This window comes from Streptomyces sp. NPDC093260 (genome assembly GCF_040683715.1).
GTDB lineage: Bacteria > Actinomycetota > Actinomycetes > Streptomycetales > Streptomycetaceae > Streptomyces > Streptomyces sennicomposti.
The window spans coordinates 1-115,343 of record NZ_JBFBEK010000001.1; the positions used below are offsets into that span (position 1 = coordinate 1).

Below are 115,343 nucleotides of genomic sequence, written 5' to 3' on the forward strand. Positions count from 1 at the left end.
ACCGGCAAGGAGGTCGGCCAGCTCACGCTGCACTACGGCGCGGACGACCTCGGCTCGGTCATGCTGGAGGAGAACGTCGTCTCCTCCGCCGGGGCCAGGCACCGCTCCAACCGTATGGAGATCATCGAGCTGATCCGCCGGGCCGGCCGCGTCCCCGCGCAGCGCGCCACGACGTACGAGCACCTCGTCGTGCACGACGACCCGGCGAACGACCCGGTGGACGACCGCGTGATGTCGCACATCTCCTCCACCGCCATCGACGGCGGCACCGCCCATCCCGAACTGAAGCTCCTCACCTCCGACTGAACCGGCCGCCGGTCCGGCAACCCGCCCCCTGAGCGGTCACCCGCCCGGCCCGCCCGCCTTCACGACGCGCAGCCCCGGCTACGGCGGGGGCTGCGCGCGCCTCGGCCGTACGAGGAGGAAGCACGGACACGAACGCACTCGTACGGCCCGACCGCCCGGGCACACCCGTGCCAGGCGCGGAACACACCCACGTGTGACCCGGCCGCCCCGACGGCACACGCACCTGTGCCGCCGCGGTCCCGGCCCCCGCGTCACACGTGTCCTCCGCCCGCCGGGTCACACGGACGCGACCGGACCGCCCGACTCCGTCGCCTCCGCCTCCGCCTCCGCGACCGCCCCCGTGCCGTCCCCGGCCCTCGCCGGTTCCGAACGGCGGGTCAGGCGGCGTACGTCCGGGACGCACAGCACGGCCAGCGTCAGCAGCAGCACCAGCGCCGAGCAGCCCCACAGCGCGGCCGGGCGGCCCACCGCGTTCTGCACCGGGCCGGCCGCCGCCGTCGCCAGCGGCACCATCGAGATCGAGCCCAGCCAGTCGTACGACGACACCCGGGAGAACTTCTCCTGCGGCACCTCCTGGTGCAGCGCCGACATCCACGCCACCGCGAACACCTCGACGCTCACCCCGGTCGCCAGCATCACCGCCACCAGCGCGGGCGCCGGCACCGGCACGGCCAGCGCGGCGGACGGCAGCGCCAGCGGCAGCACCGCGAGCACCCCCACCAGCAGCAGCCGCCGAGGCGCCCAGCGGGTCATCAGCAGCCCGCCGAGCACCGTGCCCACCCCGAAGGCGGACAGCGCGAGCCCCCAGGGCTGCGGTCCACCCAGCCGCTCCCGCGCGACCAGCGGGCCGTAGACCGTCTCGGCCGCCGCGACCACCGCGTTCACCACGGAGAACTGGAGCACGATCGACCACAGCCAGGGCCGGCCGACCACCTCGCGCCAGCCGTCCCGCAGATCCGCGAGCAGCCCGGCGCCGCCCCGCCGCTCGGGCATCCCGCGCACGTCGAGGAAGGCGCGCAGCGCGCCCGCCACCGCGAAGGCCGCCGCGTCGATCGCCAGCACCCAGCCCGGCCCGGCCACCGCGACCAGCGCGCCGCCGAGCCCGGTGCCGAGGATGCCCGCGCCGTTCACACCCATCCGGAAGACGGCGAAGGCACGCCCCGACCGGCTCCCGGAGACCGTGGACAGCACCATCCCCTCGGCGGCGGGGGAGAAGAACGCCTGACCGGTGCCGCCCAGCGCGGACAGCGCCGCCATCTGCCACACCTGTGCCGAACCGCTCAGCACCAGCACGGCGAACACGGCCTGCGAGACGCAGTTGAGCGCGTTGGCCGCGACCATCACCCGGTGCCGGGGCAGCCGGTCCGCCAGCGCGCCGCCGACCAGCAGGAACACGATCAGCGGCACCGTCCGCGCGGCCGCCACCAGTCCCACGTCGGTCGCCGAGCCCCCGACGGCGAGCACCGCGAAGGCCCCCGCCACCAGCGCACCGGAACTGCCGAGCCCGGAGACGACGGCGGCGGCCGTCAGCAGTGTGTAGTTGCGGCCCGCCCACGCGGGGCGAGGGGGACGAGCAGGGCGGGCGGGCAGACGAAGGGGACTCACCCACGGATTATCTCCGCACCCGCATCCGGCTCCCGCCCGCACCCCTTGCCGCCCCACCGGACCCGTGGCCCGCCACCTCCGTCCGCGGGCCGTCCCTCCTCCGGGGGCCGCCCCTCCTCCGCGGGCCGCCCCTCCTCCGCGGGCCGCCCCTGCGTGCGGCGGCCGGCCCGTCCGTGGGGCGGCCCGATTCGCCGGGGGCGGGGATGGCCTCCGGGGGACGGGGCAGGCGTCCGGGGGCGGGCGTGACGTTCGCCTCGTGTTCGTCGCCCAACGTGTCGCTGTTGGGCCGAACAGGTGACATGGCGTAAGAATTGGCTGGTGCAGGCGATGAGTGCGAGGCAGATCGGGGGGAGCCGGTGAACAGCCACGATGTCACCGACGAACAGTGGGAAGGGCTCGCCCAGGTCGTGCCGCTGCGCGGCCGCGACTCATGGCCGTCCGCGGTGGACCACCGCGCCCTGCCGGAAGCGGCGACGGAGATGCGCCGCCGCTTCGTCGTCCTCCGGGTCAACGTGTTCGCCGACGCGCGCGACGTCGCCGAGACGCTGATGGCGGGGATTCCGGTGCTGCTGGACCTCACGGGAGCCGAGGGCGAGGTCGCCAAACGCATCCTGGACTTCAGCACGGGCGTGGTGTTCGGCCTGGCGAGCGGGATGCACCGGGTCGACCGCAACGTCTTCCTGCTGACCCCGCCCGGCACCGAGGTGAGCGGGCTGATGGAGAGCGCCGCCGTCCCCGGCCTGTGAGCCCGGCCCGGCGGGGCCGAGACCGGTCCGCCGGGGACCGCGTCGTCAAGTCCCGCTGACGCGGCCGGACTCGGGACCGTCCCCCGATCGTGGGAAGGCGGTCCGGGCGGAACGGTTCGCCCTGGTCGCGGGGCCCTACGGTCCGGACATGACCGCGTTCCCGGCGCCCGCCACGCCCGCCTCCCCGACCATGCCGTCCCCGCTCCGCTCCCCGGACCAGTCCCCGCCCCGCCCCTCGGACTCGTCCGCGCCGTCGTCTTCGTCTTCGAATGCGTCCCGGCCGGAGCGGGCGTGCGTCACGGAACTGCGGCTGTCCGCCTTCGCCCGTCACCGCGGGCTCCGTGTCCCGTTCGGCCCGCTCACCCTGCTGGCCGGGCCCAGCGGGTCGGGCAAGACCGCCGCGCTGCGCGCGTACGAGGCGCTGGCCCGGCTGGCCGGCGGGGCCGCGCTGGACGAGGTGTTCCCCGATCCGTCGGCCTGCGTACCCGAAGGGGCCCGGCCCGACGCCCAGCGCCGCCGCGGCTTCCGTATCGGCTGTACGGTCGACGGCCCCAGGGGACCGGTGCGGCTGGACCTCGCCGTCCAGGCGGAGCCGACACTTCGGGTGGTGGGGGAGCGGCTGAGCGCCGGCGGGCTCGTCCTGCTGGAGACCGCGCTGCGCGATCCGGGGCGGCGGACGGTCGAGGCGTCCTGGTACACCGGCGGGCCGGCGGCGGTGACCCGTGCGGCGCTGCCCGACGACCGGCTCGGCACCGCGCTGCTGCCGCTGCGGGTGGCCGGACGCACCGAGGGGCAGCGGCAGGTCCTCGCCGCGGCCGAGCAGGCGGTCGTCGCCCTGCGGTCGCTGTACGTCTGTGCGCCGCGCCCCGGACGGATGCGCGCGCCCGCTCCCGTGGACGCCGGGCGGCTGACGCGCGGCTGCGACAACCTCGCCGCCGTGCTGTGGCGCACCCGCGCCGAGTGCGGGCGGCGGCACGCGCTGCTGGTGGAGGCGGTGCGCGCCGGCTGCGCCGGGCCGGTGGCCGATGTCTACGCCGACCCGGCGGGCGAGGGGCGGGTACGGGCGGTGCTGGACCGCGGGGACGGGACGCGCACCGGGTTCGAACGGCTGGGCGACGGCGAACTGCGGTACGCGGCGCTGGCGTTGGTGCTGCTGACCGGGCCCGGGGTGCTGGAGGTCGATCCGGCGGGCGAGGTGCCGGAGGCACTCCAGACACTCACGGTCCTGGTCGACGGTCTCGACCTGGGCCTGGACCCGCGCCAGCGGGCCGCCCTGCTGGAGCTGGCCGCGCGGATGTGCGAGCGGGGGCACATCCGGCTGGCCGGGGCGGTGAGCGACGGGGGCCTCCTGGGCGAGGAGCCCTCGGCGCGGGTGGTAGACCTGGTGCCGTGACCGATCACCACGACCCAGCCTCCGCAGGCTCCGCCGCCCCGCCTGACCTGGCGGCGCTGCGGCGCAGGCTGGTCGAGTTCGCCGCCGCCCGCGACTGGCGGCCGTACCACACCCCGAAGAACCTGGTCGCCGCGCTCAGCGTCGAGGCCTCCGAGCTGGTGGAGATCTTCCAGTGGCTCACTCCGGAGGAGTCGACGCGGGTCATGGCGGATCCGGACACGGCGTTCCGCGTCCGCGACGAGGTCGCCGACGTCCTCGCCTACCTGCTCCAGCTGTGCGAGGTCCTCGACATCGACCTCCTGGCGGCCCTGTCCGCGAAGATCGACCGGAACGAACAGCGGTTCCCGCCCCGGTCCGCCGGTCCGGGGCGGGGCACAGGCCCCGCCCCGGGTGGGCGTCCGGCCTCCGGTGAACGGTCCGAACCGGGCGAGGGAGCGTAGCGGCCCGCCGCACCGGCCGGCGGCCCGGACGTCCGGTACGGGCCGGTTTCGGCCTGCCCGGAGAGGTGTGGGGAACAGTGGCTACCCCATCTCTGTCACAGTGGGTAGTCATTTACTGAGTCGAAACCGATTTGTTGTCCATGAATTTCCGTCTTGCTCTGGCTTTTCGGCTCAGTCGCCCTCACTCTGGGTAGTGAACTGAACATGGGAGTTCGGGCTGACGTGCGAGGAGCATGTCGGGAGAGACGGGGGCAGCGCATGGACGCGGTGCGGCTCATCCTGGCGAGCAGGCGTGGCCTGGCGGGGAGCGACGACGCCGCCGCCATCCTCACGGAGGTGTGGCAGGCGCAGGCCCTGGCACAGGCGATCGGCAGTCGGCTGGCGGTTTCCGGGCCACCCGAACTGCGCGGGGAGGCACTGGGGTTGACCGAACTGGCGGGCCGGGGCTGCGGAGTCCTGGACACACCGGACCTGGAGCCGGACGATCTGCTGGCCGCTCAGCTCACCGAACTGAGCGACGCCCGCCGGACGTTGCTCAGCCTCGGCGGTCTGCTCGGCGAGGTCGGCATCGCCCTGGTCGGTGTCGCCGGCTCGGCCGTGGACGAGCGGACGTACTGGCAGTGCGTGGAGGCCATCGACGCGGCCGACGAGTCGCGCGACCGGGTCCGCGAGATGCTGCGGAAGCTGGCGGCGCGTGACGAGTCGGCCCTGCCGGAGCGCGAGCCGGGCTGACGAGGCGGTCCCGTCGGCCCTGACGGCGGCCGAGCCGTCCGCGCGGGTCCGACGGACGCGTGTCCGTGCGCCTCAGCCGTCCCCGCCCCGGGTGCCCCGCGGCCGCCACTCGCGGTGGGCCGGCAGCCGCCGCCCCCTCAGGACAGCGAGGCCGGCCGCAGCGGCGTGCCGATGACCACACCGGCCGGAATGCCGACGACGGCCGCGCCGAGCCGGCCGCACACCACCGTCACCGCGCTCGCCGGCGCCGCGACCGTCGCCGACCACCCGCCATGCCGCCGACCGTCCACCCTGCCCGCCGGCGACCGGCCGCCACGCCGTCGCCGACCGCCCGTCGCGGCCCCCGTCCCCGACCCGCAGCCCCTGCCCCCGCACCCTCACCCCACCCCCCGCCAGCCGAAACACCCCGACCCCCGGACCCGTCGGCAAGGGCCACGGGTCCGGGGGGTGCAGGATGGAGACATGGATCTCCGCATCTTCACCGAGCCCCAGCAGGGGGCCACCTACGACACGCTGCTCACCGTGGCCAAGGCCACCGAGGACCTCGGGTTCGACGCCTTCTTCCGCTCGGACCACTACCTCAGCATGGGCGACACCGACGGCCTGCCCGGCCCCACCGACGCCTGGATCACCCTCGCGGGCCTCGCCCGCGAGACCAAGCGCATCCGCCTCGGCACGCTGATGACCGCCGGCACCTTCCGGCTGCCCGGCGTGCTCGCCATCCAGGTCGCGCAGGTCGACCAGATGTCCGGCGGCCGGGTCGAACTGGGCCTGGGAGCGGGCTGGTTCGAGGAGGAGCACAAGGCGTACGGCATCCCCTTCCCGAAGGAGAAGTTCGCCCGCCTGGAGGAGCAACTGGCCATCGTCACCGGGCTGTGGGCGACGGAGGTCGGCAAGACCTTCGACTTCCGCGGCGCCTACTACCAGCTGGCCGAGTCGCCCGCGCTGCCCAAGCCCGCGCAGGCCAAGATCCCGGTTCTCATCGGCGGGCACGGCGCGACCCGCACCCCGCGGCTCGCCGCCAAGTACGCCGACGAGTTCAACATCCCGTTCGCCTCGGTCGAGGACAGTGAGCGGCAGTTCGGCCGGGTGCGGGCCGCCGCCCAGGAGGCCGGCCGCGACCCCCACGACCTCGTCTACTCCAACGCCCTGGTCGTCTGCGTCGGCCGCGACGAGCAGGAGATCGCCCGCCGGGCCGCCGCCATCGGCCGCGAGGTGGACGAGCTGCGCGCCAACGGCCTGGCCGGCACCCCGGCCGAGGTCGTCGACAGGATCGGCCGCTACGCCGAGATCGGCTCCCAGCGGATCTACCTCCAGGTCCTCGACCTCGCCGACCTCGACCACCTGGAACTGATCTCCGCGCAGGTGCAGTCGCAGTTGTCGTAGCCGCCACGGCGGCCCGGGCCGGGCCCTTCGAAGGGCCGCCCGAAAACCAAGCGCGCCGGTCAGCAGCCCTGTGCCAAGGTGGAGGCGTCGTGCTGCCGAGCCCCCGGAGCCAGTGTTCTCGGGGGCTCTCGCGCGCACGGCGACCCATTCGTCGTCCACCGGCCGGAGAGGCCCTCCGCATGTTCCTGACCATCACCACCACCGGCACACCAGAACGCCCGGCGACCGACCTCGGCTACCTGCTGCACAAGCATCCCGGCAAGGCGCAGGCGTTCTCCACCTCCTACGGCACGGCGCACGTCCTCTACCCGGAGGCGGACGAGCAGCGCTGCACGGCGGCGCTGCTGCTGGAGGTCGACGCGGTGGCCCTGGTGCGGCGGGGCAGGGGCAAGGGCAGGGGCGGAGCCCCCGACGCTGCGCTCGCGCAGTACGTCAACGACCGCCCCTACGCGGCCTCTTCGCTGCTCGCCGTCGCGCTGAGTGGCGTCTTCTCCAGCGCGATCCGCGGAGTGTGCCGGGCCAGGCCCGAACTCGCCGATCAAGCAAGGCCGTTGCACATCGAGATACCCGCGCTGCCGGCTCGCGGCGGACCCGCGCTCGTCGAGCGGCTCTTCGCGCCGCTCGGCTGGGCGGTCGTCGCCGAACCGGTGCCGCTGGACACCGATTTCCCCGAGTGGGGCCCCTCCCGCTACGTACGGCTGACCCTGGACTCCGGGACCCTGACCCTGGCCGAGGCGCTGCGCCATCTGTACGTCCTGCTCCCCGTCCTCGACGACGCCAAGCACTACTGGGTGTCCTCCGACGAGGTGGACAAGCTGCTGCGCGTGGGCGAGGGCTGGCTGCCCGGCCACCCGGAGCAGAAGCTGATCACCAGCCGCTATCTGACCCGCCGCTGGTCGCTGACCCGGCAGGCGATGGAGCGCCTGGAGCTGGTCCGGCTCGCCGAGACCGACGACAGCGACGTGGCCGAACTCGACAACGCGGTGGCGGACGAGGCGGAGACCGAGGAGCGGCCCACCCCGCTCGCCGTGCGGCGGCGCGAGGCGATCACCGCCGCGCTGGCGGCGACCGGTGCGGCCCGGGTGCTCGACCTCGGCTGCGGCGAGGGCCAGTTGGTGCAGGCGCTGCTGAAGGACGCGCGGTACACCGAGGTCGTCGGCGTCGACGTGTCGGTGCGGGCGCTCACCATCGCCGGGCGGCGGCTGAAGCTCGACCGCATGAGCGAGCGGCAGGCCGCGCGCGTCAGGCTCCTTCAGGGCTCCCTCGTCTACACCGACAAGCGGCTCAAGGGGTACGACGCGGCCGTGCTCAGCGAGGTGATCGAACACCTCGACCTGCCCCGGCTGCCCGCCCTGGAGTACGCGGTGTTCGGCGCGGCCCGCCCCCGCACGGTCGTCGTGACCACCCCGAACGTCGAGTACAACGTCCGCTGGGAGTCCCTGCCCGCCGGGCACGTCCGGCACGGCGACCACCGCTTCGAGTGGACCCGCGCCGAGTTCCGCGCCTGGGCGGACGCCGTCGCCGAACGCCACGGCTACGCCGTCGGTTTCGCCCCGGTCGGCCCCGACGACCCCGAGGTGGGCCCGCCCACCCAGATGGCCGTGTTCACCCGCACAGCCGGCCACGAGAAGACCGGCGGGAGCGGCGAGACCGGCAAGAACGACGGGACCGGCACGACCGGCGAGGGCGAGAAGGAGGCGAAGGCGGCATGAGCGAGACCACCACCACCCGGCGGGAGCGCGTCCTGCCCGTCACCGACCTGTCCCTCGTCGTCCTCGTCGGGGCCTCCGGCTCGGGCAAGTCCACCTTCGCCCGACGCCACTTCAAGCCCACCGAGGTCATCTCCTCGGACTTCTGCCGCGGTCTGGTCAGCGACGACGAGAACGACCAGAGCGCCAGCCGCGACGCCTTCGACGTGCTGCACTACATCGCCGGCAAGCGTCTCGCCGCCGGCCGCCGTACCGTGGTCGACGCCACCAGCGTGCAGTCCGACGCGCGCAAGCAGCTGATCGAGCTGGCCAGGCGGTACGACGTGCTGCCCATCGCCGTCGTGCTCGACGTGCCCGAGGAGGTGTGCGCCGAGCGCAACGCGGCTCGCACCGACCGGGCCGGCATGCCCCGCCGGGTGATCAACCGGCACGTCCGCGAACTGCGCCGCTCGCTGCGTCACTTGGAGCGCGAGGGCTTCCGCAAGGTCCATGTCCTCCGGGGCGTCGAGGAGGTGGAGCACGCCACCGTCGTCACCGAGAAGCGCTTCAACGACCTCACCCACCTCACCGGCCCGTTCGACATCATCGGCGACATCCACGGCTGCTCCGCCGAACTGGAGGCGCTGCTCGGCAAGCTGGGCTACGCCGACGGGGTGCACCCCGAGGGCCGTACGGCCGTCTTCGTCGGCGACCTGGTCGACCGCGGACCCGACTCGCCGGGCGTGCTGCGCCGGGTGATGGCGATGGTCAAGTCGGGCCACGCGCTGTGCGTGCCGGGCAACCACGAGAACAAGTACGGCCGCCACCTCAAGGGCCGCAGCGTCCAGCCCACCCACGGACTGGCCGAGACCGTCGAGCAGATGGCCGGCGAGAGCGAGGAGTTCCGGCAGGAGGTACGGGAGTTCATCGACGGCCTGGTCAGCCACTACGTCCTCGACGGCGGCCGTCTCGTGGTCTGCCACGCCGGTCTGCCGGAGAAGTACCACGGCCGCACCTCCGGCCGGGTCCGTTCGCACGCGCTGTACGGCGAGACCACCGGCGAGACCGACGAGTTCGGCCTGCCGGTGCGCTATCCGTGGGCGGAGGACTACCGCGGCCGGGCCGCCGTGGTCTACGGCCACACCCCCGTCCCGGAGGCCACCTGGCTCAACAACACGATCTGCCTGGACACCGGCGCCGTCTTCGGCGGCAGGCTGACCGCGCTGCGCTGGCCGGAGCGCGAGCTGGTCGACGTACCGGCCGAGCGGGTCTGGTACGAGCCGGTCAAGCCGCTGCGCACCGAGGCGCCCGGCGGGCAGGACGGACGGCCGCTCGACCTCGCCGACGTGCACGGGCGCCGGGCGGTGGAGACCCGCCACGCGGGCCGCGTCGCCGTGCGCGAGGAGAACGCGGCGGCGGCCCTGGAGGTGATCAGCCGGTTCGCGGTGGACCCGCGGTTGCTGCCGTACCTGCCGCCCACCATGGCGCCGACCGCCACCTCGGCGGTGGACGGTTATCTGGAGCATCCGCAAGAGGCGTTCGCCCAGTACCGGGAGGACGACGTCGCCCGGGTGGTGTGCGAGGAGAAGCACATGGGCTCGCGCGCGGTGGTCCTGGTGTGCCGGGACGCCGACGCCGCCCGCCGGCGCTTCGGCGTGGACGGCCCCACGGGCTCGCTCTACACCCGCACCGGCCGTCCCTTCTTCGACGACCCCCAGGTCACCGAGGAGATCCTGGACCGGCTGCGCACGGCGGCGACCGGCGCCGGACTGTGGACGGAACTGGGCACCGACTGGCTGCTGCTGGACACCGAGCTGATGCCGTGGTCGCTGAAGGCGGCCGGGCTGCTGCGCGGGCAGTACGCGGCGGTGGGCGCGGCGGCCGGGGCGGCCCTCCCCGGCGCGCTGGCCGCTCTGACGGCCGCGGCGTCCCGGGGCGTGGACGTCTCCGCGCTGCTGGCCCGCCAGCGGGAGCGCGCCGAGGACGCCGCCGCGTTCACGGCCGCCTACCGCCGCTACTGCTGGACCACCGAGGGACTGGAGGGCGTGCGTCTCGCGCCGTTCCAGATCCTGGCCGCACAGGGCCGCAGCCTCGTGGAACTCCCGCACGACGAGCAGCTGGCGCTGATCGACCGGCTGGTGGACCACGACGCCACCGGCCTGCTCCAGATCACCCGCCGCCTCTACGTCGACACGGCGGACGCGGAGTCGGTCCGCGCGGGCGTCGACTGGTGGCTGGAGATGACCGGGCGCGGCGGCGAGGGCATGGTCGTCAAGCCGCTGGGCGCGCTGGTGCGCACCGAGCAGGGCCGGCTGGTCCAGCCGGGCATCAAGTGCCGGGGCCGCGAGTACCTGCGGATCATCTACGGTCCCGAGTACACCCGGCCGGACAACCTCGCCCGGCTGCGGCAGCGGTTCCTGAACCACAAGCGGTCGCTGGCGCTGCGCGAGTTCGCCCTCGGCGCGGAGGCCCTGGCCCGCCTCGCCGACGGCGAGCCGCTGTGGCGCGTGCACGAGGCGGTGTTCGCCGTACTGGCCCTGGAGTCGGAGCCGGTGGACCCCCGTCTGTAGCCCGGCCCGCGGCCCCGCCGGGCCGCACCCCGCCCGGACCTCCGTACCCGTACGGGCGTCCGGGCGGGGAACACCGGGAAGCGGAAACGGGAAGCGGTGGGTGAAGTCCCGGTTCGGTGGTCAGGATGGAGGCATGGGATTCCATGTCGACTCCGAGGCCGGGCGGCTGCGCCGCGTCATCCTGCACCGGCCCGATCTCGAGCTCAAAAGGCTCACCCCCAGCAACAAGGACGCCCTTCTCTTCGACGACGTGCTGTGGGTGCGCCGGGCGCGCGCCGAGCACGACGGGTTCGCCGACGTGCTGCGCGACCGCGGGGTCGCCGTGCACCTGTTCGGTGATCTGCTGACCGAGACGATGGAGAACCCGTCGGCCCGGTCGCTCGTCCTGGACCGCGTCTTCGACGAGAAGGAGTACGGCCCGCTCGCCACCGACCATCTGCGGGCCGCCTTCGAGACCCTGCCGGCGCAGGAACTGGCCGAGGCGCTGATCGGCGGCATGACCAAGCGGGAGTTCCTCCGGGCGCACGCGGAGCCGGCCTCCGTGCGCTTCCATGTGATGGAGCTGGACGACTTCCTGCTCGGGCCGCTGCCCAACCACCTGTTCACCCGGGACACCTCCGCCTGGATCTACGACGGCGTCTCCATCAACGCGATGCGCTGGCCCGCCCGGCAGCGCGAGACCGTCCACTTCGAGGCGATCTACCGCTACCACCCGCTCTTCCGCAGCGAGCCGTTCCACGTGTGGTCGGAGGGGCAGGCCGACTACCCGTCCACCATCGAGGGCGGCGACGTGCTGGTCATCGGCAGCGGGGCCGTGCTCATCGGGATGAGCGAGCGGACCACCCCGCAGGCCGTGGAGATGCTCGCCAACAAGCTGTTCGCCGCCGGTTCGGCCCGCACCATCGTCGCCCTGGACATGCCGAAGCGGCGCGCGTTCATGCACCTCGACACGGTGATGACCATGGTCGACGGCGACACCTTCACCCAGTACGCGGGGCTCGGCATGCTCCGCTCGTACACGATCGAACCGGGCTCCGCCGACAACGAGCTGAAGGTCACCGACCATCCGCCGGAGCACATGCACCGGGCGATCGCCGCGGCGCTGGGGCTGAGCGAGATCCGGGTGCTGACCGCCACCCAGGACGTGCACGCGGCCGAACGCGAGCAGTGGGACGACGGCTGCAACGTCCTCGCCGTCGAGCCGGGCGTCGTCGTCGCCTACGAGCGCAACGCCACCACCAACACACATCTGCGCAAGCAGGGCATCGAGGTGATCGAGATCCCCGGCAGCGAGCTGGGCCGCGGCCGCGGCGGCCCCCGCTGCATGAGCTGCCCGGTCGAACGGGACCCGGTGGGCGGCCCGGGTCCCGCCTGAGGGCCGGGCCTCACCCGAGGGGCGCGGCGCGGGACAGGCGGACGCCAGGGAAAGCCGGCCCCCGCCGGCCCCGCCGGCCTCCGGTGGTGCTGCCCGGCCTTCCGGTGTCCCCGCGGTCTCCGTGGTGGCTCCGCCCGGCTTCCCGGCGGTATGCTCCGGCCTCCCCGGCGGCCTGGCCCGCCCGGCGTCTCGCCCGGCCACGGCCCGGAGGCCGCCCAGCCGTCTCTCCCGGCTGCCTGGCGCCTCGCCGGGCCGGCGGTTCCGCCCGGCCCGGGCCCCGCCCTGTGTCGGCCGCTGCGACCCGGCGCCCGGCTGTCTGACGCCACGACCGGCCGTGGGCTCCGTCCGGCCCGGCGGTTCCGCCCCGCGGCCGGCCGCCGCTGCGTCTCGGCGCCCGGCCGTCCCGTCCCGGGCAGGCCCTCGCTACCTGCTCGCCCACCTGTTGCATAGAAATTCTATGGGTCGTATAGAATTCCAGAGTCCTGTCCCTCAGCCGTTGGAGCGCCCCCATGGCGACAGTCCCGACCGCCCTCGCCGGCCGCCACTTCCTCAAGGAGCTGGACTTCACCGGGGAGGAGTTCCGCGGTCTGATCGAGCTGGCCGCCGAGCTGAAGGCCGCGAAGCGGGCCGGGACCGAGACGCGGTACCTGACCGGCAGGAACATCGCGCTGATCTTCGAGAAGACCTCGACCCGCACCCGCTGCGCCTTCGAGGTCGCCGCCGCTGACCAGGGCGCCTCGACCACGTATCTCGACCCGTCCGGTTCGCAGATCGGGCACAAGGAGTCGATGAAGGACACCGCCCGGGTCCTCGGCCGGATGTTCGACGCGATCGAGTTCCGGGGCGACGGTCAGGCCGCCGTCGAGGAGCTGGCCGCCCACGCCGGTGTCCCCGTCTACAACGGGCTCACCGACGACTGGCACCCCACCCAGATGCTCGCCGACGTTCTGACGATGACCGAGCACACCGCCAAGCCGCTGCACGAGATCGCCTTCGCCTACCTCGGCGACGCCCGCTTCAACATGGGCAACTCCTACCTGATCACCGGCGCCCTGCTCGGCATGGACGTCCGCCTGGTCGCGCCCAAGAGCTACTGGCCCGCCCCGGAGATCGTCGACCGGGCGCGGGAGCTGGCCGGGGCCAGCGGCGCGCGCGTCACCCTCACCGAGTCCCTCGCGGAGGGAGTGCGCGGGGCCGACTTCGTCGCCACCGACGTGTGGGTCTCCATGGGCGAGCCCAAGGAGGTGTGGGAGGAGCGCATCAAGGCGCTCGCGCCGTACGCGGTCACCATGGACGTGCTGCGCGCCACCGGCAACCCGGACGTGAAGTTCCTGCACTGCCTGCCGGCCTTCCACGACCTCGGCACCAAGGTCGGCCGCGAGATCCACGAGCGGTACGGCCTCGATTCGCTGGAGGTCACCGACGAGGTCTTCGAGTCGGCCCACTCGGTCGTCTTCGACGAGGCGGAGAACCGTCTGCACACGATCAAGGCGGTCCTGGTCGCCACCCTCGCCTGACCGAGACGCCCCCACGAGGGCAGCCGCTGCCCCCGCCCCACGGCCCGACCGGGCCGTATCCTGGCCGACGGAGCGGAACCACCCATTCCGCCCGTCGCGCGGTCCCATCCCGATCGCCCCGCACCACCAGAATCGAGCACCACACCCCCCATGCCCGCTCCCCGCATCAAGTCCCCTCAGCGTCTGCTGGCCGAGTCCGGCGCCGACCGCGAGGGCCACGGCCTCAAGCGCACGATGGGCCTCTTCCAGCTCGTCTGCTTCGGCGTCGGGGCGATCGTCGGCACCGGCATCTTCGTCGGGCTGTCCGACTCGGTCGCCCAGGCCGGTCCCGCCGTCGTCGTCTCCTTCGTCCTCGCCGCGGTCACCTGCGTCCTGACCGCGTTCGCCTTCGCCGAGCTGGGCGGCGCCATCCCCGTCTCCGGCTCGTCGTACTCCTTCGCCTACGCCGGCCTCGGCGAGTCCACGGCCTTCCTGGTCGGCTGGTGCCTGCTGCTCGAGTACGGCGTCTCCGTCTCGGCGGTCGCGGTCGGCTGGAGCCAGTACGTCAACGAGCTGCTGCACAGCCTCACCGGCCGGCAGCTGCCCGCCGTCCTGTCCGCAGGCCCCGGCGACGGCGGCGTCGTCAACCTGCCCGCCGTCATCGTGATCGCCCTGGCCGCCGTGCTGCTGGTGCGCGGCGTGCGCGAGAGCGCCCGCGCCACCGCCGCGATGGCGGTCCTGAAGCTGGTCGTCCTCGTCGCGTTCTGCGCCATCGGCTTCACCGCCTTCCAGCACGGCAACCTCACCCCGTTCTCCCCGGCCGGGCTCGGCGGGATCGGCGCGGGCACCACCGCCGCGTTCTTCTCCTACATCGGCTTCGACGCCATCACCACCGCCGGCGAGGAGGCCAAGAACCCCCGCCGCGACATCCCGCTCGCCATCCTGGTCTGCATCGGCGTGGTCACCCTGCTGTACTGCGCGGTCGCGCTCGCCGCGATCGGCGCCATCGGCGGCGGCCAGGTCGGCGACCGGCCCGCCGCGCTGAGCTACGTCGTCAACGCGGTCACCGGCTCCACGGTCGGCGGCGCGGTGATCGCCTTCGGCGCGGTCGTCGCCATCGCCTCCGTGGTGCTCGCGGTGATGTACGGGCAGACCCGCATCCTGCTGTCGATGTCCCGCGACGGCCTGGTGCCGCGGGTCTTCGAGAAGGTCTCGCCGAAGACCTCGACGCCGGTCGCTGGCACCCTCGTCGTCGCCGTCGTCTTCGCGCTGCCCGCGGCCTTCGCCTCACTGGACGCGGTGGTCAACCTGTGCACCATCGGCACCCTGGCCACCATGGCCGTCGTCAACGTCGCGGTGATCGCGCTGCGCCGCCGCGAGCCCGCGCTCAAGCGCGGTTTCCGGGTGCCGCTGTACCCGGTGGTCCCGCTGCTCGGCGTCGCCTGCTGCCTGTACCTGATGTACGAGACGGGCTGGTCGACCTGGGTGCAGTTCGCCGGCTTCCTCGCCGCGGGAGCGCTGGTCTACGTCCTCTACGGCCGCCGCCACTCCAGGCTCGCGGCCGAACGCGACGTCACGCCCGCCCCGGCAGCCCAGGAGCTGCAAGCAGTCTGAACCACACCGCCTTGCCCGACCCGGCGGGGCGGTGCCCGCAGGCGGAGCTGAGGGCGCGGATCAGCAGCAGCCCGCGCCCGCCCTCCCGCCACGGGTCGGGCGGGGTGAGGTCGGGGCGGGTCAGATCGCCGGGCGGCGCCGGGTCCGGGTCGCGCACCTCGACGTGGCAGCCGCTCGGCAACAGCTCCACCAGCAGTTCTATCGGTCCGCCGCCCGCCGTGTGCTCGACGGCGTTGGCGACCAGTTCCGCCGTGAGCAGCTCCGCCGTGTCGCTGTCGGCCGAGTGCTCCAGTTCGGCCAGCGCCGTACGCACCAGGGCGCGGGCCACCGGCACCGCAGCGGCCGAGTGCGGCAGCGCGACGCGCCAGGAGGCAAGGGGGGAGTGGGGCACCGTGTGTCCGTTCATGACGCAGAACGTCCCAGTGGTCGCCATGAGGCTGTCCTGCTTTCGACGTGAGGAATGGTACGGGGGCCGCCGCCGGCGGTGCGCGGCACCCTCCGCCCGGGACCGCCCGGGCCCCGGCACGGGCGGAACTACCCACGTCAGCCACCCCGCTCCCGTCTCCCGCGCCCGCCGTTACCGGGCCATCGCCGAGCTGTGACGAAGCGGCCGGAAGCGACGGGTCCCGGCCACATTGTCACGGCCCCTATCGTGCGCTCGTGACGATGGTCACAGATGAGTGATAACTTCGTCGGGAGAGCTGAGCGCGCACCGACAAGGCCGTTCGCCGAGGAGGCCGCCCGTCATGAGTCCCTTCACCGGCTCCGCCGCCCGCACCGCCGGCTGGCGCCATCTGCGGGTCGCCCACGACGACGGCGTCGCCACCGTCACCCTCGCCCGCCCCGACAAGCTCAACGCGCTCACCTTCGGCGCCTACGCCGATCTGCGCGACCTGCTCGCCGAACTCTGCCGCGAGCGCTCCGTGCGCGCCCTCGTGCTGGCCGGCGAGGGGCGCGGCTTCTGCTCGGGCGGCGACGTGGACGAGATCATCGGCGCCACCCTGGCCATGGACACCGCCGAGCTGCTCGACTTCAACCGGATGACCGGCCAGGTGGTGCGGGCGGTGCGCGAGTGCCCGTTCCCGGTGATCGCGGCGGTGCACGGCGTGGCCGCCGGGGCCGGAGCCGTGCTCGCGCTGGCCGCCGACTTCCGGGTGGCCGACCCGTCCGCCCGGTTCGCGTTCCTGTTCACCCGCGTCGGACTGTCCGGCGGCGACATGGGCGCCGCCTATCTGCTGCCCCGCGTGGTCGGCCTCGGCCACGCCACCCGGCTGCTGATGCTCGGCGAGCCGGTACGGGCGCCCGAGGCCGAGCGGATCGGCCTGATCAGCGTCCTCACCGACGAGGGCCACGCCGACGAGGAGGCCCAGGCCCTCGCCCGCCGCCTCGCCGACGGACCCGCCCTCGCCCACGCCCAGACCAAGGCCCTGCTCACCGCCGAACTGGACATGCCCCTGTCCGCCGCCGTCGAACTGGACGCCGCCACCCAGGCCCTGCTGATGAACGGCGAGGACTACGCCGAGTTCCACGCCGCCTTCACCGAGAAGCGGCCCCCCAAGTGGCAGGGACGGTGAGGGCGCCGTGACCGGCGCGCCCCGGAGGGAGACGACCGGTGCACCCCGAGGCGGGGCGAGCGGCCCGCTGAGGGTCGCGGTCGTCGGCGGTGGCCCCGGCGGCCTCTACACGGCGGCCCTGCTCAAACGGCTCGACCCGGCCCGCGAGATCACCGTCTTCGAGCGCAACGCGCCCGACGTCACCTTCGGCTTCGGCGTCGTCCTGTCCGACGAGACGCTCGGCGGCATCGAGCATGCCGACCCGGTGGTCTACGAGGCGCTCCAGCGGGACTTCGTGCGCTGGGACGACATCGACATCGTGCACCGGGGCACCCGGCACACCTCCGGCGGCCACGGCTTCGCCGCGCTCGGCCGGCACCGGCTGCTGCACATCCTCCAGGAGCGCTGCCGCTCGCTCGGCGTCGAGCTGCGCTTCGGCGCCGAGGCCCCGGACCCGGCCCGCCTGACGCAGACGTACGGCCTGGTCGTCGCCGCCGACGGTGTGCACAGCGCCACCCGCGCGGCCCACGCCGACGTGTTCCGTCCCCGCCTGACACACCACCGCTGCCGCTACATCTGGCTCGCCGCCGACTTCGCCTTCGACGCCTTCCGCTTCGAGATCGCCGAGACCGAGCACGGCGTCATGCAACTGCACGGTTATCCGTTCGCCGCCGACGCCTCCACCGTGATCGTGGAGATGCGCGAGGAGGTGTGGCGGGCGGCCGGCTTCGCCGAGCTGGACGAACAGGGCTCGGTCGAGCGCTGCGCCAAGATCTTCGCCGAGGCCCTCGGCGGCCGCCCGCTGCGCGCGAACAACTCCGCCTGGACCACCTTCCGCACGGTGGTCAACGACCGCTGGTCGCACGGCAACCTCGTCCTGCTCGGCGACGCCGCCCACACCGCCCACTTCTCCATCGGCTCCGGCACCAAGCTCGCCGTCGAGGACGCCCTCGCGCTCGCCGCCTGCCTGGACGGACAGCCCACCCTGACCGAGTCGTTGACCGCCTACGAGGAGGAACGCAAACCGGTCGTCGCGTCCACCCAGCGGGCCGCCCGGGCCAGCCTGGAGTGGTTCGAGAACCTCGACCTCTACCTCGGCCAGCGGCCCCGCCAGTTCGCCTTCAACCTGCTCACCCGCAGCCGCCGGGTCACCCACGGCAACCTGAGGCTGCGCGACGCCCGCTTCACCGACGCCGTCGAGCGCGACTTCGGCTGCCCGCCCGGCACCCCGCCGATGTTCACCCCGTTCCGGCTGCGCGGCCTGACCCTGCGCAACCGGATCGTGGTCTCGCCCATGGACATGTACTCCGCAGTCGACGGCGTCCCCGGCGACTTCCACCTCGTCCACCTCGGCGCCCGCGCGCTCGGCGGCGCCGCACTGGTGATGACCGAGATGGTGTGCGTCAGCCCCGAGGGCCGGATCACCCCCGGCTGCGCCGGACTGTGGACCGGCCGGCAGACCGAGGCCTGGCGGCGGATCACCGACTTCGTCCACCGGCAGGCTCCCGGCACCGCGATCGGCGTCCAACTCGGCCACAGCGGACGCAAGGGCTCCACCAAAATCATGTGGGAGGGCATCGACGAACCGCTGCCCGAGGGCAACTGGCCCCTGGTCGCCGCCTCCCCGCTGCCCCACCGTCCGGGCAGCCAGATCCCGCGCGAGGTGACCCGGGCGCAACTGACCGACATACGCGAGCAGTTCGCCACCTCCGCCTGGCGGGCCGCCCGCGCCGGCTTCGACCTCCTCGAACTGCACTGCGCCCACGGCTACCTGCTCTCCGGCTTCCTCTCCCCGCTGACCAACCGCCGCACCGACGCCTACGGCGGCTCACTGGACAGACGGCTGCGCTTCCCGCTGGAGGTGTTCGACGCGGTGCGCGCGGTGTGGCCGGAGGAACGGCCGATGACCGTCCGGCTGTCGGCCACCGACTGGGCCGAGGGCGGCACCACGGCCGAGGAGGCGGTGGAGATCGCCCGCGCCTTCGCCGCGCACGGCGCCGACGCCGTCGACGTGTCCACCGGACAGGTGGTGGCCGAGGAGCGGCCGGAGTTCGGGCGCTCGTACCAGACGCCGTTCGCCGACCGCATCCGCAACGCGGTGGGCGTCCCGGTGATCGCGGTCGGCGCGATCTCGTCCTGGGACGACGTCAACTCCCTGATCCTGGCCGGGCGCACCGACCTGTGCGCGCTGGCCCGGCCGCACCTGTACGACCCGCAGTGGACCCTGCACGCCGCCGCCGAGCAGGGCTACACGGGCCCCGGCGCCGTCTGGCCCGCCCCCTACCGCGCCGGCAGCCGCCGCCCCCGGACCGGCCGCACGGACGCCCCCAAACCCCGTCTCACCCTGCGCAGTTGAGGCGGCACGCACGCGTCACGCCCGGCCGGCCGGGACGGACACCCCCGCGTAGAGCGCGCCCGCCTCGTGCAGCCGCTCGTGCAGCGCCCGGAACACCGCCGCCGAGCGGGCCCCCGGCCAGTCCGCGGGCAGCAGCCGGGCCGGCAGCCCCGGGTCGGCGTAGGGGAGATGGCGCCAGGAGTCCAGGGCGAGCAGATAATCCCGGTACGCCTCCTCCGGCGGGGTGTCGGCGCGCTCCTGCCAGGCGCGCAGCACCGGTGCGTGCCGGTCGAGGAACGCCTCGTGCTGCGCGGCCAGGGCCGCCAGGTCCCACCAGCGGGCCACCGCCTGGGCCGTCGGCGCGAAGCCCAGGTGGTCGCCGCGGAAGAAGTCCACGTACACGTCCAGGTCCAGCCGCCGCAGCGTGTTGCGGGTCTCCTCGTACAGCCGGGCCGGGGCGATCCACACCCCGGGCGCCGCCGTGCCGAAGCCGAGCCCGGCCAGCCGGGAGCGCAGCACATGCCGCTTCTGCCGCTGCGACTCCGGCACCGAGAACACCGCCAGCACCCAGCCCTCGTCCTCGCAGGGCGCGCCCGCGTACACCCGGCGGTCGCCGTCCTCCAGCAACTCGCGTGCCTGGGGCGAGAGTTCGTAGCCGGCAGCGCCCTGCCCGGTGCGGGCCGGGAGCAGCAGCCCGCGCCGTTTGAGCCGGGACACCGAGGAGCGCACGGAGGGCGCGTCCACGCCCACCGCGGCCAGCAGCCGGATCAGCTCCGCCACGGGCACCGGGCCCGGCACGAAGCGGCCGTACGCGCCGTACAGCGTGACGATGAGGGATCTCGGGGCGGGTTGCGCGGACTGCTCGGACACGTTGATCATTTTAGGTCGTCGGGTGCCGCCCCTGGTCGTGGGTGCCAGGGTCACGCAGTCTGAACCGCTGGAGTTTGCCGGTCGCCGTGCGCGGCAGCGCGTCCGCGAAGACGATCTCGCGCGGGCACTTGTAGGGTGCCAGCTCCTCCTTGACGTACGCGCGCAGCGCCTGGGCGTCCCGCGCCGTCCCCTCCCGCACGACGACGTACGCCACCGCCACCTGGCCGCGGGCGTCGTCCGGCCGGCCGACGACCGCCGCCTCGACCACGTCCGGGTGGCGCAGCAGCGCGTCCTCGATCTCCGGTCCCGCGATGTTGTAGCCCGCCGAGATGATCATGTCGTCGGCGCGGGCGACATAGTGGAAGTAGCCGGCGCCGTCGCGGACACAGGTGTCGCCGGTGACGTTCCAGCCGTCGCGCACGTACACCCGCTGGCGCGGGTCGGCGAGGTAGCGGCAGCCGACCGGGCCCTGCACGGCGAGCAGCCCCGGCGTCCCGTCGGGCACGGGCCGCCCGTCCTCGTCCTGGATCCGCGCCCGCCAGCCCGGCACCGGCACACCCGTGGTCCCCGGGCGGATGTCCGCGTCCGCCGCCGAGATGAAGATGTGCAGCAGCTCGGTGGCGCCGATGCCGTTGACGATGCGCACACCGGTCCGCTCGCGCCAGGCGTGCCAGGTGGCGGCGGGCAGGTTCTCACCGGCCGACACACACCTGCGCAGCGAGGAGAGGTCGTGGGCGGCCGGGTCCGCCAGCATCGCCCGGTAGGCGGTCGGCGCGGTGAACAGCACGGACACCCGGTGCTCGGCGACCGCGCTCAACAGCTGCCGCGGGTGGGCCTCTTCGAGCAGCAGGGCGCTGGCGCGGGCCCGCAGCGGGAAGACGACCAGCCCGCCGAGGCCGAAGGTGAACCCGAGCGGCGGACTGCCCGCGAACACGTCGTCCGGACGCGGTCTCAGCACCCGCGCGGAGAAGGTGTCCGCGATCGCCAGCACGTCCCGGTGGAAGTGGACGCAGCCCTTGGGGCGGCCGGTGGTGCCCGAGGTGAACGCGATCAGCGCCACGTCGTCCGCGGCGGTGTCCACGGTCGGGAACGGCGTGGCCGGTGCGGGCCGCCGCAGCAGGTCGTCGGGTCCCTCGCCGCCGTACGTCGCCAGGCGCAGCCCCGGCACCCCGGCCTTGACCAGGTCGTCCACCGATCTGATGTCGCACAGCGCGTGCCGGACGCGGGCGATCTCGCAGACGGTGCTCAGCTCGTGGGCGCGCTGCTGGGCCAGTACGGTGACGGCGACCGCGCCCGCCTTGAGCACGGCCAGCCAGCAGGCGGCCAGCCACGGCGTGGTGGGGCCGCGCAGCAGCACCCGGTTGCCGGGCACCACGCCGAGCCCGGCGGTCAGGACGTGCGCGACGCGGTCCACCCGGGCACGCAGGTCGCCGTAGGTCCAGGTGTCACCGGCGGGCGTGCGGAACACCGGCCGCCCGGCGTCGCCGTCGTCCGCCGGGCCGAGCAGCTCGGCGGCGCAGTTCAGCCGGGCCGGGTAGCGCAGCTCCGGCAGGTCGAACCGTAGCTCGGGCCACTGGTTCGGGGGCGGGAGGTGATCGCGCGCGAACGTGTCGACGTGGGCGGACGGGTGGTCCATGGCGGTTCGCCCCCTTGGTGTGGTGGGCTCGCACCTGGAGCGTAGCGCGTTGGTGACGGCAGTCAACGGTACGCGATACGGTGGGGGCGAGCCCCGGCCGCGCGGGCGGCCCGGGGGAGGGAGGACCGGCGGATGCCCGCTTTCTCGCTCGAACCCGAACAGCAGGCCTGGTGCACCGAGTTGCGTACGCTGGCCGCCGAACGGCTGCGGCCGGTCGCCGAGAAGGGCGAGCCGGGCCGCGTCGACCGCGCCCTCCTCGCCGAACTGGGCCGGTCGGGTCTGCTGGAGCGCCTGTTCGCCTCGGGCGCGCTGGACCTGTGCCTCATGCGGGAGTCCCTGGCCCACGGCTGCACCGAGGCCGAGACCGCGCTCGCCCTCCAGGGCCTCGGCGCCCACCCCGTCCACGCCCACGGCACCCCCGCCCAGCGCGCCCGCTGGCTGCCCGCGGTGGCCGACGGCAGCGCGGTGGCGGCCTTCGCCCTGAGCGAGCGGGCGGCGGGCTCGGACGCGGCGGCCCTGACCCTGCGGGCCGACCCGGACCCGGGTGCGGCCGGTGGTGCGGGGCGGGGCTGGCGGCTCACGGGGGAGAAGTGCTGGATCTCCAACGCCCCCGAGGCCGACTTCTACACCGTCTTCGCGCGCACCACACCCGGCGCCGGCTCCCGTGGGATCACCGCCTTCCTGGTCCCCGCCGGCCGGCCCGGCCTCACCGGCAGCGCGCTGGAGATGCTCTCCCCGCACCCGATCGGAGCCCTCGCCTTCGACGGCGTCCCCGTCACGGCCGACGACGTGCTCGGCGAGACGGACCGCGGTTTCCGCGTCGCGATGGGCACCCTCAACCTCTTCCGGCCCAGCGTCGGCGCCTTCGCCGTCGGCATGGCGCAGGCCGCCCTGGAGGCGACCCTCGCCCACACCGCCCGCCGGGACGCCTTCGGCGGCAAGCTGAGCGACCTGCCGACCGTCGCCCACCAGGTCGCCGAGATGGCCCTGCGCACCGAGGCGGCCCGCCTGATGGTCTACGCGGCGGCCACCGCGTACGACGCCGGCGCACCCGGCGTGCCCCGGCGCGCCGCCATGGCGAAGCTGCTCGCCACCGAGACGGCGCAGTACGTCGTCGACACCGCCGTCCAGCTGCACGGCGCCCGCGCCCTGCGCCGCGGCCACCTCCTCGAACACCTCTACCGCGAGGTGCGCGCACCCCGGATCTACGAGGGCGCGAGCGAGGTGCAGCGGGGCATCATCGCCAAGGAGCTGTACGCCGAGACTCCGCCGCCGACCGGGGAGGCCCCGTGACCACCGAGCGCGTCAACCCGCCCGAGCTGTCCCCGCCCACCGGCTTCTCGCACGCCGTCGTCGCCACCGGCTCCCGGGTGGTGTTCCTCGCCGGGCAGACCGCCCTCGACGGCGAGGGCGAGGTGGTCGGCGACACCCTGCCCGAGCAGTTCGCCCGCGCCCTGACCAACCTCCTCACCGCCCTGCGCGCCGCCGGCGGCGCCCCCGCCGACCTGGCCCGCGTCACGGTCTACGCCACCGACGTCGCCGCCTACCGCGCCCACGCCCCCGAACTCGGCCGCATCTGGAGCCGGTCGGTGGGCCGCCACTACCCGGCGATGGCGGTCGTGGAGGTCGTCCGGCTGTGGGACGAACGGGCGCTGGTGGAGCTCGACGGGTTCGCGGTGCTGGCCTAGGGCCTCTCGTTCGGATCCGGCCGGGCTCGCGGGGATCTGGCACCGCCCCCCAGGCTGCTTCGAGCAGGGGGGACCCCACGCCGCGCTGTCGTCGGTCGCCGTGGCTCCGCCATGCCGCCCTCCTCCGCCTTGCGGGCTCCCTCCACTGCCCGAACGGCGTGGGAGGCCCCCCATCACCGGGCCCGGGAGACCCGCCTCCCGCCCGCCCGCCCGGCCGGCCGGGCCGGCCGGGCGGGCGGCGGACGAGCCGCCGGCCGGCCGGGCGGGCCCCGCCCTGTCCGTCCAGCCCGCCGGCAGGCAACTCGCATGGGCCGTTAGACGGAAGTCCGGGTGGACTCGCGTCGTGACGGTGCGGATCACGGACGCGTGCCCGGTACCAGTGGAACCCCGCATTCCAGTTCCTCGGGAGGCCCCATGTCCGTCACGTCAGCGTCCTTCGGATCAGCCCGCCGGGTGCTCGGCACCCTCGGCGCGGTCGCGGCCACGCTGCTCCTCGCCGCGCCGGCCGCCACGTCCGCCGTCGCCACCGCGTCCACCACCGACGCCGAGACCGTGACCGTCGACCGCACGGTCCGCCAGGCGGCGGACGGTACCGTCACGATCTCCGGCACCTACCGCTGCACCGGCGCCACCGGCGCGGTCTTCATCAGCTCGGCCATCAGCCAGGGCGACTCCGACGAGACCCAGTCCATCGGCGGCACCCGCGCCGTCTGCGACGGCGGCACGCACCGGTGGACCAACCGGGGCACCGCCTACCACACCTTCGCCCACGGCCGCGCGCACGTGCAGGCCATCATCACGGAGCTGGTCCCGCAGGGCATCCTGCTGGTGCCCGCCTTCCACGCGCTGCGCGACCAGGACGTCACCGTGGCCGGGGCCTGACCGCGCCCGGCTCAGTCCGGTGGGCCGTCGTGGACGAGGAGGCCGTCCTCGCGCAGCCGGGCGCCGGCCGTGGGGACGTGCGGGACGGTCCGCCCGTCGTGCATGAGGTGGCGGACGGGCACCCCGCGCGCGAGTTCCGCGAAGTCGGCGATCAGCCGGCGGTGGCAGCGCCACCACACCGCCTCGCCGCACATCACCGCCGTCCGCCGCCCCGCCGCCTCGCCGAGCAGCCGGTCCATGGCGGCGACGAACTCGGGGGTGCGTGCGTACCCGGCGTAGCCGCGGAAGGAGTCGTTGCGCCAGAAGGTGTCCGGGCTGTCCGGAGCCGGCTTGCGGAACCCGCCGAGGTCGGGTTCCCAGCGGTAGGCGATGCCGTCCTCCGGCAGCCACCGGGCGAGCCGGTCCCGCAGCAGGTCCGGGTCCCGGCGGCTGCCCGGGGCGGTGCGCACGTCCACGACCGCGGCGACCCCGGCCCCGTGCAGCAGGCCGGTGATCTCCTCGCGCCCCGCGGTGCCGTGCCCGAAGGTGTACAGGGGTTCGTTCATGGCGGCGCACCTTCGCGATCGGGGACGCGACCGTGGGCTACGGGTCACCAGGACGGCGCACGCCATGCCCGCCGCCCGCAGCCCCGAACCCGCACCTGACGAGGGCGCGCCGGTCCCCTCGGGGACTTTCGACCGCCCGAGGCCGCCGCCGCGCCCCGGCCGCCGCGGGACCTCACATGTTGATCATGTGCCCCGCGAGCCCGTGCACCGCTTCCTTGACCGCCTCGCCCAGCGTCGGGTGGGCGTGCACGTTGCGGGCGACCTCGTGGACCGTGAGGTCCCACTGCTGCGCGAGGGTCAGCTCCGGCAGCAGCTCGGTGACCTCCGGCCCGATCAGGTGCGCGCCCAACAGCTCGCCGTGGGCGCCGTCGCTGATCACCTTCACGAAGCCGGCCGGCTCGCCCAGCCCGTGCGCCTTGCCGTTCGCGGTGAACGGGAACCTCGCCACCCGGACGTCGAAGCCCGCCTCGCGGGCCTGCGCCTCGGTGTGGCCGAAGCTGGCGATCTGCGGCTGGCAGTAGGTCGCGCGCGGGATCATGCGGAAGTCGACCTCCATCGTCTCCGCCCCGCCGATGGTCTCCGCGGCGATCACGCCCATGGTCTCGGCCGCGTGCGCCAGCATCAGCTTGCCGGTCACGTCGCCGATCGCGTACAGGCTCGGCACGTTGGTGCGGCCGCGCCCGTCGACGTCGATGGCGCCCCGGTCGGTGAGCCGTACGCCGGTAGTCTCCAGGCCGTAACCGGTCACCCGCGGGGCGAAGCCGATCGCCTGGAGCACCTTGTCGGCCTCCAGCACCTGCCGGGCGCCGTTCTTGTCCACGGTGACCCGGACCGGCCGCGCGGGGTCGGAGTCGTCGATGGACTCGACGCGGGTGGAGGTGTGCACCTCGATGCCGAGCTTGCGGTAGTGCTTGGCGAGTTCCCTGGACACGTCGGCGTCCTCGGCCGGCACGATCCGGTCGGCGAACTCGACCACGGTCACCTTCACACCGTAGTTGTGCAGCACGTAGGCGAACTCGACGCCGATCGCGCCGGCCCCGGCGATGACGATGCTGCCGGGCAGTTCCTCGCTGAGGATCTGCTCCTCGTAGGTGACGACGCGTTCGCTCAGCTCGGTGCCGGGCAGCAGGCGCGTGGTCGCGCCCGCCGCGATGACGCAGTGGTCGAACGTCACGGTCCGGGTGGTGCCGTCGGACAGGGCGACCTGGAGGGTGTGCGCGTCGCTGAAGACGCCGCGGCCGTCGTACTCGGTGATCTTGTTCTTGCGCATCAGGTAGTGGACGCCGGCCACCCGGCCCTCCGCCACGTCCCGGCTGCGCTTGAAGGCCGCGCCGTAGTCGAACGTGATGGGGGAGTCGGACCGGATCCCGAACGTCTCGGCCCGCCGGGTGACGGTGTGCGCCAACTCGGCGTTGCGCAGCAGGGCCTTGGAGGGGATGCAGCCCACGTTCAGGCACACCCCGCCCCAGTACTTCTCCTCGACCACGGCGGTGGACAGGCCGAGTTGGGCGGCACGCACCGCGGCGGTGTAGCCGCCGGGCCCCGCGCCGAGAACCACGACATCGTAATGATCGCTCATGCCCGTCACTGTGGAGGATGGCGCGGTCACCGCGCAACGAACCCGGGCGGCACGTGACGTACGGCGCAGTGCACCCGGCGGGGGGCGGCGTACCGCGCAGTGGGCCCGGCGGCGGGTGGCGCACCGCGCGACGTGCGGGTGACGCACGGCACGGCCCGGTGCCTGACCCTCGACGCGCGCCCCCTCGCCATCTGCCGTACCCGGCACCGCCGTTCGGTGCCCCGGCCGCCGCCCGGCGCGTCCCGAGGCGGGCATGACATCCTGTGTCGCCACGGGACGTCATGGAATGCCGGACGACGAGGGCGGGCGTCCGGAGGGTCGGGGTAGATCGATGAAGCTCTGCTTTCTGGTGGAGGAGCAGTACCGCCACGACGGCATGCCGGTCGAGGTGATCCGCCGGCTGACGTCCTGGGGGCACCAGGTGGACGTGCTGCGGCCGGGCGGCGCCCTGCTGCGCATGACGGAGACGCTCCAGGGCGCCGCCCACGACGCCTGGGTGCTCAAGACGGTCTCCGGCGGCCCGGGACTCACCCTGCTGGAGGCCGCCGCCGCGGCCGGGACGACGACCATCAACGACGCCCGCTCGATCCGCGGCGTCCGGGACAAGGCGCTGGCGGCGGCGATCGGCCGCGGCCGCGGGCTGCCGCTGCCGCCGACCTACGCGGCGGCCGGCCCCGAACTCCTCGCGGAGGTACCGGAGTCGGAGTACCCGATCGTCGTCAAGCCTGCCGACGGCAGCTCCGGGCGGGCCGTGCACCTGGTGAGGTCACCGGACCGGCTCGCCGCGCTCGCCCCCGAACTCGCCGGCGAGGGCCTGCTCATCGCCCAGCCGTACATCCCCAACTCGGGCGTGGACATCAAGGTGTACGGCGTGGGCGGCGAGTTGTACGCGACCGAGCGCCGCTCCCCGCTCCACCCCGACCACGCGGCGCCCGAACGCCGGGTGCCGCTGTCGGACGAGGTGGCCGCCGTCGCCGCCCAGGCCGGGGTGGTCTACGGCCTCGATCTGTACGGCGTGGACGTGGTGCTGGGTCCGGACGGCCCCGTGGTGGTCGACGTCAACGACTTCCCCAGTTTCCGCCAGGTCCCCGACGCGGCCGCACGGGTGGCCCGCGCCGTACTCGCCCTGGCCGCCCGCGGCGCCCGGACCGCCGAACCGGCGGAGCCCGTGCGGCCGCGGATGCCCGAACAGCGCGGGGCGGTCGCGACGGCCGTGCCGCCGGCCGCAGACGCCGTGTCGCCGGCCGGAGCGGCCGGGGCGCAGGGCTCGCCGCCGGGTGCCGGCCAGGCGGCGCAGCTTCCCGTGCCGGCGGGCAAGGCCGTATGAGGATCGGCCTGATCACCTCCGACCCCGCCCACCCGTTGCTGGCCGCGACCACCGCGCTGCTCGCCGCCGGGCACACGGTGCGGACGCTGGACCCGGCGACGGCCGAGCCCCCGGAGCCGTCCGAGGCTCCCGCCGACGTGTATCTGCTCAAGGCGCGCACACCGCGGGCGGTCTCCCTCGCCCGCGCGCTGGAACGACGCGGCGCCCGGGTGCTGAACTCGGCCGCGGCGACCGCGTTCTGCCAGGACCGTACGGCGATGGCGGAGCACGCCCGGCGGGCCGGCCTGCCGTTCGCGGTCACCCGCACCTACCCCACGCTCGCCCGGTTCGCCGACGAGCAGGGGCGGGACGGCCGCTCCGGCCTCCCCGGACCGGTGGTGGTCAAGAGCCGGCACAGCCGCAAGCACGATCTGGTGACCCGCGTGGACAGCGCCGCGCATCTGCGCGAGCTGGCCGCCGCGCGCCCCGGAGAGCCGGTCGTGGTGCAGGAGTTCGCGCCCAACAGCGGCTGGGACCACAAACTGTGGGCGATCGGGGGCCGCGTCTTCGCGGCCCTGCGCCGCTCCGAACTCTCGCCCGGGGGCCGCGGCCCCACACGGCCGCTGGCTCCCGACAGTCTGCCGCCCGGCTGGACCGCCCTGGTCCACCGGGTCGGCGAGGTGTTCGCCCTGGACGTCTACGGCGTGGACGTCATCGACCGGGGCGACGGCGTCCCGCTGATCGTGGACGTCAACGCCTTCCCCGGAGTCCGCGACCAGCCCGGCGCACCGGAGGCCCTGGCGGCCCTGACCCTGGCGAGCGCGGGCGGCTGACACCCGGACGGCGGGCCGCGTGGGGCGGACCGGGGCGGGACGTCACGACACCGCACGTCGGCCGCCCGCAGGGAGCGGCGGTAGGCCTTCGGACGGCGGGCGTGCGCCCGTCACGACCGCCCCCTCACACCTCCGACTCGCTCGCGACGGCGTTCACCGCGGCGGCGGCGACGGCGCTGCCCCCGCGACGGCCGCGTACGACCAGATGGTCCAGGCCGGAGGGGTGGGCGACCAGCGCGTCCTTGGACTCGGCGGCCCCGACGAAGCCGACCGGGACGCCGATGACGGCGGCGGGCCGGGGCGCGCCCTCGTCGATCATCTCCAGCAGCCGGAACAGGGCGGTGGGCGCGTTGCCGACCGCGACCACGGCGCCCTCCAGCCGGTCCCGCCACAACTCCAGCGCGGCGGCGCTGCGCGTGGTGCCGAGCTCGGCGGCCAGCTCCGGGACGGCGGGGTCGGAGAGGGTGCACAGCACCTCGTTGCCGGCGGGCAGCCGCCCCCGGGTGATGCCGCTGGCCACCATCTGCACGTCGCACAGGATCGGCGCGCCGGCGCGCAACGCCTCGCGGGCGCGGGCCACGACGGCCGGGGTGTGGGCGAGGTCGCGGACGAGGTCGACCATGCCGCAGGCGTGGATCATCCGCACCGCCACCCGGCCGACGTCGGCGGGCAGGCCCGTGAGGTCCGCCTCGGCGCGGATGGTGGCGAAGGACCGGCGGTAGATGGCCGCGCCGTCCTTCTCGTAGTCGTAGCTCGTCACGCGCTCTTCCCACCGCTCCCGGTCGTCGTGCGGCTCGGGTCTCTTCGCCGCCGGGTCGGACGGAGATCAGCCGTGGACATGGCGGCGAGCATACCCAGGCCGGGGCGGGGGCGCGCCGACACGGGAGGGGGGTCCTAGGTCCATCGTCCGACGGCGCGATACCGTTCTTGCTGTTAGCGTGCAGCTGCATATCATTGGCAATAAGGAGGACGCCGGACATGGCGCTTTACACGCTCCCCGAGCTTCCGTACGACTACGCGGCGCTGGCCCCGGTCATCAGCCCCGAGATCATCGAGCTGCACCACGACAAGCACCACGCGGCGTACGTGAAGGGCGCGAACGACACGCTGGAGCAGCTCGCGGAGGCGCGGGACAAGGAGTCGTGGGGCTCGGTCAACGGCCTGGAGAAGAACCTCGCGTTCCACCTCTCCGGGCACATCCTGCACTCCATCTACTGGCACAACATGACCGGCGACGGCGGCGGCGAGCCGCACGAGAAGGACGGCGTGGGCGAGCTGGCCGACGCCATCGCCGAATCCTTCGGCTCCTTCGCCGGCTTCAAGGCCCAGCTGTCCAAGGCGGCGGCCACCACCCAGGGTTCGGGCTGGGGCGTCCTCGCCTACGAGCCGCTGAGCGGCCGCCTGATCGTCGAGCAGGTCTACGACCACCAGGGCAACGTCGGCCAGGGCTCCACCCCGATCCTGGTCTTCGACGCCTGGGAGCACGCCTTCTACCTGCAGTACAAGAACCAGAAGGTGGACTTCATCGAGGCCATGTGGCAGGTCGTCAACTGGCAGGACGTCGCCAAGCGCTACACCGCCGCCAAGGAACGCGGCAACAGCCTCCTCCTCGCGCCCTGACCGGGTGCGGCCATCTCCGGTCCGGGGCACCCCCGGACCGGGGGCTGACGCGGCGCGCCTGCCGGTGACCGGGTTCTCACCCACCACCACCGGCACGCACCCGCCGAAGGGCTCCCCGGCCGGACCGCCGCGGGAGCCCTTCCGCGTCCACGGCCCGGAAGTCCGCGGCGGAGCGTCCGGGCCTTGTCCACGGGCATGAGGATCGGCGAAGCAGCCAGGACCAGCGGGGCGAGTGCGCGGTCGTTGCGGTACTACGAGGACGAGGGGCTGGTCGTCCCGGGCCGGTTCGGCAACGGCTACCGCGACTGCTGCCGGTCGACCGTCGAGCGGGTCTGCGCCATGGGCTCCCTGCCGGAGTCCGGACTGCCCGTGCGGCTGATCAGGGAGATCCTGCCCGGCCTCACGGACGGCCCGGAGGCCGAACCGGGTCCGCCGTGCGCGCAGTTCCGGCACGAGGGGGGACCGCCGCGACCGGCCGGCCGCTCGCATCGCCGACCCCGGCGAGCAACGGGCGGCCCTGGAAGCGGTGGAGTCGCGGCCGCCGTGGGTCGGGGGCGTGTCCGTCCTGGCTCCGGCCTGCTTCCACGTCGCCTCCGGCCGCGGCGCGCACAAGCACCGTGTCACCCCGGCCTCACCTGCCGCAGCGGCCTCAACGCGGCCATGCGGTGACCCAGTTCGACGCGAGACCGAGGGCCTGGGTGTCCGTCCGTCCAGCCGGCCGGGACGGGCAGCGCCTGTGCGCGGATCCCCCCGCCCGCGGCGCGGGTGCTGGACCAGGGGCCCGCATCGTCGCTCCGGTGCGGGCCACCGCGGGGGCGCACATCATCGGACACACGTGCTCCTGCGGGGACGCTCCCGGCGGTGGACCACGGACCAACTGCCGTGCTGTGGAAGCCGATGGGCGCAGCGGCTGCCGTCGACGGCCTCCGCGGCGGCGAGCGCCGTCAGGAGGGTGCTGCTATGGTTCCGGCATGTTCCTCCACCGTGCGTAGACCGAAGACAGCCTCCGCTTCGCTGCGGATCAAGGCTGCACTGTCTTCGGCCTGCCTCCGGCACGCGTACGCGTGCCACGTTCGATGGGGAATGTCCTATGTCTTCCCGTTCCGGGAAACCTTCGTATTCCGCTGTGGTGCGTCAGCCCTGGGCGCTGCGCACCTTCGCCGCGGCCACCGTCGGCCGCTTCTCGTACGGCATCGTCTTCCTGTCCCTGATGGTGGCGCTCAGCCAGGCGACCGGCTCCTACGCCTGGGCCGGCACGGCCGTGGCGTGTTTCGGGCTCAGCTCCTCCTTCCTGGCCCCACTGCGCGCCCGGCTGCTCGACCGGCGAGGACCCCGGCGGGTCCTGCCGGTCATGGCGACCGTCTACGCGGCCCTGCTCGCAGCACTGACGGTTGCCACGTGGGGACCGGGGGCACCGCCCTGGACGCTGCTGGTCCTCACGCTCGCGGCGGGCGCCTGCGCGCCTCCGCTCGGGCCGGTGATGCGGGTCCTGTGGAGTGACCTGATGCCCGACGAGGAACTGCGGCAGCGCGCCTTCTCCCTGGACACCGTCGTGGAGGAACTGCTGTACGTGTTCGGGCCCCTGGTGGCCGGGCTGTTCATCGCCTTCGGCCATCCTGCTCTCGGCGTGGGCGTCAGCGCCGTCCTGGTCCTGACCGGAACGCTCGCGCTGGTCGCCTCCCCTCTCCTGCGGCGCCGGGCATCCCCCGCCGCGACCGGCGAGCCGGGCACGGAGCCGGTGAGCGACGGCGGCGCCGCTGACGACCGCCCTGAGACCGGCTCCGGCCAGGGGCCGGCGACGGACGGGGGAGCGCGCGGCTGGGCCGGGCTGCTGGCCCCGGTTGTCGTGACAGGCGGCGTGGGCATGGCACTGGGCGCCCTGGAACTGCTGGTGGTCGCCTTCACGGAAGCGCACGACCGCGTCGCGGCCGTGGCCTGGATCCAAGCCGCCCTCTCGGTGGGCAGCGCCATCGGCGGCATGGCGTACGGGGCGCGCAAGTGGCGTCTGCCCAGCAGGCAGCGCCTGTTCCTGTCGGCCTTCGTCCTGTCCGTCGTGCTGGCGGCGGCGGGGGCCGTCTCCGATCTCTACGTGCTGGTCGTCGTGGTCGGATGCATCGGCCTGTTCGTCGCGCCGGCCCTGTCCACGGCCTACCTCGTCGCGGACGAGTGCGCCACGGAGGAGACGCGCATCCAGGCCGGCACCTGGGTCAACAGCGCCTTCAACGCGGGCAGTTCCGGCGGGACCACGACCGCGGGCCTGCTTCTGGGACAGCTTTCCCTGCCCGCCTGCTTCGTGGTGGCGGCGGTCCCCGCCCTGGCCTCCACCGCCACCGCACTCGTACGACCCCGGCAGGCCGCCCGGCCCGCGACGGCGACGAAGACCGCGCCCGCGGCCGCCGACACGCCGGCCCCGGACGCGCGGTGACACACGGGCGGAGGGGGAGTCACCGCTTCCGGTGACTCCCCGACGGCGTGGGGCGACGAGTTCAATTGCTCGTCGCGCGCGGTTGTGCGGCCCGGTGCTCCCTCACTCCTCGTGCGCAGAGAGATAGCCCCGCCGCACCGCGCGCACCCCGGCCTGGAACCGGCTGCGGGCGTCCAGACTGGAGATCACGCTGCCGGTCAGCCGGCGGGCCGTACGGACGGACACGCCCAGGCTGGTGGCGATGCTCTCGTCGGTGCGGCCCTGCGCCATCAGACGCAGCGCCTCCTCCTGAGCGCGGGTCAGCCCGGTCGGGGTCGGCCGGGCCGGCTCGCCCAGCGGGGACGCGTCCGCCCACACGTAGTCGAACAGGCTGAGCAGCATGGTGAGCAGTCCGGGACCGCTGACGATGTAGGCGCCGGCCGCGGTGTCACCGGCCCGGGCGGCGACCAGCGCGACCCGCCGGTCGATGATGATCATACGGTTGGGGAGACCGGGCACCGTGCGCACATGGGCTCCGTGTTCCTCCAGCCAGCGGGCGTGGTCCATGGTGGGGGCGTCCCGGCGGATGCTGTCGAGGTAGACCGTCCTCATCTGGACTCCGCGTTCCAGCAGGAGCAGGTTCAGCGGCTGGGACGCCTTCATGTTCGCCGGAGTCTGCGGCCCGCCCGGCGCGAACGTCAGGAACTCGTTGCGCACCTGGCTGTTGAGCATCTCCAGGTGGTCCCTGATGGCCTCGACGCCCTCGATGTACTGAAGGCCCAGCCCCGGCTCCAGATCCTGGAGATGCGCGTAGTCCGCGATGAGTTCGGCGGCGGCCGCCCGGGTCGCCTCCAGACGCTGTTTCCGCGCGGCGATCTCCGCCTCCTGGCGCGCCAGCAGGATCTGCATCGCGAGCGGTGGGCTGACGGCGCGCGGCGACGAACCGGTGTCCTCGCCGACGCGCACCAGGGTCAGTTCGGACAGCGTGTCCAGCGCTCCGCGGACCGTCTCGACCGGCATCGACAGCCGCTCGGCCATTTCCCCGACGCTGTCGTCCGGATGCGCCAGCATGGCCCGGTAGACAGCCTCCACGACGGGATCGAGACCCAGTTGCCCTGACATAGAAGAGCCCTTCCCCCATTGAGCAGTTTCCCACCAGGTCGGATTCGCGGAATAGTGGTCGATATCCGCTGTTCCGGCGAACCTCGCGTCAGTCTAACTACGGGCCACAAGCCCTGACCTGCGGGAAGGGTGGCCGCTGCGGAACTTTATCTGCGTAGGAATCGCCCTCTACACAACCCAAGGCCCTGGCTCTCATGTATTTGGTGCATACCGAGTTGAAACATTCCAGTGGCGCGCCGCTGACGCTCGAGGCGGCGCACGCGGTCGCCCGGGCGGAGGGTGTCGAGCACGCCACCGTCCACCCCGACACCGGTCCCCGTCCCGTCCTCGCGCTCTATACGCGTGCCCGGTCGGCCGTCGACGCGGCCGGCGTGGCCACACGTGCCTGGCAGGCCGCCGCGGCCCGGGAGGGATGGGAGGGCTGGACCGTCGTCAGCATCCGTGCCTACCGGATCGGACACGCCCCGGAGGAACGGCCTGCCGCCGGAGAGGACTCGCAACCCTTCTGAACACCCTTTCCGCCTCCTGGACAGATCCCGGTCGCCCGACGCCGTGACCGTCCGAAAACCGTTGCCGGCCGCGTGCCGCGGCCCTTCTGGCCAGTTCGGCCATGGCCACTTTGACCGTCGGAGTCCCCCTTCAACGGGGCTGTGGGGCCGACCAGAATCGTCGGCGACGGATCACCGAACGGAGTCAAGGAGGAACCCCATGCGCTTCGTGAACGGTCTCGCCGCGTCCCTGGCGGGCATCGCGGCCGCGCTCGTCTTCGGTCTCGCCGGACAGGTCCACGCGGAGGCGCCGGCCGACGCGCCCGTGACGGCGGACGGCGGCGCCGCGCACGTCCGGGTCACCACCGACGACTCCGGCTGGCAGTGACCGGGACCCGGACCTCCTCGCGGCACTCAGGAGCAGTGGACATGAATGCCGGTGGGCTTCCGCCCGCCGAGGCCGTGGACGCCCAGCGGCTGTTCCGGCTGCGCGACGAGGTCCTCGCGGCCACCGCCGTGGACCAGGTCCACGTGGCCCGCCTGGTGGTCGGGGACAGCCCACGGCTGGCGGGCGAGGACCCGGCCCATGTGCGGATCCTGGCCGAGGTGGAGGACTCCCTTCCCCCGCTGGTCGTGCACCGGCCGACGATGCGGGTCATCGACGGGATCGCCCGGCTCCGCGCCGCCGCGCACAGGAGGCGGACGACCGTCGCGGTGCGGTTCTTCGACGGCACCGCGCAGGAGGCGGACCTGCTCGCGGTCGCCCTGAACATCACGCACGGGCGTCCGCTCACCCTGGAGGACCGGATCGCCGCCGCACTGCGGATCTTCGTGTCCCATCCGCGCTGGTCGGACCGTGCGGTGGCTGCCCTGGCGGGGCTGTCCGCCACGAAGGTGGCCGCCCTGCGCCGGGACGGCGCGGGCGCCCGCGGCGGCCGGCGGGTCGGCAAGGACGGGCGGGTCCGCCCGGTGGACGCCGCCGCGGGGCGCGAGCGGGCCCGGCTGCTGCTGGAGCGTGACCCGGGTGCGTCGATGCGGCAGATCGCCCGTGAGGCCGGCATCTCGGCGGCGACCGTCGCGGACGTGCGCGACCGGATGCGCCGGGGCGAGAGCGTCGTCCCGGCGGGCTGCTCCGGCGCGGTCCGGGAGCGTACGGCCGCAGCGCGGCGCATCGTCTCGGTGGTTCCCGCACGGCCGGCCAGGGAGGCGGACGAGCTGGCGAGAGCGGTGCACGGGCTGCAGCGGGACCCCTCCCTGCGGCAGAGCGAGGAAGGGCGTTCGCTGCTGCGCATGCTCAGCGTGTGCGGGGTGTTCGCGCGTGACCGCGACACCATCGCCGCTGCCCTGCCCCGGCACTGCCGGCCCCGGCTGGCCGAACTGCTGCTGGACTGCGCCCAGATCTGCCAGGACGTCGCGGGGGACCTGACCGGCACACCGGGCACCGCTCGACTGCACGCGGTGGGCAGTTGAACATCCGTCCCGAGCGATCCTCGCCGGACTCCGGGCGGGCGTGGACGGACTCCGGGGCGGCGTCGACCGCGTCGGGCCGGTGCGGACCGGCACGGGGCCGGTGCGGACCGGCACAGGGTCGGCGTCGCCTGCATCGGTCCGGTGCGGACCGGCACGGGGTCGGCCTCGCCCACACCGGTCCGGCGTAGGGCGGCACAGCGCCGACGTCGCCCACACCGGTCCGGGGTCGAAGCGCACCGGCCCGGCGCGAGCGACTTGGTCCGGCGTCGTTCCGTGCCCGCGTCGCCCGGTGTCGAGCCGTGTCGCCCGGCGTCGTGCCCGGGGAGCGACGCCGCGCTCGCCCCCGCACCGCCGGGGTCCCGCGTTGATCACCACCGTTGACGGATATCCGATCCGCCGATACATCTTTGCACGCTGCTTTTTCTTCGCGGCTTTCCACGGGCCACAGTCATCGCTCGATCTCCAGGGGAAGGCTGCCTTTCACGGCGCCGACCACCATCTTTTGGCACTAGGGGTTCCCTTGTCTCGACCTGCTGAAAATCAGCCCGGATCGCGGGCGGACGGAAATGATTCCGGGATCGGGGTCGACACGCTGATTCCGCAGATCACGGAGGTCTTCCAGCGGCGGCTCGACGCCGCGCAGTTCGGTCCGGACGACGATTTCTTCCGGCACGGCGGATCGTCCTTCCTGGCCGCGCTGTGTACGGCGGACCTGCGGAAGAGGGGGGTTGCCCTGTCGATCCAGGACCTTTTCCTCGCACCGTCCGCGCGCGCCCTGGCCGCCCGTGTACAGCCGCTTCAGAAGGCCCGGTGACCGTGTACGAGAATCTCCTGTCCCGCCCGGCCGGGACGCCCGCCGCAGACCGGGGAACAGCGGTGGACCTGGTGGCCTTCCCGTGCGCCGGTTCCGGGTCCGCCGGCTACCGCGGCTGGCGGGAGGCCCTCCCGGCCGACTGGCGGTTCGCCGTGGCCTGTCCGCCCGGGCGCGAGACGACCTACGGACAGCCTTTCGCCGAGGACATGGCCCGTCTCGCCGACGACATGGCCGCCGAACTGCGCGCCCGCCGGGCGGACGGCACCGGCGCCCCGCTGGTGCTGTTCGGCCACAGCATGGGTGGACTGCTGGCCCAACTCGTGGCCCTGCGGGTCACCGCCGACGCCCTGGTCGTGGCCGCCTGCCCGCCCCCCGCGGCGCGCGCGGCGCTGGACGACGGCAGGCCCCTCGACCACGAGGAGCTGCGACGCGAGGTGGCCGGGATGCTGCGGGCCGTGTCGCCGATGGACCCCGCACTGCTGGCCGAACTGGTCGACCTGACCGCGCCGGTCCTGGCCGCCGACGTCGAGCTGCTCGCCACCTACCGGGCCCCGTCCGCCCGTCTGTCCTGCGACGTATGGGCGCTGTACGGCCGGGACGACACCCTGGAGCGGCTGCCGTGGACGGCCGAGACGACGGCTGCCGCGCACGTCCGGGTACTTCCCGGGTCCCACTTCTTCGTCCAGGAGTCGCCGGCGGCCGTGATCGCCGAGCTGCGCCGCTGCCTGGCGCCGGTCGCGGGAGGCGCGGTATGAGCGCCCCGGTCGTGCTGGTCTTCGACTACCCCGGGCGCCGCCCGGAGGCCCGGGTGTCGGACCTGCGGCTGACGGACGCCGGATACGACGTCCGTCAGCTCATGGCCCCTCCGCTGCCCCGGGCCACCTCCGCGACGGCGTACGCGCGGCAGGCCCTCGACACCGTCGCCGGCTCCGTCGGCGAGGTGCACGCGGTGCTGGGGTACTGCATGGCCGCCCCGCTCGCCCAGGAGGCCGCCGTCCTCACCGGCTGTGCCCGGGTGCTGCTGTTCGACGGGGAGCCGTCCACGCCGCACGCCGTCGAGGCCGAGTACCGCAAACTGCTCGTCTCGGTCGGCGCGCCGGCGACGTTGCCGTCCTGGTGGGACACCGAGCTGCTGCGCACACCGTCGAAGAGGTTCCTCGGCCACGCCGAACACCAGCTGACCCAGGCGGTCCGGCGCTCGCTCGCGGAACAGGGCGAGGACGGCGACGACGGCGACGAGGCGCTGGCCCCGCTGGTCGGCGGCTTCCTCGACTGGCTGGCCTACCTGGTGGCGGCCTACCGCACCGACCACCCGGCCTGGGACGGCTCGGTCGTCAACTTCCTGTCCCGGAAGCAGCCGGAGATCCCCGCGTGGCCCGGCGCCCGCGGCACCCGTTCGGTGCGCGTCGACACGGCGCGCGCCGACCTGCTGACCGACGCCACGACCCGCCGCCATGTGCTGGAGACGCTCCGCGCCCCCCAGCGCGCGCACGCACACCTCGAGGAAGGAGCGCAATGACGCAACGCAAGCCGGGGGCGCCGTCGGCCGGCACCCTGACCGAGCTCTGGGGCCACGCCGTGGCGCGGCACCCCGACGCGCCGGCGGTGCGGGACACCGCGGCCGCGCTGACCTACGCCCAGCTCGACTCGTACTCCGACGCCGTGGCCCACGCCCTGATCGAGGCCGGCGTACGGCCCGAGGGCCGGGTGGCCCTCGCTCTCCGGCGCGGGGTGGGCGTCTTCGCCGCCCTGCTCGGGGTCCTGAAGGCGGGCGCCGCCTATGTGGCCGTCGACCCGCGCTACCCCCGCGCCCGGCGCGACATGATGATCGAGGGCAGCGGCGCCCGGGTGGTGCTGGCGGAGCCCGAGTGGGCCGCGGAGATCCCGGCGGAGCACGTCCTGCCCCTCCCGAAACCCGATCCGGCGGCCCGCCTGCCCCGGCCGGAGGTGACGGTACGGCCCCGCAACGCGGCCTGTGTGCTGTTCACCTCCGGTTCCTCGGGCCGGCCCAAGGCGACCGTGCTGGAGCACCGCGGGATCGTCGGCTTCGCCCGCAACCCGGCGCTTCCGGAGCTGACCGGCGAGGACCGGGTCGGCCAGATATCCAGCCTGTCCTTCGACGCGTTCCACTTCGAGACCTGGTGTTCCCTCGCACAGGGCGCCGAGATCGTCGTCCTCCCGGCCCTGCCGGATCTGCTCGCCTCCGATCTCCAGCGCACGCTGCGGCGGCTGCGTGTGACGGCGATGCTCGTGCCGACCATGGCCGTCAACCACGTGGTCCGGGAGGACCGGGACGCGTTCGCGCCGCTGCGGATCCTGCACACCGGCGGGGACGCCCTCCTCGCCGACACCTGCCGCGACCTGCTGTCCGGCGAGTTCACCGGCCGGCTGTTCAACCTGTACGGACCCACCGAGGCCACGACGGCGTGCTCCGCCTTCGAGGTGCGCGAGCTGGCCGAGGACGCGGACGGCGTCCCCATCGGGCAGGCCGTCGACGGCGCCCACCTCTACGTGCTGGACGACGCGTTGAACCCGGTGGAGCCCGGAGGGACCGGTCAGCTGCACGTCGGCGGCCACGGAGTGGCCCGCGGCTACCACGGGGACCCGGCGCTGACGGCCGAGAAGTTCCTGCCCGACCCGTTCCGGGCGGACGGCACCCGCATGTACGCCACCGGCGACCTGGTACGCCGGCGCCCCGACGGCCAGCTGGACTTCGTCGGCCGCGCCGACCACCAGGTCAAGATCCGCGGCTACCGGGTCGAGCCCGGCGAGGTCGAGCGGCTGCTGGCCCGCCACCCCCAGGTGCGCGAGGTCGCGGTGGTCCCCGTGGGGGACGGCCCGGACCGCGTCCTCGCCGCCTTCGTCGAGCGGCGCGGCCCGCTGCTGCCGGACACCGTACGGGCGTTCGCCGAGGACACCCTGCCGGACCACATGGTCCCGGGAAAGATCATGATCCTGCCGAAGATCCCCGCCACCGACAACGGCAAGCGCGACCGTGCCGCGCTCCTGGAGATCCTGGCGGCGGAGACGGCCCGCAGCCGCGACCACCAGCCGCCCGCCACCCGCAGCGAGCGCATCCTGGCCGCCGTCTGGTCCGAACTGCTCGCCGTGGAGAAGGTGGGCGCCAACGACGACTTCTTCGCCCTGGGCGGCAACTCCATGCTGGCCTTCCGGGTCCGCCAGAAGGTCAAGCGGGAGACCGGCGTGCTGTTGGAGTTCAGCGACATCCTGGAGCTCACGGTGCTGCGGGACATCGCCCGCACCCTGGAACCCCGGCTTCGGGCGGCGGTGTGACGATGCGCGCCATCACCACCGTCGACCTGACCGATGTCGCTCCCTTCGCCGCCGGTCGGCACCACGAGGTGTTCCGCCGGCTGCGGGCCGAGGCGCCGGTGTACCGCAACCCCTCCGCCGACGGCCCCGGGTTCTGGGCGCTCACCCGGTACGAGGACGTACTGGCCGCCTATCGCGACCACGACACCTTCAGCTCCGCGCACGGCGCCATCCTCGGCGGCTCCTTCCGCACCGGCGGCGACACCGCCTCCGGGGACATGCTCGTCGCCTCCGACCCGCCCCGGCACCGCCTGCTGCGGCGGGCCCTGCACCCCCCGTTCGGCCCCGCCATGGTCGAGCGCGTCACGGACCAGGTCCGCCGGCTGGTCCGCGACGGCGTGCGCCGGATGCGCGCGGCGGGCGGCTGCGACATCGCCCTCGACTTCGCCCCGCTGCTGCCGATCGGTGCGCTGATGGCGCTGTTCGGCGTGGGACCCGACGACGCCCGCCACATCGTCGGGCTCACCCGGCGCATGGTCGGCTACCGCGATCCCGTCCTGTCCGACCTGGGCGGCGACGAACGGATCCGGCTGGCCCACGCCCAGAGCGAGATCTTCGCGTACTTCGCCGATCTGCTGGAGGAGCGCCGCGACCGGCCCGAGCGCGACGACGCCGTCGGCATGCTGCTGCGGGCCGAGCTCAACGGTCGGCCATTGGACGACGAGCAGATCCTGTACAACTGCATGAACATCGCCGTCGGCGGCAACGAGACCTCCTCGTACACCACCTGTGCCGGAATCCTGGCGTTGCTGGAGCACCCCGACGCCTGGCGGCGGCTGCGCGCCGAGCCGGGGCTGCTGCCCTCGGCGCTGGAGGAGATCCTGCGCTGGAGCTCCACCAACGCCTACGTCCAGCGGGTCGCCGTGCGCGACACCCGGATCCGCGACGTGGACATCGCCCGCGGGGACGTCGTGACCCTGTGGAACGTCTCCGCCAACCGGGACGCCGACCAGTTCCCGGACCCGGACCGCTTCGACATCACCCGCAGCCCCAACCGGCATCTGTCCTTCGGCAGCGGCATCCACCGGTGCATCGGCGCCCCGGCCGGCACCGCGGAGCTGACCGAGGCCTTCTCCGCGCTGCTCGACAGCGGGCTCGCACTGCGCACGGCGGGGGAGCCGGTCCGGCTGCACTCCAACTTCATCCTCGGCTTCACGTCGCTGCCCGTCGAGATCGTGGCCTGACGACGGACCCGTACGTCCGCCCCGCGCCGCCGCGGGCCCACCACTTCCAGGGGGTCACACGTGTCTCACCCATCGTCCGCCGGTCCGTCCCGCCCGGCCCATGACGCCGTCCCGCCACAGGACTGGGCGCGGGAACTGAAGCGGTACGCCGCCGAGCGGCTGCCCGCCTACCTGGTGCCCGACGTCGTCATGGTCCTCGACGGCCTCCCCACGACCGCCAACGGAAAGATCGACCGGAAGGCCCTCGCCGCCGTCGAGGCGCTGCCCGGCCCGGCGACGGGGCGGGCGCCGCGCACCGAGCCGGAGAAGGCGCTGTGCGCCCTGTTCGCCGAGGTGCTCCGGCTGCCGGAGGTCGGCGTCGACACCGACTTCTTCGCCGTGGGCGGCAACTCGCTGCTCGCCATGCGGCTGGTCTGGCGCATCCGCGTGCGGCTGGGGTACGAACTGAGCGTCCAGGAGGTGTTCGAGGCGCCCACGGTGGCGCTGCTCGCCCCCCGGCTCACCGTCGGCGGCACACCCGCCCCGGCCCTGGAACGCCGGGCGGGCGACGGCGCCGTACCGCTCTCCCCGGCCCAGCGCCGGCTGTGGTTCCTCAACCGGCTCGACAGCGGCTCGACCGCCTACAACATCCCGCTGCCGCTGCGGCTGCGCGGCCGGCTCGACCCCGACGCGCTGTCGGCGGCCCTGGCGGACGTGGTGGAACGGCACGAGGCGTTGCGCACCGTCTTCCCGGAGTCGGGGGGCGAGCCACGGCAGGTCGTGCTGGAGAGCGCCGAGGCCTGCCCCGGGCTCGAGCGGGTCCGGCTGGACCCGGACCGGCTCGCCGAGGAGCAGGCACGGTTCGAGCGCCGCGGATTCGACCTGCGCGGCGATCCGCCACTGCGGGCGCGGCTGGTCCGCCTCGCCGAGGAGGAGCACGTCCTGCTGCTGGTCGTCCACCACATCGCCTGCGACGGCTGGTCGCTGGCCCCCCTCGCGCGTGACCTGGGCGCCGCCTACACCGCCCGTGTACGGCGGGAGACGGCCGAACTCCCCCCGCTCGCCGTGCAGTACCGGGATTTCACCCTCTGGCAGCGTGACCTGCTCGGCGACCCGGACGACGCGGGCAGCCTCATGTCCCGGCAGCTCGCCTTCTGGACGGACGCCCTGGCCGGTTCGCCGGAGAAGCTCGCCCTGCCCGCGGACCGGCCCCGCCCGGCCCGCTCCGGCCACCGCGGCGACACGGTCGACTTCGAGATCGGTCCCGAACTCACCGCCGCCATCGACCGGTTGGCCGCCGAGTCCGGCGCCAGCGCGTTCATGGTCGTGCAGGCTGCCCTCGCCGCCGTGTTGACCCGCCTGGGCGCCGGGTACGACATCCCCGTCGGCACCCCGGTCGCCGGCCGCGCCCACGAGGCCCTCGACGACCTGGTCGGGTTCTTCGCCAACACCCTCGTCCTGCGCGCCGACACCTCCGGTGACCCCGGTTTCCGCGAACTGCTCGCTCGGGTCCGCGCGTTCGCCTTCCAGGCGTTCGCCCACCAGGACCTGCCGTTCGACGTCCTGGTCGAGGCCCTCAACCCGCGCCGGGACCCGGCCCACCACCCGCTCTTCCAGGTGATGCTGGTCTTCGAGAACAACACCAGGGTGCCGGTCGGCCTGCCCGGACTCGAGGCCGCCGAGGAACCCTGCCGGCTCGGCGTCGCCCGCTTCGACCTGGTGTTCAACCTCACCCCGCCCGCCACGCCCGGAGCGGGCGGTACGCGCGGTTTCGTGGAGTACGCCACCGACCTTTTCGACCGGGACACCGTCGAGCGCATCGCCGGATACCTGGTCGCGACCCTCGAACGGGTCCTCGCCGACCCCGACCTGCCGCTCAGCCGGCTGGACATGCGCTCCCCGGCCGAGCGGGCCCGGATCGAAGCCTGGAACGCCACCGGGCGTCCCGTCCCCGCCGCCTCGCTGCCCGACCTCTTCGAGGCGCAGGTGGCCCGTACGCCGGACCGCGCCGCGGTCGTCCACAGCACCGGGACGCTGACGTTCACCGAGCTGAACGCGCGGGCCAACCGGCTCGCCCGGGACCTGGTGCGGCTCGGTGCGGGCCCCGAGAAGGTAGTGGCGCTGGCCCTGCCGCGCTCGCCGGACGTGGTCGTGGCCCTGTGGGCGGTACTGAAGACGGGCGCCGCCTATCTGCCGGTGGACCTCGGCCACCCCGCCGCCCGGGTCCGGGCCATGCTGGAGGACGCCACCCCGCTGCTGGTGCTGACCAGCGTGCACACCGCCGAGCGGCTCCCGGCCGGGGTGGCCCCGCTGTGCGTGGACGACCCGGAGCTGGTCGAGCGGATCGCCGCCCTCGACGCCGCGGACCTCACCGACGCCGACCGCCGGGCCCCGCTGCGTCCCGGGCACCCGCTGTACGTCATCCACACCTCCGGCTCGACCGGCCGCCCCAAGGGCGTCGTCATGCCGGCCGCCCCGATCGTCAACCTGCTGGCCTGGCACGCCGAGGTGATGCCGGCCGAACCGGACTCGGTGACCGCCCAGTTCGCCTCGCTGAGCTTCGACCCCGCCGCCCAGGAGATCCTGTCGGCCGGCACCAGCGGCAAGACGCTCGCGGTGCCCGCCGAGGACGTCCGGCGCAGCCCCGCCGACCTGGCCCGGTGGCTGGACCGGCACCGGGTCACCGAGTTGTTCGCCCCGACCGCGCTGATCGAGCTGCTGTGCCAGGAGGCGCTGCGGCTGGGTCTCACCCTGCCCCGGCTGCGGCACGTGGCTCAGGGCGGCGAGGCGCTGGTGCTCAGCGACGCCGTGCGCGCCTTCTTCGACGCCGTACCGGGACGGCGGCTGCACAACTACTACGGGCCCACCGAGACCCACGCCGCCACCGCGCACACCGTGGACCGGCCGGTGTCCGGGCAGCCCGCGCAGGTGCCCATCGGCGGGCCGATCTGGAACACGCGGATCCACCTCGTCGACGACGCACTGCGTCCGGTGCCGCTCGGCGTGCCGGGGGAGGTGTGTGTCGCGGGGGCCGCCGTGGCCCGCGGCTACCTGGACCGGCCCGCCGAGACGGCTCAGCGGTTCGTCCCCGACCCCTTCGGCCCGCCCGGCGGCCGGATGTACCGCACCGGCGACCTGGCCCGCCTGCGCGCGGACGGACAGCTGGAGTACCTGGGGCGCAACGACTTCCAGGTCAAGATCCGTGGCTTCCGGATCGAGCCCGGGGAGGTGGAGGAGGCCCTGCGGCAGGCGCCGGCGGTGGCCCGGGCCGTGGTGACGGCCGTCGACGCCGAGCACGGGGGCAAGCGGCTGATCGGGTACGTGGTCCCGCGGCAGGGGCGGACCGTCGACCCCGCGTCGGTGCGGGCGTTCGTCGCCGAACGGCTGCCCGGGTACATGGTGCCGGCGGCGCTGGTGGTCCTGGACGAGCTGCCGGTCAACCCCAACGGCAAGGTGGACCGGCTCGCGCTGCCGGCGCCGGCCGAACCGCCGGCGGCCGCGGGCCGGCCGCCGCGGACCGGGCGTGAACGGGAGCTGTGCCGGATCACGGCCGAACTGCTGGGCCGCTCACAGGTCGGCGTCACCGACGACTTCTTCGAGATCGGCGGGCACTCCCTGCTGGTGACGCGGCTCATCGACGACGTACGCCTGGCTCTCGGCCTGGAACTGCCGGTCCGCTCCTTCTTCGACGAACCGACCGTCGAGGGCATGGCACGCCGTCTGGCGCCGGTGGCCCGGCAGCGGCCCGTGCTGCGCCGCAGGACCGGCCACGACACAGGGCGCTCCGGCTGAGCCCGCCGCCCCTCCGGCCCGCCCCGTCACCCCCGCCCGCCCCGCTCTCCCGCGCTCACCCGCGCCCGACTCGCTCGACGAAGGGTTTCCCGACATGGCAGAACAGCGGTATGCGGCCGCGTTCGCGCAGCAGCGGCTGTGGCTGCTCCAGGCACTGGAGCCGGAGGGCACGGCCTACCACCTCACCGAGGCCTTCCAGGTGTCGGGGCCGCTGGACACCGGGGCGCTCGCCCGGGCGGCACGGCATCTGTACGACCGGCACGAGGCGCTGCGCACCCGGTTCGAACAGGCCGACGGCTCGATCGTCCAGGTCGTCGCCGAACCGGGCGCCGAGCGGTCCTTCCCCGGCATCCGGCACAGCACGCTCACGGCGGCCGGGGGAGCGGACCGGCGCAGGGAGACGGCCCGCTTCCACCGCGCGGTGCTGGACGAACCGTTCGACCTGCGCACCGGGCCGCTGGTCCGGCTGCACATCGCCGAGGCGGGTCCCGACGAGCACGTGGTCGCCGTCACCGCTCACCACATCGTGTGCGACGGCTGGTCGATGAGCGTGCTGCTGGGCGAACTCGCGGCCCTCTACCGCGCCGAGGTGCTCGGCGGGGACGCCGGGCTGCCCGAGCCCGAACTCCAGTACACCGACTACTCGGTGTGGGAACGGGAGTGGCTGGACGAGGAACGCGCCGAGGAGTGCCTGAACCACTGGCGCCACCACCTGGCCGGTGCCCCGACGGTGCTGAGCCTGCCGGCCGACCGGCCGCGGCGGGCGACGGGCTTCCCCGCCTCCGGGGTGCACGAGCTCGTCATCGACCCCGCGGTCACCGAACGCGTCCGCGCCCTGGCGGCCACCACCCGGTCCACCCCCGGGGTGGTGCTGCTGGCCGCCTTCCACGCCTTCCTCGCCCGGGTCACCGGCGAGCGGGACGTCCTCGTCGGTCACCCGGTGAGCGGCCGTACCCGGGCGGGCACCGAGTCTCTGGTCGGCATGCTCGTCAACACCCTCCCGGTGCGCGGCGACCTGCGCGACGACCCGGCCTTCGGCGAGCTGGTGGAGCGCGTACGCGCGGGCGTGCTGGACGGGCAGGAGTACGGGGAGCTGCCGTTCGAACGGATCGTCGAGGAGATCAACCCCGACCGCACCCAGGGCGTCAACCCGCTCGTCCAGGTGATGTTCCAGCTGCTCGACGAGGGTTTCGCCCCCGGTCTGGACCTGACGGGCACCACCACCCGCCCGCTGCGCGCCGCCCAGCCCACCACGTTCTTCGACCTCGCCCTGGACATGTCCTGGCGGGACGGGCAGCTGCACGCCTCCTTCAACTACAGCCGGGACCTGTTCGACCCGGACACGGTGGCCCACCTCGCACAGTGCTACGTCACCTTGCTGGCGGCCGCCACCGAGAACCCGCGGACGCCGGTGCCGCGGCTGCCGCTGCTCGACGACGCCGGCCGGGACCATGTGCTGCACCGGCTCGGCCGCGGGCCACGCGTCGACGTCCCCGCCGGCGCGACCGTGCTGACCGCCCTCGCCGAGCGCGTCGCCGAGCGGCCGGACGAACCGGCGGTGACCGACGGGCGCCGCGAGCTGACCTACCGGCAGCTGGGCGAGGCCGTCGACGCGCTCGCCGCCGAACTGGCCGCCCGCTCTGTCGCGCCCGGCGACCGCGTGGGCCTGCTGGTCACCCGGTCAGCCCTGCTGCCGGTGGGCGTCCTCGGGGTGCTGCGCGCCGGGGCGGTGCTCGTCCCCCTCGACCCGGCCAACCCGGCCGAGCGGCTGCGGGCGATGACCGACTCGGCCGCCCTGCGTCTGATCGTCACCGACGGCGCGGTCCACGAGCGGGCCGCACGCCTGGGCCCGCCGCTGCTGGACCTGCGCACTGTGCCGGCGCGGCACGCCCACGCCGTCCCGCCGGCGCCCGGCCCGGACGACGTCGCCTACGTCGTCTTCACGTCCGGGTCCACGGCGACCCCCAAGGGCGTGGTGGTCCGGCACGGGGCGCTGGCGAACCTGTACCACTCCCACCGCGCCTCGCACTTTGCGGCGATGGCGGCCACCGCCGCGCCCGGCCGCAGACTGCGCGTCGCCTACACCATGTCGGTCGCCTTCGATGCCAGCTGGGACCAGCTGCTGTGGATGGTCGACGGCCATGAACTGCACGTCGTCGACGACGACACGGCCCGCGACGCCGTCCGGTTGCTCGACGCGGTGCGCCGGCGGCGGATCGATGTCCTGGAGGCGACCCCGTCCTTCCTGGAACAGCTGGTCGGGCTCGGTCTGCTGACCGGGGAGGGGCCCGGGCCCCGGCTGTTCGTGCTGGGCGGCGAGGCCGTCCGCCCGTCGCTGTGGCGCACCTTGGCCGCCGCGCCGGACGTGGTCGCCATCAACATGTACGGTCCGACCGAATTCACCGTGGACGCCCTGGTGGCGCCGGTCGAGGGCGACGCGGGCCCGGTGATCGGCCGCCCGCTGGCCAACTGCGCGGTCGCGGTGCTCGACCCGGCGGGACGGCCGCTGCCGGTCGGGGTGATCGGCGAGATCTGCCTGTCCGGTCCGCAGCTGGCCGCCGGCTATCTCGACGACCCCGCGCGCACCGCCGAACGCTTCGTCACCGACCCCTTCGCGGTGGTGCCGGGCGGCCGGATGTACCGCACCGGCGACCTGGGCCGGCTGCGCGCCGACGGCCAGATGGAGTTCGTCGGGCGGCTCGACGGCCAGGTCAAGATCCGCGGCTACCGGGTGGACCCGGGGGAGGTCGAGTCCGCGCTCCTCGCCCACGAGCAGGTACGGGACGCGGCCGTGGCGGCCCGGCCGGACGCCCGCGGCCACATCCGCCTGGTCGGCTACGTGGTGGCCGCGCCCGGGCTCGACCAGGCGGCGCTGCGCGATCACCTGGCCCGGCGGCTGCCCGAGTACATGGTGCCGTCCGCCCTGATGGAGGTGGCCGGGATCCCGCGCGGTGTGAGCGGCAAGGCCGCCACCGCCGCGCTGCCCGAGCCCGACGCCGCCGCGCTCGGAGCGGGCCGCTACGTCGCTCCGCTGCCGGGCGTGGAGGAACGGATCGCGACGATCTTCCAGGAAGTGCTGGGTCTGGACCGGGTGGGCCGGAGCGACGACTTCTTCCAGCTCGGCGGCCACTCGCTCAGCGCCGTCCAGCTCATCTCCCGCATCCGTGACCGGCTCGGCGCCGGACTCTCCCTGCGCGCCCTGTTCGAGCGGCCCACGGTGGCCGGACTCGCCACCGCCCTGGACACCGGGGACGAGCGGGACCGGCTGATCGGCGCGCTCGGGGCCGGGGAGCAGGTGGTGGCCTCCGCCGCCCAGCAGCGGCTGTGGGTGCTGCAGCAGATCGCCCCCGCGAACACCGGCTACAACATGGTCGAGGCGGTCCGGCTGCACGGACCGGTGGAGGCGGTCGCGCTGGCCCGCGCCGTGGAGACCGTGGTGGCCCGGCACGACGTGCTGCGCAGCCGCTACGCCCTCGGCGAGCGGCAGCTACTGGTCGCCGTCGACCCTCGGTGGGGCCGGGAGGTGACCCTGCGGGACCTGTCCGGGCTGCCGTCCGCCGAGGCCCGGCGGCAGGCCGAGGAGTACGTCCAGGAGGTCGGCCGGCGCTCCTACGACCTGGAGAAGGGGCCGCTGTTCGAGGCAGCCGTGCTCACCCTCGAACCGGACGAACACCTGCTGGTCCTCGGCGTGCACCACATCGTCTGCGACGGCTGGTCGGTGAAGGTGGTGCTGGCCGAGATCGCCGCCCACTACCGGGACCTGACGGCGGGCCGGACCCCGGCCCTCCCCGCACCCGCGCTGCGGTACCAGGACTACGCCGCCTGGGAGCGCGGCACCGAGCACACGGCCCGTCTGGCCGCCGACCTGTCGTACTGGCAGGAGCAGTTGGCGGGCGCGCCCACCGAACTGGCGCTTCCGTGCGACCGGGAACGGCCCGAGGTGCACGGCGGACGCGGCGCCACCGTCCGCTTCCGGATCCCCTCGCGGGACACCGCCGCGCTCACCGACCTGGCCCGCCGCCGTCGCACCACCCTGTTCACCACGCTGCTCGCCTCCTTCCAGGTGGTCCTCGCCCGCTGGACCGGGCAGCGGGACCTGCTCGTCGGCGTGCCGGTGGCCGGCCGGACCCGGGCCGAACTCGAAGGGCTGGTCGGCCTGTTCGTCAACATCCTGCCGATCCGTGGCACCGTCGACGACAGCCTGCCGTTCGACGCCTTCCTCACCCGGGTCCACGACACGGTGCTCGCCGGCCACGCCCACCAGACGGCGCCGTTCGAGCAGATCGTGGAACGTCTCAACCCCGCGCGGGACCTGGGTCTGAACCCGCTGGTCCAGGTGACCTGCCAGCTGTTCGAGGACAGCGGCGCCGAGGCCCTTGACCTGCCCGGCGTCGGCGTGGAGTCGGTCCCCCTGGACGTGCCCAGCAGCCGCTTCGACCTCTCCCTGGACCTCACCCGCGACGGCGAAGGGCTGTCCGCCGAACTCTGCTACGACGCCGACCTCTACCGGCACACGACCGTCACCGAACTGGCCGAGGCCTTCCAGGCCTTCGTCCGCTCGGCCGGCCGCGACCCCGGCGCGACGATCGCCCGGATCGCCCCGCCGGCCGGTGACCGCGCCGGGGACCTGGAGGAGTACGCCCGGGTGGCGGCCGCGCTGAAGGCGTACCCGCAGATCCAGGACGCGGCGGTGGTGGCCGGGACGGACGCCGGGGGCAGGCCCTGTCCGGTGGCGCACCTGGTGCCGGCGGACGACATCCGGGCTGACGACTTCGAGGCCTTCATGGACTCCTGGCGCTACGTCTTCGAGAGCACCTACGTCCCCGACCCGGACGGCGCGCCGGAGGCCGCCCTCCAGGGCTGGACCGACAGCTTCACCGGCGGCACCGTCCCGGCCGAGCAGATGACGGAGTGGGTCGCGGGCACCGTGGACCGGATCCGGGCGCTCGGCCCGTGCCGGCTGCTGGAGATCGGGGCCGGCACCGGCCTGCTGGTCGGGCCCCTGTGCCGGCAGGCCGGGCTGGAGCGGTACGTGGCCACCGACTACGCCGACGCGGCGGTCGAGATGCTCCGGCAGGCCGCCGACGCCGCCCCCGGACCGGTGGAGGTCGCGCAGGCCGAGGCGCCGGAGGCGATCGAGGCGGTCCCGGGCCCCTACGACACGGTCGTGCTCAACTCCGTGGTGCAGTACTTCCCCTCGCTCGCCTACCTGCGCAAGGTGGTCGAGCGGACGGTCGCCGGCATCGCGGACGGGGGCCACCTGTTCATCGGCGACGTGCGCAACGGCGTACTGCTGGAGGCGTTCCTGAGTCTGCGCGAGCACCTGCGGCAGGGCCCGGGCGCACAGGCGCGGCAGGTCGCCGAGGCGGTCGGCCGGGCGCTGCGAACCGACACCGAACTGAGCGTGGACCCACGGTTCTTCGCCGCGCTCGCCGGTGGCCACGAGCGGATCACCGCGGTGGAGATCGCGCCCCGGCGAGGCCTGGCCGGGAACGAGATGGCCCTGTTCCGCTACGACGTCGTCCTGCACGTCGGCTGTGCCGCCGAGGCGGACGACACCGAGTGGGCGCCGGACGCGCCGGCCGACGTCGCCGGGGTCGAGCGGCGGCTGGCCCAGCACACCGGCGCGTTCGGGTACCGGCGGGTTGCCAACGCCCGGTTGACCGAGGCGCTGCGGCTGCGCGACGCCTACGGGGTCGTCCCCGAGGGCGCCGGCGGGCGCGGGGGACTGGGACTGCACCCGGAGGACCTGTGGCGGCTGGGCGCCCGGCACGGCAGGACGACCAGGATCGGCTGGGGACACGGGGACGCCGCGGGCACGCTGGAGGTGTCCTTCCTCCCCGCCGGCGCCCGCTCCCACTACACGCTGAGCGAGCCGCTCACCACCGGCCCGGACCAGCGGCAGCTGAACGCGCGCGTCCTGGCACCCCAGCTGGAGCGCGCGCTCACCGCCTCCCTGGAACGGGAACTGCGCCGCGGCGGCCTGCCCGAGCAGTCCCTGCCCGGCCGGTACGTCTACCACCTCGGCCCCCGTCTCCACCCCACCCCGTCCGCCTAGACCGGAAGGTGCCCCGCGCCCATGCACCCGGAACGCAACCCGGACCACCCCCCGCGCCCGGCCCCGCGGCAGCACCTGGACCGCGTCGTCGTCAAGGTCGGGACGTCGTCGCTGATCACCGGCGGGCGCCTGGACCCGGCCAAGGCCGACGCCCTGGCGGCGTCCGTCGCGGAGCTGACCCACGCGGGCGTGCGCCCGGTGCTGGTCGCCTCCGGCGCCATCGCCCAGGGACGCCACCTGCTCGGCGGCGCGGGCGCCGCGGACGAGGACCGGCGGCTGGCGGCAGCCGTCGGCCAGGCCCCGCTGTTCGAGGCCTTCCGCGCGGGCCTGGCCCGGCGCGGACTGACCGCGGCCCAGTTCCTGTTCACCCCGCTCGACCTGTGCGACCGGGAGCACCGCGAGGGGGTGCGGTCCACCCTGGAGCACGCCCTGGCCCTGGGCGTCGTACCGGTCGTCAACGAGAACGACGCGGTCCGGATCCGCAACAACGACGTACTGTCCGCCCTGCTCGCCGTGGTCCTGCGGGCCCGGCTGCTGGCCCTGCTCACCGATGTGCCCGGACTGTACGCGAGCGACCCGCGCACCGACCCCGCCGCCCGGCTCGTTCCCGAGGTCAAGGGCATGTCGGCCGAGGTCGAACGGCTCGCGGGAGCGGGCGCGGGCGGTCCCGGCACCGGCGGCATGGTCAGCAAGCTCGGCGCGGTGTGGATCGCCACCCTCGCCGGCGTCACCGCGGTGATCGCGGACGCCCATGCGCCGCGGGTGTTCCCGCGGCTGCTGGCCGGTGAGCCGGTCGGCACCCTCGTCCACCCCCGCGGCACCGTCCGGGAGCACGGCCTGGAGCCGCTGTGGCGGGCCTTCGCCGCACCGCCCCGCGGCAGCCTCCTGTGCGATCCGGCGGCCCGGTCCGACATCGCCGCCGGCCGTGCCGTACCGCTCGCCCGACTGGTCGCGGCGCGGGGCGCCTTCGCCGGCGGTGACGTCGTCGACGTCACCGCCGACGGCGAACCGCACCCGATCGCCCGGGGCCGGGTCCCGCTCGGCGCCGCGGTCCTGGCCGCCGCCCGGACCGCGGGCGACGGCGCGCACGTCCTGCTCCACCCCCGTCAATACGTCAGTCTCCTGGAGGTCTGCTGATGTCCGTCACCGAGATCTGCCGCGCCGCGGCCGCCGCCGCGCGCGTCCTGCGCGAGACACCCACCGAGGTCAAGGACCGGGTCCTGGAGAGGATCGCCGACGCCCTCGACGCCGACCGCGAGCGGCTGAAGGAGGCCAACGCGCTCGACATCGAGGCGGCCCGGGCCGCGGGCACCTCCACCACCCTGATCGACCGGCTCACCCTGACGGACAAGCGCATCACCGGCATGGTCGAGGCGATCCGCACCATCATCGGCCTGCCCGACCCGGTGGGCGCGGTCACCGGCGGCTGGTCCCGGCCCAACGGCCTGCGCATCGAGCAGGTACGCGAGCCGCTCGGCGTCGTCGCCGTCGTCTACGAGGCCCGCCCCAACGTGACAGCGGACGTCGCCGCCCTGTGCCTGAAGTCCGGCAACGCGGCCGTGCTGCGCGGCTCCTCGATCGCCCGGCACAGCAACACCGCCATCGCCGCGGTCGTCCGCGAGGTGCTCGAGACCCAGCAGGAGGTGCCGGCCACGGCGGTGCAGCTCGTCCCCGACACCTCCCGGGATGCCGTACTGGAGCTGCTGGCGGCGGAGGAGTACGTGGACCTCGTGGTGCCGCGCGGCGGCCCCGGGCTGATCAGCACGGTCAAGGAGAACGCCAAGGTGCCGACCGTCATCGACGGCGACGGCAACTGCCACGTCTACGTGGACGCCTCGGCCGACCCCGCCCGGGCCACCGACATCGTCGTCAACGCCAAGACGTCCCGGCCGAGCGTGTGCAACGCCGTGGAGACGCTGGTCGTCCACGAGGCGCTGGCCGAGACCTGGCTGCCGGGCTGCCTGGACGAGCTGGCCGCGCGCGGGGTGACGGTCCGCGGCGACGAGCGGACCCGCCAGGTGTGGCCCAAGGCCGAAGCCGCCGACGCCGAGGACTGGTCCACCGAGTACCTCGACCTCGTCGTCGCGGTGAAGGTGGTGCGCGACCTGGACGAGGCACTGGACCACATCCACCGCCACGGCACCCGCAACGCGGAGGCGGTGGTGGCCCAGGACATCTCCGTCGCCCGGCGGTTCGCGCTGTCGGCCGACTCCGGGAGCGTGTTCGTCAACACCTCGACCCGGTTCTCCGACGGCGGCGAGTTCGGCTACGGCGTCGAGATCGGCGTGTCCACACAGAAGCTGCACGCCCGCGGCCCCATGGGCCTGGAGTCCCTCACCTGCGTCAAGAACGTGGTGTGGGGCGAGGGACAGATCCGCGTGCTGTGACGGTCTCCCGCAGGCGACCACCGCACCCGTCCCACGAGAGGAGAGACACGATGGGACCCCTACGTCCTTCGGCCCTGGTGACCGGCATCACCGAGGCCGCGTCGATCAGACAGAACAACCTGGTCTATGAGCTCCAGGCCGACGGCGCGGACATCATCACGCTCTCCCTCGGGGAGGCCTTCTTCGACATCCCGGCCCCGGCCTTCGAGGAACTGACGCCCGCCGTCCACCACTACTCGCACACCAGAGGCGTACCGCTGCTGCGGCAGAAGCTCGCCAAGTACCACGAGACGACGACCGGGACCCCCGCCGACCCGGACCGCGAGATCATGGTCACCGCCGGTTCCAAGTCGGGGACGTTCATGACGCTCGCCGCGGTCCTGGAGCCCGGCGACGAGGTGATCATCCCCGAGCCGCTGTGGGTCAGCTACCCCGACCAGGTCAGGCTCTGCGGCGGTGTCCCGGTCACGCTGCCCTGGCACGCGACCGTGGACGACATGGCCGCCCGGATCACCCCGCGCAGCCGGGCGATCATCGTGAACAACCCGCACAACCCCACCGGACGGCGCCTGTCCGACGGCGAACTGCGCACGCTGCACGCGCTCGCCGACACCCATGGCCTGCTGCTGATCGCGGACGAGGTGTACAGCGAGTTCGTGCCGGACGACGAGCCGTTCCGCTCCGCGGCCGCCCTCGACCCCGACAAGCGGCACACCGTGATCTGCAACTCGATGTCGAAGAACTTCGGGATATCCGGCTGGCGGGTGGGCTACGTCATCGCGCACGAGGACCTGATCCGGCAACTGGCCAAGCTCCAGCAGCACCTGGTCACCTGCGCCCCGACGATCCTGTGCCAGTACCTCGCCGAGCACTTCGAGGACGTCCTGGTGCGCACCCGGCCTCAGATCCGGGAGGTCGTGCGCAGACGCAACCGGATCGCCGAGGCCTTCGCCGCGCGGGGGGTGACCAGCCTGCCGGGCGACTCCACCTTCTACCTCTTCCCGTCGCTCGGCGCCTCCCGGCTGAACTCCACCGAGTTCGCCGCCGAACTGCTGCGCCGGCACCGCGTGAGTACGGTCGCGGGCGTGTCCTACGGGGCCTCCTGCGACCGGTTCCTGCGGGTCTCCGTGGGCACCGAGCCGGAGGAGCGGATCCTGCGCGGGGTCACGGCCATCTGCGACCTCATCGACGAGACCGGCGCCGGGGGGCACGGATGAGCGCCCCGACGGTGGCCTTCCTGGGCTGCGGCCGGATCACCCGGGCGATCGTGACGGGACTGGTCGCCTCGGGCCTGCCGGCGCAGCGGCTGTACGGGGTGTCCCGGCACGGCCGCAGCGCCCTCGCCCTGGCCGCCGACACCGGGCTGACGCCGGCCTCGGACATCGCAGGGGCGGTACGGCCGGCTGACCTGGTGGCGGTGGCCGTGCACCCGCACGAGGCCGCGGACGTGCTGGCCGGTCTGCGGCCGTTGCTGAGGCCCGGTCAGCTCCTCGTGTCCCTGGTGGCCTCCTGGCCGGCGGCCGCCGTCGCCCGGGCGGTCGGGGACGCGGTTCCGGTGGTGCGCGCGGTCCCCAACGTGGCCGCCGCCGTACAGGCCGGCGCCACGGTGCTGTCCGCCGGGCCGGGGGCGGGGCAGGCCGAACTGGAACGGGTGAGCGGGCTGTTCGAACGGCTCGGCCGGGTCCTTGTCGCCGCCGACGAGCACATGGAGGCGGTCAGCGCGCTGTCCGGTGCGGGTCCCGCACTGCTCGCCCGGTTCGCCCAGGCCCTCGCCCAGGCGGCCGCCGGGCTGGGACTGCCCCAGCGGCTCGCCGAGGACCTGGCGCGGCACGCGGTGCACGGCACGGGAGTGCTCCACGCCCGGCCCGGCGCTTCCCTCGCCGGCACGGTCGCCGCCGTCAGCTCCCCCGGCGGCATGACGGAACAGGCGCTGGCCACGCTGGACCGCCACGGACTGGCCCCGGCGACGACCGCCGCCCTGCGAGCCGCCGTCGCCCTGTCCCTGACCCGCACACCGAACCCCGGCCCGTACGGCGACTCCGGCACCGGCCCGGGCCCCGGCGCCGCCCGCGACACCGCCCCCGGCCCAGGCCCTGACACCGCCCCCGGCGCCGACCCGAGCCCTCGTCCGTAGCCGGCACGGACCTTCGCGGCCCCTCGACCGAAGGAGCCCGCGGTCTCGCCCGCGAGGCTCCGGCCCGTCGTTCGCGGACGGCCCGATCGGCACGCCCCCATCCCCGTCCGTCCGCCCCCGCTCCGATCCCGCCCGTCCTCACCGCCGGGACACCAGAACTCGCAGGAGTGTTCTTGTCATCCGCGAAAGCCCCCTCCTACCTCGCCGTCCTCCGACTGCCCGGAGCCGGCCGCACGTTCGGCGCCGCGCTGGCCGCCCGGTTCGCCTACGGCATCGTCTTCCTGGCGCTGGTGCTGACGGCCGAGCGGGCGACCGGCTCGTACGCCGTCGCCGGCGGTGTCCTGGCCGTCTTCGGACTCACCAGCTCGCTGCTGGCCCCGTACCGCGCCCGCCTCATCGACCGGCACGGCGTGCACCGGGCCTTGCTGCCCATGGCGGCCGCCTGCGCCGCGCTGCTCGCCCTGATCGCGCTGGTGGGCCGGCAGCCCGGCGGCCCCGATGCGGCGCTGTGGGCGCTCGGCGCCGCAGCCGGCGCGTGCGCGCCCCCGCTGGGTCCGTTCATGCGCACCCTGTGGCGCGAGCTGGTCGGAGACGACGAGCGACTGCTCCAGCGGGCCTACTCGTTGGACACGGTCGCTGAGGACCTGCTCTACGTCGTCGGCCCGCTGCTGACCGGGGCGCTCACGGCGCTCGCGGAACCCGCCCTCGCGGTGCTGCTGAGCGCGGTGCTGCTGCTCGGCGGCACCGCCGTGCTCGCGACCTCCCCGGTCGCCGCCTCCTTCCGCGGGGCCGCCTCGCCGCCGGGCCCCGGCGGCGAGCGGGCGCCCGCCCCGCCCGGCCGGGACCCGCGCTGGTGGACGGCCCTGCTCGCCCCGGTCCTCGTCACCGCCGGCCTCGGGGCCTGCATGGGCGCCTTCAACCTCCTCGCCGTCGCCTTCGCGGACCGGCACGGGGCGGCCGCCTCCGTCTCCTGGGTGTCGGCGGTGCTCGCGGTCAGCAGCGCACTGGGCGGCCTGCTCTACGGCGCGGTCCGCTGGCGGCTGTCCACCCGCGCCCGGCTGCCGCTCCTGACCGCTGTTCTCGGAATTTTCTGCGTGCTGTCGGGGCAGGCCACCGGAATGGTCGGACTGGTCGCACTCGCCGGTGCCGTCGGGTTCCTGATGGCGCCGACCCTGACCACGGCCTATCTCATCGCGGGCGAGGTCGATTCCGAGTCCCGCGGCACGGAGGCCGGCACCTGGGTCAATACCGCCTTCAACACGGGAAACGCCGCCGGGTCGGCGGGTATCGGCCTGTTGCTGTCACCCCTGCCGCTGGCCTGGTGCTACGCCGTGACCGGTGCTTTCGTGTTGCTGCCCGCGGCGATCGCGGCCCTGCCCGGGACCGCCCGCAAAATTCCCCAGAGCATTCCGGGTGACATTCCGGCGATCGCTGCTACGCTGAATTCAGGTGAAGGCGAGAAGCCCTAGAGGAAATGACTCGGGCTTGTTCTGCGGAAGCCGTTTCTCCGGTTTCCATCTCCTTCCCGGCCGTCATCTCCAGGCCACCCTCGGATTTCCTCGGATTATCCAGCCGATTTCCCGCTCCTTCGCTCGCCGCCGGAATCGCCCTGATTCCGCTCTCCATCCCTTTCCTCGACGGGAGAATTCCGTGACCGTTATCGACAACGCCCCGACCCAGATCGCCGAGGCCCAGAAGGTCCAGGTCCGCTCGGTGTACCAGGAGATCGCCGCCGAGTACGACGAGCGCATCCCGGGCGAGGGCCCCACCGACGAGGGCTTCACGCAGTCCGAGTACGACTTCGTCCTCAGCAAGGTCCGGGCCGGCCAGAAGGTGCTCGACATCGGCTGCGGCACCGGCCGCTTCACCGTGCCCATGGCCGCCGCCGGAGCGAAGGTGACCGGCCTGGACATCTCGCGGGCGATGCTCGACGTCACCGAGGGCAAGCTCACCGCCCAGGGCCTCTCGGCGGACCTGCACGAGGGCGACATGGCGAACCTGCCGTTCGCGGACGGCTCCTTCGACGTGGTCACCAGCATGCTCGCCCTGATGCATATCCCGCTGGAGGACCGCGAGCGCGTCTTCGCCGAGGTGAGCCGGGTGCTGCGGCCGGGCGGACGCTTCGTCATCGGCGTCAAGAACGGCCTGTTCGAGCAGTTCTTCAAGGGCGACCGGTTCGCCGCCGTCGACATCACCGACGTCGAGGGCAAGCAACTGCTGTTCACCAGGACGCGCGGCGGCAGCGACCTGACCGCCCCCTGGTACAGCTTCACCCCGCACGAGCTGAAGGCCCTCTTCGTCGCCTCCGGCCTGGTCATGACACACCTGCGCGGCAACTCCACGATCTCCGCGTGGCTGGCCGACGAGGTCCTGGCCGACAGCGGCGTGGCCGGTGTGGTGCGCAGCCTGGAGAAGAACCTGGGCGACGTCCCGCCGTTCAACTACCTCGGCTACCACATCCTCGTCGAGGCCGTGAAGCCGGGCCGCTGACCCCCCCGCCCCCCGCGGTGGCCGCACCGCCCGCGCGGTGCGGCCGGCGGAGACCGGCCCACCCACGGGCCCTCGCCCCGTCCCACGTCCCGAGGTGTTGCATGGACACGCAGATCGTCGTCGTCAACGACGAGGACCAGTACTCGATCTGGCCCGCCGACCGCCCGGTCCCGGGCGGCTGGCGCGCCGAGGGCTTCACCGGAGACCGGCAGGCCTGCCTCGCCCGGATCGCCGAGGTGTGGACCGACATGCGCCCGCGCAGCCTGCGGGAGCCGGAGCCCACCCCGTGAACGGCGCGCGGAACACTCCGGCCCGCCGGCCCGAGCACGACCCCGGCGCCACCCTGTCCGCGCTGTTCGAGCGGCAGGCGGACCGGCACCCGGACACCCCGGCCGTCTCCGCCGAGGACGGGGAGCTGACCTACCGGCAGCTCGACGAGGCGGCCAACCACCTCGCCCTATACCTCGTCGACCGGGGCCTGCGCCCGGGTCAGGCCGTGCTCGCCGCGTTCCCGCGCAGCACCCGGGCGCTCGTGGCCCAACTGGCGACCTACAAGGCCGGCGCGGTGCATGTGCCGGTCGACCCCGGCGCCCCGCAGGAACGGCTGAGGCTGCTGGCCGCCCGCACCGGGGCGGCCGCGGTGCTCGGCACGGCGGAGCGGATCGGCGACCTGGCCGGCCTCGCCCCGCTGCACCGGGCGGTGCGCCCCGGCGAGCGCTGCACCGAGCGGCCGGCCGCCCGGTCCGGTCCCGAGGACCCCGCCTACATCGTCTTCACCTCGGGTTCGACCGGTGAGCCCAAGGGCGTCGTCGTCCCGCACCGGGCCATCGTCGCCATGACCCTCGCACGGTTCCGGCACTACCCCGAACCGGTCCGCCGGTTCCTGATGATCTGGCAGATGACCTTCGACGCCGCCATCGGCTGCGTGTGGTGGACCCTGGCCGGCGGCGGCACCGTCGAGCTGGCCCCCGCCTCCCTCGACGGCGTCATGGCGGCGGTGGACGCGCTGTTGGTGTGCGGCGACCGGATTTCGCACACCGCGATGACACCCTCGCACTACCACGCCGCGCTGCAACGGCTGCCCGGCCCGGCGAGCGGCCCCGGCAACGTCGTCGTGGCGGGCGAACCGTGCCCGCCCCCGCTCGTGGACGACCACGCCCGCCTCCAGCCGGACACCCGGCTGTACAACGAGTACGGGCCCACCGAGGCGGCCGTGTGGTGCACGGGCACCGAACTGCTGCCCGGCCGCGAGGTCACCGTCGGCCGGGCCGTCGACGGCGCGGAGATCCTCGTCCTGGACGAGTCCGGGCAGGCCGTGCCGCCCGGCGAGCTGGGCGAGATCCACGTCCGCGGCAGCGGCCTCGCCGACGGCTATCTCGGCGACCCGGGCCTGACCGCCCGGCGGTTCGCCGACCACCCGGCCGGGCGCCGCTACCGCACGGGCGACCTGGGCCGGCTGCTGCCCGACGGACGGCTCGTCGTCATCGGCCGCAGCGACGACCAGCTCAAGATCCGCGGTCACCGCGTCGAGCCCGGTGAGATCGAGGCCGTTCTCCAGACCCACCCCGGCGTCGCCCAAGCCGTGGTGACCGAGCGTGAGGGCCGCCTGGTCGCCTTCGTCGTACGCCGCGACACCGCGCCGGCCGCGGACGTCGCCGCCCCGGCCTGAGCCCTGCCCGCACAGCCTCAGGCCCTGTCATCCGATCGGCACGGCACGTGCTGTGCACTGGAGGGACTTCCATGCCCGATTCCATCTCCCCACAGGTCAAGCAGGTCCTGGTGGACGTGCTCGACCTCGATCTGCCGGCCGGGGACATCAGTGACCAGGCCTCGCTGTACTCCACCACCGTCAGCCTGGACTCCCTGACCCTGCTGCGCGTCATCACCGAGATCGAGCGACGGTTCGACTGTGAGATCGACGACGAGGCCGTCATGACCGCGGAACTCGTCGATGTGGGCAGTCTGGTCGACCTGGTGCGGACCCAACTCGCCCTGGCCGGTGCCGGCCCGGAGCTCGCCAGCAGCTGACCCATCCCAAGGAGACGCACCGTGAACACCGGCGCCGAACCGCGCCCCGCCGCCGCGGGCCAGGTTCCCACCCACTGGTACAACGTCATCGCCGACCTCGCCGGCTACGTCCCCGAGGAACGCAGGCCGGCCCAGCAGCCCGGCCGGCACGGCCTGCGGCCGCAGCTGCCGCTGTCGATCTACCGGCAGAGCGTCAGCGACGAGCCGTACATCGAGATCCCGGCCGAGATCCGCGCCCAGTACGAGCGCTGGCGGCCCACCCCGCTGGTCAGGGCACGCCGGCTGGAGGAGTTCCTCGGCACGCCCGCCCGCATCTACTACAAGTACGAGGCCGCCAGCCCCTCAGGCAGCCACAAGCTGAACTCGGCCATCGCCCAGGCCTACTACTACAAGAAGGCCGGCGTCCGCGAACTCGTCACCGGTACCGGCGCCGGGCAGTGGGGCACCGCCCTGGCCATGGCTTGCACCGCCTACGACATGGAGTGCACCGTCTACATGGTGCGGTGCAGCTACGAACAGAAGCCGCAGCGGCGCGTCATGATGGAGCTCAACGGAGCCCGCGTCATCCCGAGCCCGAGTGTGACCACCGAGGCCGGCCGGTCCATCCTGGCCGACGACCCGGACTGCGCCGGCAGCCTGTCGGTGGCCAGCTCCGAGGCCCACGAGTACGCCAACGAGGGCGACGGCGTGCGCTATTCGGCGGGCAGCGGCGACAACCACGTCCTGTTGCACCAGACGGTCATCGGACAGGAGGCCCTCGCGCAGCTGCGGGAACTCGGCGAGTACCCCGACACCGTGGTGGCGGCCCTCGGAGCCGGCAGCAACTTCGCCGGCCTCGCCATGCCCTTCCACCGCGACGCCGTCGCCACCGGCCGCCGCACCCGGCTGGTCGCGGTGGAGCCGGCGTCCTGCCCCAAGCTGACTCGCGGCGTGTACACCTGGGACCACCACGACGCGCTCGGCAACACACCCATGTCGAAGATGTACACGCTCGGCCACACGTTCATCCCGTCGCCCATCCACGCCGGCGGACTGCGCTACCACGGCGCGGCCCCCGTGATCAGCTGGATGTACCACGAGGGGCTCATCGACGCCGTCGCCTACGGCCAGCGCGCCGTGTTCGAGGCCGGGGTGACCTTCGCCCGGGCCGAACAGGTCATCCCCGCACCCGAGTCGGCCCACGCCATCCGGCACGTCATCGACCGCGCCGTGCGCGCCCGCGAGACCGGGACGGCCGAGACCATCCTGTTCAACCTCAGCGGCCACGGACTGATGGACCTCGGCTCGTACGAGAAGTACCTCACGGGCCTGATGGACGACGACGCCGCGGACGAGGCCGACATCGAGCGGGCGCTGGCCAGGCTGTCCGCGACGGCGATGCGGTAGGGCCGGCCGTGGACCTCACCTGGACCCCCGGGCAGCTCGCCCTGCACGACCGCCTGCGCACCGGGGGCGCCGCGGCGGCCGACTGGCAGGCGCTGGCCGACCTGGGCGTCATGGCCCTGCCCGTGCCGGCCGCACACGGCGGCCTCGGCCGCTCGGCGCTCGACTGCGCCCTGGCCCTGGACGGACTCGGCCACGGCTGCCGCGACATCGGGCTGCTGATCGCGGCCGGTGCCCACACCTGGGCCGTCGGACTGCCGCTGATGACCTTCGGCACGCCGGAACAGCAGCGGGCCCTCCTGCCGCGACTGGCCTCCGGCCGGCTGGTCGGCGCCCACGCCATCACCGAGACCGACGCCGGCTCCGACGCGCTCGCCCTGCGGACCGTGGCCCGGCGCGAGGCCGGCGGGTATGTGCTGAGCGGGCGCAAGCGCTTCGTCACCAACGCGCCCGATGCCGGACTCTTCCTCGTCTACGCGACTCTGGACAGCCGGCTGGGCTTCACCGGCGTCACCGCGTTCCTCGTCGAACGCGGGCAGCCCGGTGTCCGGGTGGAGGCCGAGCAGCGCAAGATGGGGCTGACCTCGTGCCACTGGGGCCAGGTCGTCCTCGACGAGTGCGTGGTGCCCGACCGTATGCGCCTCGGCGCGGAGAAACAGGGATCGGCGATCTTCTCGGCCGTCATGGCCTGGGAACGCACCCTGCTGCTCGCCCCGCTGCTCGGCGCCATGGAACGCCAGCTGGAGGAGTGCGTCGAACGGGCCCGGTCCCGGAAGCAGTTCGGCCGGCGCATCGGCTCCTTCCAGTCGGTGGCGAACCGGATCGTCGACATGCGGCTGCGCCTGGAGACCTCCCGCGGTCTGCTGCGCTCGGCCGCCTGGGAGCTGGACCACGGCCGTGCGGGCGGCGGGCGGCGGTCCGCGTCCCCGCTGCCCGAACTGGTCAAGCTCCAGGTGAGCGAGGCCGCGGTGGCCACGTTCGAGGACGCCATGCAGATCTTCGGCGGCCACGGCTACACCGAGGACGCCGGAATCGAGGAGCGGCTGCGCGACGCGCTGGGGACCCGGATCTCCTCCGGGACCTCCGACATGCAACGCGACGTCGTCGCCGCCAAGCTCGGAGTGAGGTGAACATGACGGAGCAGACAGGCATCGCCGGGACGCGGCGGACGCCCGCCCACGAAGGCACGTTGACGGCCCTGCTCGACGCCGCGGTCCGCGACCACCCGGACGCCGTCGCCGTCCGGGAGCGGCGGCGCCGGGTCGACTACGCGGAACTGGAGCGCATCAGCAACTGCGTGGCCACCGCCCTGACCGGCCCCGGACCGCTCGCGGGCCACCGGGTCGGCGTCTGGCTGAACAAGTCGGTCGAATCCGTCGCCGCCCTCCACGCCGTCCTGCGCTGCGGGGCCGCGTACGTGCCCGTCGACCCGACCGCGCCGCCGCGCCGCGCCGCGGCCGTCCTCGCCGACAGCGGGGCCTCCTGGCTGATCACGTCCCCGGAGCGGGCCCGGAGCCTGCGCTCCCGTGCCCCGCGGGTGGCGGACGGGCTGTCCGTGCTGTCCGTCGGCGCGGACGACACCGGCGCCCCGGCGGCCGGAGCCGACGCCACCTGGGAGGAGGCCCTCACCCGGTACGCCGGCGCCCCGCCCGTGCGGGTCCCCGTCGCCCCGGACGACATCGCCTACCTCCTCTACACCTCCGGCTCCACCGGCACGCCGAAGGGCGTCGTGCTCACCCACGCGGCCGCCCGGGCGTTCGTCGACTGGGCCGCCGCCGAGTTCGCGCTGACCTTCGGGGACGTCCTGGCCGGCCACGCCCCGTTCCACTTCGACCTGTCCGTCCTCGACCTGTTCGGCGCCGCCGCCTGTGCCGGCTCCGTCGCTCTGGTCCCCGAGAGCATCCAGGGCCTGGGTTCCGCCCTGGTCCGGTTCGCCGCCGAACAGGAGGTGTCGGTGTGGTACTCGGTGCCCACCGCGCTGCGGCGCATGGTGGAGGCCCCGGGCGAAGGGCTGGCCGGGACCCGGCTGCGGGTGGTCGCCTTCGCCGGCGAGGAGTACCCGACCCGGCACCTGCGCGCCCTGCACGGCGCACTGCCCGCCGGCACCGCCCTGTACAACCTCTACGGGCCCACCGAGACCAATGTGTGCACCTTCCACCGGCTCGGCCCCGACGATCTCGCCGAGGAGGCGGCCCCGGCCCCGCCCATCGGACGCCCCTGCCCCTACGCCACCGTGTTCCTGCGAGCCCCGGACGGCGCGGCACTGCCGGAGACCGGAGAGCACACCGGTGAACTGTGCGTGACCGGCGCCTCGGTCATGCGCGGATACTGGAACGACGCGGACAAGACGGCCGCCGCCTTCGTGGAGCACGCCGGCCGGCGCCACCACCGCACCGGAGACGTGGTGCGGCGCCGCGCCGACGGGCTCCTGGTCTACGCGGGGCGCGAGGACACGATGGTGAAGGTCAAGGGTCACCGCGTCGAACTGGGCGAGATCGAGGCGGTCCTGGACGGCCGCGGCGACGTCGCAGACGCCGTCTGCGTGATCACACGGGACCCCGAGGGCCAGGGCGGCGACCGCCTGGCCGCGTTCGTCACCGCCGCCCCCGGCACCACCCCGGATACGCGGGAACTGAGGCGGCACTGCCGGGACTTCCTGCCGGGATACATGGTCCCCGAGCACATCGAGGTGGTGCCCGCCCTGGACTACACCTCCACCGGCAAAGTCGACCGCAGGTCCCTGGCCCTGCGCGCCCCCGCGGAGCGGTGAGCGTGCACACGCTCGTCCACAAACGCCAGCTCGCCGCCCACACCCTGGAGACCTGGGAGTGGGTGAGCCCGGCACTCGGCCGGGTCAAACGCGCCAGCGTCCTGGTGCCCCGCTCCTGCACGGCCGAGGGGCGCGGCGTGTCCGCCCTCTACCTGCTGCACGGGTTCGGCGGCAGCCGCACCACCTGGCTCACCGGCACCCGGCTGACCGAACACCTCGCGGGCCTGGAGCTGTTGGTGGTCCTGCCGGAGAGCGGCCGGCGCTGGTTCATCAACGACCACCGCGGCTTCCGGTACGAGGACTACCTCGTCGACGAACTGATCCCGTTCGTCGACGACCGCTACGCCGTGCACCTGGGACAGGGGGGCCGCGGGGTCGGCGGGTTCTCGATGGGCGGCGCCGCCGCGTTGATGCAGGCGCTGCGCCACCCGGGCCTGTTCGACGTGGTGCTCAGCCACGCCGGCGCGTTCGAGGCCCCGGCCCGGGTCGGTGACCCGTACACCGGGCTGCGCCGCGACCCGGACACGGCGATCCCCTCCACAGAGGCCCACGAGCGGGTGTGGGGACCGCCCGGCAGCGCGGTGCGCGATCGGTACGACCTGACGGCGCTGCTGGCCGACCACGACGGCGGCGACCTGTCCGTCTACGCCGACGTGGGAGTCGACGACTATCCCCGGATCCTGCGGATGAACCGGGACGCAGCGCGGAAGCTGACCGCTTCCGGGATCGAGACGGAGTTCACCGAACGCCTGGGCGGGCACGATCTGGCATTCCTGGACCGGGCGCTTCCCCATTCCCTTTCGTTCGCCACGAACAGGCTCAAGAGGAGCTGACACATGTGTGGAATTGCCGGCTGGGCGGACTGGCGGCGCGACCTCACGCGGAGCGGACCGGTCATCGAACGCATGACCAAGACGCTCGTTCCCCGGGGGCCCGACGCCCAGGAGACCTGGCTCTCGCCGCATGCCGCCCTGGGACACAGCCGCCTCGCCGTCATCGACCTCGACGGCGGACGCCAGCCCATGGTGCGCACCGACCGCGCCGGCGGCCGGGTGGCCCTCACCTTCAGCGGCGAGATCTACAACTTCCGTGAACTGCGCGCCGAACTGTCCGCCCTCGGCTGGACGTTCCGCACCCGTTCCGACACCGAGGTGCTGCTCACCGCCTACCTCGCATGGGGCACCGACGTCGCCCGCCGGCTGAACGGCATGTACGCCTTCGCCGTCTGGGACGAGCGGGCCCGCCGGCTGGTCCTGGTCCGCGACCGGTTCGGCGTCAAGCCCCTCTACTACGCCCGCACCGATGACGGGGTGGTCTTCGGCTCCGAACCCAAGGCCCTGCTCGCCCACCCGGATGTCCCGGCCGAGCTGGACGCGGAGGGCGTCGCCGAACTGATGGCCGTGCCGCGGGCCCGGACCCCCGGGCACGGCACCTTCCGGGGCATCCACGAGGTCAGGCCCGGCCATCTGCTGGTCGCCACCGACACCGGCGTACGGGACAGCGCGTACTGGCGGCTCGAAGCGCGCCCGCACACCGACGACTTCACGACCACGACCGACACCGTGCGCTCGCTGCTGGAGGACGTCGTCGACCATCAGGTGGTCGCGGACGTGCCCGTCGGCGCCCTGCTGTCCGGGGGCATCGACTCCAGCGCGGTGACCGCGCTGGCCGCCCGGGCGCTCGACGGCGGTCTGACCAGCTTCGCGGTCGACCCGCCCGCCGCCGGCGGTCCCGGCTCCGACACCTGGCGGCCCAGCTCCGACGGGCCGTACGCCGCGCTGGTGGCCTCCTCGCTGGGGGTCGGGCACGTGGTGACCGACATCGACGTGGACACCCTCGTCGAGCGGTTCGACGCCGGGTTGCAGGCCCGCGACCTGCCCGGCTGGGGCGACCTCGACACCACCATGTACCTGCTGTTCCAGACGGTCCGCCGGCACTGCACGGTCGCCCTGTCCGGCGAGGCGGCGGACGAGATGTTCGGCGGCTATCTCTGGCAGCTCGACCTCGGCTACGTCTCCCACTCCTCCTTCCCCTGGATGTACGGCCGCCGCCAGCCCGAGTCCCTGCTGCGCGAGGACGTGCGCCGGCTGATCGACCCCGGCCGCTACGAGGCCGACCGCTACCACCAGGCGCTGGCCGAGGTGCCCCGGCTCACCGGCGAGGACCGGGAACGGCAGCGCGAGCGTGAGGTGTTCCACCTCGGCCTGACCCGCTGGCTGCCGGCGCTGATGGACCGCCAGGACCGGCTCAGCATGGCGGTGGGCCTGGAGGTCCGGGTGCCGTTCGCCGACCACCGCCTCGCCGAGTACCTCTTCAACGTCCCCATGCGGCTGAAACGGCACGCCGGCACCCCCAAGGCGGTCCTGCGCGAGGCGTCCCGGGGCCTGTTGCCCGACAAGGTCGTCGACCGGCCCAAGAGCGCCTACCCGGCCAGCCGCAACGACACCCATGTGGCCCGCATGCGCGAGCTGGTGATGGACCTGCTGGCCGACCCGCACGCCCCGGTCTTCGACCTCGTCGACCGCGAGCGGGTCCGTACGGCGCTCACCGGGGACCTCGACGGCCTGCCCGGGCCCATCACCGCGGTCACACCCGCCATCGGCCTGTCCTACCTGCTGGAGATGAACCAGTGGTTCCAGCGGTACGGCGTACGCCTCACCCTGTGAGACTGCCGGAGGGCGCCTGCCCCGCTGCGCGGGCCCGCTGCGCCGAGATGCCCGTCGTCACCCGCGGACGCCGGGCGAGGCGTTGGCGGCGCGCCTCGTAGAGGACGACGGAGGCGGCGTTCGACGCGTTCAGGGAGCTGGCCGAGCCGGTCATCGGGATGCTGACCACGTGGTCACACAGGTCGCGCCAGGCCGCGCTGAGGCCTGCCGTCTCGTTGCCGATCAGCAGCAGGACCGGCTGCGTCAGATCGAACGCCGAGACGTCGGCCTCGCCGTCCTCGTCCGTGCCGACGACGGCCACCGGCCGCCCCTGGGCGCGCTCGCTCGCCAGCCACTCCACGACCTCGCGGTGCGAGGGGCTGCGCACCACGGGCACGGCGAAGAGGGAACCCGTGGAGGCGCGCACCGACTTGGGGTCGTAGGGGTCGGCGGCGTGCCCCGTCACGATGAGGCCGTCGGCGCCGAACGCGTCCGCCGACCGCACGATGCTGCCGATGTTGCCGGGCTGCGTCGGCCGGTCGAAGAGCAGCCCGAGGAAGCCGTCGTGGACCGCGATCCGCGACAGGTCGTCCGGCTCCATCGCGACGACCGCCAGCACCTCCGCCGCCCCGTCGGCCTTCTCGCTCAGCTCCGCGAGCAACCGCGGTGCCATCGCGACGCGTTCGGCGTCGGTACGGCGCAGCAGGTCCTCGGCCCAGCGGGAGAGCGGGCGGTCGGCGTCGTAGAGCAGGGACCGGACGGTCCAGCCGTGGTCCACGGCCATCGTGATCGGCCGCACGCCCTGGACCAGGAACTCCTTGGCGCGCCCCCGCTTGGTGCGGTTGCCGAGCAACGTCTGCAACTGCTGGAAACGGGCATTGCGGGTCGAGATCCGCTGTACGGCCACCCGTCCTCCAAGCCGAGATGGTCAGTGCGCCCGTCATCATCCCCCATGCCGTGCGGCCCGGACCAGCCGGCCCGGGCCGGTCGCGTCGGGCCGCTCAGATGTCCCGGAAGAGAACCGCGGATGCGGTGACCTGCGACGATGCCCGGTTGTGGGCCATTGACCTGCACGAACGGCCTTTCGGATGTTTCACGCTCTTATCCGTTGATGCAGTCGGAAGTCCCAGGAAACTCCCAGAGACGTCCCACCACCTGCAGCCACTCCTTCTGCTCCATGCAGGGCGCGTGGGCATGGTGTGGGCTGGTGTTCGTGCATCGGTGGCTGCCCTGAATCAACGGTTCGCGGCCGGTGAATGAAGATCCCGCGACTCCGGACTGGGTGATTGGCGGGCGCACTGACGGAGCGGCCGTGATGGTGGTGCACAGTCCAGTGTGCATGGGGGGAAGCCGGGTTGGACACTACCCGTCGAGCTTTCCCAGGGGGCTGCCAGCGTCTGGGGTGTGCTGGCGGAAGCAGACCACCGTGTGCGAACGGTGCCCGGTGTGACGTCACCATTGCGTGGTCAACCTCACGCGACACCGGGTTGTCAGTCCACGGCGGTAGGCTCCACCAGGGGTTTGTCCGATCTTGAGGAACGAAGCGGCGAGGAGGCCGACGCAGTGGCAGGTACGGGAGGGAACCCGCGGCGGACACCCGGTCAGGCCGTGCCCAAGCCGGGGCCGGTCAAGCCCGCTCAGCAGTGGTTCCAGGAGCGTCCTTCTCCTTACTCCTGGGAGCAGGACGCACTGGACCACGTCAGGCGTCTCATGCCCGCGGCCGAGCCGTACCGTGCTTGGGCGACCTTCTCCTTCACCGCCCAGTCGGGCCGGGTCAACGAGTGTGATCTGCTGATCGCCGTTCCCGCCGGCCTTTTCCTGGTCGAGATCAAAAGTCACCCCGGTGAGCTCCACAACACCGGTTCGACCTGGAACTTCCGGGGCAAGGACCGCACCCGCACCATCAACAACCCGCTGCACTTCAACGACCTCAAGTCAAAGGAACTGCGCAGCCAGCTCCAGTGGGCCGCCCGCAAGCTCTACCGAAGCGACCGGATGGTTCCGCGTATCGAACCGGCCGTCTTCCTGTCGGCCCCCGACCTGGTCAGCCACCTCGACGAGGTCCAGCGCATTCGTGTGTACGGACGCGACGACGGCGCGAGCGGTCTGAATCGTATCTGGCAGGACTTCCTCAATCTGCCGCCCGACCGGCCCGAGCGGCGCATCACCGAGGAGTTCTCCCGGCAACGGCTGCCTCAGTTGCTCAAGGCCATCGGCATCCGGCAGTCGACCAGTCATCTGCGTTTCGGCGACGCCTGGAAGATGGAGCCGCACCCCCTTGACGCGGGTGCGGCGTGGGAGGACCGCCTGGCCAAGCGGGACGACGGTCTTGCCCAGGAGGAGGGCCGGGTGCGCATCTACCTGGTCAGCCAGGGCGCGACGGAAGCGGACCGCAAGAAGACGGAGCGCGCGGCCCGCCGCGAGTACCAGGTTCTCCAGGGGATCACGCACCGGGGCATCGCCGACGCCATGGAGTTGCGTGACCACGAGGGCGGGCCGGCGATCCTCTTCCGTCACCGTCACACCGACCTGCGTCTGGACCAGTATCTGGACACCTACGGCAGCAAGGTCACCCCCGAGATCCGCCTGGACCTCGTACGCCAGCTCGCCGAGGCCGTCCGGTACGCCCACAGCCGCTCGTTGTACCACCGCGCGCTGGCGGCCCGTTCTGTCTACGTGTCCTTCCGGGGCGAGGGCGCGCACCCCGAGCTGCGCATCACCGACTGGCAGACCGCGGCCCGCGACTTCGACAGCAACGCCACCTTCTTCCGGTCCATCGGCGGCTCCGCGCTGGACGCGGCGCTGATCGAGGACGCGGCCCACGTCTACCTCGCCCCCGAGACGGACCAGCCTTTCCCGGACCCGGGTGACCTGGACATCTTCGGTCTGGGCGCCGTCTCCTATCTGATCCTCACCGGCAAGCCGCCGGCCCCGCAGCGCAGCGTCCTCAAGGAGCGGCTGCGCACCGAGTCGGGGCTGCATCTGTTCGCGGTCGCCGACGGTGTCTCCGACGCACTCGACGCCTTGGTCTTCAAAGCGACCCGCGCCGACGCCAATGACCGCCTCAGTTCCGCGGAGGAGTTCCTGGACCTCCTTGACGAGGCTGAACGGGCCGGTGCCGCGCCCGACTCCGCAGCGGCGCCGACCGTCGACCCGCTGGAGGCACTGCCCGGTCAGGCCCTGGACGACGAATGGTCGGTACGCAGGGTCCTCGGCACGGGGGCCACGGCTCGCGCGCTGCTCGTGGAGCGGGCCGTGGAGGACGACGACGGCACGATCCGCGTCGAGGAACGCGTCTTCAAGGTGGCTCTCGACGAGCAGAAGGCCGGCCGGCTGCGCGCGGAGGAGCGCGCACTGAAGCTGGTCGGCGGCGGTGCCGTGGTGCAGCTGCGCGGCGACGGGCTCCGCGAGATCGGTTCGCGTACGGTCCTGCAGCTGGAGTACGCCGGTGAGCAGTCCCTCGGCGCCCGGCTGCGCGGCAAGGGACAGCTCAGTTACGACGAACTGGAGCGCTTCGGAGAGGACCTGTTCCTGGCGCTCGACCAGCTCGCCGCGAACGGCGTCCGCCACCGTGACATCAAGCCGGACAACCTCGGCATCCAGCGCCGCAGGGACTTCACCTGGCAGCTGAAGCTGTTCGACTTCTCCCTGACGGACGCCTCCGACCGTGATGTGAAGGCCGGCACCCGCGGCTATCTCGACCCGTTCCTCGGGTCCGTGCGCCGTCCGCACTTCGACGACCACGCCGAACGCTATGCCGCAGCAGTCACCCTGCACGAGATGGCGAGCGGTGAACGACCGCTGTGGGGCGACGGCAGCATCGATCCACTCACCAACGAGTCCGCAGAGCTGTACATCGCCAGCGAGCTCTTCTACCGGCCCCTGCAGCCCGGCCTGACCGCCTTCTTCCGGCGTGCTCTGCACCGTGACATCGAGCACCGCTTCGACACGCTGCGGCAGATGAAGGACGCCTGGCAGAAGGTGTTCCGGGACGCCGACACGGACCGTCCGCCCACCACCCCCTCCACGGTGGGCACCGAGACGGAGGACACGGAACAGGCGCGGGACCGGGCGGCACTGGCCGCCGACGCCGGCACGGAACTGGAGCTGGCCGGCCTGTCGCCGCGCGCGGTCACGGTCGCCGCCGGTCTGGGCGCCACCACGGTGGGCCAGCTGCTGGACGTCCAGCCGTCCGCGATCTCCAAGGCTCGTGGCGCCGGCCCGTTGGTGCGCAAGGAGCTGAACCGCCGCCGCAACCAGTGGGTGGCCGCCCTGCGCGGGAAGGCCGCCGGCCCGACCGTGCGCAAGGCCGCCTCTCCACCGAAGGAAGGAGATCCGCAAGCCGGGGTGACCGGCATTCTGTCGGTCGACGACATGGTCGACCTGCTGACGCCGCCGTCCGGCCGCAGGGGCTCGCACCGTGCCGACGTGGTACGCCTCACCCTCGGTCTGCCGCCTGAGGACGGCGGCCTGTCGCCGCTGGGCCCCTGGCCCGTGCAGGCGCGGATAGCAGACCATCTGGGGATCAAGCAGCCGCCGGTCTCCCGCCACCACCGGGCCGAGATCAAGCGGTGGGCCGAGGCCGAGTGGCTGCAGGCGGTGTGCACCGAACTGGTCGACATCGTCGCCAACTTCGGTCGCGTGATGACCGCTTCGCAGGCCGCCCAGGAACTGCGGGCCCTGCACGGGGCTCAGGACGACACCTCCGAGCGTGTGCTGGCCCGGTCACTGGCGGTCGTCCGTGCCGCTGTGGAGGCGGAGACCCGTGAGGAGGAGGGACACGAGCCCCGTCTCGCCGTGCACCGGCGTGGCGACACGGTGCTGCTGGCGTCCGAGTCCCTGCCCGGCACCGACGACCCGAACCCTCGCGAACTGGCTGACTACGCGGCGGAGCTGGGGGTGACCGCGGAGAAGCTCGCCGGCCGGGAACCTCTTCCGGGACGTGCCGAGGTGGTGCGGGAGCTGCGCGCGGTGCCCGTCCCGGAGGGCTTCGCGCCGCTCGCCGACACTCGTCTGGTGCCACTGGCCGCCGCCGTGGCGTCGTCCGTGGTGCGCCACACCCCCCGCCTGGAGCTGTACCGGCGTGACCTGAGCTTGGAACGCGCGCTGCGTATCTCGCAGGCCGGCGCGGGCGTGCGACCGGACCGGGGGATCACCGCCACCGAACTCGTCGCCCGGGTGCGAGCCCGGTTCCCCGACCTGGATGTCCTGGCGGACGGCCGCGAGCCGACTCCCGTGGTGCTGGAGGACGCGCTCCAGACTGCCCGCTTCGATCTGCGGCACGACGACGAGGCCGGCCGGTTCCTGCCTCCGCTGCCGCGGTCGACCGGCCCCTGGTCCTCCACCGGCTCGGCCACCAGCATGCTGCCTCCGCTCCGGTCCGTGGTGCGCCGCGAGCCCGAGGACCCGCACGGTGAGCTGCGCGAGCAGCTTGCCGAAAGCGTCCGCCGCGGCGGCTTCCTCGCCCTGACGGTCAAGGCCGCCCGCCTGCAGGGCACGGCCGAGGTGATCACCGCCCGCTTCCCGGTGGTGCCCGTCGACCTCGGGGCGCTGTTCCTGCGGGAGTTCAGGCAACTCGTCGAGGAGAAGGGGCAGGACTGGCGGACGGTCCTGCGCGCCGACGCGGCCTCCGCGCCGGGCCGGGTGAAGCCGGGCCTCGCCACGTTCGTCCGTGTCGTGTGGCAGCGGGTCGCCGATTACCTCGCCACACGCTCCGCCGAGCCGCGCACGGTGCTCTTCCTTCATGACGCGGGTCTGATCGCCCGGTACTGGGACGAGGGCGGCCGTGCGTTCCTGGTCGCTCTCCAGGCAGCCGCCCGTCGACCGTCGGAGGGGCCGCACGGCCTGTGGCTCCTGTGCCCGATGGAGTCCCGTACCCAGGATCCGCATCTGGACGGACAGACGGTCCAGGCGCTGCGCAATGACGGGGAGGTGGCCTACCTGGCCGGGGGGTTCCTCAAACAGCCTGCCTAGATGGCGAGAAGAGGCCCGCTTGTCAGAGGGACCGGCAAGAATACGGTCATGGTGGCGATCATCAAGTGCCGTGAAAACGAGGACGAGTATCTGGAGTTCCTTGAAAAACTGCATCAATCGCGACGGCACGACTGGGAGTGGTCGTTCACGCGCGGGCGTGACCTGTGGTCCAAGGGCCGTCACCTGCTTTTGATCGCATCCTTGGACGCATACGGGCGCTTCGAGGTCACCCGCGTGGGGAAGTCCGTCCGCCGACGTGGGGCCAAGGACCAGGATCAGCAGCTGCGCGTCACTCATGTGCGCCGACTGCGCAGGCCGCTCCCGCTCGCCGAGCTGCTCGACGGACTGACCGCAGCCCAGCGGCGTCATCTGGTCGAGGAGGGTCACCAGAGCAAGGGGACGGGCGAAGCGATACGCGCCCTGCTGCTGGGGCTCCGGCCAGAGCTCACGGAAGCGGTCCAGCTGATCGAGGGAGCCATTGACTCCTGGGACTTCGGCGACTCGCGGGCGGCACAGGAAGTGGCACTGCAGCGTGACGCGACACTGGGCGTCACACGCATGGCCGGGATGCAGGCCCCACAGCTGGCGGAGTGGGACCCGCCCGCCGAGGAGCTGTACGACGACACTGTGCCACCGCTGTTCCTCGGCATGGTGGACCGGCCGGCACTGGAGGACCACCTCGTCACCCATGACACCCGCGCGATGCTCGGCTGGCTGAGCCAGGAGACCAACCACGTGGCGTGGCGCGAGTTCCATGAACACGGCCGGACGCTGCTGGTCGCGAACGCCAACCGCACTGCGGCCGAGCGACTTCTGGGCTGCGACATCATCTTCTACAACGTCTCGCGTCACAGTCTTGTCCTCGTGCAGTACAAGAAGCTCGACGCGGAACGGGGCGGCTTCTACTACCCGAACGGCGACCGGAACCTCGCCAAAGAACTGGTGCGGATGAGGAGCCTGGACCGGTACGCGGAGATGCAGGCCGGGCCGGGCGACGAGCAGCGACTCGACCCGAGTCCGAGCTGGATCAAGCTCTGCCATCCGCGTTCCGTGCTGCCGCACACCACGGAGATGATCCACGGGATGTACTTCTCCCGGCGGCAGTTCGAGTCACTGCGCGATGACGCCCGGCTGAAGAGCGAGAAGACCGGCGCCGTCCGGTTCGGCTACAAGAACGTCCCGGGCTACCTCGACAACACGTTGTTCGCGCGGCTGGTGGAGACCGGTCAGATCGGTACGGCCGGCACGAGCACCGAGCTCGTCCGCCAGCAGGTCATCCGCAGCTTCCGCGGGCAGCGCAACCTCGTGTTCGCCGCGTTGAGCGGGGAGGAGCCGCCGCAGGCGAAGCGGAACGCGCAGCGACGCGAGGCTCGTTGAGCGGGCGCCGTTCCCGCGAGGGCGGCAGAGACCCCTTGTCAGACGGGCATCCTGGGGACGCCGCCCCGGCGGCTGATGTCGAAGGCGAGGCGGTAGATGTCCGGCAGGTCGATGGTGTCCGAGCCGCGCTTGGTCACGACGCCGAGGTCCTTGAGCTCTTCGAGCAGCGCGACGGGATTGTCGAGGTCGCGCGGTCCGCTGCCGCCCTTCTCGTTTTCCAGCAGCGCCCGGACCTTCGAAGCGAGCGATCCCACACGCCACGCGTGGTGCATCTGGGACGCCTCCATCGGGACCTGCGTGCCCTCGAGTTGTTCGAGGGCGAGTGCGGCCCACCCCAGGTCGTCCTTCAGCTCGGCCACGCGAACGGACGAGGCGGTGTTGAGGCTCTCGAAGATGGCGTCGTAGTGCAGGGGCACGTGGTGGCCGGCGTAACGCTCGCTCGTGAGCCGTGCCGCCTTGCCCAGCGTGGAGAGCCAGGTGCGTGGGCTCACCTGGCCTTTGCCGTCCTGCAGGTGGTTCGGTACCCAGGTGTAGGTGTGGCCCTTGCGGCGGTCCTTGCCCATGAAGGGGCCCGCGAGGGTGACGAAGACCTCCTCCTGCCGCTCCTGGTCGGCGAGAAGGGCCACCGGGGGCAGATACCGCCCGTCGCCCTCCGCGCGCCAGTCCCCGGTCGCCTCGCGGAACTTCTTCGCTTCCGGCCCGTCGTGGTTGCCCAGCTTGTGGAAGAGCAGCCCGTAGAGGTTCTCGCGGCTCCAGCTGAGGTTGGTCGCGTTGGCGCCGAGCTTGGAAGCGTCGGCGAACATCTTGGGCGCGCTGTCGTACATGTCGGGACGGACGAAGATCTTGGCGCGCAGGGTCCCGGTGGTGAGCCGCAGCTCCAGCGCCGTCTGGAAGAGACCCGACAGCAGGAGGTCGGCCTGCCGACGATCCGGGTGCAGATGCTCCAGCCCGTCGAAGAGCAGGACCAGGGTCTCCTTCTTCCGGCGTGAATCCCCGTCGGCCCGTTGCAGGGCGCGGCCGTAGGCCTCGAAGTTCTCCCGGGTCCAGCGGACGCGCTCGGTCCAGTTGGGGAGCTGCCGCACCTCGGGGGTGTCGAGAACGTTCAGTACGACGGCGGGCCACAGTTCGTCGGGGCGGACGCCCGCGTCGACGAGACCGCGGATGGTGCGCGTGTCGGGGAACGCCGGGTCGTTGCTCCGGTCCGTCCCGAATCCCGTCCGCACCTCGGTACGGCGCAGCCGCGGCATCATGTACGCGTCGGCGGCGATCCCGCGCAGTTCCGGATCGGTGAGCGCCTTGGACCAGTAGGTCTTGCCTGTGCCGCGGAATCCCCGCACGACGGTGACGTCCGGGTCCAGGGCGAGGCGGTGCGACGAGGGCGTGAACAGGGTGTGGAATTCCGGCGCCTCGGTGTCGGCGTCGGTCGGTGTCCCGAGCGCCTGGGTCAGCAGCGCCCGGTAGTCGTGGACGGTCGGCTCGCTCATGCCGTCTCCTCGTGGTGCGGGGGCGGCAGCAGACGCTCGACGGAGGTCACGAACGTCCGGTACGCGGCTTCCACGAACGGCAGTTCCGGCCATGCTCGGCTGCGCAGCGGGTCGAGCCCCACCAGGTCGTTGCCGAACAGGATCGGGATCGGGGCGTACGGCCTGTCGTCCTCCTGCCAGTCCGGGGCGAGGAAGGGCTCGGCGTCGTCTCCGTCGTCCGGCAGGTTGTACAGCGTCTCGGTGAACATCTCGTGCGCGTGCTTGCGCAGCGTGCTCAGCCGCCCTATGTCGCCGGCGGAGTGGAACATCGCGGCCACGATCCGGATCCGCTCGCGCAGTTCGCGGGCGCGCTCCGGGCGTCGCTGCCACTCGGACAGCAGCATGCGGTAGCCCTCCCAGGTGGAGGGGTTGTCCACGGCGAAGAGCAGGGCGAGCCCGCTGAGCCGGGTCAGGACGACCGCCGCGATGTCGTGGATGCCGGCACGGCTGTCGAGCAGCACGATGTCGGGCTTGCGCGACAGTTCGGTGACCTGGTCCTCGCAGGCGGCGATGGCGTCCTCCAGCCGTACGGCGAACGGACGCGGAGTGCCGCCCGGTGCCGGGGCGGGAAGGTCGCTGTAGATGCGGTTCAGCTTGGCGAGGTAGTCGTACGGCTCGTTCTCCAGAGGCTGCCCTCCGGCGGGAGCCAGCCACACCTCGCCGTTGCCGCTGTAGGGGAGGACCGAGGTCCGGGTGACGAGCTCCAGACCCTCGGCGTTGCCGACGGCCGACTCCACGAGGTGGTCGACGATGCCGTGCCGGGGCATTCCCGCCGGGTCGGCGAGCAGGTTGGAGACGCCGGGGGACTCCAGGTCGAGGTCGACGACGAGGACGCAGCGGCCCCGGTCCGCCAGATGCCGGGCCAGCACGGTGGTGGCGGTGGACCGGCCGACGCCGCCCTTGAAGCCGTACAGCGCGACCCGGCGCTCCTGCCGGGGCTCGGCAGCCTGGTCGTCGGCGTCGCCGCCGCTCGCTCCGGCGTCCTGCAGCCAGTCCGTGCCGACGACGGTGCGTTCGAGGACGGCGACCCTGCCGACACCGTCCTTTCGCGGCGTGACCTCGGTCAGTTCCGGAACGTCGAAGAACAGCTCCGGCGCGAAGAGGACACTGGCGGTCTGGACCGGGTCGAGGCCGGTGAAGGGACGGGTCGCCGCCGCGAAGTCGTTCCTCAGCGCCGTCAGTTCGTCCGCGTCTGCGGGAAGACGGTCGGCGCGATCGTCGATGAGGAGGGACGCCCGGCCCAGCAGGTCGCGTGCGACCACGACGTCCCGGCCGCCCTTGGCCGCTTCAGCCGCGTGGTCGAGGGCGGTCTGCCAGGCCTCGTCGAAGCGAGTGGGTTCAGCGGTCATGCGAGGGTGCCGGTTCCTAGCGTGCGGGCCTGCTCGTGAGCGGCGATGAGGTCGTATGCGGCTTGCAGATGACGGGCGAGGTCGGCCTCGGTGATGGACATCTCGTCGCAGTACCGTCCCTCGACGGCCCATCCATGGAACGGGTTGGAGGCGATGAGCTGGGTGAACAGGGGACCCGCTTCGCGGCCCCGTCGCCGCCCCGCGATGGCGCACAACTGGCCCCACAGCCAGGGCAGGTGGCCGTGCATGTAGTCCTGCTGCGGGAGGTTGTTGAGCCCCTCCCGCTCCATCCGTTCCCGCGCCTCTTCCTTCAGCTCCGGGTGGAAGGGCCGTCCCTTGTTGGTCAGGGCGGAGCCGAGGTAGTCGAGCAGAATGGCCTTGATGGCGCACTCGGCGGCGAGCCCCGCGAGGTGGTCGGCGGATATCCGTAACCGGTTCCCGGCGGCCAGCTGCGCGGTGTCGTAGTGGTGTCTGCTCGCCGCCCTGAACGCCGGCGGCGGCACACCCGGAGTCGTAGGAGCCGTCACGACGATCACTTTAACGCCGTGATCACGGGAAATGGCGCGGTTTCGGCATGCCGGGTGGCCTCCGTCCGTGCTCCGTCACCTGGCAGGATTGGGGCTCTGGCGCGAGGGACCATGGGGGACCGTAGCGCGCAGTGCATCGAGAAGGAAGCGGAACGTGACGGACGTCAAGGCTGGTGTGGACCGGGCGGCCCTGCTCAAGGACCTCAAGCGGCAGGTCACGGCCCTGGAGGACGATCTGCGGGCGCGCACGGAATCCGTGGACGAGATCCGCGACCGCCTGGAGGCCGAGTACCGGCACGCCCGGGAGGCCCGGCGCACGGCGGCGACGTACGGCGCCTGGCGCGACGAGCGGGTCACCCAGTCCGCGGCGGCCTGGGTGCTGGCCTGCGTCTTCGTCCGCTTCTGCGAGGACAACGGCCTCATCGACGAGCCCTTCATCGCCGGCCCGGGGGAGCGGCTTGCGGAGGCCGAGGCCCGGCACGAGGCGTACTTCCGCGAGCACCCGACCAAGAACAACCGCGACTGGCTGTTCGCCGCGTTCGACGCTGTGCGCAAGGCGAACGACACAGCGGCGGGTCTCTTCGACAAGGCCCACAACCCGCTGTGGGACATCGAGCCCAGCTACGAGGCGGCGACCGAGCTGCTGTCCTTCTGGCGGCGGTGGGGCGCCGAGGGCGACATCCGCTACGACTTCACGGATCCTGAGTGGGACACCCGCTTCCTCGGCGACCTGTACCAGGACCTCAGCGAGCACGCCCGCAAGACGTACGCGCTGCTCCAGACCCCTGAGTTCGTCGAGGAGTTCATCCTCGACCTCACGCTCGAACCTGCGGTCTCCACGGACGCGTTCGGCCTGAACCCGGTGTGGGAGGGCCCGGACGGGGAGGAGCGGCGGGGCCTGCGCACCATCGACCCGGCCTGCGGCTCCGGCCACTTCCTGCTGGGCATCTTCCACCGGCTGTTGGACAAGTGGCGTGCTTCCGAGCCGGGGACCGATGTGTGGACGCTGGTGCGCCGCTCACTGGAGTCCGTGCACGGCTGTGACAAGAACCCGTACGCGGTGAGCATCGCGCGGTTCCGGTTGCTGGTGGCCGCGATGCGGGCGGCGGGGGCGCGGCGGCTGAAGGACGCGCCGCCGTTCCCGATCAACGTGGCGGTGGGCGACTCACTGCTGCATGGGCGGGACGCGGCAGGTATTCAGACGGACCTGGACACGCTGTTCGCCGAAGTGCAGATCGGGCGTGAGGAGGGGGCGTTCGCGTATTCGACGGAGGATGTGTGGGAGTACGCGAAGCGGGTTGATCTGTTGGGGCGGGGGTCTTATCACGTGGTGGTGGGGAATCCGCCTTATATCACGGTTAAGGATAAGCAGGAGAAGGAGAACTACAAGAAGGGCTACAAGGCGAGCATTGGACAGTATGCACTTTCTGTCCCCTTTGCTCAGCGATTCTTCGAGTTGGCAGTCAAAGGTGCTGGCGGAACCGCTGGCGGTGGTGGCTTTGTCGGGCAGATCACTGCCAACTCATTCATGAAGCGAGAGTTCGGTAAGGACCTCATCGAGGTTGTTTTTCGGACTGAAGTCGAGCTTTCGCACATTATCGACACTTCCGGTGCCTATATTCCGGGACACGGGACACCTACGGTAATCCTCGTTGGGAGGAATCGAGTTCCCAGTGCATATCGCCCGGTTCGTGCAGTGCTGGGGGTTCAAGGTGAGCCTGACGAGCCCGCAGTGGCCGCTGAAGGTCGGGTGTGGCGAGCAATTCTAGAAAACTATTTGAGGCCTGGGAGTGAAACTCCATGGGTGTCAGTCGGGGACCTGGAACGCGGCCGATTTTCCGAAGCGCCTTGGTCGCTCACTGGTGGCGGAGCTGCAGAGGTTTTTTCGGTTTTGTCGGCGGCCTCTGTGTGTACGCTTGGCAGTAAAGCGAGAGTTATCGGAAGGACTGCGCATACGGGTGGCGATGAAGCGTACTTCGCGCCAGGCCAGACATGGGAGCGGTACGGAGTGCCTGAATCCCGTGTGGTTACCCTTGTTGAGGGGAACGTCATTCGCGACTGGGATCTGCATGCGGAGACCCGTGCACTATTCCCCTATGGCGGTGATCTTGCGGCCGACAATTCTGTTCTGTCCGTTGCGAAATTGCTCTGGCCTCGCAGGAGTGTGCTCCGTGTTCGGCGAGAACCTGGCGGTACTCATGAAGAGATCGGTCTCACTTGGTTCGAGTGGAGTCGTTGGCACCCGGAGCGTTTCAATGTACCGTTGAGTCTAGCGTTTCCGTTCGTGGCGACACACAACCATTTCGTTCTCGACCGTGGGGGCAAGGTCTTCAATCGTACTGCTCCAGCTGTCAAACTCGATCCTAATGCGGGAGAGGATGAGCACCTGGAACTGCTGGGGGTCCTGAACTCTTCGACTGCTTGTTTCTGGCTGAAGCAGGTTAGCCAGGGAAAGGGTGGCAGCGGTCTGGGGCGGGGTCTTCAGGACGAGGACTGGGAAGAACGCTACGAATTCACCGGCACCAAGCTTCAAGAATTCCCTCTGCCGGAGCGGCTGCCGTTGGAGCTTGGACGGGAACTGGATGTTCTTGCTCAGAAGATGGCGAAACATGAGCCCTCTGCCCTGAGTGAAGCGGGTGTGCCCACTCGGGACGTGTTGGACGAGGCGCGTACCAGTTACGTTGTCACGCGGGACAGGATGATCGCCAAGCAAGAAGAGCTGGACTGGGAGGTATACGGCCAGTACGGTTTGCTCACGCCGTCGGAGGTGGCTCGCACCGTCGCAGCCGATCGTGACGCCGACCTGCCTGAAGTACAGCTCGGACAACGCGCCTTTGAGATCGTGCTTGCGCGAAAGGTAGCCGCAGGCGAGGCGGAGACGGCCTGGTTCACCCGACACGGTTCCACTCCCGTCACCGAGATTCCCGCCCATTGGCCCGACTGGTATCGCGAGATCGTGCAGGCGCGTATCGACATCATCACCTCTCGCAAGGACATCGCTCTCATCGAGCGCCCCGAGTGCAAGCGTCGCTGGGCCGCCGAGCCGTGGGAGAAGAAGGAGCGGGCCGCGCTGCGGAACTGGTTGCTGGACCGGTGCGATAACGCTGAGCTGTGGTATGAGGTCCGGGACGGACTCAAGCGGCCCCGCCCGATGACTGTCAACTACCTTGCCGACCAGCTCAGTACGGACGAGGACTTCACCGCCGTCGCCGCGCTCTACGCCTCCGACCACCTCGGCAAGCCCGACCTGCCCGTCGCGCAGATACTGACCGAGGTGATCGCCGACGAGCACGTGCCCTATCTCGCCGCGATGCGCTATAAGGACCCCGGCCTGCGTAAGCGCGCGCAGTGGGAAGAGGTCTGGCGGCAACAGCGCGAGGAGGACAGAACAGGCCAGCGGCTCGACATCCCCGTACCGCCCAAGTACACGTCCGCAGACTTTACCCGCGCCTCCTACTGGTCGAACCGCGGCAAGCTCGACGTGCCCAAGGAACGGTTCATCTCGTATCCCGAGGCCGGGCCCGACAGCGACTCGACGCTGATGCTCGGCTGGGCCGGCTGGGACCACAAGGACCAGGCGCAGGCCCTCTTCGAGCTGCTGAGCGCCCGCACCACGCGGGACGGCTGGAGCTCAGAGCGGATCGTTCCGCTGCTCGCCGGCCTCCACGAGGTCATGCCGTGGGTCAAGCAGTGGCACGGCGAGTACGACGACGAGTGGGGCGACGTACCGGCGGACGAGCTGGAGGCCGAGTACGAGAACCAGCTCCGCAAGCACCAGGTCGGCGTCGAGGAGCTGAAGGCCTGGCGTCCGGTACGGAAGACGCGTGGCCGCAAGGCGGCGGCGAAGCAGCCCGCGTTGGACGCCGAGTAGCGGTAGCAGTTGGTGGGGCAGCGACGCACGCTGCCCCACCGGAAGTTCAGACGCGCGAGTCGGTCGCCAGCGCCGTGAACGCCGACCAGGCGTCGCGGGACACGGCCAGTGCCTGCCTGTCCGTGTCCTTCGAGTCCCGGACGAGAACGGCCTCGGTGCGCACGGCTACCTCGACGCAGTTGTCGCCGGAGCTGCCGCTGTAACTGCTCTTGAACCAGGCCAGTTCAGTGGTGGTCATAGTGCTCCTCGCATCTGCTCCAGCAGGCTTACTGTGGCTTCACGGCCGAGGGCCTGCGAACGCAGCTTGCCATAGCGCTGGAGCATGGCGCTGACGTCCTTCGGTGTCGTGATCAAAACGCTTGACTGCTGGCCTTCGGAGTAGCCCACCCACTCGTGGTGAGGTGTCTCGGCCAGGTACATCAAGCCGTCGATCCCCGCGTGATCGTACTGACGCAGAGGCATCACCTGGATCTCAACGTTCCTTCGAGTACCTTGCTCCAGTAGGTGATCCAACAGCTGTCGTGCGACCTCTGGTCCACCCATATGCCGTTCAAGTAGCGCTTGTTCGATGACGAAGCTGAAGGCCGTGTTCGGCCTCTCGGTCAAGAGCTGTTGCCGCTCCAGTCGTGCCGTGACCTGGCGTTCGATCTGCTCCTCGGAGAGCGGTGGCAGGCGCCGCTCGAAGATCGCCCTGATGTACGGCTCAGGCTGCAACAACCCCGGAATCGCCCGGCACTCATACGCATAGAGCGAGATCGCCTCCTCCTCGATCCCCGCCCACTGCCGGAACCAGGACGCCAGCCCCGCCTTCCGCGTCAGGCTCTTCGCCGCCGCCCCCAGTACCCGCCCCGCGACCGCCCCCAGGACCTCCTCCGACCGCTCCAGCAGGTCCCGTGGCGGGAACCGCTTGCCCTGTTCGATCTTCGCGACGTACGCCACCGAGTACCGCACCAGCGGTGCGAACTGCTCCTGCGTCAGGCGGGCCTCCTCGCGTAAGGCCTTCAGGACCGCGCCGAACGTCTTCAGACTGTCCGAGAGTTCCGGCTCGCAGCCTCCGTTGCCCCCGGCCTGCCCAGCACTCCCACCCGTCACCACACCGTTGTCGGTCGCCACCGCAGCCGCCTTCCCCTGTGCCCTCGTGCCGCCGGGTCGTGTCCACTGCCGAACCCGAGCACCACCCCGTACCGTGTGCCGAACGCGCTGCGCCACGTCCGACACAGTCATCGTCACGTACTGCGACCGACCCAGTCCAGCGCGTGAACCAGTACAGCGTGATCTGTATCAGCGCAGGGCCTGCCGACGGGCCCTCGCCTCCCGACAGGGTGGGCCGCATGCAAGCCCCCCGCACCCAAAGCCCCACGCCCGCCCACACATTCACGCAACGCTTCTCCGCCACCCGGCGCGGTGCGCGCCTCGCCCGGCTGCTCGCCGCCCACCAGCTCACCGAGTGGGGCCACCCGCACGGCACCGAGGCGCACGACACCGTCGTCCTCGTCGTCGCCGAACTCGTGGCGAACGCGGTCCTCCACGGACGCGTACCGGGACGCGACTTCGCCCTGTCGCTGTCCTGCGACGCCGGTCGAGGCATCGTCCGGATCGAGGTCACCGACACCCACCCCGCCCTGCCGGCGCGCAAGGCTCCCGGCACGGACGAGGACGGCGGCCGCGGCCTGCTCCTCGTCGACGCGCTCGCCGCCGACTGGGGCGTACGCGACCGCCTCGGCCCCGGCAAGACGGTGTGGGCCGAGTGCACGACGGGCACCTCCCGGATCTGATCACCGTCGACCGTGGACGTTCCCCCCGGACTCGCCGCACCCGTAGGAGAGCAGGCCGCCCGTCGAGGCCGTCAGGCCGGGCCCGTGCTCCGTCCGGGGCATTGGGTGCTCAGGCACCGCAGTATTACGGTGACACCTCGAGGGATGCCCCGACCGCGTTCCAGGGGGAACCGGTCCGCTTCGCGGTGCATCCGGGGGTGAGGGGAGCCACCGTGCAGGTGCTGTATGCCGTCAGTTTCGACGTCCAGGACGCCCAGTCCGCCCAGGAGCCGGGGCATGTCTTCGGGCGTCTCCGTCACCATGTCGCCGACTGGCTCGGTGACCGAGGACGTATACAGGCGCCGTCGGCAGCCGAGTTGGACCGTGCAGGGAGGGCGGTGCTCGTCGGAAAGTATCCCGGCCACGGCGAGCGGAACCTGAACTGGTCGGTGGCGGGTGACGAGCGGACCCGTGCGCTGCGGATGACTATCCACCAGCCGCTGTCCGACAGCCCGGCCCAGTTCGTCACCCGGGTCACCGTCTCCCAGTCGGAGGAAGGCGGCGGTGGCCTCAGGGTCGTCATGGGCAGGGAGATTCCAGACGGCTGGATCGCGCCTGTGCAGGACCCGCGGCTCAGGCGTCCCCACCTCCTGCGCGCCGTGCTCGCCGACGAAGATCTCGATGTGCGGGTACTGGGCCAGCGTGCCACCGGGCGGTACGAGAGGATCCGGGAGGAAGGGCATACCGACGTGCTTCTCGAATCCCTGGCACTGAGCACGCGTCTGCCCATCCTCCTGGTGCACCCCAGGGATCCGGCGGGATGGAACGTGGCGGCCGAGGCTTCAGGGCAACTCGCCGGACTGGCTCAGGTGGTCACCCTGAACTATGTGACCGCACAGGCCGTCCGCCGGGTTCACGAGCAGGTGGCCGTTCCCAGCGGTGGCGCTCGGCTGGTCTGGCCCAACCTCGGCCTGGAGCATCCCGCCTACTCGCGTGAGGAGGTGTCCCGACCGTCCTTTGTGGAGACGCAGCTGATGCCGTCGCTCGCCCATCTCTCCGTCATCGCGCGCGGTAGTGACACCGCGTGGGAGAGGGCGCGGCAGGCCTCGTACCGGACCGGGGCGCGCAGGGCGGCAGAGCAGTTGTCGCGCGCGCAGGCCGCCGGGGACAGGACCGCCGAGCTCCAGGCGCTCAAGGAACGTACCCAGCAGCTCGAAGAGGACGCCAGGTCGTGGGAGGACATGGCGCAGACCTGCATGGAGGAACGTGACAAGGCGCAGTCCGAAGCCGCCACCGCCGAGTCGCTGCGCCAGGACCGGGACTACTGGAAGAAGCTGTATCTGGACCTGTCGAAGGGCGGGACCGGGCAGGTGGCAGAGTTCGACGCCTGGAGCGAGATCCCGGTGCTGGGAACGGACGCCCTCGCCACGTTCGAGGCCCTTGTCAAAGCGTCGGAGAAGCACATCGTCTTTACGGCGAAGGCGGCGCGCGCCTGGAAGGCATCCCAGTACCCGTATCCCCAGGAGATGACCGACCAGCTGATCGCTCTCGCACAGGCTGCGATGGATCTCTACACCAAGCCCGGCAAGATGCCCAGGCTGGACCAGTGGTTCTACGACAACCACGGGCTGAGATTCGCCAACAGCGACGAGAAGCTCAGCAAGAACAAGGACAAGCGCTACTTCGAGTTCGACGAGAAGCGCAGGGACGGGCTGCCGCACATCAAGGTCCGGGACGCCGTGTCGCCCAACGAGGTCGGACGGATCTACTTCGCCCTCGACTCCGACGGCAAGCGTTTCATCGTCAACCACGTCGGACTTCACTTGTAGCCGGCTGTCAGCGCTCACCCGCCTGCGCGCTGCCCTCAGCGTCGACCTCCGCCCACTCTGATGTCCTGGTTCCAGGCGTTGCTCCGGCCGTTCCGTCCCGTCTTGCAGACCGTGTCGTAACAGCGCCAGAACCAGACACCGTTCTTACGGCGGCGCAGCTCGATGCTCGTGCCGCCGCAGCGGGCGCACTTCGGCGGGCGGGTGAACAGCTCGGCCTGCTCGTGCTCCAGGAGCTTGCGTGCGAAGTGGCCGCCGCGGATCGTCACCATGACCTCGCGGGTCCACGACTGGGAGAGGGTGTTGAGGCTGCCGATCATCACCGTCCGCTCGTCGACCACCGCGATCTTCTGGTGCATGACGTTGACGGGAACGACGGTGTGGACGACGGCCCGCAGATCCGCAATCAGACTCTGGTTGTCCGGTCGGGCCTGGATCTGGTCCGTGTCGTCGCGGATGAACACGGTCACGCGCACGCCGCGATCGGCCGCCTCTCGCAGCAGTGGCAGGATGCCGCGTACCCGGTTCGCGACCCAGGGCGCCCACAGCCAGACCGAGGCGCGGGCCTTGCGGATCTCGTCCTCGAACGTACTGAAGAACGTCGTCTCGTCATCGATGCCCGTGACCTCGACATGCCGGGCCAGCACGTCGGCGAGGGCGGCGCCGAACTCGCCGAGGTTGCGCGCGTCCTCGTGCGGCGGAGTGATCAGGTGGCCGGCGCGCAGGCGTCGTACGCCGGGGGTGCCGACCAGCGCGGCCAGGTGAGTGAAGGCCGTGCCGTTCTTCGCGGACCGTATGCGCTCCCAGCTGCCGATGACGTAGAGGCGGGTCTGGACGCGGGTGGCCGCCACGTTGAACAGGCGCACGCCGTTGCGCGCCCAGTCCGACGCGCCCGGCCCCCGGTGGGCCAGTGACATCCACAGTTCCCGGCCGTTGGCGCCCTCGACCGTGTCGAAGACGACGACGGGGAACTCCCGGCCCTGGAAGCGGTGCGCCGTGCCCACCTCCGCGAGCGGGCCGCCGTCGCTCTCCACGTCCCGCAGAGCCTCCAGGGTCGCCTCCGCCTGGACGCCGTAGGGGGTGACGATGCCCGTGTCCTCGCCCCTCGCGCGGTGGTACTCCACCAGTGCCCTGGCGATCAGTGATCCGGCCGGCCACCAGCCGCTGCGGCGTCCGGTCAGGTGGGGTCTGGCCAGTTCGTGCAGTCCGTCGGTGTCGACGACGACGATCTCCGGGTCGTCGGAGGGCCGTGGCGCCGCGGTCTGCTTGCCGCCCCGCAGCATTCCTCCGTAGGCGAGAGAGTTGGCCAGGTTCATCACCGCCGGGCCGAAGCGGTGCTGCTCGGTCAGGGTGACGCAGGCCGGATGCCGCCGGGCGTCCTCCGGGGTCTGGATGCCGCAGTGCTGGAAGACGTCTGGGAGCAGCCAGCGCTTGACGTCCGGGCGGTCGAGATCCTTCAGCCGCTCCTCGACGACCGGACCGAGCTGCATGAAATCGCCGAGCAGGACGGCCGTCCGGGTCGCCTTCGCCGTCGCGAGGATCACCTCGGGCAGCGTCGCCGCGCCCGCCTCGTCGACCAGGACCACGTCGTACGGACCTTCGAAGACGGCCTTGTTGGTGCGGAACCGGGCAAGGGTGGTGGCGACCAGTCTGGCGCTCTTGATGATCTCGCCCTGGGCGTTGCGGGCGAGGCGTTCGTACTCCTCCTGGACCTGCTGGAACTCCTCCTCCAGCGCGGAGCGACGGGCGGCGTCGGCTGTCACCCGGGGCCGTAATCGCTCGGCGCGGGCGTGGCGGGCGGGCCAGTCCTGCTGTTCGGCGCGGGCGGTGAGTTCCGCGGCGTCCAGGGCGCGGACGACGGCCCGTTCCAGCAGGGTGGTCTCCTCGCGGCGGGCGGCCACGAGGTCCAGGGCCGACCTGTAGGTGGACTGCGCCGAGGCGAGTGCCTGCTCCAGAGCCGTGATGCTTTCGGGTGCGTGGGTGATGCCGGCGACCAGGTCCGCCAGGTCCTTCTCCAGCGCGACGACGTGCGCCTCGGCCGTGGTGCGCGCGGCCTGCGCCGCCCGGCGGGTGCGGGCGACGTCCTCCTCGGTGACGGCCAGCTGCTCACGCAGCTCCTGCCGTTTCTCCCGGGCACGCCACCGGGCCACCGACCGCTGGGCGTCGAGCTGCCCCAGCTCCTCTCGCAGCTCGCGAAGGTAGTCCTCGGCCATCAGGGCATCGGCCTGCTTGCGCTCCGCGGCCTTGAGGATGCGGGACTGCTCCTTGCGCAGCCGGTCGACCTCGGCCCACTTCCGGCGCGACTCCTCCGCCGCGTCCTGGCGGCGCTGGGCCGCCACCGCTGACTGCTGCGCCGCCTCCCGGGTCGCCACGGCCTCCTCCAGCAGGGCCGCCGCCGTCTCCGCCCGCTCCCGTACGGACACCGGATCCTGACCGGGCGTGCGCAGCAGCTTCAGCGCGTCGAAGTACGCGGTTGGATCGAAGCGGACGAGAGAGGCGTCCAGCGCGGCCAGTTCCGCCGCGCGGGTCCGGACGTCGACCAGAGCGGCCTCGATCCCGCGCCGCCGCTCGGCCGTCTCGGCCAGGCGCTCACGCACCATGAGCGGCAGCGACACCTCGGGGTTGTCGGCGACCTCCCGCAACTGGGGCGGGCCCACGCGGACGATGTCACCCGGGCCGTGCCTGTTCTCCTTCACCACCCCCGACAGGGCGTTGTCCACGGCGATGTTGGTGGCGGACACCAGCAGCACCCGGTCGCCGCGGGCGATCAGGTCACCGATGGCCCGCTTCAGCACCGTCGTCTTGCCGGTGCCCGGTGGACCCCACACCAGATGCACGCCCTGGCCCAGGCACGCTCGGTAGGCATCCCCTTGCGCAGGGTGGAACCCCGGAGGGTCCGGGGCGGGCGAGGACACGCCGCCGATCGAACCTCCGGCCAGGGCACTCGCCAGTGGCGTCTCGCCCAGCCCTGCGATGCCGTCGCGCAGGGCCTCGACGAGGAAGGTCGGCGGCTGCTTGAGCAGCCACAGATACGCGTCCGTGAGGTCGGCGAACTCGGCGACCTTGAGCGTGAGCAGGGAGCCGTTCTGGACCGTCTCCGAGACGGTGAAGCCCTTCGTTTCGATGCCGGCGGGCTCCGGCCCCGCGAGTCGCAGCGCGTCCAGCTGGTCCGGTCCGATGTCGGAGCCGCGCAGGTCCACCGCGTACCAGCCCGCCTCCTTGGTGCGGACCGCGCGCCCCACCCGCTGCCAGCGCGGCTGCCTGCCAGTGCCGCCCGTGATCGCCACCAGTTCGCCCAAGGCCGCGGCGATCTCCTCACGCCACCCCACCCGTCGTCGCCCCCCGCTCCCCGTCCCACCGACAGATCCCGCGCCGACCCTACCCAGCGGAAGCTGCCTGTGATCCCGTGTGCACCGTGTGATACGGAGAATCCGTACCGCACGGGCATACGTGTCAGTGCCACCTGGCAGGATGTGAACGCGCCGACCAGTGCACGAGCTGTGCAGCCGAACCGCGAGCCGAGAGAAGGAATGACCGCCTGATGCCCATGAGCGAGCTCCTGCTGAAGGACGTCATCGAGATCAAGGAAGACGTCCATGCCGGCGACTTCAAGATCGAGCTCTCCCAGGGTTTCAGCGAGACCGACGCCCGGGTGGCCGAGTACGTGGTCACCGAGCAGCTTCAGAAGGCGTTCCGGCAGGCGCTGGACATCGTCGCGGCCTGCGTCAGGTCGGGCAACTCGGAAGCCGCCTACCTGCACGGTTCCTTCGGCTCCGGCAAGAGCCACTTCCTTACCGTGCTGCACGCCGTGCTCAACAACCACCCGTCCGTCCGGACCAAGTCCCGGCTGGTCGAGGTCGTGGCGCCGCACGACGAGTGGCTGCGACGGAGCCGGTTCCTGATGGTGCCGTACCACCTCGTCGGCTCCGCCGACCTCGACTCCGCCCTGCTCGGCGGCTATGTGCACACGGTGCGGGAGCTTCACCCCGACCAGCCGTTGCCCCCCGTCTACCGGGCTGACGCCCTGCTCGCCGACGCCCGCACCCAGCGCGAGTTCCTTGCCGACGACGCCAAGTTCCTGCAGTGGCTCGGCAAGGGAGCCGCCGCCCTCACGCCGAGCGCGGCCGCGCCCGTGGAGGCCGACCCGGACGACATGCCGATGATCGACGGCGAGGCCGCGGCGCTGCCCGCCGGGGCGTGGACGGGTGCCGACTTCGACCGGGCCTTCGCGGGCGCGCCCGACGACCCGTACCGCGAGCGGCTGGTCTCCGCGCTGCTCAGCGGCCCCATGGCCGCCTATGCGCAGGGCATGCGCGGCGAGGCGAGCGCGTTCCTGCCGCTGGAGAACGGCCTCAAGGTCATCTCCCGGCACGCCCAGTCCCTCGGCTACACCGGGGTCGTCCTCTTCCTCGACGAACTGGTCCTGTGGCTCCAGGCGAAGATGGGCAACCAGGACTTCGTGCGCGACCAGGTGCAGCGGCTGGTCAAACTCATCGAGTCGGGGGACAGCGGCCGACCAGTGCCGATCGTGTCGTTCATCTCCCGCCAGCGCGACCTGTCGCAGCTGATCGGCTCGGACGTCGTCGGCGCCGACGTGACCAACCTCGAGCAGCAGATCGAGTACCTGGCCGAGCGGTTCAACGTCGTCGACCTCGAGGACAGCAACCTCGTCGAGATCATCAAGCACCGCGTGCTCGCCCCGAAGCCCGGCATGGAGTCCGTGCGCGACGACGCGTTCAAACTCGTCGAATCGTCCAACGACGAGGTCCGGCAGATCCTCCTGGACGCGCAGGGCCGCACCGAGGCCTCCTGGGACGACTTCCGGGAGCTGTACCCGCTCTCCCCGGCGCTCCTCAACGTCCTCGTCGACCTCTCGGGCGCCCTCCAGCGCGAGCGCACCGGCCTCAAACTCGTCCAGGAGCTGCTGCGCCGCCGCCGCGACGACCTGAAGCTCGGGGAACTCATCCCGCTCGGCGACCTGTGGGACGTCATCGCCCACCGCTCCGGAGCCGCGTTCACTCCCCGGCTGCGCAAGGACGCGGAGACCGCCGGCGACTTCCACGGGCGGGTGCGTGAGGAACTGCTGCGCAAGTACAAGACCCCCGACGACAAACGGTTCCAGGCCGACGAGCGGCTCATCAAGACGCTGCTGCTGGCCGCGCTCGCACCCAATGTGCCCGCCCTGACCCGGCTCACCGGCACCCGGCTCGCCGCCCTCAACCACGGCTCGATCCGGACCCGCGTGGGAGACGCCGGTTCCGTCGCCGCCAAGCGGCTGCGGGAACTGCAGGTCTCCTTCGACAGCGAGCTGCGCAGCGAGGGAGACAAGACCGACCCCGTCTTCCACCTGCACCTCTCCGACATCGACGTCGAACCGCTCCTCGAAGAGGTGCAGGGCGTCGCCGACCAGCTCGGCTACCGACGTCAGTGGATCAAGGACCAGCTCTGGCACGAGCTGGGTATCCAGGACACCCAGCCCTTCGTCTGTGAACGGGACGTCGTCTGGCGCGGCACCAAACGCACCGTCGAGTTCATCTTCGGCAACGTGCGCGACACCCACCTGCCCGACGACGAATTCGCACCCCAGCAGGCCGGGAACCTCCGCATCGTCTTCGACTACCCCTTCGACGACGGCGACCACGGGCCCGTCGACGACCTCCAGCGCGTCGACCGGCTCAGGCGGGCGGGCCGCACGGAGCCCACGCTCGTCTGGCTGCCCGACTTCTTCTCCGAACAGACCTCCCGGCAGCTCGGACGCCTGTTGAAGATCAACTACCTGCTGGAGCGCGACCGGCTCGACGAGCACACCGCCACCCGCCCAGCCGAGGAGCGGGCCCAGATCCGCAACCAGCTCAAGGCCTCCCGGGACAACATCAGCGGCCACCTCACCGACGCCCTGCTCCAGCTGTACGGGATCAACCGAGCCGAGCCGGAGACCGTCGGCGCGACCGTCCCCGACGGGCAGCACCTGGTGTCCCTGCTGCCGGGCTTCACCCGCACCCGGCCCGAGCCGTCGGTCGGCTTCGAGCAGAACCTGCTGCTGCTCGCCGACGGAATGTTCGCCGCCCGCTACCCCAAGCACCCCGACTTCGACCCGCGGCTGACCCGCAAGGCCATCACCCTGCGCGAACTCAAGACCACCATGGAGTGGATCGCCCGGGCGATGGAGGACGGCTCCCGGCGGGTCGTCGTGGACAGCCAGCAGCTGCCCGCCGTCAGGAAGATCGTGCACGCGCTCGGCCTCGGCGAGGTCCACGACGGACCGCTCAACGTCAGCAACGACTGGCGGCTGCGCATCAACAAGAAGGCCGCCGAGAACCCCGACGCCGGCGACGACCTCGCCGTCGAGACGATCCGCGACTGGATCACCGAGCTCGGCTACGAGGGCCTCGACCGCAACGTCGGCAACCTGATCATCGCGACCTACGCGCTGCTCGACGACCGCACCTGGATCTACCAGACCCAGGTCGTGCCGCAGGCCCCCGAACTGGACCGCATCATCCCCGGCTACGGGCTGCGGGCCGTCGCCCTCCCCGACGAGGACACCTTCACCACCGCACTGCGGCGCGCCGGGGCCATCTTCGGGCAGAGCGTGTCGCCGGTCCTCTTCGCCAGGAACGTCTCGCGGCTCGCAGCGCAGGTGCGCGCCGTCGCCGAAGAGCACCGCACCGCCGTGGGGGAGACCCGGACTCTGCTCCAGGACAACGCCGTACGGCTCGGTCTCGAAGGGCCCGGCGGCGTGGACGCGCCGCGGCTGAAGTCCACGAAGGCCGCCGCCGACCTGATCGCCCGACTGCTGCGCACCACCGACGCCACCCTTCTCGCGGAGGAACTCGCGGGGGCCGCCTATGAAGTGACGGACCGTGAGATCGGTGCCGCTCTCAAGCAGGCCCCCGAAGTGCTGCAGGTACTGCGGGCACAGCGCGACAGCCGCTGGTCCGACCTGGACATGGTCCGCGAACTCGCAGGCCGGGACGACGGCGTCGGCGACCGGGCGCAGCGGCTGCTGGACACCGTCCGCCGGGCGGCCAACGCGCACGAGGAGGACGAGTCCCTCGTCCCGGTGCTGGACTCGTTGCAGGAGTCGGCCGTCGCCCTCATGCGGGAGGCCACCCGGCTCGCCCAGGCGGCCCGGCCGGTCGAGCCCGTCCCGCCAGCCGAGCCGACCGCGGAGGACGTACGCCTCACCGAGCACGGCACGCCCCCGGTGCCCGCGGCTCCCGCCGAGCCGGACCGGGACGCCCCGCATTCCGGACCGGCCCCGCGAGATCCGCGCCTGGGCTACGCGGCCGAGTCCGTCCGCCCTCCCGCCGCGTACGTCGTCGAACCCACCCGGTTGGAAACCACGCTCGCGGCCACCGTCGACGGGCTCAGCGCCGACATCCGCCGCTTCCTCACCGCACACCCCGGTACCCGCGTCCAGGTCACCTGGCAGGTGATCGAGGACGCCCACGGCCAGGCCGGAGCGGCCGACCGGGACGAGAAGGGAACCGAACGCTGATGGCGCTCCTGCCTCAGGTGGGACGGCGCACCGTCGAGGCGCTCCTGGACCGGCACGCCAAGAAACTGGCCGAGCACAGTCTCATGCTGATCCATGGACAGTACGCGGCCGGCTCGGCCACCACCTTCACCTCCGAGGTAGGTGAAGGGACCCGACGGGTCACGGTGCGCGACGAGTCCTCCGTCCTCGGCATCCTGGCCGCCTGGCACAGCCACCGCGAAGACGCCGCGCCCGGTGACCTGCTGGTGATCACCACCGGTGTCGACGACGATCAGCTCGGCTGGGACCTGCGGGGGCACGCGGTGCACCGGCGCACCCTCACCGTCGAGAAGGCCGAGATCGTGACGCAGCGGTTCGGGGCCACCGGACTCGACGTGCGCATGTACCGCGAGGACTGGCTCCTCCAGGCCCTCGTCGACGCCGAACCCGCGGGACGGGGATGGCCACGCACCGCAGGCGTCCTCACCCGTGACGCCGCCCTGCGAGCCCTGGCCGTCGAACGCCTCGGACTCGACCACCCGGACATCTCGCCCGACGCCACGGCGGAGGCCGCCGTGGACGCGGACGTGCTGCTCGCCTGGTCGCGCACTCCGGCCGGGCCGCGCCGTTTCGCCGCACTCGGCGACACCGAACGCGCGGAGCTGAAGAAGTGGCTCGGCGAGGTCGCAGGGCCCGCCGCACCGGTCCTGCTCACCCTCGCCGAGATCGGACGGGGAAACGACGCGATGGCGCTCGGCCTGCTCGGCGCCGCGCTGCGCGACCCCGCCGCCGACCCCGACGTGGCCCTCGCCGTCGGTGGACTGTTCGGCAAGGCCGGCCCCCGCCGGGGTGAGATCGGCGCCTTCACCGACGCGGTGGAAGGCACCCTCCTGCGCTGGATCGGAGAGGCCGCGGGTTCGGTCGACTCACGCCACAAGGTGTTCGCCGTGCTGCAGCGCGCCGACGACCTGGCCAGAGACGCCGGTCTCACCGCGGGCCTCAACGGCAGCCGTTTCCTCCTGTCCAGCTTCGCCGCCCAGCTCGCCGCCGTCGTGGAGGGCGCGCACGCGTCCCCCGGGCAAGGCGAGAGCGCACTGGCCGAGCTGACCGGACACGCGCTGGCGGGGCTCTTCCCCGACCGGGTGCGTGTCGCCGAGATGGCCGTGCGTCTCGCTCGGTGGCTGCGCCAGGGACCGCCTGCCGTGACGTCCGTGGCAGCGGGCGTGCGCGACCATGCCGCCGAGTGGGGGTGGGCCGACCGGGCGCTGTCCGTCCTCTGGGCCGGCGACCCCGGAGGCGACCAGGCCGTCGCCCGGGGCCTGCGCGACCTCTACGAGGACGGCCGGGCCCAGCGTGAACGGCTCGACGAGCAGTTCGCCCGGCACCTGGCCGGCTGGGCTCCGAACGCCACCGCCCAGCAAACGGGCGGCTGTCTGGTCGTCGAGAACGTCCTCGACACCGTCGTCCGTCCCCTGACCGCAGGCGGGCCGCCTCTGGTGATCGTGCTCGACGGCATGAGCAGTGCCGTCGCCGCGCAACTGGGCGAAGAAGCCGAACGGGAAGGCTGGCAGGAGATCGTGCCGCGGCCCGGCGAGGGTGCACGGCGCACTCGCCTCGCCGCAGTCTCCATGCTGCCCTCGATCACCCGGACGAGCCGGGCATCCCTGCTCTGCGGCACGGCCACCCAAGGGGGGCAGTCCACCGAGGCTTCCGGGTTCGCGGCCTTCTGGAAGAAGCGTCGCAAGGACGCCGTCCTCTTCCACAAGGCGTCGATAGGGGGAGACGCGGGCCACTTCCTCGCCCAGGAACTCACCTCCGCGCTCGCCACCGACGCGGTCGTCGGCGTCGTCCTCAACACCATCGACGACGCCCTCGACTCCGGTCAGCAGGGGCAGCGCACCGTGTGGTCCCTCGGCGACATCACCTACCTGCGGGAACTGCTGGCTGCCGCCCGCAGCTACGCGCGTCCCGTCGTCCTCGTCGCCGACCACGGACACGTCATCGACCGTGGCCGGGGCCGGGTGACCCCCGCCGCGGACGCCGGCGGATCGGCACGCTGGCGGCCGGACACCGACGCCGGCGACGGCGAGGTCGTGCTGAGCGGGCCGCGCGTCCTCGAAGGAGGCGGCACCATCACCGTTCCCTGGCACGAGGACCTCCGGTACGCCGCGCGCCGGGCCGGCTACCACGGCGGGGCCTCCCTCGCCGAGATCACCGTCCCGGTCCTCGTCCTGCTTCCCTCGAAGGAACTCGCTCCGCGCGAGTGGGAACCGCTGCCTCGCGAACAGGCCGCTCCTTCCTGGTGGAAGGCTGCCACCGCGACACCCGTCGAGGTGCGGGAACCCCAGCCGGAGAGCGCCACGCAGCCGGTGCGGAGACCGGCGAAGCCCGTGCTTCGGCAGAACGAAGAACTGTTCGGTGCCGACGACGTGATGTTGCCCGAGGCGGCGCCGGAGGTGTCATCCGTCCCGGCGACCCTAGGCGGGCGTGTCGTGGCCAGCGAGGTGTACGAGGCGCAGAAGGAGTACGTACGCAAAGCTCCGGAAGGCAAGGTCGTCGCCGCCGTCATCGATGCGCTCGCCGCCGCCGGGGGCACCATGTCACCTGCCGCCCTGGCCGCCGCCATCTCGGCGACCGGCCGGGTGCGACGCAACATCGAGGGCTTCGTCGCCACCGTGCAGCGCCTGCTCAACGTCGAGAGTTACCCGGTGCTCGGCTTCGTCGACGCCGGTCACGCGGTAAAGCTCGACGTCGCCCTGCTCCGCGACCAGTTCCTGGCGGGCGAGGCGAGGGACGGGTCGCCGAGAAAGGAGACGTCATGAGCGCGGCAGCCCCGGCCAGCCCCGTACGTATGCGGGAGGTCGTGGACGCGCTGAGGCGCGGCACCGTACCGCAGGCCGGGCTGGACCTGCTCGCCGTCGGCCTGGACCGGTTCGAGACCGCGCTCGACGACGACCTTGCAGCAACAGCACGGGGCGGAGCGGCGTTCCACGCCATCCGCGGTGAGTACGGGTCCGGTAAGACGTTCTTCGCGCGGTGGCTCTCCGAGCGCGCGAAACGTGCGGGACTGGCCACGGCAGAAGTCCAGATCTCCGAGACCGAAACCCCGCTGCACAGGCTGGAGACGGTCTACCGCCGACTCACCGAGCGCCTGACGACCGCCACACACCAGCCCAGCGCACTGCGCGCGGTCGTCGACTCGTGGTTCTACACACTGGAGGAAGAAGTCCTCGACGCCGGAGAGACGGACGAAGAGGATGAGGCGGCACTCGCCGCGGCCGTCGACGTGCTCATGGAACGCAGACTCGCCGACGTCGCCAGGACCACCCCCGCCTTCGCAGCCGCACTGCGCGGCTACCGGCGAGCCGTTGCCGCCGGAGACGGGGCGACGGCAGAGGCACTCATCGCCTGGCTCGGAGGTCAGAAGTCGGTCGCGTCCTCCGCCCGCCGCAGTGCCGGCGTCCGAGGGGACCTCGACCACTTCGCGGCCCTCGGCTTCCTGCAGGGGCTGCTCACCGTGCTGCGCGACTGCGGCCACCCGGGGCTCCTCCTCGTCCTCGACGAGATCGAGACCCTGCAACGCGTACGTGGTGACGTCCGCGAGAAGGGCCTCAACGCGCTGAGGCAGTTGCTGGACGAGATCGACGCGGGTCGGTTCCCGGGACTCTTCCTCGTCATCACGGGCACCCCGGCGTTCTACGACGGACAACAGGGTGCGCAGCGGCTGCCTCCGCTCGCGCAACGGCTGGCCACCGACTTCACGACCGAGCCGCGCTTCGACTCCCCGCGCGCCGTCCAGCTCCGGCTCCCGGGATTCGACCTGCCTCAGCTCGGCGAACTCGGCCGTACCGTGCGCGATGTGTACGCCCGGATCGCACGCAATCCCGATCGGGTGACCGAGCGGGTCGACGACGCGTATCTGACGGAGCTGGCCAGAGCCGTCACCGGCGGACTCGGCGGCAAGGTCGGCGTCGCGCCCCGCGTGTTCCTGCGCAAGCTGGTGGCCGACGTCCTCGACCGCGTCGACGAGTTCGAGGACTTCGACCCCCGCACGCACTACGCCCTCACCATCACCTCGTACGAACTCACCGAAACCGAACGCAACGCCGCCGCCTCCGGGGATGCCGACGCCGTCGAACTGGAGCTGCCGTGAGTGCGGGGGACCTGGACCCGGCACTCATCCACCACATCGTCAACACCCTGGGGTGGCGGAGCCTGCGACCTCTTCAGGAAGCAGCCGTCACCCCCCTCGTCTGTGGGGACGACGCCGTCCTGCTCGCTCCCACCGCGGGCGGCAAGACCGAGGCAGCTGCCTTCCCCCTGCTGACCCGGATGACGGGGGAGCGGTGGAGCGGCACGTCCGTCCTCTACGTCTGCCCGCTGAAGGCCCTGCTCAACAACGTGCTGCCACGGTGGGAGACCTACACCTCCTGGCTGGGCCGCACCGCGGCCCTGTGGCACGGAGACACCACGGCCGGTGCCCGAAAACGGATCCTCGCCGCACGTCCCGACGTCCTGCTCACCACGCCGGAATCACTCGAAGCGATGCTGGTCAGCGCCAACGTCGACCACACGTCGTTCTTCTCGGGGTTGCGGGCCGTCGTGGTGGACGAGGTGCACGCCTTCGCCGGTGATGACCGGGGATGGCACCTTCTCGCCGTACTGGAACGACTGCAGCGGGTCACGGGTCGACCCATGCAGCGTGTCGGCCTTTCGGCGACCGTCGGCAATCCGGAAGCGCTGCTCACCTGGTTGCAAGGTTCTGGGGCGAGTAAGCGGCCGGGGCAGGTCATCGCTCCCCACCTCATCGAGTCTCCGTCCACAGAGGATGTAGCCGAAGTCGTGCGCGCGGCATCCGGGGGGTCGACCGCCGTACCGCCGGGAGACGTCCAGCTCGACCACGTCGGTTCCCTGGACAACGCGGCCACCGTCATCGCCGCATTGCACCGTGGCGAGAAGCGCCTCGTCTTCTGCGAGTCACGGCGCTACGTGGAGGAGCTGGGGGAAAAGCTCCGTGCCAAGGGCGTCACCACCTTCCTGTCGCATGCTTCGCTCTCCCTCGACGAGCGCCGGCGTGCCGAGGCGGCTTTCGCCGAGGCCCGCGACTGCGTGATCATTTCCACCAGCACTCTGGAACTCGGCATCGACGTGGGTGACTTGGACCGCGTCATCCAGATCGACGCTCCGGCCTCGGTCGCCTCCTTCCTCCAGCGTCTCGGTCGCTCCGGACGCCGTGAAGGGGCCGCACGCAACTGCCTGTTCCTCGCCCTGGACGAGGACGGTCTGCTGGCCGCGGCCGGACTGCTGCTCAAGTGGTCGCAGGGCTGGGTGGAACCGGTCGTCGCGCCACCGGAACCCCGGCACATCGTCGCCCAGCAACTCCTGGCGCTGTGCTTGCAGGAGAACCGCGTCGGTGAGCACTTGTGGCAGGAGTGGTGGAACGGACTCGGTCCTTTCGGCACATCCGCCGCCGATCCCATTGTCCGGCACCTTGTCGACCAGGGGTACCTGGACCGGGACGGCGGCATGCTGTTCATCGGGCCGGAGGCCGAGCGGCGCTTCGGACACCGCCACTTCATGAACCTCACCGCTGTGTTCACCGCACCTCCACAGTTCACCGTTCTCCAAGGACGCACAGAGATCGGCCGAACCGACCCAAGCCTCCTCACCGAGCGGATCGACGGTCCGCGTCGGCTTCTGCTCGCCGGCCGGAACTGGCAGGTCACCTACATCGACTGGCGGCGCAGACGCTGCTTCGTCGAACCCGTCGACGGGGGAGGCAAAGCGAAGTGGAGCAGCGCAGGGTTCGGCTCGACGGGTTCCCATGTGCTCACGCGCGCCGAGCGCCAGGTGCTGCTGGGCCAGGACCCGCCCGTGAAGATGACGCAACGGGCGACCAGTGCCCTGCACCGGACGCGCGAGGAGTATCTGGATCGGGTGCATCCCGGAGGCACCTTGATCATTCAGGACACGCGGGGTCACGTGCGCTGGTGGACCTGGGCGGGCCACCGCGCCAACGCCACGCTCGCTGCGACTCTCGACACCCTGGTCGTGCCGGGGCAGCACATCAACGACCGCTGGATTCGACTGCGGGAGGACGTCACCGCGCGCAGTTGGAACGACGCCACCAAGGGCATTACGGCCCGGTTGTGTCTGCCAGACGTCGACGAACGCGCCCTACGTGGCCTGAAGTTCGGCGAGGCCCTGCCACCACGCCTCGCCGAGGGCACCTTGTCGGCCCGGCTGGCCGACGTGGAGTCCGCTGCCGCCGTGCTCACGGAACCGGTGCGCTTTCTCCGGCGCGAAGGGTGACATCGGCGGGCTGCAACGGAACAGGAAAGAAGGCGGTGAGCAGGACGGCAGATGAGAATCGGACATCCTGCACAAGCGGGTGAGTATTCCGGAACAATGGATCAACGATGACCTCCGACACCCCCCAGACGCCCGTGCCCTCGCAGCCCTCCGCCTCTGTCCACTACGCCCCCTTCGCCCACCTCACTACCCCCAACGCCCCCCTCTACCGCCAGGTGATGCGGGCGTTCCTCACCGCCAAGGAGCGGTTCGCGGTGCATCTGCGGCCGGAGGACGTGTACGCGGCCATGGACGAGGGAGGCAGGCCCGCCGACCTCGAGGCGGTGACGCAGGCGCTGGACAAGCTCGTGGAGTGGGGCAACCTGCGGGCCGATCCGGACCACGCGCGCGTGACGGCGGTCGAGGACTTCTACCGCAGGCGGTTCATCTACCAGCTCACCCGGGCCGGTGAGGCGGCCGAGGCGGCGCTGGGGACGTACGACGAAGTGCTGGGACGGCGCGGGGAACTCCAGGTGGTCGCACTGCACGACATCGTCACGCAGCTGCGGGCGCTCTTGGTGATCGCCGCCGAGGACGAGCCGGACCCGGCCAAGACGTACGTCGCCCTGTCCGTGCTGACGGCGCGGTTCACCGACCTTGCCGACAACGCCCGCGCCTTCATGGGCTCACTGCAGCGCACCATCGACCTGCACGACATCGAGGTCGAGGCGTTCCTCGCCTACAAGGACCGGCTGATCCAGTACCTGGAGCGGTTCATCCAGGACCTCATCACCCTCGGCGGGCGGATCGCCCTGTTGATCGGGGAGCTGGAGGAGCAGGGGCGGGTCGGTCCGCTGCTGCGGCTCGCCGCCGCCCGCGAGGCCGCCGACGCCGCCCCCGAGGAGGCGGAGCGGGCGGAGGCGGTGGCGTGCGAGAGGTGGGCCGCGCGGTGGTCCGGGCTCGCCGAGTGGTTCGTGTCGGGGGAGGGCCGGGAGTCGCAGGCCAGGCTGCTGCGCGGGCGGGCACTCGGCTCGATCCCGCAGCTCCTGGCCGTCGTACGGCAGCTCAACGAGCGGCGGGCCGGACGCTCGGACCGCTCGGCCGACTTCCGCACCCTGGCGCGCTGGTTCGCCCAGGCGCCGGATGACGAGGCCCGGCACCGGCTGTGGCGGGTGGCGTTCGGGCTGCACTCCTCCCGGCACCTCACCGTCGACGCCGACACCCTCGCCGAACGGACGGCCGCCCCGGAGCCGGCAGCCACCCCGTGGAGCGAGGCGCGACCGCTGAGGATCAGCCCACAGTTGCGCCGCACCGGCAGCTACGAACGGCGAGGCAAGCCGCGCCGGGTGGCCGACCGGGGCGAGGCCAAGCGCCGGCTCGCCGAGATCGCCGCCCGGCAGACGGAGGAGACCAGGCGGGCCCGGGACCGTCTCGTGACGGACGGACCGGTGCGGCTGTCCCGGCTCGGCGGACTCGACCCGCATGCCTTCCAGTTGTTCCTGCGGCTGCTCGGCGACGCGCTCGCCACCTGGCGGCCGGGCACCATCACCACCGTCGCCACCAGCGGGGACGGTTCGATGGAGATCCGGCTGACCGCCCTCGACGACGGATCGACAGCCGAAGTGCGCACTCCCGACGGTGTGTTCAGCGGCCCCGACCACCTGATCGACATCGTCGACCTCACGGTGGGGCAGCACGACCGCGCCGCCGCACGGCCATCGGCACCCGTTCCCCTCCCCGCCCCGCGACGGGACACCGCTCCCCAGCTCACGGAGGACCGATGAGCGGCCCGCTCGCCGAGGTCCTCGACGGCCAGCGGCAGGCCGATCTCCAGAAGGCCGCACGCGCCCTGCTGAAGGAGCCGCTGCTCACGGCGGACGGACCGTACGCCGACGAGTTCAAGCTGGTGCGTCGGCACACCGCCGAGCTGCGGGAATGGTTCGAACGCAACGTCGGCTGGACGCTGCGCACGGACGCCGACGCCGCACGGCTGCGCAAGACGCCGGGCACCCTCACCGACGCCACACACCCGGCGCGCGAGGCCGCCCGTAGCGCCCTGCCCTTCACCCGCCGCCGCTACGTCCTGCTCTGCCTGGCCCTGGCCGCTCTGGAACGGGGCGAGTCGCAGGTGGCGCTCGGCCGCCTCGCCGAGCAGGTCGTCCTGGCCGCCGCCGATCCCGAACTCGTCGCCGCCGGGATCACGTTCACTCTGGAGCGGCGCGACGAGCGCCTCGACCTCGCGGCCGTCGTCCGCCTGCTGCTGCGGCTCGGGGTGCTGCGGCGGGTCGCCGGCGACGAGGACGCCTACGTCAGCGGATCGGGCGACGTGCTGTACGACGTGCGGCGGCGCGTGCTGGCCGGGATGCCCGCGTCCCTGCGAGGCCCCTCCATGGTCGAGGCCGAGGGCTGCGAGGAGCGCCTGGTGGAGATGACCGCGTGGACCGTGCTCGACAGCGACGAGCTCAGGTTCCGGGCGGTCCGCTGGAAACTGACCCGCATCCTGCTGGACGACCCGGTGCTGTACTACGACGACCTGACCGACGACGAACTGGCCTATCTCACCCGGCAGCGCGGCTTCATCACCGCCCGCATCAACGAGCTGACGGGACTCGTCGCGGAGGTCCGGGCCGAGGGCATCGCCATGGTCGACCCGATGGACGACCTCACGGACACGCGCATGCCGGAACAGGGCACCCACGGTCACATCACCCTGTTGCTGGCGGGACACCTGGCCCGGGCGGACGGGCCCGTCGAACCGGCGAAACTGGCGACTCGCGTACGGGAACTGGCCGTGGAGCACGGCGGGTTCTGGTCCAAGTCGGCCAGGGAACCGGGAGCGGAGCCCGAACTCGTCGAGCAGGCGCTGAGCAAGCTGGTGGCGCTGGGACTCGCCGAGCGCACCGAACGGGGCGTCGTACCGCGGCCGGCCCTCGCGCGGTACGCGGTCGGCGAACCCGTCGTCAGGGAACCCGGACGGCCCCGCGGGCCCGCCACGACCGAGCAGACCCTGCCGCTCGTGCAGCCCATGCAGCAGCCCGTGCAGGACGAAAGGTGAACCGCCCCGTGACCGCGCTCCCCGGCCCCCAGTCGCCCGGCCCCGCGCTGCCCGCTCCCGCGCCCGGCCGGTGGCGGCCCCTGCGCATCGGACTCGTCGATCTCTTCCACTACGACGTCGAGGAGTTCTGGTTCCGCGACGGTCGGCTGCTGCTGCGCGGCAACAACGGCACCGGCAAGTCGAAGGTGCTCGCCCTCACCCTCCCGTTCCTCCTGGACGGCGACCTCTCCGCCCGCCGCGTCGAACCCGACGGCGACCCGGGCAAGCGCATGGAGTGGAACCTCCTCCTGGGCGGCGCGCACCCGCATCCCGAACGGCTCGGATACACCTGGATCGAGTTCGGACGACTCGACGCCGGCACGGGTGAGGCGCACTTCCGCACGCTGCTGTGCGGACTCAAGGCGGTCGCCGGGCGCGGCATCGCCCGCCACTGGTTCGCGGTCACCGGCCAGCGGGTCGGCGCCGGCCTCGACCTGCTGGACGCGACCGGGACGGCACTGTCCCGGGACCGGCTCGCCGAGGCCGTCGGCAGCCACGGCATGGTGTACGACACGGCGAAGTCCTACCGCAGGGCGGTCGACGAAGCTTTGTTCGGGTTGGGGGAGCGGCGCTACGGCGCCCTCGTCGACCTCCTGATCCAGCTGCGCCAGCCCCAGCTGTCCAAGCGCCCCAGTGAGGCCGCCCTGTCCCGGGCGCTGACCGAGGCGCTCCCGCCGATGGACCAGGCGGTCGTCGCCGACGCGGCGGAGGCGTTCAGGTCGCTGGACGAGGAGAAGGAGGAACTGCGGGCGGCCCGCGAGGCCGAACAGGCGTCCTCGGCGTTCCTCGACCACTACCGCCGCTACGCCCGCATCGCCTCCCGCCGCCGCGCCCGCCTGCCCCGCCGCGAACACGCCCGCTACGAGAACCTGCAACGGGAGCTCGCCAGGGCACAGGCGGACCGGGACCGCGCCTTGGCGGACCGCGAGGAGGCCAGGGAGAGGGGTGCCGCCCTCGACGAGCGGGCCGCGCGACTGGCCGCTCAGGATGCCACGCTGCGGTCCCGGCCCGAGATGCGCGACGCCCGCGCGCTCGACCGGGCGGCGGACGACGCCTCCCGCACGACCGCAGAGCTGAAGCGGGCGGAGGCGGACCGGCGTACGGCGGCCGAGGCGCACACCCGGGCCCTGGGCCGGCTCGCCACCGCGGACAACCGGCTCGCGGCAGCCCGGGAGGCGCTGGACGGCATTCGGGACCGAGTCGCCGAGAGCGCCGCGGCCGCCCGGCTCGACATCCCCAGGACGGCGGCAGCCCCCGACGCGGTCCTGCGCCGGGAGGCGGACGAGGCGACCGCGAGCAGGCGGCGTGCCGTCGAGCACGTGGCGGAGCTCGTCACCCGGGCCGAGCAGGCCGAGGAGCGGCAGCGTGCCGCCCGGCTGCGCGCCGACGAGGCCGACGAGGAGGCCGTGCACGCCGAGGAGCGGCTGGCCGAGGCGGAGGAGGACATCGCGCGGGAGGGGCGGGCGCTGGTCACGGCCGTGCGGGAGCGTCTTTCCGGGTGCGTGGAGCTGCGGGTGCCCGGGCTGCCCGGGGTCCTGGACGCCGTACAGGACTGGGCGAGCTCCCTGGACGGCCCGATGCCGGCCCGTACGGCAGCGAGCGAGGCGCATCGGGCCGCCGCCTCCCGCCTGGCGGACCGGGCGGCCGGACTGTCCCACCGTGAGGCGGCGACGGCGGAGCGGCGGCGGCTGGCGGTGGAGGAACTGACCGCCCTCGAAACGGGTCGGCAGCGCGGCCCCGCGGCTCCCCCCACGCGCACACCGGGCGTGCGGGGCCGGGGCCCCGGCGCTCCGCTGTGGCGGCTCGTCGACTTCCGCCCGCATGTCACCGGGGCCGACCGGGCGGGACTGGAAGCCGCGCTGGAGGCGTCGGGGCTTCTCGACGCGTGGGTGCGGCCGGACGGCTCCGCGGTCGCGGCGGACGGCCATGACGTGCTGCTCGATCCGGTCGGACTGCTCGGCGGTACCGGCCTCGACCGCGCGCTGTGCCCGGCGGTCGACCCCGCGGACGCGGGGGCCGCAGCCGTGGGGGAGGAGACGGTCGCGCGTCTGCTCGCCTCGATCGGGCTGGCCGCGGTCGGCGACGACGGGCCTGGCGAGGCCTCCTGGGAGGCCGGTGGCCACGACACCTGGGTCTGCGCGGACGGGCGCTTCCGCGTCGGTGCGCTCACCGGGAGCTGGGCCAAGGACAGCGCCCAGTACGTGGGGGAAGGTGCGCGGGAGCAGGCACGCCGCGTTCGCATCGGGGAACTGCGCGCCGAGATCGACGTCCTGACGGCGGAGCGGGAACGACTGGCCCAGGAGTCCCGCGCCGTGGCCGGGCGCCGTGCCCTGCTGGACGCCGAACTCGCCGCACTGCCGGGCGACGACGACCTGCGGCGCGCCCACGCACGCGTCACCGCCGCGGCCGAGGCAGTCCGTCGCGCCCGCGCCCGGCGGGACGAACGGGCCGCGGAACTGGCTCCGGCGACGGAGCGGGCCGAGCGTGCGGCGGCTGAACTCGACGACACCGCGGCGGCCCTGAACCTTCCCGCCGACCACACGGCACTGGGCGCCGTGCGCCAGGCGCTCGCTGACCACACCGCCCTCCTGGCGGCCCTGTGGCCCGCGCTGCGCGAACGCGCGGAGGCCGAGCGGGCGGTGACCGGTGAGCGGGAGGAGACCAGCCGGGCCGACCTCCTCGTGTCCGAACTCGCGGAGCGCGCTGCGGAGGCGGCTCGGGTGGCCGCGGCGGCGGACGAACACCTCGCGACGCTCCGCTCCACCGTCGGAGCGGCCGTCGCCGAGCTTCAGAGGCAACTGGAGGAGACGGCCGAGGCGGCCCGGGTCTGCGAGCACGAGCAGCGGCAGGCCCGGGCGGAGCACAGTGACGCCGACCGGCGGGCCAGCCGCGCCGAGGGACGCATCGAGCGGCTCGCCGAAGACGTCACCGAGGCGACCGCCGCGCGGGAGGAAGCCGTCGCGGCGCTCCAGCGGTTCGCCGCGACGGGGCTGCTCGCCGTCGCACTGCCCGACATCGGCGTACCGGACGACGGGACAGGGACGTGGGCGGCCACTCCCGCCATCGCCCTCGCGCGGGCCGTGGAGTCCCGGCTCTCCTCGGTCGACGGCACCGACGCGGCCTGGGAGCGCGTTCAGAAGCGGCTGAGCGAGGAGTTCGGCAGACTCCAGGACGCGCTGTCGCGGCACGGCCACACCGCCACCGCCCGCCCGAGCGAGGACGGTATGCGGGTCGACATCGTCTACCAGGGCCGGGAACGGGCCGTGCCCGAACTCGCCGAGGCACTGGCCGCGGAGGTCGCGGAACTGACCCGCATCCTGTCCGCACGCGAGCGCGAGATCCTCCAGACCCATCTGATCACCGAGGTCGCCGGGACCCTCCAGGAACTGATCGGCGCGGCCGAACGGCAAGTGACCGCCATGAACAGGGAGCTGGAGGAGCGCCCGACCTCCACGGGCATGAAGCTGCGGCTGGTGTGGAGAGCGTCCCGCCGGGCCCCGCAGGGACTGGCCCAGGCCCGTGAACGGCTGCGTCAGTCGGCCGACGCGTGGTCGCCCGAGGACCGGGCCGCGGTCGGCGCGTTCCTCCAGGAGCAGATCGCCCACCGACAGGCCGACGACAGCGCCGGCAGCTGGCTGGAGGACCTCACCGCCGCCCTCGACTACCGGTCCTGGCACGAGTTCGGCGTCGAACGCCATCAGCACGGCAAGTGGGTACCGGCCACCGGACCTGCCTCGGGCGGGGAGCGGGTGCTGGCCGCGTCCGTGCCCCTGTTCGCCGCCGCGTCCTCGCACTACGCGAGCGCGGGCGGCGCGCACGCCCCGCGCCTGGTCACCCTGGATGAGGCGTTCGCCGGCGTCGACGACGACTCGCGTGCCAAGTGCCTCGGCCTGCTGCGCGCCTTCGACCTCGACGTCGTCATGACCAGCGAACGCGAATGGGCCTGCTACCCCCAGGTGCCGGGCATCGCGATCGCCCAGCTGTCCCGCGTCGACGACATCGACGCCGTATTGGTGACACGGTGGGAATGGGACGGCAGCGAACGGCGGCGCGGCACGGAGCCCGGGGCCCGCGCGGACGCGATCGCGGCGGCCGCCGGTGCCGGCGACTCCGGCGAGGGGGCCGACGGACCGGTGAGTCCTTCCGGTGAGCCAGGGCGGACCGCCGTCGTCGACAGCTCCGGCGGACAGGGGGCCCTGTGGACGTGACCCCTTCGGTGCCCCCGCCTGACCGCGACGGCGGCCGGACGACGGCCGGACGCACGACACCGCCGACCGCCACCGTGGGCGCGGTGCCGGCCGTGCCGCCACCGGCAGAAGCCCTGACCGACGTCGATACCGAGCGCCTCGGACGCCTGCTCGGCGATCCCGGCCTTGCCTGGTTCGTGGACCGTGTGCGGCAGCGCTTGGCACGTGGTCGGCCGCTCACCGGCTCCGTCATCTTGTCCGACCCCGATGAGTCCCAACGCCGCGCCGCCGAACGCCTGCTGGGACGGGAGCCACGATCCAGCGGCTCCCTCGGCATTCGCCTCGTCACCGTCGACGAGATTCTGCGGCGCTCCGGTGTCAGCCCCGACGGACTGGCGGCGGCCGTCGTCGCCCTCACCGGCCCGGTCGTACTCCACGCGGAGACGCGGAACAGGGAGGAGCGGGCTTGGGAGGAGGCGTACGCCCCACTCGGCATCCTCGATGGGGAGCTGGCCCGCTGGGCCGAGCGGATCCGCGGTGACGGTCTCGTACGGCGCCTCGCCCGAACACCGGAGGCCGCGGGCCCCCTGGTGGAGGCCGCCGTACGCGCGTTGCGTGCGTTGCCCGCGGCACCCCCGACATCGCGGGCGACGTTCGCGGCACGGAACCTCTCGGGCGCTCATGCCCTGGACGAGGGGACGCCGCTCGCCACGCTCGTCCTGTCCGGCATCCGTTGCCTCACCGGCTTTCCCGCCGGCTCCGGTGCGCAGTGGCGACGGGAGGCGTGGGCCTCGGCGGGCCTGCTCAAGGACGACCTGTCATCGACCGTCCTCACCCTCAACCTGCGCGGAACGCCAGCCCTCGACTGGATGGCCGACGCGGGGGAGCCGGCGGTGCTGACACTCCGCTCCCTCACCGGTCGCGCTCCGGTTGCCCCTGTTCCGACCACGGGAACCGTGCACATCTGCGAGAACCCGGCCGTGCTGTCCGCCGCCGCCGACACTCTCGGCCCGCAGTGCCCGCCCATGGCGTGCCTCCAGGGCCAGCCGTCGGCCGCCGCGCTCACCTTGCTGCGCGACCTGTCCATACGGGGAGCCCGCCTTGTCTACCACGGCGACTTCGACTGGGGCGGTGTGCGCATCGCCGCAGCGCTGGCGCGCTGCGTCCCCTGGCGGCCATGGCGCTACACGGCCGCCGATTACCGAGCAGCAGTGACCACAGTGGCCGAAGCCCCGGAGCTGACGGGCCCGCCCGCCGCGACTCCCTGGGACCCTGCCCTGGCCGACGCTCTCGCCGAGTGCGGTGTCCGGGTCGAGGAGGAAACAGTGCTGGATGATTTGCTCACGGACCTTGGAACGGGGTTCCGCTGAGGCGAATCTCGAGAGCGCGGCGGGCGCAGAGTTCTACGAGTACCGACTCACTCCCTCGACATGTGCATCTTTCCGACGACGCGTCGTGTGGAGTGTGTGTCGCTCGAAGGCCTTCACGCCCGGCCAAAAGTGCCAGGAAAGTCCCCGGAGGCGCCTGCACACCCCTTCCGTCTTACATGCGTGCAGGTCAGTAGGGGCGCGGTGGTGGTTTCTCTGAGAACCTTCAGATGTCCCGGAAGATCTCGATCTGCGCCCCGATCGAGTTCAGGCGTTCCGCCAGGTCCTCGTAGCCGCGGTTGATGACGTAGACGTTGCGCAGGACCGAGGTGCCCTCGGCGGCCATCATCGCCAGGAGGACGACGACCGCGGGGCGCAGGGCCGGCGGGCACATCATCTCGGCGGCGCGCCAGCGGGTCGGGCCCTCGACCAGGACCCGGTGCGGGTCGAGGAGCTGGAGGCGGCCGCCGAGGCGGTTGAGGTCGGTCAGGTAGATCGCGCGGTTGTCGTAGACCCAGTCGTGGATCAGGGTCTTGCCCTGCGCGGTGGCCGCGATCGCCGCGAAGAACGGGACGTTGTCGATGTTCAGGCCGGGGAACGGCATCGGGTGGATCTTGTCGATCGGCGCCTCCAGCTTGGACGGCCGCACCGTCAGGTCGGTGAGCCGGGTGCGGCCGTTGTCCGCGAAGTACTCGGGGCTGCGGTCGTGGTCGAGCCCCATCTCCTCCAGCACCGCCAGCTCGATCTCCAGGAACTCGATCGGCACCCGGCGCACCGTCAGCTCGGACTCGGTGACGACCGCCGCGGCGAGCAGGCTCATCGCCTCGACCGGGTCCTCGGAGGGGGAGTAGTCCACGTCCACGTCGATGACCGGCACGCCGTGCACGGTGAGCGTGGTGGTGCCGATGCCCTCGACCCGTACGCCCAGCGCCTCCAGGAAGAAGCACAGGTCCTGGACCATGTAGTTGCTGGAGGCGTTGCGGATGACGGTCACGCCGTCGTGGCGGGCCGCCGCCAGCAACGCGTTCTCGGTCACCGTGTCGCCGCGCTCGGTCAGCACGATCGGCCGGTCCGGGCGCACCGCCCGGTCCACCACCGCGTGGTACTGCCCCTCGGTCGCCGCCACGTCCAGCCCGAACCGGCGCAGCGCGATCATGTGCGGCTCGATGGTGCGCGTGCCGAGGTCGCAGCCGCCGGCGTAGGGCAGCTTGAAGTGGTCCATCCGGTGCAGCAGCGGGCCGAGGAACATGATGATGGAGCGGGTGCGGACGGCCGCCTCGGCGTCGATGGCGTCGAGGTCGAGGTCGGCCGGCGGCACGATCTCCAGGTCGGTGCCGTCGTTGATCCAGCGGGTGCGCACGCCGATCGAGCCCAGCACCTCCAGGAGGCGGTAGACCTCCTCGATGCGCGCCACCCGGCGCAGCACCGTGCGCCCCCGGTTGAGCAGCGAGGCGCACAGCAGCGCGACACACGCGTTCTTGCTCGTCTTCACGTCGATCGCGCCGGACAGCCGGCGGCCGCCGACCACCCGCAGGTGCATCGGGCCCGCGTAGCCCAGCGACACGATCTCGCTGTCCAGGGCCTCGCCGATGCGGGCGATCATCTCAAGGCTGATGTTCTGGTTGCCGCGCTCGATGCGATTGACGGCGCTCTGACTGGTGCCGAGCGCTTCGGCGAGCTGCGCCTGCGTCCAGCCGCGGTGCTGCCGGGCGTCACGGATGAGCTTGCCGATGCGTACGAGGTAGTCGTCTGCCATGAGGTTGAGGTTATCTCAGATATGAGATGGCACCTCTTAAGGGGGGCCATTCGAGTGATGAGCTGTCAATCAGCCCTGGACCGGCGGGTGCGACGCCAGCCGAAAGGTCCGGGCAAATCCACCGATGTCGTATGGCGTCCCGTGCTGCTGTGGGTGTGTCGCGGACCGTGCTTCCCGCCGGTGGTGAGGGACCAGGAGTGCCTGTTGATGTTCAGCCGCACTCCCGGCAGGATCCGGAAACTCTTGCGGAACGTGAGCGGCATGCCGTGCCTCCTTTTGAACGCCGCTGGCTGCGCCAACGTCCTTTCCGGATACCCCCGTTCGGCGTTCCGATCCGCCGGCCCGCGCCGGGCTCGCCCGATGCGCCGGCCGGCGGGGCGGTCACCAGTCCTTCCCGGCCGTCATCTTCGCCGGGGCCAGCACGTCCACATGACCGTGGTCGCCGTAGACGGACGTCCGCCAGTGGGCGAAGACCTCGGCGGTGCGGTCCAGCTCGTCCGTCTCCCACACCCCGTAGTCGGCCCGGACCACGGCCACCACCCGGTCGCCGCCCGCGAGCGTGCGGGTCCGGACGCTCGTCACATGGGCGGCGAGGGCGGCGTCCGACTTCTTCGGCGCGCCCGTCCTCAGGTACGCGCGGAACTCGCGCAGCATCGGGAACCAGCGGTGCGGGCCGGTGGTGGGCACGCTCTCGTCCCGGGCGTCGGCACTCGTGTCGTCCGTCGTCCCGTCGGTGTACGGACCGTCCGGGCCCTGCTGGTCGTCCGTGGTCGTGTCCGGCAGCTCGCCCTGGTCGTCGCTCGTCGTGTCGGGAAGGTCCGTGTGCTGGTCGTCGGTGGTGGTGTCGGGCAGCTGGCCCTGGTCGTCGCTCGTGGTGTCGGAAGCGTCCGCGCCCTCTGATCCCTCCGGGTCGTCTGCGCCGTCCGTGCCGTCCGCCGCCCGCGCCCCGGCCGTCGCCACGGTCCCCGCCCCCGCCGCGGCGCCTCCCGCCCGTTCCGTGCCGCAGGCCGCCAGCGGCAGGCAGCAGCAGGCGAGCGCGGCCGCCGCGCACGCGTACCGAGTGGTGATCCTCATCTGCGGGCCCCCTGTCCGTTCCCCTGGTCGGACTGTGAGAGCGGCGATCGCCGCCGGGGGTTCCGTGGAGCCGCCCGCGTCACGGCCCGCCCTGCGCCGCCCCCGCCCCCGTGGTTCGATGAGGCGAACCGGCCTCCCGCCCCGCACGGACTCCGGCCGTCCGTCGGGAGGAACGGGACCCGCCCCGCCCCGCCACCCGGCACCGCCCCGCGGCCGAGCACGCCGAAGCCGGGCCGGGCATGACCATCCGGCCCCCATGTACTAGAGTTATCTCGACATCGAGATATCTGCCGAGGAGCACCGCGACCGCATCCCGGTAAGGCGTACCTAACTTAGCCTTACCTCAGCGGATGGGGCGAGCGCCGTGGCGGCACTATGCGGTGGTCGCCGCATAGGGTTTGCGGTGTGGTGGTACGCGCACATCAATGAAGGAGACTGTCGTGTCGGCGAACAGCTTCGACGCCCGCAGCACGCTGCAGGTGGGCGACGAGTCGTACGAGATCTTCCGGCTTGACAAGGTCGAGGGCTCGGCCCGACTGCCTTACAGCCTGAAGGTCCTGCTGGAGAACCTGCTCCGCACCGAGGACGGCGCGAACATCACCGCCGACCACATCCGCGCCCTCGGCAACTGGGACTCCCAGGCCCAGCCGTCGCAGGAGATCCAGTTCACGCCGGCCCGCGTGATCATGCAGGACTTCACCGGCGTGCCCTGTGTCGTCGACCTCGCCACCATGCGCGAGGCCGTCAAGGAGCTGGGCGGCGACCCGGCGAAGATCAACCCGCTCGCCCCGGCCGAGCTGGTCATCGACCACTCCGTCATCGCCGACAAGTTCGGCACCAACGACGCCTTCAAGCAGAACGTCGAGCTGGAGTACGGCCGCAACCGCGAGCGCTACCAGTTCCTGCGCTGGGGCCAGACCGCCTTCGACGAGTTCAAGGTCGTCCCGCCCGGCACCGGCATCGTCCACCAGGTCAACATCGAGCACCTGGCCCGCGTCGTCATGGTCCGCGACGGCAAGGCCTACCCCGACACCCTGGTCGGCACCGACTCGCACACCACCATGGTCAACGGCCTCGGCGTCCTCGGCTGGGGCGTCGGCGGCATCGAGGCCGAGGCCGCCATGCTCGGCCAGCCGGTCTCCATGCTGATCCCGCGCGTCGTCGGCTTCAAGCTGACCGGCGAGCTGCCCACCGGCACCACCGCCACCGACCTGGTGCTCACCATCACCGAGATGCTGCGCAAGCACGGTGTGGTCGGCAAGTTCGTGGAGTTCTACGGCGAGGGCGTCGCCGCCACCTCGCTGGCCAACCGCGCCACCATCGGCAACATGTCGCCGGAGTTCGGCTCCACCGCCGCGATCTTCCCGATCGACGACGAGACCATCAACTACATGCGTCTGACCGGCCGCCCGGAGCAGCAGCTCGCGCTGGTCGAGGCGTACGCCAAGGAGCAGGGTCTCTGGCTGGACCCGAAGGCCGAGCCGGACTTCTCCGAGAAGCTCGAGCTGGACCTGTCCACGGTCGTGCCGTCCATCGCCGGCCCGAAGCGCCCGCAGGACCGCATCGTCCTGGCCCAGGCCGCCCAGCAGTTCAAGTCGGACGTCCTCAACTACGTGGACGTGGTGGACGAGGCGGGCAAGGAGTCCTTCCCGGCCTCCGACTCCCCGGCCGTCGCCCCCAACGGCGCCCCGTCCAACCCGGTCCAGGTCACCGCCCCCGACGGCACGACCTACGAGCTGGACCACGGCGCGGTCACCGTCGCGGCCATCACCTCCTGCACCAACACCTCCAACCCGTACGTCATGGTCGCCGCCGCGCTGGTGGCCAAGAAGGCGGTGGAGAAGGGCCTGACCCGCAAGCCGTGGGTCAAGACCACGCTCGCCCCGGGTTCCAAGGTCGTCACCGACTACTTCGACAAGGCGGGCCTGACCCCGTACCTGGACAAGGTCGGCTTCAACCTGGTCGGTTACGGCTGCACCACCTGCATCGGCAACTCCGGCCCGCTGCCGGAGGAGGTCTCCAAGGCGGTCAACGAGCACGACCTCGCCGTCACCTCGGTGCTCTCCGGCAACCGCAACTTCGAGGGCCGGATCAACCCCGACGTCAAGATGAACTACCTGGCGTCCCCGCCGCTGGTCGTCGCCTACGCGATCGCCGGCTCCATGAAGGTGGACATCACCAAGGACGCCCTCGGCGTGGACCAGGACGGCAACCCGGTCCACCTGAAGGACATCTGGCCCTCGGAGTCCGAGGTCAACGACGTCGTCGCCAACGCCATCGGCGAGGACATGTTCTCCAAGTCCTACTCCGACGTGTTCGCCGGCGACGCCCAGTGGCAGTCGCTGCCGATCCCGACCGGCGACACCTTCGAGTGGGACGCCGAGTCCACCTACGTCCGCAAGCCCCCGTACTTCGAGGGCATGGCGATGGAGCCGGCCCCGGTCGAGGACATCAGCGGCGCCCGGGTCCTGGCCAAGCTCGGCGACTCGGTCACCACCGACCACATCTCCCCGGCCGGTGCGATCAAGGCCGACACCCCGGCCGGCCAGTACCTCACCGAGCACGGCATCGAGCGCCGCGACTTCAACAGCTACGGCTCGCGCCGCGGCAACCACGAGGTCATGATCCGGGGCACGTTCGCCAACATCCGCCTGCGCAACCAGATCGCGCCGGGCACCGAGGGCGGCTACACCCGCGACTTCACGCAGGACGGCGGCCCGGTCGCCTTCATCTACGACGCCTCGCAGAACTACCAGGCGGCCGGTGTGCCGCTGGTCGTCCTGGCCGGCAAGGAGTACGGCTCCGGCTCGTCCCGCGACTGGGCCGCCAAGGGCACCGCGCTGCTCGGTGTGAAGGCCGTCATCGCCGAGTCCTACGAGCGCATCCACCGCTCGAACCTGATCGGCATGGGCGTGCTGCCGCTCCAGTTCCCGGAGGGCCAGTCCGCCGCGACCCTCGGGCTGACCGGCGAGGAGACCTTCTCCATCACCGGCGTCACCGAGCTGAACGACGGCACCACCCCGCGCACGGTGAAGGTCACCACCGACACCGGCGTGGAGTTCGACGCGGTCGTCCGCATCGACACCCCCGGTGAGGCGGACTACTACCGCAACGGCGGCATCCTCCAGTACGTGCTGCGCAGCCTGATCCGCAAGTAAGGGATCCGCTACGGCAGTTGGGCCGCATCCCCGGTGACGGGGGTGCGGCCCTCGCGTTGTGCGTCGCAGGCGTTTACAGCCGTCACGGGGCGCGCTAGGTTCGTCCGGCGAGGTGGGAGCGCTCCCAATGGGCGGTGGACCGGAACCCCCCGCTCCGGTCGCTCCCGCCTCGCGCCACCGCCTGCCGGGGCGGCACGGAGGGACGGCCCGGCTTCGGCGGAACGGGGGGGCTCGGGGCGGACCCGGCGGCCCCACGAGCGGACGGCCGCCGGGTCCGCGAGCCGGGCGGGCGAAGGGGAGAAGACGCCCGTCCGGGGTGGTGCCGGCTTGTGAGACCAGGGTGCGCGACAACGTTGTCGGGTGGTCTGTACATGACTCTATCGCGCCAACGGACAACGATGTCAACCCACTTGGCCCGCAGATCACCCGTGTGAGGGGGCGCGGCCGCCGCCGGGGGCGGTACGCGGTCTTCCGGGGGGCCACCGGGGCGCGCTACCGTCTCCGAGGCTTGTGCGACCCGCGGTGCGCGACCCGTCCCCGAAGGAGGGGCCGCCTCCCATGCGTTTCCGTCCGACGTCCCTGCTGCTGGCCGCGGTGCTCGCGGCCGGCGGCGCCACCCCCGCCCTCGCGGCGCCCGCCGCCCCCGACAGAGCCGGCCCCGCGCTGGTGAACGACCCGACGCCCTACGTCGATCCGCTGATCGGCACCAAGAACGGCGGCGACACCTTCCCGGGTGCCGTCACGCCGTTCGGCATGTTCTCCTTCAGCCCCGAGAACACCCGCGGCGACGCGACCCGGACGACCGCGCCCGGCGGCTACCAGTACGACGCCACCCGCATCCGCGGCTTCAGCCTCACCCACATGTCCGGCACCGGCTGCGCGGGCGGCAGCGGCGACATCCCGCTCTTCCCCTACGCCGGCCAGGTCACCACCTCCCCGGCCGCCGACACCAAGGACGCCGTCTACGCCGCCGACTTCCGGCACGCCGACGAGACGGCCGAGCCCGGCCACTACAAGGTCGGCCTCGCCTCCGGCGTCACCGCCGACCTCACCGCCACCGCCCGCACCGGCTCGGCCCGCTTCACCTACCCGGCCGACAAGCCCGCCTCGCTGCTCATCCGCACCGCCAACTCCGAGGTCGGCTCCGCCACGTCCTCGGTCACCATCGACCCGAGGACGCGCACCGTCTCCGGCTCGGTCACCTCCGGCAACTTCTGCGGCTACCTCGACCCCGAGGGCCAACGCGCCTACTACACCCTCTACTTCACCGCACGTTTCGACCGCGCCTTCAAGGCCACCGGCACCTGGCAGGACGACAGGCTGAACCCCGGCTCCACCTCCGCGACCGGCGGCACCGGCGGCTTCGCCCAGGGCGGGCGCCCGGTCGCGGGCAAGGGCGCCGGCGGCTACGTCGAGTTCGCACCCGGCGCCGGCCCGGTCGGCGTCAAGATCGGCATCTCCTACGTCAGCCAGGCCGGCGCCGCGGCCAACCTCGCCGCGGAGAACCCGCCGAAGCGTTCCTTCGAGTCCGTCGAGAACGCCGCCCGCCGCGCCTGGCGCGACCGGCTGGCCGCCATCCGCGTCGGCGGCGGCACCGACGCCGAGCGCACCACCTTCTACACCGCGCTCTACCACGCCCTGCTGCACCCCAACGTCATCAGCGACGCCGACCGCCGCTACCGCGGCCCCGACGGCAGGACGCACACCGTCGCCCGCGGTCACCAGGCCCAGTACGGCACCTTCTCCGGCTGGGACGTCTACCGCGACCAGGTGCAGCTGCTGACCCTGCTCAGCCCGCGCACCGGCTCCGACATCGCCCAGTCGCTGTACGAGCTGGCCCGGCAGAACGGCGGCGTCTGGGACCGCTGGCTGCACGGCGCGAGCGGGACCCATGTGATGAACGGCGACCCCTCGCCCACCGCCCTCGCCGGCATCCGCGCCTTCGGCGGCACCGACTTCGACCTGAAGGGGGCGCTGGCCTCCCTGGTGAAGGCGGCCACCGTGCCCACCGCGCAGGACCTGTCGCCGGCCGGCAAGCCGGTGCTGTCGGCCGGCCA

At 72.6% G+C, this 115,343-nt stretch carries 78 protein-coding genes and 1 pseudogene (1 of these 79 running past the window's edge); 60 read left to right on the forward strand and 19 right to left on the reverse strand.

Going from position 1 to position 115,343, the window contains the following annotated elements:
- Positions 1-306 (forward strand): annotated as a pseudogene (locus tag AB0N63_RS00005) (dehypoxanthine futalosine cyclase); the annotation flags it as partial.
- A gap of 276 nt (positions 307-582) precedes the next feature.
- Here AB0N63_RS00005 and AB0N63_RS00010 read toward each other — a convergent pair.
- A complete protein-coding gene (locus AB0N63_RS00010; protein ID WP_365521778.1) occupies positions 583-1,911 on the reverse strand; it encodes an MFS transporter in 1,329 nt (442 codons plus the stop codon).
- Positions 1,912-2,267: 356 nt separating this feature from the next.
- On the opposite strand from AB0N63_RS00010, the gene AB0N63_RS00015 reads away from it, so the two are divergent.
- From AB0N63_RS00015 to AB0N63_RS00030, 4 genes are all read left to right on the forward strand, one after another.
- Positions 2,268-2,657 carry a cell division protein SepF gene (locus AB0N63_RS00015; protein WP_365521781.1) on the forward strand — a complete coding sequence of 130 codons (390 nt, stop codon included), beginning with the start codon at positions 2,268-2,270 and terminating at the stop codon, positions 2,655-2,657.
- A 148-nt stretch (positions 2,658-2,805) separates the two neighbouring features.
- Entirely contained in the window at positions 2,806-4,050 is a 1,245-nt protein-coding gene (locus AB0N63_RS00020) for an ATP-binding protein (RefSeq protein WP_365521784.1), read from the forward strand.
- Positions 4,047-4,490, forward strand: a complete 444-nt coding sequence (locus tag AB0N63_RS00025) for a nucleotide pyrophosphohydrolase (protein ID WP_365521786.1) — start codon at positions 4,047-4,049, stop codon at positions 4,488-4,490. Before AB0N63_RS00020 ends, AB0N63_RS00025 begins: the two co-directional genes overlap by 4 nt.
- A gap of 258 nt (positions 4,491-4,748) precedes the next feature.
- Complete coding sequence (locus AB0N63_RS00030; protein ID WP_365521789.1) at positions 4,749-5,222, forward strand: DUF6099 family protein; 474 nt, start codon at positions 4,749-4,751, stop codon at positions 5,220-5,222.
- 137 nt (positions 5,223-5,359) lie between these two features.
- Here the strand turns inward: AB0N63_RS00030 and AB0N63_RS00035 are convergent, their stop codons facing one another.
- Positions 5,360-5,512, reverse strand: a complete 153-nt coding sequence (locus AB0N63_RS00035) for a hypothetical protein (RefSeq protein ID WP_365521791.1) — start codon at positions 5,510-5,512, stop codon at positions 5,360-5,362.
- Between the two features lie 172 nt (positions 5,513-5,684).
- Here AB0N63_RS00035 and AB0N63_RS00040 point away from each other — a divergent pair, with 172 nt between their 5' ends.
- From AB0N63_RS00040 to AB0N63_RS00065, 6 genes are all read left to right on the forward strand, one after another.
- Entirely contained in the window at positions 5,685-6,608 is a 924-nt protein-coding gene (locus AB0N63_RS00040; RefSeq protein ID WP_365521793.1) for an LLM class F420-dependent oxidoreductase, read from the forward strand.
- 179 nt (positions 6,609-6,787) lie between these two features.
- The gene (locus tag AB0N63_RS00045) at positions 6,788-8,320 is read left to right on the forward strand and encodes a 3' terminal RNA ribose 2'-O-methyltransferase Hen1 (RefSeq protein WP_365521795.1); all 1,533 of its coding nucleotides are present in this window, start codon (positions 6,788-6,790) and stop codon (positions 8,318-8,320) included.
- A complete protein-coding gene (locus AB0N63_RS00050) occupies positions 8,317-10,866 on the forward strand; it encodes a polynucleotide kinase-phosphatase (protein WP_365521798.1) in 2,550 nt (849 codons plus the stop codon). Before AB0N63_RS00045 ends, AB0N63_RS00050 begins: the two co-directional genes overlap by 4 nt.
- Positions 10,867-10,999: 133 nt before the next feature.
- Entirely contained in the window at positions 11,000-12,241 is a 1,242-nt protein-coding gene (locus tag AB0N63_RS00055; protein WP_365521801.1) for an arginine deiminase, read from the forward strand.
- 509 nt (positions 12,242-12,750) lie between these two features.
- Positions 12,751-13,758, forward strand: a complete 1,008-nt coding sequence (gene argF / locus AB0N63_RS00060; RefSeq protein ID WP_365521804.1) for an ornithine carbamoyltransferase — start codon at positions 12,751-12,753, stop codon at positions 13,756-13,758.
- 150 nt (positions 13,759-13,908) lie between these two features.
- Positions 13,909-15,351 (forward strand): amino acid permease, encoded by a 1,443-nt coding sequence (locus tag AB0N63_RS00065; RefSeq protein WP_365521807.1) that lies wholly within the window; start codon positions 13,909-13,911, stop codon positions 15,349-15,351.
- Here the strand turns inward: AB0N63_RS00065 and AB0N63_RS00070 are convergent.
- On the reverse strand, positions 15,311-15,784 hold the full coding sequence (locus tag AB0N63_RS00070) for an ATP-binding protein (protein ID WP_365521810.1): 474 nt from the start codon (positions 15,782-15,784) through the stop codon (positions 15,311-15,313). The genes AB0N63_RS00065 and AB0N63_RS00070 overlap by 41 nt on opposite strands.
- Positions 15,785-16,097: 313 nt before the next feature.
- Between AB0N63_RS00070 and AB0N63_RS00075 the strand changes: the two genes are divergently transcribed.
- Both AB0N63_RS00075 and AB0N63_RS00080 read left to right on the forward strand, forming a co-directional pair.
- A complete protein-coding gene (locus tag AB0N63_RS00075; protein ID WP_365521812.1) occupies positions 16,098-16,925 on the forward strand; it encodes an enoyl-CoA hydratase family protein in 828 nt (275 codons plus the stop codon).
- A gap of 7 nt (positions 16,926-16,932) precedes the next feature.
- Entirely contained in the window at positions 16,933-19,260 is a 2,328-nt protein-coding gene (locus AB0N63_RS00080) for a bifunctional salicylyl-CoA 5-hydroxylase/oxidoreductase (protein WP_365521815.1), read from the forward strand.
- Between the two features lie 15 nt (positions 19,261-19,275).
- Here AB0N63_RS00080 and AB0N63_RS00085 read toward each other — a convergent pair whose 3' ends face one another.
- Together AB0N63_RS00085 and AB0N63_RS00090 are read right to left on the reverse strand one after the other, a co-directional pair.
- Complete coding sequence (locus AB0N63_RS00085; RefSeq protein WP_365521817.1) at positions 19,276-20,118, reverse strand: PaaX family transcriptional regulator C-terminal domain-containing protein; 843 nt, start codon at positions 20,116-20,118, stop codon at positions 19,276-19,278.
- Position 20,119: 1 nt separating this feature from the next.
- Entirely contained in the window at positions 20,120-21,745 is a 1,626-nt protein-coding gene (locus AB0N63_RS00090) for an AMP-binding protein (RefSeq protein WP_365521820.1), read from the reverse strand.
- A 132-nt stretch (positions 21,746-21,877) separates the two neighbouring features.
- Between AB0N63_RS00090 and AB0N63_RS00095 the strand changes: the two genes are divergently transcribed.
- The 3 genes from AB0N63_RS00095 (at position 21,878) to AB0N63_RS00105 (ending at position 24,315) form a co-directional block, all read left to right on the forward strand.
- Positions 21,878-23,038 carry an acyl-CoA dehydrogenase family protein gene (locus AB0N63_RS00095; protein ID WP_365521823.1) on the forward strand — a complete coding sequence of 387 codons (1,161 nt, stop codon included), beginning with the start codon at positions 21,878-21,880 and terminating at the stop codon, positions 23,036-23,038.
- Positions 23,035-23,433, forward strand: coding sequence for a RidA family protein (locus tag AB0N63_RS00100; protein ID WP_365521825.1), 399 nt, complete (start codon positions 23,035-23,037; stop codon positions 23,431-23,433). Before AB0N63_RS00095 ends, AB0N63_RS00100 begins: the two co-directional genes overlap by 4 nt.
- 453 nt (positions 23,434-23,886) lie before the next feature.
- Positions 23,887-24,315 (forward strand): DUF6299 family protein, encoded by a 429-nt coding sequence (locus AB0N63_RS00105; RefSeq protein ID WP_365522876.1) that lies wholly within the window; start codon positions 23,887-23,889, stop codon positions 24,313-24,315.
- A gap of 11 nt (positions 24,316-24,326) precedes the next feature.
- Here the strand turns inward: AB0N63_RS00105 and AB0N63_RS00110 are convergent, their stop codons facing one another.
- Both AB0N63_RS00110 and lpdA read right to left on the reverse strand, forming a co-directional pair.
- Positions 24,327-24,860, reverse strand: coding sequence for a DUF488 domain-containing protein (locus tag AB0N63_RS00110; RefSeq protein ID WP_365521828.1), 534 nt, complete (start codon positions 24,858-24,860; stop codon positions 24,327-24,329).
- A gap of 172 nt (positions 24,861-25,032) precedes the next feature.
- On the reverse strand, positions 25,033-26,439 hold the full coding sequence (gene lpdA / locus AB0N63_RS00115; RefSeq protein ID WP_365521830.1) for a dihydrolipoyl dehydrogenase: 1,407 nt from the start codon (positions 26,437-26,439) through the stop codon (positions 25,033-25,035).
- A gap of 331 nt (positions 26,440-26,770) precedes the next feature.
- Between lpdA and AB0N63_RS00120 the strand changes: the two genes are divergently transcribed.
- Both AB0N63_RS00120 and AB0N63_RS00125 read left to right on the forward strand, forming a co-directional pair.
- Positions 26,771-27,766, forward strand: coding sequence for a hypothetical protein (locus AB0N63_RS00120; protein WP_365521833.1), 996 nt, complete (start codon positions 26,771-26,773; stop codon positions 27,764-27,766).
- Entirely contained in the window at positions 27,763-28,578 is an 816-nt protein-coding gene (locus AB0N63_RS00125) for an alpha-L-glutamate ligase (protein ID WP_365521836.1), read from the forward strand. Before AB0N63_RS00120 ends, AB0N63_RS00125 begins: the two co-directional genes overlap by 4 nt.
- A gap of 124 nt (positions 28,579-28,702) precedes the next feature.
- Here the strand turns inward: AB0N63_RS00125 and AB0N63_RS00130 are convergent, their stop codons facing one another.
- The gene (locus AB0N63_RS00130) at positions 28,703-29,338 is read right to left on the reverse strand and encodes a precorrin-8X methylmutase (protein ID WP_365521838.1); all 636 of its coding nucleotides are present in this window, start codon (positions 29,336-29,338) and stop codon (positions 28,703-28,705) included.
- A gap of 218 nt (positions 29,339-29,556) precedes the next feature.
- Here AB0N63_RS00130 and AB0N63_RS00135 point away from each other — a divergent pair, with 218 nt between their 5' ends.
- From AB0N63_RS00135 to AB0N63_RS00145, 3 genes are all read left to right on the forward strand, one after another.
- The gene (locus tag AB0N63_RS00135) at positions 29,557-30,198 is read left to right on the forward strand and encodes a superoxide dismutase (RefSeq protein WP_365521841.1); all 642 of its coding nucleotides are present in this window, start codon (positions 29,557-29,559) and stop codon (positions 30,196-30,198) included.
- Positions 30,199-30,393: 195 nt separating this feature from the next.
- Positions 30,394-30,867, forward strand: coding sequence for a MerR family transcriptional regulator (locus tag AB0N63_RS00140; protein ID WP_365522878.1), 474 nt, complete (start codon positions 30,394-30,396; stop codon positions 30,865-30,867).
- Between the two features lie 457 nt (positions 30,868-31,324).
- On the forward strand, positions 31,325-32,623 hold the full coding sequence (locus AB0N63_RS00145; RefSeq protein ID WP_365521844.1) for an MFS transporter: 1,299 nt from the start codon (positions 31,325-31,327) through the stop codon (positions 32,621-32,623).
- Positions 32,624-32,725: 102 nt separating this feature from the next.
- Here the strand turns inward: AB0N63_RS00145 and AB0N63_RS00150 are convergent, their stop codons facing one another.
- On the reverse strand, positions 32,726-33,724 hold the full coding sequence (locus AB0N63_RS00150; protein WP_365521846.1) for a helix-turn-helix transcriptional regulator: 999 nt from the start codon (positions 33,722-33,724) through the stop codon (positions 32,726-32,728).
- Between the two features lie 215 nt (positions 33,725-33,939).
- Between AB0N63_RS00150 and AB0N63_RS00155 the strand changes: the two genes are divergently transcribed.
- From AB0N63_RS00155 to asnB, 24 genes are all read left to right on the forward strand, one after another.
- Positions 33,940-34,233: a hypothetical protein gene (locus tag AB0N63_RS00155; RefSeq protein ID WP_365521849.1), complete on the forward strand. Its 294-nt coding sequence runs from the start codon at positions 33,940-33,942 to the stop codon at positions 34,231-34,233.
- A 199-nt stretch (positions 34,234-34,432) separates the two neighbouring features.
- Positions 34,433-34,600, forward strand: coding sequence for a hypothetical protein (locus tag AB0N63_RS00160; RefSeq protein ID WP_365521852.1), 168 nt, complete (start codon positions 34,433-34,435; stop codon positions 34,598-34,600).
- A gap of 41 nt (positions 34,601-34,641) precedes the next feature.
- Positions 34,642-35,682, forward strand: coding sequence for a winged helix-turn-helix domain-containing protein (locus tag AB0N63_RS00165; protein WP_365521855.1), 1,041 nt, complete (start codon positions 34,642-34,644; stop codon positions 35,680-35,682).
- Positions 35,683-36,046: 364 nt separating this feature from the next.
- On the forward strand, positions 36,047-36,496 hold the full coding sequence (locus AB0N63_RS00170) for a phosphopantetheine-binding protein (RefSeq protein ID WP_365521858.1): 450 nt from the start codon (positions 36,047-36,049) through the stop codon (positions 36,494-36,496).
- Complete coding sequence (locus AB0N63_RS00175; protein ID WP_365521861.1) at positions 36,493-37,251, forward strand: alpha/beta fold hydrolase; 759 nt, start codon at positions 36,493-36,495, stop codon at positions 37,249-37,251. The genes AB0N63_RS00170 and AB0N63_RS00175 overlap by 4 nt, the downstream gene beginning before the upstream one ends.
- Positions 37,248-38,015 (forward strand): hypothetical protein, encoded by a 768-nt coding sequence (locus tag AB0N63_RS00180; protein ID WP_365521863.1) that lies wholly within the window; start codon positions 37,248-37,250, stop codon positions 38,013-38,015. The genes AB0N63_RS00175 and AB0N63_RS00180 overlap by 4 nt, the downstream gene beginning before the upstream one ends.
- The gene (locus AB0N63_RS00185) at positions 38,012-39,790 is read left to right on the forward strand and encodes a non-ribosomal peptide synthetase (protein ID WP_365521866.1); all 1,779 of its coding nucleotides are present in this window, start codon (positions 38,012-38,014) and stop codon (positions 39,788-39,790) included. The genes AB0N63_RS00180 and AB0N63_RS00185 overlap by 4 nt, the downstream gene beginning before the upstream one ends.
- 2 nt (positions 39,791-39,792) lie before the next feature.
- Positions 39,793-41,013 (forward strand): cytochrome P450, encoded by a 1,221-nt coding sequence (locus tag AB0N63_RS00190; protein ID WP_365521869.1) that lies wholly within the window; start codon positions 39,793-39,795, stop codon positions 41,011-41,013.
- Positions 41,014-41,073: 60 nt separating this feature from the next.
- Positions 41,074-44,784, forward strand: a complete 3,711-nt coding sequence (locus tag AB0N63_RS00195) for an amino acid adenylation domain-containing protein (RefSeq protein ID WP_365521872.1) — start codon at positions 41,074-41,076, stop codon at positions 44,782-44,784.
- A gap of 94 nt (positions 44,785-44,878) precedes the next feature.
- A complete protein-coding gene (locus tag AB0N63_RS00200) occupies positions 44,879-50,842 on the forward strand; it encodes an amino acid adenylation domain-containing protein (protein WP_365521875.1) in 5,964 nt (1,987 codons plus the stop codon).
- 21 nt (positions 50,843-50,863) lie between these two features.
- Positions 50,864-51,979 (forward strand): glutamate 5-kinase, encoded by a 1,116-nt coding sequence (proB, locus tag AB0N63_RS00205; protein WP_365521877.1) that lies wholly within the window; start codon positions 50,864-50,866, stop codon positions 51,977-51,979.
- Positions 51,979-53,229, forward strand: coding sequence for a glutamate-5-semialdehyde dehydrogenase (locus AB0N63_RS00210; RefSeq protein ID WP_365521879.1), 1,251 nt, complete (start codon positions 51,979-51,981; stop codon positions 53,227-53,229). Before proB ends, AB0N63_RS00210 begins: the two co-directional genes overlap by 1 nt.
- A 50-nt stretch (positions 53,230-53,279) precedes the next feature.
- Positions 53,280-54,446, forward strand: coding sequence for a pyridoxal phosphate-dependent aminotransferase (locus AB0N63_RS00215; protein ID WP_365521882.1), 1,167 nt, complete (start codon positions 53,280-53,282; stop codon positions 54,444-54,446).
- The gene (locus AB0N63_RS00220) at positions 54,443-55,363 is read left to right on the forward strand and encodes a pyrroline-5-carboxylate reductase dimerization domain-containing protein (protein ID WP_365521885.1); all 921 of its coding nucleotides are present in this window, start codon (positions 54,443-54,445) and stop codon (positions 55,361-55,363) included. The genes AB0N63_RS00215 and AB0N63_RS00220 overlap by 4 nt, the downstream gene beginning before the upstream one ends.
- A gap of 173 nt (positions 55,364-55,536) precedes the next feature.
- Complete coding sequence (locus tag AB0N63_RS00225; RefSeq protein WP_365521887.1) at positions 55,537-56,832, forward strand: MFS transporter; 1,296 nt, start codon at positions 55,537-55,539, stop codon at positions 56,830-56,832.
- 181 nt (positions 56,833-57,013) lie between these two features.
- Complete coding sequence (locus AB0N63_RS00230) at positions 57,014-57,853, forward strand: methyltransferase domain-containing protein (protein ID WP_365521890.1); 840 nt, start codon at positions 57,014-57,016, stop codon at positions 57,851-57,853.
- A 101-nt stretch (positions 57,854-57,954) separates the two neighbouring features.
- Positions 57,955-58,143 (forward strand): MbtH family NRPS accessory protein, encoded by a 189-nt coding sequence (locus tag AB0N63_RS00235; RefSeq protein ID WP_365521892.1) that lies wholly within the window; start codon positions 57,955-57,957, stop codon positions 58,141-58,143.
- Entirely contained in the window at positions 58,140-59,522 is a 1,383-nt protein-coding gene (locus AB0N63_RS00240; RefSeq protein WP_365521895.1) for an amino acid adenylation domain-containing protein, read from the forward strand. Before AB0N63_RS00235 ends, AB0N63_RS00240 begins: the two co-directional genes overlap by 4 nt.
- A 71-nt stretch (positions 59,523-59,593) precedes the next feature.
- Positions 59,594-59,881 carry an acyl carrier protein gene (locus tag AB0N63_RS00245; protein WP_365521897.1) on the forward strand — a complete coding sequence of 96 codons (288 nt, stop codon included), beginning with the start codon at positions 59,594-59,596 and terminating at the stop codon, positions 59,879-59,881.
- A gap of 21 nt (positions 59,882-59,902) precedes the next feature.
- The gene (locus AB0N63_RS00250; protein WP_365521899.1) at positions 59,903-61,267 is read left to right on the forward strand and encodes a TrpB-like pyridoxal phosphate-dependent enzyme; all 1,365 of its coding nucleotides are present in this window, start codon (positions 59,903-59,905) and stop codon (positions 61,265-61,267) included.
- 8 nt (positions 61,268-61,275) lie between these two features.
- Entirely contained in the window at positions 61,276-62,394 is a 1,119-nt protein-coding gene (locus AB0N63_RS00255; protein WP_365521901.1) for an acyl-CoA dehydrogenase family protein, read from the forward strand.
- Between the two features lie 2 nt (positions 62,395-62,396).
- Positions 62,397-64,034, forward strand: a complete 1,638-nt coding sequence (locus AB0N63_RS00260) for an amino acid adenylation domain-containing protein (RefSeq protein ID WP_365521904.1) — start codon at positions 62,397-62,399, stop codon at positions 64,032-64,034.
- Complete coding sequence (locus AB0N63_RS00265) at positions 64,031-64,867, forward strand: alpha/beta hydrolase-fold protein (protein ID WP_365521907.1); 837 nt, start codon at positions 64,031-64,033, stop codon at positions 64,865-64,867. Before AB0N63_RS00260 ends, AB0N63_RS00265 begins: the two co-directional genes overlap by 4 nt.
- A 3-nt stretch (positions 64,868-64,870) precedes the next feature.
- Positions 64,871-66,700, forward strand: coding sequence for an asparagine synthase (glutamine-hydrolyzing) (gene asnB / locus AB0N63_RS00270; protein ID WP_365521910.1), 1,830 nt, complete (start codon positions 64,871-64,873; stop codon positions 66,698-66,700).
- Here the strand turns inward: asnB and AB0N63_RS00275 are convergent.
- The gene (locus tag AB0N63_RS00275) at positions 66,690-67,586 is read right to left on the reverse strand and encodes an RNA methyltransferase (RefSeq protein WP_365521912.1); all 897 of its coding nucleotides are present in this window, start codon (positions 67,584-67,586) and stop codon (positions 66,690-66,692) included. The genes asnB and AB0N63_RS00275 overlap by 11 nt on opposite strands.
- A gap of 701 nt (positions 67,587-68,287) precedes the next feature.
- On the opposite strand from AB0N63_RS00275, the gene pglW reads away from it, so the two are divergent.
- Complete coding sequence (pglW, locus tag AB0N63_RS00280; protein WP_365521914.1) at positions 68,288-72,652, forward strand: BREX system serine/threonine kinase PglW; 4,365 nt, start codon at positions 68,288-68,290, stop codon at positions 72,650-72,652.
- A 48-nt stretch (positions 72,653-72,700) separates the two neighbouring features.
- Complete coding sequence (locus tag AB0N63_RS00285) at positions 72,701-74,029, forward strand: hypothetical protein (RefSeq protein WP_365521916.1); 1,329 nt, start codon at positions 72,701-72,703, stop codon at positions 74,027-74,029.
- A gap of 38 nt (positions 74,030-74,067) precedes the next feature.
- On the opposite strand, the gene AB0N63_RS00290 is transcribed toward AB0N63_RS00285, so the two are convergent.
- From AB0N63_RS00290 to AB0N63_RS00300, 3 genes are read right to left on the reverse strand one after another with little or no spacing between them, the layout of a single operon-like run.
- Positions 74,068-75,513 carry a hypothetical protein gene (locus AB0N63_RS00290; protein ID WP_365521919.1) on the reverse strand — a complete coding sequence of 482 codons (1,446 nt, stop codon included), beginning with the start codon at positions 75,511-75,513 and terminating at the stop codon, positions 74,068-74,070.
- A complete protein-coding gene (locus AB0N63_RS00295; protein WP_365521921.1) occupies positions 75,510-76,901 on the reverse strand; it encodes an AAA family ATPase in 1,392 nt (463 codons plus the stop codon). The genes AB0N63_RS00290 and AB0N63_RS00295 overlap by 4 nt, the downstream gene beginning before the upstream one ends.
- On the reverse strand, positions 76,898-77,428 hold the full coding sequence (locus tag AB0N63_RS00300) for a hypothetical protein (RefSeq protein ID WP_365521923.1): 531 nt from the start codon (positions 77,426-77,428) through the stop codon (positions 76,898-76,900). Before AB0N63_RS00300 ends, AB0N63_RS00295 begins: the two co-directional genes overlap by 4 nt.
- A 154-nt stretch (positions 77,429-77,582) precedes the next feature.
- Between AB0N63_RS00300 and pglX the strand changes: the two genes are divergently transcribed.
- Positions 77,583-81,299, forward strand: coding sequence for a BREX-2 system adenine-specific DNA-methyltransferase PglX (gene pglX, locus AB0N63_RS00305; RefSeq protein WP_365521926.1), 3,717 nt, complete (start codon positions 77,583-77,585; stop codon positions 81,297-81,299).
- A gap of 46 nt (positions 81,300-81,345) precedes the next feature.
- Here the strand turns inward: pglX and AB0N63_RS00310 are convergent, their stop codons facing one another.
- Positions 81,346-81,537: a DUF397 domain-containing protein gene (locus AB0N63_RS00310; protein WP_365521929.1), complete on the reverse strand. Its 192-nt coding sequence runs from the start codon at positions 81,535-81,537 to the stop codon at positions 81,346-81,348.
- A complete protein-coding gene (locus tag AB0N63_RS00315) occupies positions 81,534-82,391 on the reverse strand; it encodes a helix-turn-helix transcriptional regulator (protein ID WP_365522880.1) in 858 nt (285 codons plus the stop codon). The genes AB0N63_RS00310 and AB0N63_RS00315 overlap by 4 nt, the downstream gene beginning before the upstream one ends.
- Positions 82,392-82,630: 239 nt before the next feature.
- Between AB0N63_RS00315 and AB0N63_RS00320 the strand changes: the two genes are divergently transcribed.
- Together AB0N63_RS00320 and AB0N63_RS00325 are read left to right on the forward strand one after the other, a co-directional pair.
- Positions 82,631-83,074 carry an ATP-binding protein gene (locus AB0N63_RS00320; RefSeq protein ID WP_365521932.1) on the forward strand — a complete coding sequence of 148 codons (444 nt, stop codon included), beginning with the start codon at positions 82,631-82,633 and terminating at the stop codon, positions 83,072-83,074.
- 212 nt (positions 83,075-83,286) lie between these two features.
- On the forward strand, positions 83,287-84,882 hold the full coding sequence (locus tag AB0N63_RS00325; RefSeq protein WP_365521934.1) for a hypothetical protein: 1,596 nt from the start codon (positions 83,287-83,289) through the stop codon (positions 84,880-84,882).
- Between the two features lie 35 nt (positions 84,883-84,917).
- Here the strand turns inward: AB0N63_RS00325 and AB0N63_RS00330 are convergent, their stop codons facing one another.
- Positions 84,918-88,208 (reverse strand): AAA domain-containing protein, encoded by a 3,291-nt coding sequence (locus tag AB0N63_RS00330; RefSeq protein ID WP_365521937.1) that lies wholly within the window; start codon positions 88,206-88,208, stop codon positions 84,918-84,920.
- Between the two features lie 212 nt (positions 88,209-88,420).
- Here AB0N63_RS00330 and AB0N63_RS00335 point away from each other — a divergent pair, with 212 nt between their 5' ends.
- The 8 genes from AB0N63_RS00335 to AB0N63_RS00370 all read left to right on the forward strand — a co-directional run bounded on the left by AB0N63_RS00335 (position 88,421) and on the right by AB0N63_RS00370 (position 107,301).
- The gene (locus AB0N63_RS00335; RefSeq protein ID WP_365521941.1) at positions 88,421-92,380 is read left to right on the forward strand and encodes a PglY protein; all 3,960 of its coding nucleotides are present in this window, start codon (positions 88,421-88,423) and stop codon (positions 92,378-92,380) included.
- Entirely contained in the window at positions 92,380-95,181 is a 2,802-nt protein-coding gene (gene pglZ / locus AB0N63_RS00340; protein ID WP_365521943.1) for a BREX-2 system phosphatase PglZ, read from the forward strand. Before AB0N63_RS00335 ends, pglZ begins: the two co-directional genes overlap by 1 nt.
- On the forward strand, positions 95,178-96,512 hold the full coding sequence (brxD, locus tag AB0N63_RS00345; RefSeq protein ID WP_365521945.1) for a BREX system ATP-binding protein BrxD: 1,335 nt from the start codon (positions 95,178-95,180) through the stop codon (positions 96,510-96,512). The genes pglZ and brxD overlap by 4 nt, the downstream gene beginning before the upstream one ends.
- Positions 96,509-98,671, forward strand: coding sequence for a DEAD/DEAH box helicase (locus tag AB0N63_RS00350; RefSeq protein WP_365521948.1), 2,163 nt, complete (start codon positions 96,509-96,511; stop codon positions 98,669-98,671). The genes brxD and AB0N63_RS00350 overlap by 4 nt, the downstream gene beginning before the upstream one ends.
- Before the next feature lie 107 nt (positions 98,672-98,778).
- Positions 98,779-100,434 (forward strand): TIGR02677 family protein, encoded by a 1,656-nt coding sequence (locus tag AB0N63_RS00355; protein WP_365521950.1) that lies wholly within the window; start codon positions 98,779-98,781, stop codon positions 100,432-100,434.
- On the forward strand, positions 100,431-101,705 hold the full coding sequence (locus tag AB0N63_RS00360) for a TIGR02678 family protein (protein ID WP_365521953.1): 1,275 nt from the start codon (positions 100,431-100,433) through the stop codon (positions 101,703-101,705). The genes AB0N63_RS00355 and AB0N63_RS00360 overlap by 4 nt, the downstream gene beginning before the upstream one ends.
- 8 nt (positions 101,706-101,713) lie before the next feature.
- The gene (locus tag AB0N63_RS00365; protein ID WP_365521955.1) at positions 101,714-105,952 is read left to right on the forward strand and encodes a TIGR02680 family protein; all 4,239 of its coding nucleotides are present in this window, start codon (positions 101,714-101,716) and stop codon (positions 105,950-105,952) included.
- Complete coding sequence (locus AB0N63_RS00370) at positions 105,943-107,301, forward strand: TIGR02679 family protein (RefSeq protein ID WP_365521958.1); 1,359 nt, start codon at positions 105,943-105,945, stop codon at positions 107,299-107,301. The genes AB0N63_RS00365 and AB0N63_RS00370 overlap by 10 nt, the downstream gene beginning before the upstream one ends.
- 223 nt (positions 107,302-107,524) lie before the next feature.
- Here AB0N63_RS00370 and AB0N63_RS00375 read toward each other — a convergent pair whose 3' ends face one another.
- The 3 genes from AB0N63_RS00375 to AB0N63_RS00385 form a co-directional block, all read right to left on the reverse strand.
- A complete protein-coding gene (locus AB0N63_RS00375) occupies positions 107,525-109,054 on the reverse strand; it encodes a UDP-N-acetylglucosamine 1-carboxyvinyltransferase (protein ID WP_365521961.1) in 1,530 nt (509 codons plus the stop codon).
- Between the two features lie 65 nt (positions 109,055-109,119).
- On the reverse strand, positions 109,120-109,317 hold the full coding sequence (locus tag AB0N63_RS00380; protein ID WP_009191222.1) for a DUF4236 domain-containing protein: 198 nt from the start codon (positions 109,315-109,317) through the stop codon (positions 109,120-109,122).
- 118 nt (positions 109,318-109,435) lie between these two features.
- Positions 109,436-110,128, reverse strand: a complete 693-nt coding sequence (locus AB0N63_RS00385) for a hypothetical protein (RefSeq protein ID WP_365521964.1) — start codon at positions 110,126-110,128, stop codon at positions 109,436-109,438.
- A 440-nt stretch (positions 110,129-110,568) separates the two neighbouring features.
- Here AB0N63_RS00385 and acnA point away from each other — a divergent pair, with 440 nt between their 5' ends.
- On the forward strand, positions 110,569-113,286 hold the full coding sequence (gene acnA / locus AB0N63_RS00390; RefSeq protein ID WP_365521967.1) for an aconitate hydratase AcnA: 2,718 nt from the start codon (positions 110,569-110,571) through the stop codon (positions 113,284-113,286).
- Positions 113,287-113,844: 558 nt separating this feature from the next.
- On the forward strand, positions 113,845-115,343 hold the start of the coding sequence (locus tag AB0N63_RS00395; RefSeq protein WP_365521969.1) for a GH92 family glycosyl hydrolase. The gene runs 1,786 nt beyond the window's last position; only the first 1,499 of its 3,285 coding nucleotides appear in the window; the start codon lies at positions 113,845-113,847; its stop codon lies off the right edge, out of view.

Bases quoted from the DNA above. Each gene is read 5' to 3' on its own strand.
- brxD (WP_365521945.1), top strand. From the start codon at position 95,178: ATGAGCGCGGCAGCCCCGGCCAGCCCCGTACGTATGCGGGAGGTCGTG.
- AB0N63_RS00030 (WP_365521789.1), top strand. From the start codon at position 4,749: ATGGACGCGGTGCGGCTCATCCTGGCGAGCAGGCGTGGCCTGGCGGGG.
- AB0N63_RS00260 (WP_365521904.1), top strand. From the start codon at position 62,397: ATGACGGAGCAGACAGGCATCGCCGGGACGCGGCGGACGCCCGCCCAC.
- AB0N63_RS00380 (WP_009191222.1), bottom strand. From the start codon at position 109,317: ATGCCGCTCACGTTCCGCAAGAGTTTCCGGATCCTGCCGGGAGTGCGG.
- AB0N63_RS00085 (WP_365521817.1), bottom strand. From the start codon at position 20,118: ATGATCAACGTGTCCGAGCAGTCCGCGCAACCCGCCCCGAGATCCCTC.
- AB0N63_RS00150 (WP_365521846.1), bottom strand. From the start codon at position 33,724: ATGTCAGGGCAACTGGGTCTCGATCCCGTCGTGGAGGCTGTCTACCGG.
- lpdA (WP_365521830.1), bottom strand. From the start codon at position 26,439: ATGAGCGATCATTACGATGTCGTGGTTCTCGGCGCGGGGCCCGGCGGC.
- AB0N63_RS00385 (WP_365521964.1), bottom strand. From the start codon at position 110,128: ATGAGGATCACCACTCGGTACGCGTGCGCGGCGGCCGCGCTCGCCTGC.
- AB0N63_RS00220 (WP_365521885.1), top strand. From the start codon at position 54,443: ATGAGCGCCCCGACGGTGGCCTTCCTGGGCTGCGGCCGGATCACCCGG.
- AB0N63_RS00040 (WP_365521793.1), top strand. From the start codon at position 5,685: ATGGATCTCCGCATCTTCACCGAGCCCCAGCAGGGGGCCACCTACGAC.
- AB0N63_RS00180 (WP_365521863.1), top strand. From the start codon at position 37,248: ATGAGCGCCCCGGTCGTGCTGGTCTTCGACTACCCCGGGCGCCGCCCG.
- AB0N63_RS00160 (WP_365521852.1), top strand. From the start codon at position 34,433: ATGCGCTTCGTGAACGGTCTCGCCGCGTCCCTGGCGGGCATCGCGGCC.
- AB0N63_RS00185 (WP_365521866.1), top strand. From the start codon at position 38,012: ATGACGCAACGCAAGCCGGGGGCGCCGTCGGCCGGCACCCTGACCGAG.
- pglZ (WP_365521943.1), top strand. From the start codon at position 92,380: ATGGCGCTCCTGCCTCAGGTGGGACGGCGCACCGTCGAGGCGCTCCTG.
- AB0N63_RS00125 (WP_365521836.1), top strand. From the start codon at position 27,763: ATGAGGATCGGCCTGATCACCTCCGACCCCGCCCACCCGTTGCTGGCC.
- AB0N63_RS00055 (WP_365521801.1), top strand. From the start codon at position 11,000: ATGGGATTCCATGTCGACTCCGAGGCCGGGCGGCTGCGCCGCGTCATC.
- AB0N63_RS00120 (WP_365521833.1), top strand. From the start codon at position 26,771: ATGAAGCTCTGCTTTCTGGTGGAGGAGCAGTACCGCCACGACGGCATG.
- AB0N63_RS00075 (WP_365521812.1), top strand. From the start codon at position 16,098: ATGAGTCCCTTCACCGGCTCCGCCGCCCGCACCGCCGGCTGGCGCCAT.
- asnB (WP_365521910.1), top strand. From the start codon at position 64,871: ATGTGTGGAATTGCCGGCTGGGCGGACTGGCGGCGCGACCTCACGCGG.
- AB0N63_RS00095 (WP_365521823.1), top strand. From the start codon at position 21,878: ATGCCCGCTTTCTCGCTCGAACCCGAACAGCAGGCCTGGTGCACCGAG.
- AB0N63_RS00320 (WP_365521932.1), top strand. From the start codon at position 82,631: ATGCAAGCCCCCCGCACCCAAAGCCCCACGCCCGCCCACACATTCACG.
- AB0N63_RS00090 (WP_365521820.1), bottom strand. From the start codon at position 21,745: ATGGACCACCCGTCCGCCCACGTCGACACGTTCGCGCGCGATCACCTC.
- proB (WP_365521877.1), top strand. From the start codon at position 50,864: ATGCACCCGGAACGCAACCCGGACCACCCCCCGCGCCCGGCCCCGCGG.
- argF (WP_365521804.1), top strand. From the start codon at position 12,751: ATGGCGACAGTCCCGACCGCCCTCGCCGGCCGCCACTTCCTCAAGGAG.
- AB0N63_RS00290 (WP_365521919.1), bottom strand. From the start codon at position 75,513: ATGAGCGAGCCGACCGTCCACGACTACCGGGCGCTGCTGACCCAGGCG.
- AB0N63_RS00190 (WP_365521869.1), top strand. From the start codon at position 39,793: ATGCGCGCCATCACCACCGTCGACCTGACCGATGTCGCTCCCTTCGCC.
- AB0N63_RS00375 (WP_365521961.1), bottom strand. From the start codon at position 109,054: ATGGCAGACGACTACCTCGTACGCATCGGCAAGCTCATCCGTGACGCC.
- AB0N63_RS00065 (WP_365521807.1), top strand. From the start codon at position 13,909: ATGCCCGCTCCCCGCATCAAGTCCCCTCAGCGTCTGCTGGCCGAGTCC.
- AB0N63_RS00360 (WP_365521953.1), top strand. From the start codon at position 100,431: ATGAGCGGCCCGCTCGCCGAGGTCCTCGACGGCCAGCGGCAGGCCGAT.
- AB0N63_RS00140 (WP_365522878.1), top strand. From the start codon at position 30,394: ATGAGGATCGGCGAAGCAGCCAGGACCAGCGGGGCGAGTGCGCGGTCG.
- AB0N63_RS00310 (WP_365521929.1), bottom strand. From the start codon at position 81,537: ATGACCACCACTGAACTGGCCTGGTTCAAGAGCAGTTACAGCGGCAGC.
- AB0N63_RS00020 (WP_365521784.1), top strand. From the start codon at position 2,806: ATGACCGCGTTCCCGGCGCCCGCCACGCCCGCCTCCCCGACCATGCCG.
- AB0N63_RS00200 (WP_365521875.1), top strand. From the start codon at position 44,879: ATGGCAGAACAGCGGTATGCGGCCGCGTTCGCGCAGCAGCGGCTGTGG.
- AB0N63_RS00135 (WP_365521841.1), top strand. From the start codon at position 29,557: ATGGCGCTTTACACGCTCCCCGAGCTTCCGTACGACTACGCGGCGCTG.
- AB0N63_RS00235 (WP_365521892.1), top strand. From the start codon at position 57,955: ATGGACACGCAGATCGTCGTCGTCAACGACGAGGACCAGTACTCGATC.
- AB0N63_RS00335 (WP_365521941.1), top strand. From the start codon at position 88,421: ATGCCCATGAGCGAGCTCCTGCTGAAGGACGTCATCGAGATCAAGGAA.
- AB0N63_RS00045 (WP_365521795.1), top strand. From the start codon at position 6,788: ATGTTCCTGACCATCACCACCACCGGCACACCAGAACGCCCGGCGACC.
- AB0N63_RS00210 (WP_365521879.1), top strand. From the start codon at position 51,979: ATGTCCGTCACCGAGATCTGCCGCGCCGCGGCCGCCGCCGCGCGCGTC.
- AB0N63_RS00295 (WP_365521921.1), bottom strand. From the start codon at position 76,901: ATGACCGCTGAACCCACTCGCTTCGACGAGGCCTGGCAGACCGCCCTC.
- AB0N63_RS00050 (WP_365521798.1), top strand. From the start codon at position 8,317: ATGAGCGAGACCACCACCACCCGGCGGGAGCGCGTCCTGCCCGTCACC.
- AB0N63_RS00355 (WP_365521950.1), top strand. From the start codon at position 98,779: ATGACCTCCGACACCCCCCAGACGCCCGTGCCCTCGCAGCCCTCCGCC.
- AB0N63_RS00215 (WP_365521882.1), top strand. From the start codon at position 53,280: ATGGGACCCCTACGTCCTTCGGCCCTGGTGACCGGCATCACCGAGGCC.
- AB0N63_RS00285 (WP_365521916.1), top strand. From the start codon at position 72,701: ATGGTGGCGATCATCAAGTGCCGTGAAAACGAGGACGAGTATCTGGAG.
- AB0N63_RS00165 (WP_365521855.1), top strand. From the start codon at position 34,642: ATGAATGCCGGTGGGCTTCCGCCCGCCGAGGCCGTGGACGCCCAGCGG.
- AB0N63_RS00110 (WP_365521828.1), bottom strand. From the start codon at position 24,860: ATGAACGAACCCCTGTACACCTTCGGGCACGGCACCGCGGGGCGCGAG.
- AB0N63_RS00070 (WP_365521810.1), bottom strand. From the start codon at position 15,784: ATGGCGACCACTGGGACGTTCTGCGTCATGAACGGACACACGGTGCCC.
- AB0N63_RS00245 (WP_365521897.1), top strand. From the start codon at position 59,594: ATGCCCGATTCCATCTCCCCACAGGTCAAGCAGGTCCTGGTGGACGTG.